124 protein-coding genes and 2 pseudogenes (1 of these 126 running past the window's edge) are annotated in these 110654 nt (G+C 59.4%); 51 read left to right on the plus strand and 75 right to left on the minus strand.

All coding sequences use genetic code 11. From position 1 onward, the window contains the following. Positions 1–191: 191 nt before the first annotated feature. The 8 genes from WH299_RS05170 to WH299_RS05205 all read right to left on the minus strand — a co-directional run bounded on the left by WH299_RS05170 (position 192) and on the right by WH299_RS05205 (position 9467). On the minus strand, positions 192–1193 hold the full coding sequence (locus WH299_RS05170; RefSeq protein WP_122724098.1) for a response regulator: 1002 nt from the start codon (positions 1191–1193) through the stop codon (positions 192–194). Between the two features lie 51 nt (positions 1194–1244). Continuing rightward, positions 1245–2255 carry a chemotaxis response regulator protein-glutamate methylesterase gene (locus tag WH299_RS05175; protein ID WP_028619115.1) on the minus strand — a complete coding sequence of 337 codons (1011 nt, stop codon included), beginning with the start codon at positions 2253–2255 and terminating at the stop codon, positions 1245–1247. Continuing rightward, a complete protein-coding gene (locus WH299_RS05180; RefSeq protein ID WP_339499138.1) occupies positions 2252–4522 on the minus strand; it encodes a hybrid sensor histidine kinase/response regulator in 2271 nt (756 codons plus the stop codon). Before WH299_RS05180 ends, WH299_RS05175 begins: the two co-directional genes overlap by 4 nt. Beyond that, a complete protein-coding gene (locus WH299_RS05185) occupies positions 4519–5220 on the minus strand; it encodes a chemotaxis protein CheW (RefSeq protein ID WP_339549757.1) in 702 nt (233 codons plus the stop codon). The genes WH299_RS05180 and WH299_RS05185 overlap by 4 nt, the downstream gene beginning before the upstream one ends. Further along, a complete protein-coding gene (locus tag WH299_RS05190; protein WP_339549758.1) occupies positions 5217–6476 on the minus strand; it encodes a CheR family methyltransferase in 1260 nt (419 codons plus the stop codon). The genes WH299_RS05185 and WH299_RS05190 overlap by 4 nt, the downstream gene beginning before the upstream one ends. Continuing rightward, a complete protein-coding gene (locus tag WH299_RS05195; protein WP_122724088.1) occupies positions 6473–6985 on the minus strand; it encodes a chemotaxis protein CheW in 513 nt (170 codons plus the stop codon). The genes WH299_RS05190 and WH299_RS05195 overlap by 4 nt, the downstream gene beginning before the upstream one ends. Further along, positions 6985–8607, minus strand: a complete 1623-nt coding sequence (locus WH299_RS05200; protein WP_028619110.1) for a methyl-accepting chemotaxis protein — start codon at positions 8605–8607, stop codon at positions 6985–6987. The genes WH299_RS05195 and WH299_RS05200 overlap by 1 nt, the downstream gene beginning before the upstream one ends. A gap of 149 nt (positions 8608–8756) precedes the next feature. After that, positions 8757–9467: a tellurite resistance TerB family protein gene (locus WH299_RS05205; RefSeq protein ID WP_028619109.1), complete on the minus strand. Its 711-nt coding sequence runs from the start codon at positions 9465–9467 to the stop codon at positions 8757–8759. A 168-nt stretch (positions 9468–9635) separates the two neighbouring features. On the opposite strand from WH299_RS05205, the gene WH299_RS05210 reads away from it, so the two are divergent. The 9 genes from WH299_RS05210 (at position 9636) to WH299_RS05250 (ending at position 21663) form a co-directional block, all read left to right on the plus strand. Then, positions 9636–10547: a LysR family transcriptional regulator gene (locus tag WH299_RS05210; RefSeq protein WP_003209548.1), complete on the plus strand. Its 912-nt coding sequence runs from the start codon at positions 9636–9638 to the stop codon at positions 10545–10547. A 133-nt stretch (positions 10548–10680) separates the two neighbouring features. Beyond that, entirely contained in the window at positions 10681–12138 is a 1458-nt protein-coding gene (locus WH299_RS05215) for a gamma-aminobutyraldehyde dehydrogenase (protein WP_028619108.1), read from the plus strand. A gap of 72 nt (positions 12139–12210) precedes the next feature. Next, complete coding sequence (gene ydcS / locus WH299_RS05220; protein WP_339549759.1) at positions 12211–13362, plus strand: putative ABC transporter substrate-binding protein YdcS; 1152 nt, start codon at positions 12211–12213, stop codon at positions 13360–13362. Between the two features lie 175 nt (positions 13363–13537). Then, complete coding sequence (locus WH299_RS05225; RefSeq protein WP_126569929.1) at positions 13538–14572, plus strand: ABC transporter ATP-binding protein; 1035 nt, start codon at positions 13538–13540, stop codon at positions 14570–14572. 1 nt (position 14573) lies between these two features. Then, positions 14574–15503 carry an ABC transporter permease gene (locus tag WH299_RS05230; protein WP_028619105.1) on the plus strand — a complete coding sequence of 310 codons (930 nt, stop codon included), beginning with the start codon at positions 14574–14576 and terminating at the stop codon, positions 15501–15503. Beyond that, entirely contained in the window at positions 15493–16317 is an 825-nt protein-coding gene (locus WH299_RS05235; RefSeq protein WP_122724084.1) for an ABC transporter permease, read from the plus strand. The genes WH299_RS05230 and WH299_RS05235 overlap by 11 nt, the downstream gene beginning before the upstream one ends. Before the next feature lie 21 nt (positions 16318–16338). Beyond that, the gene (locus tag WH299_RS05240) at positions 16339–17763 is read left to right on the plus strand and encodes a gamma-aminobutyraldehyde dehydrogenase (protein WP_123474737.1); all 1425 of its coding nucleotides are present in this window, start codon (positions 16339–16341) and stop codon (positions 17761–17763) included. Between the two features lie 63 nt (positions 17764–17826). Further along, positions 17827–19689, plus strand: a complete 1863-nt coding sequence (locus WH299_RS05245; RefSeq protein WP_339549760.1) for an NAD(P)/FAD-dependent oxidoreductase — start codon at positions 17827–17829, stop codon at positions 19687–19689. Between the two features lie 348 nt (positions 19690–20037). After that, a complete protein-coding gene (locus WH299_RS05250; RefSeq protein ID WP_339549761.1) occupies positions 20038–21663 on the plus strand; it encodes a glucan biosynthesis protein D in 1626 nt (541 codons plus the stop codon). Between the two features lie 83 nt (positions 21664–21746). Here WH299_RS05250 and WH299_RS05255 read toward each other — a convergent pair whose 3' ends face one another. From WH299_RS05255 to WH299_RS05270, 4 genes and pseudogenes are all read right to left on the minus strand, one after another. Next, complete coding sequence (locus tag WH299_RS05255; protein ID WP_028619101.1) at positions 21747–21932, minus strand: hypothetical protein; 186 nt, start codon at positions 21930–21932, stop codon at positions 21747–21749. Between the two features lie 194 nt (positions 21933–22126). Then, positions 22127–22423: pseudogene (locus WH299_RS05260) on the minus strand (GNAT family N-acetyltransferase); the annotation flags it as partial. Between the two features lie 125 nt (positions 22424–22548). Next, positions 22549–23655, minus strand: coding sequence for an NADH:flavin oxidoreductase/NADH oxidase (locus WH299_RS05265; RefSeq protein ID WP_028619100.1), 1107 nt, complete (start codon positions 23653–23655; stop codon positions 22549–22551). A gap of 126 nt (positions 23656–23781) precedes the next feature. Then, positions 23782–25683 carry a potassium transporter Kup gene (locus WH299_RS05270; RefSeq protein WP_028619099.1) on the minus strand — a complete coding sequence of 634 codons (1902 nt, stop codon included), beginning with the start codon at positions 25681–25683 and terminating at the stop codon, positions 23782–23784. 289 nt (positions 25684–25972) lie between these two features. Between WH299_RS05270 and rimO the strand changes: the two genes are divergently transcribed. The 5 genes from rimO (at position 25973) to tsaA (ending at position 29913) form a co-directional block, all read left to right on the plus strand. Further along, a complete protein-coding gene (gene rimO / locus WH299_RS05275) occupies positions 25973–27313 on the plus strand; it encodes a 30S ribosomal protein S12 methylthiotransferase RimO (RefSeq protein WP_003231334.1) in 1341 nt (446 codons plus the stop codon). 97 nt (positions 27314–27410) lie between these two features. Beyond that, complete coding sequence (locus WH299_RS05280; protein ID WP_240037304.1) at positions 27411–27944, plus strand: GNAT family N-acetyltransferase; 534 nt, start codon at positions 27411–27413, stop codon at positions 27942–27944. Between the two features lie 27 nt (positions 27945–27971). Next, on the plus strand, positions 27972–28682 hold the full coding sequence (locus WH299_RS05285; RefSeq protein ID WP_126569923.1) for an rRNA pseudouridine synthase: 711 nt from the start codon (positions 27972–27974) through the stop codon (positions 28680–28682). A gap of 70 nt (positions 28683–28752) precedes the next feature. Beyond that, complete coding sequence (locus tag WH299_RS05290; protein ID WP_016977930.1) at positions 28753–29214, plus strand: YehS family protein; 462 nt, start codon at positions 28753–28755, stop codon at positions 29212–29214. Positions 29215–29217: 3 nt separating this feature from the next. After that, positions 29218–29913, plus strand: a complete 696-nt coding sequence (tsaA, locus tag WH299_RS05295; RefSeq protein ID WP_038847756.1) for a tRNA (N6-threonylcarbamoyladenosine(37)-N6)-methyltransferase TrmO — start codon at positions 29218–29220, stop codon at positions 29911–29913. Positions 29914–30052: 139 nt separating this feature from the next. Here the strand turns inward: tsaA and fpr are convergent, their stop codons facing one another. Next, positions 30053–30832, minus strand: a complete 780-nt coding sequence (fpr, locus tag WH299_RS05300) for a ferredoxin-NADP reductase (RefSeq protein ID WP_003189055.1) — start codon at positions 30830–30832, stop codon at positions 30053–30055. Between the two features lie 124 nt (positions 30833–30956). Between fpr and WH299_RS05305 the strand changes: the two genes are divergently transcribed. Then, positions 30957–31883, plus strand: coding sequence for a LysR family transcriptional regulator (locus WH299_RS05305; protein ID WP_339549763.1), 927 nt, complete (start codon positions 30957–30959; stop codon positions 31881–31883). Positions 31884–31886: 3 nt separating this feature from the next. On the opposite strand, the gene WH299_RS05310 is transcribed toward WH299_RS05305, so the two are convergent. The 3 genes from WH299_RS05310 to WH299_RS05320 all read right to left on the minus strand — a co-directional run bounded on the left by WH299_RS05310 (position 31887) and on the right by WH299_RS05320 (position 33835). Beyond that, on the minus strand, positions 31887–32249 hold the full coding sequence (locus WH299_RS05310) for a diacylglycerol kinase (RefSeq protein ID WP_003172176.1): 363 nt from the start codon (positions 32247–32249) through the stop codon (positions 31887–31889). Positions 32250–32325: 76 nt separating this feature from the next. Beyond that, complete coding sequence (gene erdR / locus WH299_RS05315; protein WP_003189050.1) at positions 32326–32976, minus strand: response regulator transcription factor ErdR; 651 nt, start codon at positions 32974–32976, stop codon at positions 32326–32328. Between the two features lie 139 nt (positions 32977–33115). Further along, the gene (locus WH299_RS05320) at positions 33116–33835 is read right to left on the minus strand and encodes a tRNA-uridine aminocarboxypropyltransferase (protein ID WP_122724076.1); all 720 of its coding nucleotides are present in this window, start codon (positions 33833–33835) and stop codon (positions 33116–33118) included. A gap of 179 nt (positions 33836–34014) precedes the next feature. Between WH299_RS05320 and WH299_RS05325 the strand changes: the two genes are divergently transcribed. After that, positions 34015–34449 carry a PA3611 family quorum-sensing-regulated virulence factor gene (locus WH299_RS05325; protein WP_028619092.1) on the plus strand — a complete coding sequence of 145 codons (435 nt, stop codon included), beginning with the start codon at positions 34015–34017 and terminating at the stop codon, positions 34447–34449. 274 nt (positions 34450–34723) lie between these two features. Continuing rightward, positions 34724–35836, plus strand: coding sequence for an LOG family protein (locus WH299_RS05330; protein ID WP_122724074.1), 1113 nt, complete (start codon positions 34724–34726; stop codon positions 35834–35836). A 62-nt stretch (positions 35837–35898) separates the two neighbouring features. Here WH299_RS05330 and recX read toward each other — a convergent pair whose 3' ends face one another. From recX to WH299_RS05385, 11 genes and pseudogenes are all read right to left on the minus strand, one after another. Next, positions 35899–36366: a recombination regulator RecX gene (gene recX / locus WH299_RS05335; RefSeq protein WP_028619090.1), complete on the minus strand. Its 468-nt coding sequence runs from the start codon at positions 36364–36366 to the stop codon at positions 35899–35901. An 8-nt stretch (positions 36367–36374) separates the two neighbouring features. Then, positions 36375–37433, minus strand: a complete 1059-nt coding sequence (gene recA / locus WH299_RS05340) for a recombinase RecA (protein ID WP_003189042.1) — start codon at positions 37431–37433, stop codon at positions 36375–36377. Between the two features lie 84 nt (positions 37434–37517). After that, a complete protein-coding gene (locus WH299_RS05345) occupies positions 37518–38018 on the minus strand; it encodes a CinA family protein (protein ID WP_122724070.1) in 501 nt (166 codons plus the stop codon). 81 nt (positions 38019–38099) lie between these two features. Beyond that, entirely contained in the window at positions 38100–38561 is a 462-nt protein-coding gene (locus WH299_RS05350) for a lysis system i-spanin subunit Rz (protein WP_122724068.1), read from the minus strand. Continuing rightward, positions 38549–39106 (minus strand): glycoside hydrolase family 19 protein, encoded by a 558-nt coding sequence (locus WH299_RS05355; RefSeq protein WP_122724066.1) that lies wholly within the window; start codon positions 39104–39106, stop codon positions 38549–38551. The genes WH299_RS05350 and WH299_RS05355 overlap by 13 nt, the downstream gene beginning before the upstream one ends. A gap of 58 nt (positions 39107–39164) precedes the next feature. Continuing rightward, a pseudogene (locus tag WH299_RS05360) lies at positions 39165–39350 on the minus strand (MFS transporter); the annotation flags it as partial. Between the two features lie 388 nt (positions 39351–39738). After that, positions 39739–40701: a hypothetical protein gene (locus WH299_RS05365; RefSeq protein ID WP_122724064.1), complete on the minus strand. Its 963-nt coding sequence runs from the start codon at positions 40699–40701 to the stop codon at positions 39739–39741. A 38-nt stretch (positions 40702–40739) separates the two neighbouring features. Next, on the minus strand, positions 40740–40898 hold the full coding sequence (locus WH299_RS05370; protein WP_099494182.1) for a zinc finger domain-containing protein: 159 nt from the start codon (positions 40896–40898) through the stop codon (positions 40740–40742). Then, entirely contained in the window at positions 40892–41449 is a 558-nt protein-coding gene (locus tag WH299_RS05375; RefSeq protein WP_122724062.1) for a hypothetical protein, read from the minus strand. The genes WH299_RS05370 and WH299_RS05375 overlap by 7 nt, the downstream gene beginning before the upstream one ends. A gap of 21 nt (positions 41450–41470) precedes the next feature. Continuing rightward, positions 41471–41815: a phage holin family protein gene (locus WH299_RS05380; protein WP_068936982.1), complete on the minus strand. Its 345-nt coding sequence runs from the start codon at positions 41813–41815 to the stop codon at positions 41471–41473. Positions 41816–42411: 596 nt separating this feature from the next. Beyond that, positions 42412–43146 carry a LexA family transcriptional regulator gene (locus tag WH299_RS05385; protein ID WP_016977944.1) on the minus strand — a complete coding sequence of 245 codons (735 nt, stop codon included), beginning with the start codon at positions 43144–43146 and terminating at the stop codon, positions 42412–42414. A gap of 400 nt (positions 43147–43546) precedes the next feature. Here WH299_RS05385 and WH299_RS05390 point away from each other — a divergent pair, with 400 nt between their 5' ends. Continuing rightward, positions 43547–43783, plus strand: a complete 237-nt coding sequence (locus WH299_RS05390; RefSeq protein ID WP_339549764.1) for a hypothetical protein — start codon at positions 43547–43549, stop codon at positions 43781–43783. Between the two features lie 19 nt (positions 43784–43802). On the opposite strand, the gene WH299_RS05395 is transcribed toward WH299_RS05390, so the two are convergent. Continuing rightward, complete coding sequence (locus WH299_RS05395; protein ID WP_339549765.1) at positions 43803–44570, minus strand: DNA adenine methylase; 768 nt, start codon at positions 44568–44570, stop codon at positions 43803–43805. Between the two features lie 546 nt (positions 44571–45116). On the opposite strand from WH299_RS05395, the gene WH299_RS05400 reads away from it, so the two are divergent. Next, positions 45117–45473, plus strand: a complete 357-nt coding sequence (locus tag WH299_RS05400; RefSeq protein WP_339549766.1) for a hypothetical protein — start codon at positions 45117–45119, stop codon at positions 45471–45473. Here WH299_RS05400 and WH299_RS05405 read toward each other — a convergent pair. From WH299_RS05405 to WH299_RS05585, 37 genes are all read right to left on the minus strand, one after another. Continuing rightward, positions 45436–45984: a lysis system i-spanin subunit Rz gene (locus tag WH299_RS05405; protein ID WP_339549767.1), complete on the minus strand. Its 549-nt coding sequence runs from the start codon at positions 45982–45984 to the stop codon at positions 45436–45438. The two genes, WH299_RS05400 and WH299_RS05405, sit on opposite strands and share 38 nt — an antisense overlap. After that, entirely contained in the window at positions 45981–46406 is a 426-nt protein-coding gene (locus WH299_RS05410; protein ID WP_339549769.1) for a structural protein, read from the minus strand. Before WH299_RS05410 ends, WH299_RS05405 begins: the two co-directional genes overlap by 4 nt. Before the next feature lie 56 nt (positions 46407–46462). Continuing rightward, the gene (locus WH299_RS05415; RefSeq protein ID WP_339549771.1) at positions 46463–46840 is read right to left on the minus strand and encodes a hypothetical protein; all 378 of its coding nucleotides are present in this window, start codon (positions 46838–46840) and stop codon (positions 46463–46465) included. After that, the gene (locus WH299_RS05420; RefSeq protein ID WP_339549773.1) at positions 46840–48336 is read right to left on the minus strand and encodes a hypothetical protein; all 1497 of its coding nucleotides are present in this window, start codon (positions 48334–48336) and stop codon (positions 46840–46842) included. The genes WH299_RS05415 and WH299_RS05420 overlap by 1 nt, the downstream gene beginning before the upstream one ends. A 9-nt stretch (positions 48337–48345) precedes the next feature. Next, positions 48346–48981, minus strand: coding sequence for a hypothetical protein (locus WH299_RS05425; RefSeq protein WP_339549774.1), 636 nt, complete (start codon positions 48979–48981; stop codon positions 48346–48348). Positions 48982–49309: 328 nt separating this feature from the next. Continuing rightward, positions 49310–52939: a host specificity protein J gene (locus tag WH299_RS05430; RefSeq protein ID WP_339549776.1), complete on the minus strand. Its 3630-nt coding sequence runs from the start codon at positions 52937–52939 to the stop codon at positions 49310–49312. Positions 52940–52991: 52 nt separating this feature from the next. Next, the gene (locus WH299_RS05435) at positions 52992–53579 is read right to left on the minus strand and encodes a tail assembly protein (protein WP_339549777.1); all 588 of its coding nucleotides are present in this window, start codon (positions 53577–53579) and stop codon (positions 52992–52994) included. Beyond that, positions 53576–54358, minus strand: a complete 783-nt coding sequence (locus WH299_RS05440) for a C40 family peptidase (protein WP_339549778.1) — start codon at positions 54356–54358, stop codon at positions 53576–53578. Before WH299_RS05440 ends, WH299_RS05435 begins: the two co-directional genes overlap by 4 nt. Before the next feature lie 2 nt (positions 54359–54360). Next, positions 54361–55065, minus strand: coding sequence for a phage minor tail protein L (locus WH299_RS05445; protein WP_339549779.1), 705 nt, complete (start codon positions 55063–55065; stop codon positions 54361–54363). A gap of 48 nt (positions 55066–55113) precedes the next feature. After that, positions 55114–55464, minus strand: a complete 351-nt coding sequence (locus tag WH299_RS05450; protein ID WP_177089989.1) for a phage tail protein — start codon at positions 55462–55464, stop codon at positions 55114–55116. Then, positions 55464–58901, minus strand: coding sequence for a tape measure protein (locus tag WH299_RS05455; protein ID WP_339549780.1), 3438 nt, complete (start codon positions 58899–58901; stop codon positions 55464–55466). The genes WH299_RS05450 and WH299_RS05455 overlap by 1 nt, the downstream gene beginning before the upstream one ends. Positions 58902–58956: 55 nt before the next feature. After that, the gene (locus WH299_RS05460) at positions 58957–59466 is read right to left on the minus strand and encodes a hypothetical protein (protein WP_339549781.1); all 510 of its coding nucleotides are present in this window, start codon (positions 59464–59466) and stop codon (positions 58957–58959) included. Between the two features lie 45 nt (positions 59467–59511). Beyond that, complete coding sequence (locus WH299_RS05465) at positions 59512–59706, minus strand: hypothetical protein (protein WP_339549782.1); 195 nt, start codon at positions 59704–59706, stop codon at positions 59512–59514. Between the two features lie 56 nt (positions 59707–59762). Then, positions 59763–60092, minus strand: coding sequence for a hypothetical protein (locus WH299_RS05470; protein WP_339549783.1), 330 nt, complete (start codon positions 60090–60092; stop codon positions 59763–59765). Positions 60093–60131: 39 nt separating this feature from the next. Continuing rightward, complete coding sequence (locus WH299_RS05475) at positions 60132–60629, minus strand: hypothetical protein (protein WP_010564196.1); 498 nt, start codon at positions 60627–60629, stop codon at positions 60132–60134. Positions 60630–60684: 55 nt separating this feature from the next. Continuing rightward, entirely contained in the window at positions 60685–61071 is a 387-nt protein-coding gene (locus WH299_RS05480; RefSeq protein ID WP_339549784.1) for a DUF3168 domain-containing protein, read from the minus strand. Next, the gene (locus tag WH299_RS05485) at positions 61064–61567 is read right to left on the minus strand and encodes an HK97-gp10 family putative phage morphogenesis protein (RefSeq protein WP_339549785.1); all 504 of its coding nucleotides are present in this window, start codon (positions 61565–61567) and stop codon (positions 61064–61066) included. The genes WH299_RS05480 and WH299_RS05485 overlap by 8 nt, the downstream gene beginning before the upstream one ends. A gap of 3 nt (positions 61568–61570) precedes the next feature. Next, positions 61571–61741 (minus strand): hypothetical protein, encoded by a 171-nt coding sequence (locus tag WH299_RS05490; protein ID WP_339549786.1) that lies wholly within the window; start codon positions 61739–61741, stop codon positions 61571–61573. Positions 61742–61750: 9 nt separating this feature from the next. Beyond that, positions 61751–62083 (minus strand): head-tail adaptor protein, encoded by a 333-nt coding sequence (locus WH299_RS05495; protein WP_339549787.1) that lies wholly within the window; start codon positions 62081–62083, stop codon positions 61751–61753. After that, positions 62080–62418: a head-tail connector protein gene (locus WH299_RS05500; protein WP_339549788.1), complete on the minus strand. Its 339-nt coding sequence runs from the start codon at positions 62416–62418 to the stop codon at positions 62080–62082. The genes WH299_RS05495 and WH299_RS05500 overlap by 4 nt, the downstream gene beginning before the upstream one ends. Continuing rightward, complete coding sequence (locus WH299_RS05505) at positions 62415–62684, minus strand: hypothetical protein (RefSeq protein WP_339549789.1); 270 nt, start codon at positions 62682–62684, stop codon at positions 62415–62417. The genes WH299_RS05500 and WH299_RS05505 overlap by 4 nt, the downstream gene beginning before the upstream one ends. A 35-nt stretch (positions 62685–62719) precedes the next feature. After that, the gene (locus tag WH299_RS05510) at positions 62720–63883 is read right to left on the minus strand and encodes a phage major capsid protein (RefSeq protein ID WP_339549791.1); all 1164 of its coding nucleotides are present in this window, start codon (positions 63881–63883) and stop codon (positions 62720–62722) included. A gap of 3 nt (positions 63884–63886) precedes the next feature. Then, complete coding sequence (locus WH299_RS05515; RefSeq protein ID WP_339549793.1) at positions 63887–64549, minus strand: HK97 family phage prohead protease; 663 nt, start codon at positions 64547–64549, stop codon at positions 63887–63889. 17 nt (positions 64550–64566) lie between these two features. After that, entirely contained in the window at positions 64567–65838 is a 1272-nt protein-coding gene (locus WH299_RS05520) for a phage portal protein (RefSeq protein WP_339549794.1), read from the minus strand. Next, positions 65838–67559 carry a terminase large subunit gene (locus WH299_RS05525; RefSeq protein ID WP_339549795.1) on the minus strand — a complete coding sequence of 574 codons (1722 nt, stop codon included), beginning with the start codon at positions 67557–67559 and terminating at the stop codon, positions 65838–65840. Before WH299_RS05525 ends, WH299_RS05520 begins: the two co-directional genes overlap by 1 nt. Further along, positions 67559–68044 carry a phage terminase small subunit P27 family gene (locus WH299_RS05530; RefSeq protein WP_028619174.1) on the minus strand — a complete coding sequence of 162 codons (486 nt, stop codon included), beginning with the start codon at positions 68042–68044 and terminating at the stop codon, positions 67559–67561. The genes WH299_RS05525 and WH299_RS05530 overlap by 1 nt, the downstream gene beginning before the upstream one ends. A 135-nt stretch (positions 68045–68179) precedes the next feature. Beyond that, the gene (locus WH299_RS05535) at positions 68180–68575 is read right to left on the minus strand and encodes an HNH endonuclease (protein ID WP_339549797.1); all 396 of its coding nucleotides are present in this window, start codon (positions 68573–68575) and stop codon (positions 68180–68182) included. Between the two features lie 177 nt (positions 68576–68752). Beyond that, positions 68753–69070, minus strand: a complete 318-nt coding sequence (locus WH299_RS05540) for a hypothetical protein (protein ID WP_339549798.1) — start codon at positions 69068–69070, stop codon at positions 68753–68755. Then, the gene (locus tag WH299_RS05545) at positions 69070–69441 is read right to left on the minus strand and encodes a chemotaxis protein (protein ID WP_167418559.1); all 372 of its coding nucleotides are present in this window, start codon (positions 69439–69441) and stop codon (positions 69070–69072) included. The genes WH299_RS05540 and WH299_RS05545 overlap by 1 nt, the downstream gene beginning before the upstream one ends. A gap of 118 nt (positions 69442–69559) precedes the next feature. Continuing rightward, complete coding sequence (locus WH299_RS05550) at positions 69560–70123, minus strand: hypothetical protein (protein WP_339549799.1); 564 nt, start codon at positions 70121–70123, stop codon at positions 69560–69562. A gap of 3 nt (positions 70124–70126) precedes the next feature. Beyond that, positions 70127–70438 (minus strand): hypothetical protein, encoded by a 312-nt coding sequence (locus WH299_RS05555; RefSeq protein ID WP_160049391.1) that lies wholly within the window; start codon positions 70436–70438, stop codon positions 70127–70129. A gap of 5 nt (positions 70439–70443) precedes the next feature. Beyond that, entirely contained in the window at positions 70444–71739 is a 1296-nt protein-coding gene (locus WH299_RS05560) for a tyrosine-type recombinase/integrase (protein WP_339549800.1), read from the minus strand. After that, positions 71736–71945 (minus strand): hypothetical protein, encoded by a 210-nt coding sequence (locus WH299_RS05565; protein WP_339549802.1) that lies wholly within the window; start codon positions 71943–71945, stop codon positions 71736–71738. The genes WH299_RS05560 and WH299_RS05565 overlap by 4 nt, the downstream gene beginning before the upstream one ends. After that, positions 71938–72702, minus strand: coding sequence for a replication protein P (locus WH299_RS05570; protein ID WP_339549803.1), 765 nt, complete (start codon positions 72700–72702; stop codon positions 71938–71940). Before WH299_RS05570 ends, WH299_RS05565 begins: the two co-directional genes overlap by 8 nt. Further along, on the minus strand, positions 72702–73478 hold the full coding sequence (locus tag WH299_RS05575) for a helix-turn-helix domain-containing protein (protein ID WP_339549859.1): 777 nt from the start codon (positions 73476–73478) through the stop codon (positions 72702–72704). Before WH299_RS05575 ends, WH299_RS05570 begins: the two co-directional genes overlap by 1 nt. Positions 73479–73489: 11 nt before the next feature. Next, on the minus strand, positions 73490–74155 hold the full coding sequence (locus WH299_RS05580; protein ID WP_339549860.1) for a phage regulatory protein/antirepressor Ant: 666 nt from the start codon (positions 74153–74155) through the stop codon (positions 73490–73492). 220 nt (positions 74156–74375) lie between these two features. Next, positions 74376–74603 (minus strand): transcriptional regulator, encoded by a 228-nt coding sequence (locus WH299_RS05585; protein ID WP_339549804.1) that lies wholly within the window; start codon positions 74601–74603, stop codon positions 74376–74378. A gap of 44 nt (positions 74604–74647) precedes the next feature. Here WH299_RS05585 and WH299_RS05590 point away from each other — a divergent pair, with 44 nt between their 5' ends. The 5 genes from WH299_RS05590 to WH299_RS05610 all read left to right on the plus strand — a co-directional run bounded on the left by WH299_RS05590 (position 74648) and on the right by WH299_RS05610 (position 77506). After that, positions 74648–75376 (plus strand): LexA family protein, encoded by a 729-nt coding sequence (locus tag WH299_RS05590; protein WP_339549805.1) that lies wholly within the window; start codon positions 74648–74650, stop codon positions 75374–75376. Positions 75377–75659: 283 nt separating this feature from the next. Then, entirely contained in the window at positions 75660–76043 is a 384-nt protein-coding gene (locus WH299_RS05595; RefSeq protein ID WP_339549807.1) for a response regulator transcription factor, read from the plus strand. A 342-nt stretch (positions 76044–76385) separates the two neighbouring features. Then, a complete protein-coding gene (locus WH299_RS05600; RefSeq protein ID WP_339549809.1) occupies positions 76386–76748 on the plus strand; it encodes a hypothetical protein in 363 nt (120 codons plus the stop codon). Then, a complete protein-coding gene (locus WH299_RS05605; protein WP_339549810.1) occupies positions 76745–77059 on the plus strand; it encodes a hypothetical protein in 315 nt (104 codons plus the stop codon). Before WH299_RS05600 ends, WH299_RS05605 begins: the two co-directional genes overlap by 4 nt. A gap of 81 nt (positions 77060–77140) precedes the next feature. After that, positions 77141–77506: a hypothetical protein gene (locus tag WH299_RS05610; protein WP_339549811.1), complete on the plus strand. Its 366-nt coding sequence runs from the start codon at positions 77141–77143 to the stop codon at positions 77504–77506. Positions 77507–77527: 21 nt separating this feature from the next. Here WH299_RS05610 and WH299_RS05615 read toward each other — a convergent pair whose 3' ends face one another. Then, positions 77528–77776, minus strand: a complete 249-nt coding sequence (locus tag WH299_RS05615; RefSeq protein WP_339549813.1) for a hypothetical protein — start codon at positions 77774–77776, stop codon at positions 77528–77530. 108 nt (positions 77777–77884) lie between these two features. Here WH299_RS05615 and WH299_RS05620 point away from each other — a divergent pair, with 108 nt between their 5' ends. Both WH299_RS05620 and WH299_RS05625 read left to right on the plus strand, forming a co-directional pair. Then, on the plus strand, positions 77885–78598 hold the full coding sequence (locus WH299_RS05620) for a hypothetical protein (RefSeq protein ID WP_339549815.1): 714 nt from the start codon (positions 77885–77887) through the stop codon (positions 78596–78598). Between the two features lie 69 nt (positions 78599–78667). After that, complete coding sequence (locus WH299_RS05625; protein WP_339549816.1) at positions 78668–79432, plus strand: hypothetical protein; 765 nt, start codon at positions 78668–78670, stop codon at positions 79430–79432. 14 nt (positions 79433–79446) lie between these two features. Here WH299_RS05625 and WH299_RS05630 read toward each other — a convergent pair whose 3' ends face one another. Beyond that, positions 79447–80259 (minus strand): hypothetical protein, encoded by an 813-nt coding sequence (locus WH299_RS05630; protein ID WP_339549818.1) that lies wholly within the window; start codon positions 80257–80259, stop codon positions 79447–79449. Between the two features lie 90 nt (positions 80260–80349). Here WH299_RS05630 and WH299_RS05635 point away from each other — a divergent pair, with 90 nt between their 5' ends. The 11 genes from WH299_RS05635 (at position 80350) to fdxA (ending at position 87377) form a co-directional block, all read left to right on the plus strand. Further along, positions 80350–80661 (plus strand): hypothetical protein, encoded by a 312-nt coding sequence (locus tag WH299_RS05635; RefSeq protein ID WP_339549820.1) that lies wholly within the window; start codon positions 80350–80352, stop codon positions 80659–80661. Then, positions 80658–80969, plus strand: coding sequence for a DUF4406 domain-containing protein (locus tag WH299_RS05640; RefSeq protein WP_339549821.1), 312 nt, complete (start codon positions 80658–80660; stop codon positions 80967–80969). Before WH299_RS05635 ends, WH299_RS05640 begins: the two co-directional genes overlap by 4 nt. Beyond that, positions 80966–81334 carry a hypothetical protein gene (locus WH299_RS05645; RefSeq protein ID WP_339549822.1) on the plus strand — a complete coding sequence of 123 codons (369 nt, stop codon included), beginning with the start codon at positions 80966–80968 and terminating at the stop codon, positions 81332–81334. Before WH299_RS05640 ends, WH299_RS05645 begins: the two co-directional genes overlap by 4 nt. After that, positions 81324–81620 (plus strand): hypothetical protein, encoded by a 297-nt coding sequence (locus tag WH299_RS05650; protein WP_339549823.1) that lies wholly within the window; start codon positions 81324–81326, stop codon positions 81618–81620. Before WH299_RS05645 ends, WH299_RS05650 begins: the two co-directional genes overlap by 11 nt. Before the next feature lie 114 nt (positions 81621–81734). After that, positions 81735–82298: a hypothetical protein gene (locus tag WH299_RS05655; RefSeq protein WP_445262700.1), complete on the plus strand. Its 564-nt coding sequence runs from the start codon at positions 81735–81737 to the stop codon at positions 82296–82298. Positions 82299–82347: 49 nt separating this feature from the next. Continuing rightward, positions 82348–82740, plus strand: coding sequence for a phage protein NinX family protein (locus WH299_RS05660; protein ID WP_339549825.1), 393 nt, complete (start codon positions 82348–82350; stop codon positions 82738–82740). A gap of 49 nt (positions 82741–82789) precedes the next feature. After that, positions 82790–82999, plus strand: a complete 210-nt coding sequence (locus WH299_RS05665; RefSeq protein WP_177007894.1) for a hypothetical protein — start codon at positions 82790–82792, stop codon at positions 82997–82999. Positions 83000–83085: 86 nt separating this feature from the next. Beyond that, entirely contained in the window at positions 83086–83280 is a 195-nt protein-coding gene (locus WH299_RS05670; RefSeq protein ID WP_005785292.1) for a DUF4224 domain-containing protein, read from the plus strand. A gap of 10 nt (positions 83281–83290) precedes the next feature. Then, complete coding sequence (locus tag WH299_RS05675; protein WP_159954506.1) at positions 83291–84280, plus strand: tyrosine-type recombinase/integrase; 990 nt, start codon at positions 83291–83293, stop codon at positions 84278–84280. Between the two features lie 51 nt (positions 84281–84331). Continuing rightward, a complete protein-coding gene (mutS, locus tag WH299_RS05680; RefSeq protein WP_269132968.1) occupies positions 84332–86911 on the plus strand; it encodes a DNA mismatch repair protein MutS in 2580 nt (859 codons plus the stop codon). Between the two features lie 142 nt (positions 86912–87053). Continuing rightward, positions 87054–87377: a ferredoxin FdxA gene (gene fdxA / locus WH299_RS05685; RefSeq protein ID WP_122724058.1), complete on the plus strand. Its 324-nt coding sequence runs from the start codon at positions 87054–87056 to the stop codon at positions 87375–87377. A gap of 492 nt (positions 87378–87869) precedes the next feature. Here fdxA and apbC read toward each other — a convergent pair whose 3' ends face one another. Then, entirely contained in the window at positions 87870–88964 is a 1095-nt protein-coding gene (apbC, locus tag WH299_RS05690) for an iron-sulfur cluster carrier protein ApbC (protein ID WP_339549828.1), read from the minus strand. A gap of 171 nt (positions 88965–89135) precedes the next feature. On the opposite strand from apbC, the gene metG reads away from it, so the two are divergent. From metG to WH299_RS05710, 4 genes are all read left to right on the plus strand, one after another. Next, positions 89136–91187, plus strand: coding sequence for a methionine--tRNA ligase (gene metG / locus WH299_RS05695; protein ID WP_339549830.1), 2052 nt, complete (start codon positions 89136–89138; stop codon positions 91185–91187). 208 nt (positions 91188–91395) lie between these two features. Beyond that, positions 91396–92352 (plus strand): electron transport complex subunit RsxB, encoded by a 957-nt coding sequence (gene rsxB, locus WH299_RS05700; RefSeq protein ID WP_122724052.1) that lies wholly within the window; start codon positions 91396–91398, stop codon positions 92350–92352. 58 nt (positions 92353–92410) lie between these two features. Next, entirely contained in the window at positions 92411–93049 is a 639-nt protein-coding gene (gene nth, locus WH299_RS05705; RefSeq protein WP_028619067.1) for an endonuclease III, read from the plus strand. Positions 93050–93156: 107 nt separating this feature from the next. Then, entirely contained in the window at positions 93157–93339 is a 183-nt protein-coding gene (locus WH299_RS05710; protein ID WP_028619066.1) for a PA3496 family putative envelope integrity protein, read from the plus strand. Between the two features lie 84 nt (positions 93340–93423). Here WH299_RS05710 and WH299_RS05715 read toward each other — a convergent pair whose 3' ends face one another. The 3 genes from WH299_RS05715 to WH299_RS05725 all read right to left on the minus strand — a co-directional run bounded on the left by WH299_RS05715 (position 93424) and on the right by WH299_RS05725 (position 96935). Next, positions 93424–94056: a response regulator transcription factor gene (locus WH299_RS05715; protein WP_028619065.1), complete on the minus strand. Its 633-nt coding sequence runs from the start codon at positions 94054–94056 to the stop codon at positions 93424–93426. 623 nt (positions 94057–94679) lie between these two features. Continuing rightward, positions 94680–95897, minus strand: coding sequence for an argininosuccinate synthase (locus WH299_RS05720; RefSeq protein WP_010212738.1), 1218 nt, complete (start codon positions 95895–95897; stop codon positions 94680–94682). 129 nt (positions 95898–96026) lie between these two features. Continuing rightward, positions 96027–96935, minus strand: a complete 909-nt coding sequence (locus WH299_RS05725; protein WP_122724050.1) for a flagellar protein MotY — start codon at positions 96933–96935, stop codon at positions 96027–96029. Between the two features lie 156 nt (positions 96936–97091). Here WH299_RS05725 and pyrC point away from each other — a divergent pair, with 156 nt between their 5' ends. Both pyrC and rnt read left to right on the plus strand, forming a co-directional pair. After that, entirely contained in the window at positions 97092–98138 is a 1047-nt protein-coding gene (pyrC, locus tag WH299_RS05730; RefSeq protein WP_122724048.1) for a dihydroorotase, read from the plus strand. Next, entirely contained in the window at positions 98135–98806 is a 672-nt protein-coding gene (gene rnt, locus WH299_RS05735) for a ribonuclease T (RefSeq protein WP_010212742.1), read from the plus strand. The genes pyrC and rnt overlap by 4 nt, the downstream gene beginning before the upstream one ends. A gap of 227 nt (positions 98807–99033) precedes the next feature. Here the strand turns inward: rnt and WH299_RS05740 are convergent, their stop codons facing one another. After that, positions 99034–99636, minus strand: a complete 603-nt coding sequence (locus WH299_RS05740) for a peroxiredoxin (RefSeq protein WP_003172097.1) — start codon at positions 99634–99636, stop codon at positions 99034–99036. 244 nt (positions 99637–99880) lie between these two features. On the opposite strand from WH299_RS05740, the gene WH299_RS05745 reads away from it, so the two are divergent. Together WH299_RS05745 and bfr are read left to right on the plus strand one after the other, a co-directional pair. Beyond that, positions 99881–100099 (plus strand): bacterioferritin-associated ferredoxin, encoded by a 219-nt coding sequence (locus WH299_RS05745; RefSeq protein WP_010564137.1) that lies wholly within the window; start codon positions 99881–99883, stop codon positions 100097–100099. Between the two features lie 201 nt (positions 100100–100300). Continuing rightward, the gene (bfr, locus tag WH299_RS05750) at positions 100301–100774 is read left to right on the plus strand and encodes a bacterioferritin (protein ID WP_028619062.1); all 474 of its coding nucleotides are present in this window, start codon (positions 100301–100303) and stop codon (positions 100772–100774) included. A 69-nt stretch (positions 100775–100843) separates the two neighbouring features. Here bfr and grxD read toward each other — a convergent pair whose 3' ends face one another. After that, entirely contained in the window at positions 100844–101182 is a 339-nt protein-coding gene (gene grxD, locus WH299_RS05755) for a Grx4 family monothiol glutaredoxin (protein WP_339549831.1), read from the minus strand. Positions 101183–101259: 77 nt separating this feature from the next. Beyond that, positions 101260–103368 (minus strand): molybdopterin oxidoreductase family protein, encoded by a 2109-nt coding sequence (locus tag WH299_RS05760; RefSeq protein ID WP_339549832.1) that lies wholly within the window; start codon positions 103366–103368, stop codon positions 101260–101262. 435 nt (positions 103369–103803) lie between these two features. Between WH299_RS05760 and argF the strand changes: the two genes are divergently transcribed. Together argF and WH299_RS05770 are read left to right on the plus strand one after the other, a co-directional pair. Further along, on the plus strand, positions 103804–104724 hold the full coding sequence (gene argF / locus WH299_RS05765) for an ornithine carbamoyltransferase (RefSeq protein ID WP_122724042.1): 921 nt from the start codon (positions 103804–103806) through the stop codon (positions 104722–104724). Further along, positions 104721–105827 (plus strand): ABC transporter ATP-binding protein, encoded by a 1107-nt coding sequence (locus WH299_RS05770; protein ID WP_028619058.1) that lies wholly within the window; start codon positions 104721–104723, stop codon positions 105825–105827. Before argF ends, WH299_RS05770 begins: the two co-directional genes overlap by 4 nt. 7 nt (positions 105828–105834) lie before the next feature. Here WH299_RS05770 and ybaK read toward each other — a convergent pair whose 3' ends face one another. Beyond that, a complete protein-coding gene (ybaK, locus tag WH299_RS05775) occupies positions 105835–106305 on the minus strand; it encodes a Cys-tRNA(Pro) deacylase (protein WP_028619057.1) in 471 nt (156 codons plus the stop codon). A gap of 327 nt (positions 106306–106632) precedes the next feature. On the opposite strand from ybaK, the gene WH299_RS05780 reads away from it, so the two are divergent. From WH299_RS05780 to glpD, 4 genes are all read left to right on the plus strand, one after another. Continuing rightward, positions 106633–107490 carry an MIP/aquaporin family protein gene (locus WH299_RS05780; protein WP_010212751.1) on the plus strand — a complete coding sequence of 286 codons (858 nt, stop codon included), beginning with the start codon at positions 106633–106635 and terminating at the stop codon, positions 107488–107490. Between the two features lie 75 nt (positions 107491–107565). Then, a complete protein-coding gene (gene glpK, locus WH299_RS05785; RefSeq protein ID WP_122724040.1) occupies positions 107566–109071 on the plus strand; it encodes a glycerol kinase GlpK in 1506 nt (501 codons plus the stop codon). A gap of 83 nt (positions 109072–109154) precedes the next feature. Next, positions 109155–109910 carry a DeoR/GlpR family transcriptional regulator gene (locus WH299_RS05790; RefSeq protein ID WP_017526345.1) on the plus strand — a complete coding sequence of 252 codons (756 nt, stop codon included), beginning with the start codon at positions 109155–109157 and terminating at the stop codon, positions 109908–109910. 291 nt (positions 109911–110201) lie between these two features. Further along, a protein-coding gene (gene glpD / locus WH299_RS05795) for a glycerol-3-phosphate dehydrogenase (protein ID WP_122724038.1) crosses the window boundary here: on the plus strand, positions 110202–110654 show its start. The gene runs 1086 nt beyond the window's last position; the window shows 453 of its 1539 coding nt (coding positions 1–453); its start codon is at positions 110202–110204; the stop codon falls past the right edge of the window.

A 110654-nucleotide genomic window follows, 5' to 3' on the forward strand; every position in this document is an offset into this window, starting at 1 on the left:
AGGATGGCCCATCGCGGCGGCCCACGGATTCAAGCCGGAGTGAGGGCATGCCGAGCCTAGGCGAGGCACCGAGTGTTGGGGCGAGGACCTTTTGCTTACTTTTGGGTCCTTCCAAAAGTGAGCCGCCGTAAGGGCGGAACCATAAGCCGCCATAACCTAAATAATGGATATGTACTCAGCAGCGCTAATCCCTACTCAATCCCCACCTGATTCCGCCCATTATGCTTAGCCGTATACAACCCCTTATCCGCCGCCATGATCAATTGACGACAATCCGTCCCCTGCTGCGGCGTCATGGTCGACAGCCCGATACTGATAGTCAGACTCGCCCCCTCAGTCGGCGCGTTATGCGGAATCTTCAGAGCAGCCACCGCCATGCGCAGCTTCTCGGCCACCAACCGCGCCCCGCCCGGCGAGGTATTAGGCAGCACCAGGGCAAACTCCTCCCCCCCATAGCGCGCCGGCAAATCCGAAGGCCGACTGCTCGCCTCACGAATGGTCGCCGCCACCTTGCGCAACGCCTCATCCCCTTCAACGTGCCCAAAACTATCGTTATAGGTCTTGAAGAAATCCACATCAATCATCAACAACGACAACTGAGTCTGATCACGCATGGCCCTACGCCACTCCAGCTCCAGGTATTCATCAAAGTGACGACGATTAGACAGCCCGGTCAGGCCATCGGAGTTCATCAGCCGCTGCAATACCAGATTGGTGTCCAGCAACTGCTGCTGGCTGACCCGCAACGCACGGTAAGCCGCATCCCGCTGCAACAGGGTCATGTAGGACCGCGAGTGATAGCGAATGCGCGCCACCAACTCGATGTTGTCCGGCAGCTTGACCAGATAATCATTGGCCCCTGCAGAAAAAGCCGCGCTCTTGATCAGCGGATCTTCCTTGGTGGACAGCACGATAATCGGGATATTCGCGGTGGCCGGGTGATTGCGGTATTCGCGCACCAGCGTCAGGCCGTCGAGGCCCGGCATCACCAGATCCTGCAGGATCACGGTCGGCTTGATGCGGATCGCCTGGGCAATCGCCTGGTGCGGATCGGCGCAGAAGTGAAAATCGATGTTTTCTTCATGAGCCAGGCCACGCCGCACGGCTTCACCGATCATGGCCTGGTCGTCGACCAGCAACACCATGGCAGCATTTTCGTCAGTCTTGATGTCGTCGATCTGTAAATCATTCATGTGCAGTCACCTGAATTACTACCTGCTAGCCAGCACCGCGGGAAGTCCTGTTCATTTTGCAAAGACCTCCAGCAATCGGGGCGCAATTCTATCCAGTGGGCGAATTTCAACAGCAGCATCAATCGCCGCCGCCGCTTTGGGCATGCCATACACCGCCGAGCTTTGCTGATCCTGGGCGATGGTCAAATAACCTTGTTCACGCAGTAACTTGAGGCCCTGGGCCCCATCGCGCCCCATGCCGGTCAGCAGTACGCCGACGGCATCGCCATTCCAGTGGCTGGCCACGCTTTCGAAAAACACGTCGATCGAAGGTCGGTAGATCTCGTTTACCGGTTCTGCGGTATAGGCTAGCGTGCCATTTTTCAGCAATCGAATGTGGTGGTTGGTGCCAGCCAGCAGCACCACGCCACTTTGCGGGGGTTCGCCTTCACGGGCCAGGCGCACCGGCAGGCCGGAGGCGCTGCTCAGCCATTCGGCCATGCCGGCAGCGAACACTTGGTCCACATGCTGCACCAGCACAATGGCGGCGGGAAAGTCCCGGGGCAAGCCTTTGAGCAGGATTTCCAGGGCAGCCGGGCCACCCGCCGATGAACCGATTGCCACCAGGCTCTGGCGCTTCCCGGTAATTCGCGGCGCAACGGTTTCAGCGCGTACGCGGCTGCCGCGCTGGCCGATCAGCCAGCCGATATTGAGGATCTTGCGCAGCAGCGGCGCCGCCGCATCCTTGGGATTGCCCACGCCCAGGGTCGGCGTGTCCACCACGTCCAGGGCGCCATGGCCCATGGCTTCAAATACCCGACTGACGTTGGCCTGGCGGTCGACCGTGACGATAACGATGGCGCATGGGGTCTCGGCCATGATCTGGCGGGTGGCTTCCACGCCGTCCATCACCGGCATGATCAGGTCCATCAGGATCAGGTCCGGCGTTAGCTCAGCGCAGCGCTGTACCGCTTCCAGCCCATTGGCGGCCACCCAGACAACTTGATGCGCGGGCTCGAAGCTCAAGGCGCGGCGCAAGGCCTCCACCGCCAGGGGCATGTCATTGACGATCGCAATCCTCATGCCCGCGCGCCTCCGATCAGTTCCACCACGGCGTCCAGCAGGGCGTCATCATGAAAACTGGCTTTGGCTAAATAATAGTCGGCGCCGGCGTCCAGTCCACGACGACGGTCTTCTTCGCGATCCTTGTAGGACACCACCATCACCGGCAACGATTGCAGGCGACTGTCACGGCGCAAGAGTGTGACCAATTCAATACCGTCCATACGAGGCATATCAATATCAGTGATCAACAGGTCAAAGTCTTCGGAGCGCAAGGCGTTCCAGCCGTCCATGCCATCGACCGCCACCGCCACTTCATAACCACGATTGAGTAACAATTTGCGTTGCAGCTCCCGCACGGTCAGCGAGTCATCCACCACCAGCACCCGTTTACGCGGCGCTTCGGTGGCCTGCTGGCTGCGTCGCGCGATACGTTCCAGGCGACCGGTGTTGAGCAGTTTGTCCACCGAACGCAGCATGTCTTCCACGTCGACGATCAACACCACCGAGCCGTCATCCAGCAAGGCACCGGCGGAAATATCCTGGACCTTGCCCAGGCGATCATCCAGCGGCAACACCACCAGCGTACGCTCGCCGATAAAGCGCTCCACGGCAATCCCGTACACCGCATCGCGCTCGCGGATCACCACCACTTTCAAGGTTTCGGACGGGGCCTGCCCCGCCGGGCGCTGCAACAACTGGCTGGCGGCGACCAGGCCGACATGCCGGCCCTCGTGCCAGAAATGCTGGCGACCTTCCAGCTGCACAATGTCATCCGGCGCCAGGTCGCACATGCGTTCGATATGAGCCAGCGGGAACGCATAGGCCTCCTCGCCAACCTCCACCACCAGGCTGCGCACCACCGACAAGGTCAATGGCACTTCCAGGTGGAAACGACTGCCCTGCCCCGCCGCCTGCTCCAGCACCACCGCGCCGCGCAGTTGGCGCACCATATGCTGCACCGCATCCAGGCCGACACCACGCCCGGACACTTCGGTGACCTTGTCGCGCAGGCTGAACCCTGGCAGGAACAGGAACGTCAGCAACTCTTCTTCGCTCAGGCGCAGGGCGGTTTCCAGCGGCGACAGATGCCGGTCGACGATGGTGCCGCGCAGGCGTTCCAGGTCGACGCCATTACCGTCATCGCTCAATTCCAGCACCAACAAACCGGCCTGGTGGGACGCGCGCAGGCGGATCAGGCCTTCAGCCGGCTTGCCGGCGAGCAGGCGTTGCTCGGGCATTTCAATGCCGTGGTCGACGGCATTGCGCAACAAATGGGTGAGCGGCGCTTCAAGTTTTTCCAGCACGTCGCGGTCGACCTGGGTCTTTTCGCCCTCAATCTCCAGGCGCACCTGCTTGCCGAGGCTGCGGCCAAGGTCGCGCACCATGCGCACCTGCCCGGCCAGGACATCGGCAAACGGGCGCATGCGACAAGCCAGCGCCGTGTCATACAGCACCTGGGCGCGCTGCCCGGCCTGCCAGCCGAACTCGTCCAGCTCGGCGGTTTTTTCCGCCAGCAGGGCCTGGGCTTCGCTGAGCAGGCGGCGGGTGTCAGCCAGTGCTTCCTGGGCTTCCAGGTTCAGACTTTGGGTCTTGAGTTGCCCGTCCAGCGTATCCAGGGCACGCACGCTCTGGCTTTGAATGCGCTTGAGGCGCTGCAAGCTGGCCAGGTAGGGTTTGAGCCGCTGGGTTTCCACCAGGGATTTGCTCGACAGGTCGAGCAGGCTGTTCAGACGCTCCGCGGTTACCCGCAGCACACGTTCGCCGCCTTCGGTCATGCGTTTGTTCTGACGCAGCGGCTCAGCAGCCACTGGCGGCGCGGGCTCGGGCTCCGGCGGCAGCTCTTCAACGACAGCCGCCGGTTCTGGCGGCGGCGGCGCAGGCTTGACCGGCGCCTGTGACGGATCCAGCAGGCGTTCCATCAACGCCACATAGGCTTCGATATCCGCCGGCCCCACGTTATTGCCGGGCGTAGCGATGCGCATCAGCAGGTCGGTGCCTTGCAGCAACGCATCAATATGTTCGGGTTGCAGGTACAGGCGGCTTTCCTGGGCGCTGACCAGGCAATCTTCCATCACATGGGAGACGCTGACCCCGGCGTCTACCCCGACGATACGTGCCGCGCCCTTGAGCGAGTGAGCGGCGCGCATACAGGCTTCAAGCTGATCGGCCTGGGTCGGGTTGCGTTCCAGGGCCAGCAGGCCCGCGCTGAGGACCTGGGTCTGCGCATCGGCTTCCAGGCTGAACAGTTCCAGCAGCGAGGCATCGCGCATCTGGTCGGGGGTCATGTGAGGCTCCGGGTCACGGCGGACAACAATTGCGTCTCGTCCAGCCACCGCAAGCTGCGGCCTTTCCACTGCAACACGCCTTGGGTGTAGCGCGCGCTGGCCTGGGTGCCGGGGGCCGAAGCCGCCTTCAAGGTGCGCTCATCGATGGCGTGGATCCCGTCGACTTCATCCACCGGCACCACCACCGGGCCATCCTGTGCGGCGATGATCAACATGCGCGGCATGATGCGGCCGCCGCTGGCGCCGGTGCTGGTGACATCCAGGCCGAGCAGTTCCACCAGCGAAAGGCACGCCACTAGCGCACCCCGCACATTGGCCACGCCGAGCAAGGCGCGCGAGCGTTGGTGCGGCAGGGAATGGATCGGTTGCAACGGCGCGACTTCCACCAGGCAACGGGTGGCAATGCCCAACCATTCTTCACCGAGACGGAACATCAGCAAAGAACGGGTGACCACATCTTCGCCCAGCTCGACAGTGGCATGCGGGCGATGCGCATCCTGCTGCAAGGCGTAGCGGTCCAGCAACCGCGTGGCCGCTGCCGAGTACACCGAGCAGTTGCGGCAATGGATATGGTCCGCCAGCAGCGGGCAGGATTTGTCGCCATGAATGCCGATGCGGTTCCAGCAGTCGTCGATGGCTTGGGTGTCGGCCAGGGTCAAGTCCAGGCCTGCGGTGTCGAGCGCCTCGGTGTTACTCATCGTTTGGACTCACTGTCAGCTCGCTCGCTACGGGCAGCCCGCGCCTGCAAGCGGCGCGCTCCCGCACTGTCGCCCTGGGATTCGAGCAACGCGGCCAGGTGCATCAAGGCCTGCGGGTGCTGGGGTTCCAGGTACAAGGCTTTTCGATAATAACCCTGGGCTTCCAGGGCACTGCCGGCCACGTCGCTGAGCAGCCCGAGCCAGTAGAACACCTGGGCGGCCGGCGGGTGGTTGCTCAAATACTGTTCGCACGCGGCGCGGGCTTCGGCACTCTTGCCTTCATTGGCCAGGGTGGCGATGCGACTGAGCAAGTCGCCCGCATCGGTGTGCGGCGCCTTGATCGGCACCACCTGGGCGCTGGCCGTGCTGAACGGCCGTGGCTTACTCGGAATCGGCGCCGCACTGCGTTGCGGGATCGGCGCGGCGATCGGCACAAACACGGGCTCAGGCTTGACCGGCTCGGCATGCCGACTGTACGCAAACGACTGCGGCACCCCAATTGAACGCATGCCATGGCGCCCCAACAGGCTGCCCTCGGCCGGGCCGATAAACAGCACGCCGTCCACGTGGGTCAGGTCCTTGAGCACGTCGAACACTTGCTTCTGCGTAGGCTGGTCGAAGTAGATCAGCAGGTTGCGGCAGAACACAAAGTCGTAGCTCGCTTCATTGGCCAGCAAGCCCGGATCGAGCAGGTTGCCCACTTGCAGGCGCACCTGTTCGCGCACACGGTCGGCAATGTGGTAACCATCGCCGTATTCGGTGAAATGGCGATCGCGAAAGGCGATATCGCCACCGCGAAACGAGTTCTTGCCATACACCCCGCGCCGCGCACGCTCCACCGACAGCGGGCTGACATCCAGGCCCAGCACCTTGAACTGATGCGGCGCCAAGCCGGCATCCAGTAAGGCCATGGCAATCGAATAAGGTTCTTCACCGGTGGAGCACGGCAGGCTGAGGATGCGCAGTGCGCGCATCTGCTTGATTTCGATCAGCCGCGCCTTGGCCAAGCGGGCCAGGGTCGCGAACGATTCGGGGTAACGGAAGAACCAGGTTTCCGGGACGATCACCGCTTCGATCAGCGCCTGCTGCTCATCCTCGGAACTTTGCAGGTGCTGCCAGTACTCGCCGGCCGTTTGCGCATTGACGGCCTGGCTGCGCTGGCGCACCGCGCGTTCGATGATGGCTTCACCCACCGAGGCGACATCCAGGCCGATGCGCTCTTTAAGGAAGGCAAAGAAACGCGGATCGCTGCTCATAGGCTCAGCTCGGCAGAAAACAGTACGGTGCGTACCTCATCGGTGAGCAGGTCATTCACGCCGATCCATTGCATCAAGCCCAACGCGTCTTCGCGCACCGGCCCCAGGTACGGCGCCTGGCGGTTGTCGAGGCCGTAGGGCTGAAACTCCGCCGGATCGCAACGCAATGTGTCGGTGGCCTGCTCCAGGATCAGTCCGAGCCAGCGTGCCTCGGTCCAGGGCTCGGGCTGGTAATTGACCAGTACCAGCCGCGTGCTGGTGCGCGCCTGGGCGGCGGTGCCAAAGGTCAAGGCGCTAAGGTCGATCACCGGCACCAGCGTGCCACGGTGGGCAAAGATGCCCGCCACCCACAGCGGTGCATGGGCGATGGGTTTCAAAGGCAGGCGCGGCAGCACCTCGGCCACTTCCGTGGCCTTGAGGGCGTAACGTTCGTTGCCGATGTGGAACACCAGGAACAACGCCTTTTTCGCTGCCGGGACGGCACCGCGTTTAGCCGCGAGGTCGCTCATCAGACTTTGAAACGCGACACGCCGCTGCGCAGACCGACCGCCACCTGGCTCAGCTCATCAATGGCAAAGCTGGCCTGGCGCAGGGACTCGACGGTCTGGCTGCTGGCATCGCCCAGTTGCACCAAGGCGTGGTTGATCTGCTCGGCACCGGTGGCCTGGGCCTGCATGCCTTCGTTGACCATCAACACCCGCGGCGCCAGGGCCTGTACCTGATGGATGATCTGCGACAACTGCTCGCCCACTTGCTGCACTTCAAACATGCCGCGACGCACTTCTTCGGAGAACTTGTCCATGCCCATCACGCCCGCCGACACCGCCGACTGGATCTCGCGCACCATCTGCTCGATGTCGTAGGTGGCCACGGCAGTCTGGTCGGCCAAGCGACGCACTTCGGTGGCAACAACAGCAAAACCGCGACCGTACTCCCCGGCTTTCTCGGCCTCGATCGCCGCGTTAAGCGACAACAGGTTGGTCTGGTCAGCGACCTTGACGATGGTCACCACCACTTGGTTGATGTTGCCGGCCTTCTCATTGAGGATCGCCAGCTTGGCGTTGACCAGATCGGCCGCGCCCATCACCGAGTGCATCGTTTCTTCCATGCGCGCCAGGCCTTGCTGGCCGGAACCAGCGGCAACCGAAGCCTGGTCGGCGGCGGTGGACACTTCGGTCATGGTGCGCACCAGATCCTTGGACGTGGCCGCGATTTCGCGGGAGGTGGCACCGATTTCGGTGGTAGTCGCAGCCGTTTCAGTGGCGGTGGCTTGCTGCTGCTTGGACGTGGCGGCAATCTCAGTCACCGATGTAGTGACCTGCACCGACGAACGCTGGGCCTGGGACACCAGGGCGGTCAGCTCGGTCATCATGTCGTTGAAGCCGGTTTCGACAGCGCCGAACTCGTCCTTGCGCTCCAGGTTCAAGCGTTTGCTCAGGTCGCCGTCGCGCATGGTTTCGAGGATGTCGACGATGCGCTGCATCGGCGCCATGATCGCGCGCATCAGCAGCAGGCCACACAGGCCGGCGGCGAGGATGGCGACGACCAACGACACAAACATGCTGATTTTCGCTGCGGATACCGCATCATCGATCGCGTTGGTCGCACGGTCGGCGACGTTTTTGTTCTCGGTGATGATGTCGTTGAGCTTCATGCGGCCTGCGGTCCAGGTCGGCGTCAACTGGGTGTCGAACTCTTTGCGTGCGGCAGCCAGGTCACCGCGTTGCAGGCTGTCGAGCACCGTGGACAGGCTCTTGTTGTAGGCCTGGTGCAGGGTTTCGAACTTGTCGAACTCGGACCGATCGTCACCGCCGGCGATGGTTTTTTCGTAGTTATCCATCTGCTGCAAGATGCGTGCTTCAAAGGACTTGAACTCCGCACGGTCGGCGTCGCTCAACTGCTTGTTTTCACGCAGGCCCAGCAATTCGAGGGTCTGCAGGTAGCTGTCGACCCACGCGCTACGGATCATGGAGCTGAGGTAGACACCCGGCACCGCATCATCGCGCACCGCAACTTCGCTGGTTTCGATCTTCAGCAACCGTGAATAGGAGACCACAACCATTAACAGCATGATGGCGATAATGACCGCAAAGCTTGCCAAGATCCGTTGGCGCAAGGTCCAGTTCTTCACAGTAATTCCTCGAAGGGCCGATCAAATGCGAGGGAGTATAGCTGAGCAGAAGCCCTCATTTATCAACGGGTTTTGATGTAGCACTCACAGAATGCAAAAACACCCCGGGCCTTTACGGCATCCGGGGTGCTCTCAATAAAGCCATGGGGTCAGAGCGAGGCTTGGCGTACCTGTTTTTCCAGTTCCAGCTTCAACCCCGGCTCCAGTTTCAGTTGCCGCGCCAGTTCGTCGAGGTAAGCCTTCTCCATGAAGTTTTCCTCGTCCACCAGCATCACGCTGGCGATGTACATCTCGGCGGCCATTTCCGGCGTGCCGGCAGCTCGCGCCACGTCGGCTGGATCGAGGGGTTTGTTGAGCTCAGCGTGCAGCCAGCTTTGCAGTTCGCGGTCGTTGTCCAGCTTGGTGAATTCGCCTTCGATCAATTCGCGCTCGCGCTCATCCACATGGCCGTCGGCCTTGGCGGCAGCGACCAGCGCCTTGAGGATGCCTTGGCTGTGTAGCTCAACCTGGGCCGGTGGCAGGCGGTCAATGGTCTGCGGCTCTCCTTTCGGGGCATTGGCCTGTTGCGCCTGCCAGTTGCCATAGGCTTTGTAGGCAATGACGCCCAACGCCGCCAAACCGCCATAGGTCAGGGCCTTGCCGCCGAACTTGCGGGCTTTTTTGTTGCCCAGCAGCAGCCCCATGGCGCCGGCCGCCAGGGCGCCGCCGCCTGCGCCACCGAGCAGGCTGCCAAGGCCACCACCGCCGAGCAAACCGCCCAATGCGCCCTTGTCGTCCTGTTTACGCTGGCCGCCAGCCTTGTTTTGCAACATGTCCTGGCCAGACTTGAGCAACTGATCGAGCAATCCACGGGTATTCATTCGTAGCCTCCAGACACTAGGGTTCATAGGACCAATAGGCTCCCAGCGTAAAACTAAGTGCCAAAAAGCCTCGATCTAGAGTGCTTCCAGATGTAACGCGGTCGCCCTTCACTTAAATCGATATACACTCGAACAAATCTATAAAAACACCCCACTGGTAATTCCAGCATGATGACCTTGCGTCAAATCCGGCATTTTATCGCCGTGGCCGAAACCGGTTCGATCTCCGCTGCCGCGCAGACAGCGTTCATTTCCCAGTCCACCCTGACCCTGGCGATCCAGCAACTGGAGCAGGAAATCGGCGTCAACCTGTTCAACCGTCACGCCAAGGGCATGACCCTGACCCATCAGGGCCATCAATTTCTGCGCCAGGCGCATCTGATCCTGGCCACCGTCGACAACGCCAAGCGCAGCCTGCAACAGAGCACCGACCAAGTCGCCGGCCAGTTGATCATCGGCGTGACCAGCCTGGTGGCTGGCTACTACCTCGCGGATTTATTGACGCGATTCCAGCGCGCCTACCCCAATGTGGAAATCCGCGTGATGGAGGATGAACGCCCGTATATCGAACATTTGCTGGTCAGCGGTGAAATCGATGTGGGCGTGCTGATCCTCTCCAACCTCGAAGACCGCCACGCCTTGCAGACCGAAGTCCTCACCCACTCCCCGCACCGCTTGTGGCTACCGGCACAACATCCACTGCTGGAACACGACAGCATTAACTTGGCCGATGTGGCACGTGAGCCGCTGATCCAGCTGAACGTCGACGAAATGGGCCACAACGCCCAGCGCATGTGGACCGGCGCAGGCCTGCAACCCCGTGTGACCTTGCGCACCGCGTCCACCGAAGCCGTGCGAAGCCTGGTGGCGGCGGGCCTCGGCGTGTCTATCCAGCCGGACATGACCTACCGGCCCTGGTCACTTGAAGGCGACATCATTGAAGCGCGCCCGATTGCCGACCTCAGCCAGACCCTCGACGTGGGCCTGGCCTGGCGCCGTGGCACCGCACGGCCTGCGCTGGTCGACCCGTTCCTCACCGTCGCCCGTGAACAGCCCCACCCGCGCAAGCCATCTATTTAATCGAATGCTGCATTCAGTATTTAGTATTTGTTGACCTCGCGCCTGACCTCTAGTCTCTGTTCATCCCCTAAGAGAAGGTCAGGCGCCTTGTAAGAGAACGCCCATGGCCACACAAGAAAAGAGATCGCGAAAAATGTCCGGCGCGCCCACCCCGCTGCTCACTGCGTTGCTGATCGACGGCGAACTGGTCCAGGGCCAGGGTTTTGCCGAGCCGATCCTCAACCCGGCCACCGGTGAAGTGCTCACCCAAATCGCCGAAGCCAGCACCGAGCAGGTCGAAACCGCGATCCTCGCCGCCCACCGCGCCTTTGCCGGCTGGTCACGCACCACGCCGCAGCAGCGCTCGAACATCCTATTGGGCATTGCCGACGCCATCGAAAAACAAGCCGACTACCTGGCCCGCCTGGAATCCCTGAACTGCGGTAAGCCCTTGCATCTGGCGCGTCAGGATGATTTGAGTGCCACCGTGGATGTGTTCCGCTTCTTCGCCGGGGCTGTGCGTTGCCAGACCGGACAGTTGAGCGGTGAATACCTGCCGGGCTACACCAGCATGGTGCGTCGCGATCCGATCGGCGTAGTCGCGTCGATTGCGCCGTGGAACTACCCGCTGATGATGGCCGCGTGGAAGATCGCCCCCGCCCTGGCTGCCGGTAATACCTTGGTGTTCAAGCCGTCGGAACATACGCCGCTGTCGATCCTGGCCCTGGCCCCCGTGCTTAAAGAGCTGCTGCCACGTGGCGTGATCAACATTCTGTGTGGCGGCGGCGAAGGCGTCGGCAGTCACTTGGTCAGCCATCCCAAGGTGCGCATGGTCTCGTTGACCGGCGATATCGTCACCGGGCAGAAGATTCTACAAGCCGCCTCCAAAACCCTAAAACGCACGCACCTGGAACTGGGCGGCAAGGCCCCGGTGATCGTGTGCAACGACGCCGACCTGCAAGCTGTGGTCGAAGGCGTGCGCGCCTACGGCTATTACAACGCTGGCCAGGATTGCACCGCCGCGTGCCGCATCTATGCCCAGGCCGGTATCCACGACAAACTCGTCGCCGAACTGGGCGCGGCGGTCAGCAGCCTGCGTTTTGCCGGTAAACGCGATGCCGACAATGAACTCGGCCCGCTGATCAGCACGCGCCAGCGCGACCGCGTCGCCAGTTTTGTAGAGCGCGCCCTCGGCCAGCCGCATATCGAACGCATCACCGGCGCCGCCGTGCATTCCGGCGCGGGCTTCTATTACCAACCCACCTTGCTCGCCGGCTGTAAACAAAACGACGAAATCGTGCAGCGCGAAGTATTCGGCCCGGTGGTCACCGTGACCCGCTTCGACGAGCTGGAACAGGCAGTGGACTGGGCCAACGACTCCGAATACGGCCTGGCCTCCTCGGTGTGGACCCAGAACCTGGACAAGGCCATGCAGGTCGCGGCGCGCCTGCAATACGGCTGCACCTGGATCAACAGTCATTTCATGCTGGTCAGCGAAATGCCCCATGGCGGCTTGAAGCGTTCGGGGTATGGGAAGGATCTGTCCAGCGATTCGCTGCAGGACTACAGCGTGGTGCGCCACATCATGGCGCGACACGGCCAGCATCTTTAAAACAACAACTAAGCTCATGCGTCACCGGTTTGAACAACTGCCCCGACCATAATTAAAGAAGAGGGAACCCCCATGTCTGCGCACAAGACCGCACTGCTCAGTGCCCTGACCACCGCGCTGCTGGCCAGCGCCAGCCTCCAGGCCGCCGAACCGCTCAAGGCGGTGGGTGCCGGTGAAGGCCAGTTGGATATCGTCGCCTGGCCTGGTTATATCGAACGTGGCGAAAGCGACAAGGCCTACGACTGGGTCACCGGTTTCGAGAAGGAAACCGGCTGCAAGGTCAACGTGAAAACCGCCGCCACCTCTGACGAAATGGTCAGCCTGATGGCCAAGGGCGGGTATGACCTGGTCACCGCATCGGGCGATGCGTCGCTGCGGTTGATCGTGGGCAAGCGGGTGCAGCCGATCAACACCTCACTGATCCCCAATTGGAAGAACATCGACCCGCGCCTGAAAGATGCGCCATGGTATGTGGTCGGCCAGCAAACCTACGGCACCCCGTACCAGTGGGGCCCGAACGTGTTGATGTACAACACCAACGTGTTCAAGACCGCGCCCACCAGCTGGAACGTGCTGTTCGACGCGCAGAACCTGCCGGACGGCAAGCCGAACAAAGGCCGTGTGCAGGCGTATGACGGCCCGATCTACATTGCCGATGCGGCGCTGTACCTCAAGTCGACCAAACCGGAACTGGGCATCCAGAACCCCTATGAACTGACCGAAATCCAGTACAAGGCCGTGCTCGAACTGCTGCGTGCGCAACAGCCGCTGATCCACCGTTACTGGCACGACACCACCGTGCAAATGAGTGACTTCAAGAACGAAGGCGTGGTGGCCTCCAGCGCCTGGCCGTATCAGGTCAACGGCCTGCAGAACGAGAAGCAGCCGATTGCTTCGACCATTCCGAAGGAAGGCGCCACCGGCTGGGCCGACACCACCATGTTGCACACCGAGGCCAAGCACCCGAACTGCGCCTACAAGTGGATGGACTGGTCGCTGCAGCCGAAGGTCCAGGGCGACGTTGCCGCCTGGTTCGGCTCGCTGCCGGCCGTGCCTGCGGCCTGCATGGAGAGTGAACTGCTCGGCGCCGAGGGTTGCAAGACTAATGGTTTCGACCAGTTCGAAAAGATCGCCTTCTGGAAAACCCCGCAGGCTGAAGGCGGTAAGTTCGTGCCGTACAGCCGCTGGACCCAGGATTACATTGCGATCATGGGCGGCCGCTAAGGGTCCCTGCAGAGACTGCTTCTTGTGGTGAGCAGGCTTGCCCTGCGCGGGGCAAGCCCGCTCACCACAAAAGCCCGATTTTCACCGTTTCAGCGCAGCACACATGCATCCTCGTTTTTTCAGAAGTCCAGGCCGGGCCGCTGCGACGACTCGCGCCTTTTTGGAGCACCGCACCATGACGCTTGCAGTCCAATTCACCCACGTTTCCCGTCAGTTCGGCGAAGTGAAAGCCGTTGACCGGGTTTCCATCGATATCCAGGACGGCGAGTTCTTTTCCATGCTCGGCCCTTCCGGCTCGGGCAAGACCACCTGCCTGCGCCTGATCGCCGGGTTCGAGCAGCCGAGCGCAGGCTCGATCCGCATCCATGGCGAGGAAGCCGCCGGCTTGCCGCCGTATCAGCGTGATGTGAACACTGTGTTCCAGGATTACGCGCTGTTCCCCCATATGAATGTGCGCGACAACGTGGCCTACGGCCTCAAGGTCAAGGGCGTGGGCAAGGCCGAACGCCTGAACCGTGCCGAAGAAGCCCTGGCGATGGTCGCCCTCGGCGGCTACGGCGACCGCAAACCGGTGCAACTGTCCGGCGGCCAACGTCAACGGGTCGCCCTGGCCCGCGCCTTGGTCAATCGTCCACGGGTATTGCTGCTGGATGAACCCCTGGGCGCCCTCGACCTCAAGCTGCGCGAGCAGATGCAAAGCGAGCTGAAAAAGCTGCAACGCCAGCTGGGTATCACCTTTATCTTCGTGACCCACGACCAGACCGAAGCGCTGTCGATGTCCGACCGCGTAGCCGTGTTCAACAAAGGCCGCATCGAGCAGGTCGACACCCCGCGCAACCTCTATATGAAACCCGCCACGTCGTTCGTCGCCGAGTTCGTCGGCACTTCCAACGTGATTCGCGGCGAGCTGGCCCAGCGCCTCAGCGGCAACGCGCAGCCGTTCTCGATCCGCCCGGAACACGTGCGCTTTGCCGAGGGCCCGTTGGGCGCTGGCGAAGTGGAAATCAGCGGTCTGCTCCACGATATCCAATACCAGGGCAGCGCCACCCGCTATGAACTGAAACTGGAAAACGGCCAGGCGCTGAACATCAGCCAGGCCAACAACCAATGGCTGGACATCAGCAGCGGCCATCAGGTCGGCCAGTCCATCACCGCTCGCTGGGCACGGGAAGCCATGACCCCGCTGACCGACAGCGCAGGCGAGGTGTGACATGAGCCTGGCCCTTTCCCATCCGCCGATGCGCAGGTTTTCCAACCTGCTGTACCGCAAGCCCAACCTCTACCTGGCGATGCTGCTGGTGCCGCCGCTGATCTGGTTCGGCGCGATCTACCTCGGTTCGTTGCTGACCCTGCTGTGGCAAGGGTTCTATACCTTCGACGACTTCACCATGGCGGTCACGCCGGACCTGACCCTGGCCAACTTCGCCGCGCTGTTCCAGCCGTCGAACTTCGACATCATTGTGCGCACCCTGAGCATGGCGATTGTGGTGTCGATCGCCAGCGCCGTCGTGGCCTTCCCGATTGCCTACTACATGGCGCGCTACACCACGGGCAAGACCAAGGCGTTCTTCTACATCGCGGTGATGATGCCGATGTGGGCCAGCTACATCGTCAAGGCCTACGCCTGGACCTTGCTGCTGGCCAAAGGCGGCGTGGCGCAGTGGTTCGTGCAGCACCTGGGTTTGGAGCCGGTGTTGCAGTTCGTGTTGGGCATTCCCGGCGTGGGCGGCAGCACCTTGAGCACCTCGCACCTGGGGCGCTTCATGGTGTTCGTCTACATCTGGCTGCCGTTCATGATCCTGCCGATCCAGGCGTCCCTGGAGCGTTTGCCGCCGTCGTTGCTGCAAGCCTCGGCGGATCTTGGCGCCAAGCCGCGCCAGACGTTCATGCAGGTGATATTGCCACTGTCGATTCCGGGGATTGCCGCCGGCTCCATCTTCACCTTCTCGCTGACGCTGGGCGACTTCATCGTGCCGCAGCTTGTAGGGCCACCGGGTTACTTCGTCGGCGGCATGGTCTACGCCCAGCAAGGCGCCATCGGCAACATGCCCATGGCGGCGGCGTTCACCTTGGTGCCGATCGTGCTGATCGCGGTTTACCTGTCCATCGTCAAACGCCTGGGGGCCTTCGATGCACTCTGACTCTTCACCTCAAATGCAGTCATCAATAGGCTTGAAGATCGCCGCCTGGGGTGGGCTGGTGTTTTTGCACTTCCCGATCCTGATCATCTTCCTCTACGCCTTCAACACCGAAGAAGCCGCGTTCAGCTTTCCGCCCCAGGGCTTCACGTTGAAGTGGTTCAGCGTGGCCTTCGCCCGGCCGGATGTGTTGGAAGCGATCAAGCTGTCATTGCAGATCGCGGCCATCGCCACGCTGATCGCCATGGTGCTCGGCACGCTGGCCTCGGCGGCGCTGTATCGCCGTGAGTTCTTTGGCAAGCAAGGCGTGTCGTTGATGTTGATCCTGCCGATTGCGCTGCCGGGGATCATCACCGGTATCGCGTTGCTGGCGACTTTCAAGACGCTCGGGATCGAGCCGGGGATGTTCACCATCATCGTCGGCCACGCGACCTTCTGCGTGGTGATCGTCTACAACAACGTCATCGCCCGCCTGCGCCGTACCTCCCACAGTTTGATCGAAGCCTCGATGGACCTGGGCGCCGACGGCTGGCAGACCTTCCGCTACATCATCATGCCCAACCTGGGCTCGGCGCTGCTGGCCGGCGGCATGCTCGCCTTTGCGCTGTCGTTCGACGAAATCATCGTCACCACCTTCACCGCCGGCCACGAACGCACCTTGCCGTTGTGGCTGCTCAACCAACTGAGCCGCCCACGGGATGTGCCGGTGACCAACGTGGTCGCGATGCTGGTGATGCTGGTAACGATGTTCCCGATTCTCGGTGCCTATTACCTGACGCGCGGCGGTGAAAGCGTGGCCGGGAGTGGCGGTAAATAATTGTTTGAAGAGGACATGGCGATGCAAACCAAACTGCTGATCAATGGCCAACTGGTCGAGGGCGAAGGCCCGGCCCAGGCGGTATTCAACCCGGCGCTCGGGCGCGTGTTGGTGGAAATCAACGAAGCCAGCGAAGCCCAGGTCGACGCCGCCGTGCGCGCAGCCGATGCGGCCTTCGAAAGCTGGTCGCAAACCGCGCCCAAGGACCGCTCGCTGCTGCTGTTGAAACTGGCGGACGTGATCGAAGCCCACGGCGAAGAGCTGGCCAAGCTGGAATCGGACAATTGCGGCAAGCCCTACAGCGCCGCCCTGAACGATGAAATTCCGGCGATTGCCGACGTATTCCGCTTCTTTGCCGGCGCCAGCCGTTGCATGAGCGGCTCGGCCGGCGGCGAATACCTGCCCGGCCATACCTCGATGATCCGCCGCGATCCGGTGGGTGTGATTGCTTCCATCGCACCGTGGAACTATCCGCTGATGATGGTCGCCTGGAAAATCGCCCCGGCCCTCGCCGCCGGTAATACCGTGGTGCTCAAGCCGTCGGAGCAAACCCCGTTGACCGCGCTACGCATGGTCGAACTGGCCGCTGAAATCTTCCCGGCCGGTGTGCTCAACCTGGTGTTCGGCCGTGGGCCAACCGTCGGCAGCCCGCTGGTGAACCACCCGAAAGTGCGCATGGTGTCGTTGACCGGTTCCATCGCCACGGGCGCAAACATCATCTCCAGCACCGCCGACAGCGTGAAGCGCATGCACATGGAGTTGGGTGGCAAGGCGCCGGTGATCATCTTCAACGATGCAGACATCGACGCCGCCGTGGAAGGCATTCGTACCTTTGGTTTCTACAACGCCGGTCAGGATTGCACGGCGGCCTGCCGGATTTATGCGCAAGCGCAGATCTACGACAAGTTTGTCGAGAAGCTCGGCGCGGCGGTCGCCAGTATCAAGTACGGCTTGCAGGATGACCCGGCCACCGAGCTGGGCCCATTGATTACCGCGCAGCATCGCGACCGTGTCGCGGGCTTCGTCGAGCGCGCCGTGGCGCAGCCGCACATTCGCCTGGTCACCGGCGGCAAGGCAGTGGAAGGCAATGGCTTCTTCTTTGAACCGACCGTGCTGGCTGACGCGCAGCAGGACGATGAGATCGTGCGCCGCGAAGTGTTCGGGCCGGTGGTATCAGTGACCCAATTCACCGATGAAGCGCAGGTGCTGGGCTGGGCCAATGATTCGGACTACGGCTTGGCGTCATCCGTGTGGACCGCCGATGTAGGACGCGCCCACCGCTTGGCCGCACGCTTGCAATACGGCTGCACCTGGGTGAACACCCACTTCATGCTCGTCAGCGAAATGCCCCACGGCGGTCAGAAATTGTCCGGCTATGGCAAGGATATGTCCATGTACGGGCTGGAGGACTACACCACCGTGCGCCATGTGATGTTCAAGCACTGACGATTTAACCCGGCATCCTCACTGGATGCCGGGAACCTATAACAATAATTTTCAGGATCCCCCATGGATATCACCCGCCGCGACTTCCTCAACGGCGTCGCTGTCACCATCGCCGCCGGCATGACCCCACTGCAAATCCTGCAAGCCGCCCCCGATGGCCGTTACTACCCACCCGCCCTCACCGGCCTGCGCGGCAGCCATGCCGGCTCGTTCGAAGTGGCGCACCAGATGGGCTGGGAAAAGAAGGTGTTCGACACCGACACACTGCCAATCACTGAGGACTACGACTTGGTGGTCGTGGGCGGCGGCTTGAGTGGTTTGTCGGCGGCGTGGTTCTACCGCGAGAAGCACCCCAAGGCGAAGATCCTGATCCTGGAAAACCACGACGACTTCGGCGGCCACGCCAAGCGCAATGAATTCCAGGCCGGTGGCCGCATGATCATCGGCTACGGCGGTAGCGAAGCATTCCAGTCGCCCAATCACCTGTACAGCAAGGAAGTGAACGGGCTGTTGAAAAAGCTCGGGGTGAACATCAAGCGCTTCGAAACCGCCTTCGACCGACAGTTCTACCCAGGTCTTGGGCTGTCGCGTGGGGTGTTTTTCGACAAGGAAAACTTCGGTGAAGACAAACTGGTGACCGGTGACCCGACGCCGATGGTGGCCGACGATATTGCACCGGACCAGTTGAATGCCCGCGTCATCAACGACTTCATCAATGACTTCCCCTTGCCAGCGACAGACCGCCTGGCCCTGATCGAACTGCACACCGCGCCCAAGGATTACCTGCCGGGCAAGACGGCCGAAGAAAAGGCCGACTACCTGGCGGCTACCAGCTACCGCGATTTCCTGCTCAAGAACGTAGGATTATCGGAAGGCGCGGTGAAGTACTTCCAGAGCCGCACCAATGACTTCATGGCGTTGAGCATTGATGCCGTAGCTGCTGCTGACGCTTATAGCGTGGGTTTCCCAGGCTTTGCCGGGATGAACCTGGCGCCGATCAGCGAAGAAGCGGCAGCCGAAATGGAAGAGCCCTACATCTACCACTTCCCGGATGGCAATGCCTCGGTCGCGCGGTTGCTGGTGCGCAGCCTGATCCCGGGCGTGGCACCAGGGCACACCATGGACGATATCGTGCTGGCGGCGTTCGACTACGCCAAGCTCGACCAGCCCAAGGAAGCCGTACGGCTGCGCTTGAACAGCACGGCGGTCAGCGTGCGTAACGTTGGCAACAGCGTGCATATCGGCTATAGCCGTGGCGGACAACTCGCACAGGTGCGCGGCAAACGCTGCATCCTGGCCTGCTACAACATGATGATCCCGTACCTGTTGAAGGATTTGCCGGCGCCCCAGGCCCAAGCGCTCAGCCAGAACGTGAAGTACCCGCTGGTGTACACCAAGGTGGTGATCCGCAATTGGCAGTCGTTCCAGAAGTTGGGCGTGCATGAGATCTACGCGGCGACCCAACCTTACAGCCGCATCAAACTGGACTATCCGGTAAGCATGGGCGTCTACGACCACCCGCGCGACCCGGCGCAGCCAATCGGCTTGCACATGGTCTATGTACCCACCAGCCCCAACAGCGGCATGAACGCCCGCGACCAGGCCCGCGCCGGGCGGGGCAAGCTCTATGGGCAGACGTTCGAGCAACTGGAAGCGCAGTTGCGTGACCAGTTGCAACGCATGCTCGGGCCGGGCGGTTTTAACCATGAGACCGACATTCTGGCGATCACTGTCAACCGCTGGTCACACGGTTATGCGAGCTTCTCCAACAGCTTGTTCGACGATGCGGACCAGAGCGAGGCGTGGATGAACCTGGCGAAAAAGCCGGTGGGGCATGTGAGCATCGCCAACTCGGACGCGGCGTGGAGTGCGTATGCGCATGCGGCGATTGATGAGGCGTATCGCGCAGTCGCTGAAGTGAGCTGAACTGAGGACTTGTAGTGAGCGGGCTTGCCCCGCGCTGGGCTGCAAAGCGGCCCCAAAACCCGGCGCCGCGAAATACCTGAAGGCATGCGGCGGTCCGGTTAGGGCTGCTTCGCAGCCCAGCGCGGGGCAAGCCCGCTCACTACAGGCTGGCGGACCTTGAAATGTCTTGTCGCATTTGCAACGCCATCATCCCGCTATCAATCAATTTTCCTACGTCATCGAACCGCTTAAGCTATCCGGCGTCTGTTTAATGTCCGTTGCGTTTGGCCGAAGGCATGTCCGAACCGTAATTTCTGATCCGCTACGTGCCAGGAACGGCGCGGGATTTGCTCACGACAGGTTGTCTCTATGCACCGCAGGAATTTGCTCAAAGCGTCCATGGCCATTGCGGCTTACACCGGTTTGTCGGCCAGCGGCCTGCTCGCCGCCCAGGCCTGGGCCGGGAACCGTGCCGCTGATGGCAAGGCCATGGCGTTCGATTTCGAATCGCTCAAGGCCCAGGCCAAACAACTCGCCGGGACCGCTTACAAGGACACCAAACAGGTGCTGCCGCCGACACTGGCGACCATGACCCCGCAGAATTTCAACGCCATCGGCTACGACGGTAACCATTCGCTGTGGAAGGAATTGAATGGTCAATTGGACGTGCAGTTCTTCCACGTCGGCATGGGCTTCAAGACGCCGGTGCGCATGCACAGTGTCGACCCCAAGACCCGCGAAGCGCGCGAAGTGCATTTTCGCCCTTCGCTGTTCAATTACGAAAAAACCACGGTCGACACCAAGCAATTGACCGGTGACCTGGGTTTTTCCGGCTTCAAGCTGTTCAAGGCGCCGGAGCTGGACCGCCATGACGTACTGTCATTCCTCGGCGCCAGCTACTTCCGCGCAGTGGACAGCACCGGGCAGTACGGCCTCTCGGCCCGTGGCCTGGCCATCGACACCTACGCGAAAAAGCGCGAGGAGTTCCCCGACTTCACGCAGTTCTGGTTTGAAACCCCGGACAAGAACGCCACCCGCTTCGTGGTCTACGCCCTGCTCGACTCCCCGAGCGCCACCGGTGCCTACCGCTTCGATATCGACTGCCAGGCCAACCAGGTGGTGATGGCGATCGACGCACACATCAACGCGCGTACCACTATCGAACAACTGGGCATCGCACCGATGACCAGCATGTTCAGCTGCGGCACCCACGAACGCCGTATGTGCGACACCATCCACCCGCAGATCCATGATTCGGACCGCCTGGCCATGTGGCGCGGCAACGGCGAGTGGATCTGCCGCCCGCTGAACAACCCGGCCAAGCTGCAATTCAACGCGTTCGCCGATAAAGACCCGAAAGGCTTCGGCTTGGTGCAGACCGACCATGAGTTCGCCAGCTATCAGGACACCGTGGACTGGTACAGCAAGCGCCCGAGCCTGTGGGTGGAACCAACCACTGCGTGGGGCGAGGGCTCTATCGACTTGCTGGAAATTCCTACAACCGGTGAGACCCTGGATAACATCGTGGCCTTCTGGACCCCGAAAAAACCCGTGGCGGCCGGCGACTCGCTCAACTACGGCTACAAGCTGTACTGGAGCGCCCTGCCACCGGTGAGCACACCGCTAGCCCAAGTGGACGCGACCCGTTCAGGCATGGGTGGCTTTACCGAGGGCTGGGCACCGGGCGAGCACTACCCACCCGTGTGGGCGCGCCGTTTTGCCGTGGACTTCAAGGGCGGCGGCCTGGATCGCCTTCCACAGGGCACCGGGATCGAGCCAGTGGTGACTTGCTCCCACGGCCAGGTCAAGGATTTCAGCGTGCTGGTACTGGATAACATCAAGGGCTACCGCATCCTGTTTGACTGGTACCCGACCAGCGACAGCGTGGAGCCGGTGGAGCTGCGCCTGTTCATCCGCACCCAGGACCGCACCTTGAGTGAAACCTGGTTGTACCAGTACTTCCCGCCGGCTCCGGACCAGCGTAAGTACACCTGATCGCCCCCTGTAGGAGCTGGATTACCAGCGATGCAGGCACACCGCAGTGCCTGCATCGCTGGCAAGCCAGCGCCTACAGGTGCTCAGAACCGCGACACACTCTTCATCGCCCCAATCAAATAGCGCATCGCCACCTGATCGTTCTCGGTCAGGGCGCGGTACTGCGCCAGTAATTCCAGTTCATCCGAACTCAGCCTTCGGCCACGCAAAAACACCCTGCGGGCCAGAAACGACACCACCACCCCCGCTACACCATAGGACTTGGCCATGGACTGCTTCTCCTGATATCCATCAAATACTCCCGTTGCCCCGAACCGCCTACCACGAAGCGCAATGCCTCAGTGGGCAAACCAACTGACTTCCTGGGCCAGAAATCAGGCTTACCCTAAGCGTAGAAACCTTATTGCTCAGCGTGGGACTTTTTTAGAGTAATCACTTAAATATTTGCTCCGGTAACAAAGACCTACAGTCCTTTCTCACCTAACGGTCGGTAGAGATGAATGTCATGGGGCTCTTGTGCAAACAGTTCTGGATCAGGTTGCTGCAGCAACCGGCAGCCTTGGCGTAGGTAAAAGTCCACGGTATTGCGCGACTCCGTGGCCGAGATGTACAACGCATCCGCTCCGGTTTGGCGGCCGTGTTCACAGGCCAGCGCGAACAAGCGCCCTCCCAGCCCTAAGCCGCGCGCCGCATGGCTGACGTGCAGGAACGTCAGTTGGCGCATCCGCAGCGTTTGGTTATGGAGGGTGCGATTGTCAGTTAACGCACGTTCCACCAGCATGATGGCCTCCTGCTTTTAGGCGACCCAGGATCAGGCTTGCGTCAAACGCGAGCAAGAAAAAACCCACCGGGTCAGGGTGGGTTTCGTCGGCCGCTCAGCCAGGCTTAGTCACGCAGGTCCGACTCATGAATCGGCTGGTCCCGGTGCGTGGCGCGCTGATACTGAGCTGGCCAGATGGCCTTGCGTCCGCCCAGGTCATCGTCGGCATGCAACGGCCAGTACGGATCACGCAACAGCTCACGGGCCAGGAAGATGATATCGGCCTGGCAGGTGCGCAAGATGTGCTCAGCCTGGGCCGGCTCGGTGATCATGCCAACGGTGCCGGTGGCCATGCCCGACTCTTTGCGCACGCGCTCGGCGAAGCGCGTCTGGTAACCGGGGCCGGTGGGGATCTCGGCGTTGGCGGCGGTGCCACCGGAGGAGACGTCGATCAGGTCCACCCCCAGGTCCTTCAGGCGACGCGCCAGCTCCACGGTTTCATCGGGGTTCCAGCCGTCTTCCACCCAATCGGTGGCCGACACCCGCACAAACAGCGGTAATTCCTGGGGCCAGACATCACGCACGGCCTGGGTCACTTGCAGCACCAGACGGATGCGGTTTTCGAACGAGCCGCCGTACTGATCCTGACGCTGATTGCTGATCGGTGAGAGAAATTGATGCAACAGGTAACCATGGGCCGCGTGGATTTCCACCACTTCGAAGCCTGCGGTCAACGCGCGCTTTGCGGCGGCAACAAAATCGGCAATCACTTGCTGGATCTGCCCTTCGTCCAGCGGCTTGGGCTGGGTGTGCTGAGGGTCGAAGGCAATCGGCGATGGCCCTACCGGCGTCCAGCCGCCATCCTCCGGTTTGACGCTGCCGTGCTTGCCGATCCAAGGCCGGTGAGTGCTGGCCTTGCGCCCGGCGTGGGCCAGTTGAATGCCGGCCACCGCGCCTTGGGCCGCGATAAAACGAGTAATACGTTGCAGCGGTTCGATTTGTGCGTCGTTCCACAGGCCCAGGTCCTGGGCGGTGATGCGGCCATCGGCAGTCACGGCGGTGGCTTCGGTGAAAATCAGCCCGGCGCCACCGACGGCGCGGCTGCCAAGGTGCACCAGGTGCCAGTCATTGGCCAAGCCGTCGTCGCTTGAGTATTGGCACATGGGCGACACGGCGATGCGGTTGAGCAGGGTCAATTGACGGAGGGTATAGGGTTCGAGCAGTTGACTCATGGCGCACCTCTTCTGGTTCTGTGGGCACTATTCAAACAGTGCTTAGAGCCTAGTCGACAACGCTGGATTGCACAGGGTTCAGAAGGAAAAGCGGGGACCGATTGCCGGCCCCCGTATTGCAACAGCTTACATTTCGACCTGGGTGCCCAGCTCGATCACCCGGTTTACCGGGAGTTTGAAGAAGCGCAGGTTGCCGTTGGCGTTCTTCAACATAAAGGCGAACAAAGCTTCGCGCCAACGGGCCATGCCCTTGATCCGCGAGGCGATGACCGTTTCGCGACTGAGGAAGTAGGTGGTGCGCATCGGGCTGAAGTCCAGGTCATCCAGATGGCACAACTTCAGCGCCTCCGGCACATCTGGCTCATCGGTGAAACCGAAGTGCAGGATCACTCGGAAGAAGCCTTCGCCGTAGGCATCCACCTCGAACCGCCGTGCGGCCGGTACGCGGGGAATGTCCTCGTAGACCACCGTCAGCAACACCACTTGCTCATGCAATACCTGGTTGTGTAGCAGGTTGTGCAACAGCGCGTGGGGCACGGCGTCCGGGCGCGCGGTGAGGAACACGGCGGTGCCCTGCACGCGATGAGGCGGCTGAACGCGGATACTGCTGATGAAGATCGGCAACGGCAGGCCACCTTCGTCGAGACGTTCCACCAGCAATTGCTTGCCGCGCTTCCACGTGGTCATCAGCACGAACAGCACGATCCCCGCCAGTACCGGGAAGGCACCGCCCTGGATGATCTTCGGCACGTTGGCGGCGAAGTAAAGACCGTCCACCAACAGGCAGCAAACCAGGACAGGAACAGCCAGAATCGGCGGCCATTTCCACAGCAGCAGCATCACCGCCGACACCAGGATGGTGGTCATCAACATGGTGCCCGTCACCGCCACGCCGTAGGCCGATGCCAGTGCGTTGGACGACTCAAAGCCCAGCACCAGCAGGATTACGCCAACCATCAGCGACCAGTTCACCGCGCCGATGTAAATCTGGCCCTGCTCGGCGCTTGAAGTGTGCTGAATGTGCATGCGCGGGATGTAACCCAGCTGGATCGCCTGGCGTGTCAACGAGAACGCACCGGAAATCACTGCCTGGGAGGCAATCACCGTGGCCAGGGTAGACAACACCACAAGCGGGATCAGCGCCCAGCTCGGCGCCAGCAGGTAAAACGGGTTGCGCGCGGCTTCCGGGTCACCGAGCAGCATGGCGCCCTGGCCGAAATAATTGAGCACCAGCGCCGGCAGCACCAGCATGAACCAGGCGCGGGCGATGGGTTTGCGGCCGAAGTGACCCATGTCGGCATACAGTGCTTCGGCGCCGGTCAGTGCCAGCACCACCGCGCCGAGGATGGCCACGCCAATGCCGGGATGCGCCTCAAAGAAGCGCACCGCCCACATCGGGTTCATCGCACTGAGCACTTCAGGGTGCAGGGTGATGCCATACACACCCAGGCCGCCCAGTACCAGGAACCAGGTCACCATCACCGGCCCGAAAAGCTTGCCGATGTGGTCGGTGCCATGTTTCTGGATCAGGAACAGCGCCACCAGCACCACCAAGGCGATGGGCACGACCCATTTTTCAAGGCCGTCGAAGGCCAGTTCCAGGCCTTCGACCGCAGACAACACGGAAATCGCCGGGGTGATCATGCTGTCGCCGTAGAACAGCGCCGCGCCGCAAAGGCCACACACCACCAGGAAGCTACGCAGCTTCTTGCGCTCCCCCGCCGCCCGTCGTGCCAGTGCCGTGAGCGCCATGATGCCGCCCTCGCCCTGGTTGTCGGCACGCAGCACGAACAACATGTACTTGATCGACACCACCCAGATCAGCGACCAGAAGATCAGCGCCAGGATCCCCAGCACGCCGTCATGATTGACCTGAACCCCATAACCGCCGTTGAACACCTCTTTAAGGGTGTAGAGCGGGCTGGTCCCGATATCGCCGTAAACCACCCCGACCGCTGCCACCAGCATGCCAATCGGCTTGGCGTTTGAATGCTCGGCACCTGCTGCCTGACTACTCGCGTGACCCATCAACCACTCCTGCCCTTTGACCTGCGGTCTTTTATTAACAACGTGTCTAAGCTGACCCTAGCATGCGCTGTTTTACTTCTCGTAACAGACGTTTTGTTGACCTTAGGACTTTACCTTCGCGCAACGGCGCGAAGCATAGCGCAGCACTCGTCGCATTTCCCTGCATAAAGCTGGTCAAGTGCGCTGCCCGTCGCTAGAATTGCGCACTTTTTGATCAGAGGCGCACCAAGCGCCCGTCCGCAGCCTTGTCGTGCCCGACTGGCGGCGTCATTCAATACCGAGGTTAGACATGTCCACCACCATCGCAAAAGCCAACCCCAAGGTTGGCTTTGTTTCCCTGGGTTGCCCGAAGGCTCTGGTCGACTCCGAGCGCATCCTCACGCAACTGCGTATGGAAGGCTATGACGTTGTGTCCACGTATCAGGACGCCGACGTGGTGGTGGTCAACACCTGCGGCTTCATCGATTCGGCCAAGGCGGAATCCCTGGAAGTGATCGGCGAAGCGATCAAGGAAAACGGCAAGGTCATCGTGACCGGCTGCATGGGCGTGGAAGAAGGCAATATCCGCAACGTGCACCCGAGCGTGCTGGCGGTGACCGGTCCGCAGCAATACGAGCAGGTGGTCAACGCCGTGCACGAAGTGGTACCGCCGCGCCAGGACCACAACCCGCTGATCGACCTGGTGCCACCGCAAGGCATCAAGCTGACCCCACGCCACTACGCGTACCTGAAGATTTCCGAAGGCTGCAACCACAGCTGCAGCTTTTGCATCATCCCGTCGATGCGCGGCAAGTTGGTCAGCCGCCCGGTCGGTGACGTACTCGACGAGGCCCAGCGCCTGGTCAAGTCCGGCGTCAAAGAGTTGCTGGTGATCTCCCAGGACACCAGCGCCTACGGCGTCGACGTGAAATACCGCACGGGTTTCTGGAACGGCGCGCCGGTGAAAACCCGCATGACCGAACTCTGCGAAGCCTTGAGCAGCCTGGGTGTGTGGGTACGCTTGCACTACGTCTACCCGTACCCGCACGTGGACGAGCTGATCCCGCTGATGGCCGCCGGCAAGATCCTGCCGTACTTGGACATCCCGTTCCAGCACGCCAGCCCGAAAGTGCTCAAGGCCATGAAACGCCCGGCCTTCGAAGACAAGACCCTGGCGCGTATCAAGAACTGGCGTGAAATCTGCCCGGAGCTGATCATCCGTTCGACCTTCATCGTCGGCTTCCCCGGCGAAACCGAAGAAGACTTCCAGTACCTGCTGGACTGGTTGACCGAAGCCCAACTGGACCGCGTCGGCTGCTTCCAGTATTCGCCGGTGGAAGGTGCCCCAGCCAACCTGCTGGACCTGGCCGTGGTGCCGGACGACGTCAAGCAAGACCGCTGGGAGCGTTTCATGGCGCACCAGCAGGCCATCAGCTCGGCGCGCCTGCAACTGCGCATCGGCAAGGAAATCGAAGTGCTGATCGACGAAGTCGACGAGCAAGGCGCGGTCGGCCGTTGCTTCTTCGATGCGCCGGAAATCGACGGTAACGTGTTTATCGACGATGCCAGCGGTTTGAAGCCAGGCGACAAGGTCTGGTGCACCGTGACCGATGCCGACGAATACGACCTGTGGGCTGAAAAGCGCGACTGATCGGCAACACACCAAAAAGCCCTGCATTTGATCAAGATGTGGGGCTTTTTTAGGTCTATCGTTTGCTCATCGCCAATCATCGGCAGGGGCAGCGGGCATGCGTCGGCATTCGGTTATCCACACACCTAAAACCAGCGATTATCAAAAACTGACTGAAATCTGGGAGTCCTCGGTGCGGGCCACCCACGATTTTTTGCCGGACAGCTATATCGAACGGCTGCGCAACCTGGTGCTGACTCATTACCTGGACACGGTGATGCTGATTTGCACCAAAGACCCGCACCAACGCATCACCGGGTTTGCCGGTGTCGCCGCTGGCAAGGTCGAGATGCTGTTTATCGACCCGCAGCACCGGGGCCAGGGCCTTGGCCGGCAACTGCTGCGTTATGCGGTCGAGCATTTGCACGCCGACGAGCTGGAAGTGAACGAGCAGAATCCCCAGGCACTCGGCTTTTACCTCAAGCAAGGCTTCGAGGTGATCGGACGTACGGAGCACGATGGGCTGGGCCAACCGTATCCGTTGCTGCACATGCGTTTGCGCTCTTCTGTGGGAGCTGGCTTGTCGGATCCCACAAAAAGCCACAGCACTGAAATGGGGCCGGGATTAACCGCGCCCACACAGGTACAATAGCCGCCCCCTTTTGCTACGGCCCTTGTCATGACTGACCCCATACGCCTCTCCAAACGCCTAATCGAACTGGTCGGTTGCTCCCGTCGGGAGGCTGAGCTGTTTATCGAAGGCGGCTGGGTCTCGGTGGACGGTGAAGTGATCGACGAACCGCAGTTCAAGGTCACCACCCAGAAGGTCGAACTCGACCCGGACGCCAAGGCCACCGCGCCCGAGCCGGTGACCATCCTGCTGCACGCCCCCGCCGGCGTGGATGCCGAAACGGCCATGGTGTCGATCAGCGCCGATACCCTCTCGGAAGAACACCGCTTCGGCAAGCGCCCGCTCAAGGGCCACTTCCTGCGCCTGACCGCCAGCGCCGACCTGCAAGCCAAGGCCAGCGGCCTGCTGGTGTTTACCCAGGACTGGAAGATTCTGCGCAAGTTGACCGCCGATGCTGCCAAGATCGAGCAGGAATACGTGGTGGAAGTCGAAGGCGACATGGTTGCCCACGGCCTCAATCGCCTGAACCACGGCCTGACCTACAAAGGCAAAGAGCTGCCGGCGGTCAAAGCCAGCTGGCAGAACGAAAACCGCCTGCGTTTTGCGATGAAAAACCCGCAGCCAGGCGTGATCGCGCTGTTCTGTGAAGCGGTTGGCCTCAAAGTCATTGCCATTCGTCGTATCCGCATCGGCGGCGTGTCCATCGGCAAGGTGCCGGTTGGCCAATGGCGTTACCTGTCCGGCAAAGAAAAGTTCTAAGCCGCCGCCCTTTTTCCCGACACCGCCTCTTTTGCGCGGTGTCCTCAGTTGAATACCAGGATTGCCCACCATGATTCACAATGACGTACTGCGCAGCGTGCGCTACATGCTCGACATCAGTGACAACAAGATGGTCGAGATCATCAAGCTCGGCGGCATGGACGTAACCAAGGACGACCTGCTGACCTACCTCAAGAAAGATGAGGAAGAAGGCTTCGTGTTCTGCCCGGATGACGTCATGGCGCACTTCCTCGACGGCTTGGTGATCTTCAAGCGCGGTAAGGACGAAAGCCGTCCGCCGCAGCCGATCGAGACCCCGGTGACCAACAACATCATCCTCAAGAAGCTGCGCGTGGCCTTCGAACTGAAGGAAGATGACATGCACGCCATCCTCAAGGCCGCCGAGTTCCCGGTGTCCAAGCCTGAGCTGAGCGCGCTGTTCCGCAAGTTCGGCCACACCAACTACCGCCCGTGCGGCGACCAGTTGTTGCGCAACTTCCTCAAGGGCCTGACGCTGCGAGTTCGTGCGTAAGCCATGAGTTACAACGTCTCGCCCGTCGGCTTCGTGCGCTCCTGCTTCAAGGAGAAGTTCGCCATCCCACGCCAACCTCAGTTGGCACCTGCCGCCCGTGGCGTGCTGGAACTGGTGGCGCCGTTCGACGGTGGCGAAGCCGTACAGGGCCTGGAGCAGGTCAGCCATGTGTGGTTGCTGTTCCTGTTCCACCAGGCGCTGGAAGACAAGCCACGCCTGAAAGTGCGCCCGCCGCGCCTGGGTGGCAACACGTCCATGGGCGTGTTTGCCACCCGCGCCACCCACCGACCCAACGGCATCGGCCAGTCAGTGGTCAAGTTGGACAAAGTTGAGCCGGGCCGGCTGTGGATCTCCGGGATTGATCTGCTCGATGGCACGCCGGTGCTGGATATCAAGCCGTATGTGCCGTATGCCGACATGGTCGACACGGCGACCAACGACATCGCCAGCGCCGCGCCACAGCTGATTCCGGTGCAATGGCTCAAGACAGCGCTGCAGCAGGCACAAGGCCACGCTCAGCGCCTGGGCGAACCATTGGTGGAACTGATTGATCAGTGCCTGGCACAGGATCCACGGCCGGCGTATCAGACGCCGGGGCCGGAGCGGGAATATGGCGCGCAGTTCTGGGATGTGGATGTGCGTTGGCACTATCCCGAGCCTGGGGTGATTTGTGTACTGGAAGTACTCCCAGCCCACTGAAGAAACCGGAAACAAAATGTGGGAGCGGGCTTGCTCGCGAAAGCGGTGTATCAGTCAATAACTCTGTCGACTGACACTCCGCTTTCGCGAGCAAGCCCGCTCCCACATTTTTTAGATCTGTGTTGTTACTGACCCAGCATTACTTCTCGACGAATGCGCGTTCGATCAGGTAGTCACCTGGCTCACGCATGCGCGGCGAAACTTTCAGGCCGAAGCTGTTCAACACTTCGCTGGTTTCGTCCAGCATGCTTGGGCTGCCGCACAGCATGGCGCGGTCGTCTTCAGGGTTGATCGGCGGCAGGCCGATGTCGCTGAACAGCTTGCCGCTGCGCATCAGGTCGGTCAGGCGGCCTTCGTTTTCGAAAGGCTCGCGGGTCACGGTCGGGTAGTAGATCAACTTGTCACGCAGGGCCTCGCCGAAGAATTCGTTCTGCGGCAGGTGCTCGGTGATGAATTCGCGGTAGGCGACTTCGTTGACGTAACGCACGCCGTGGCACAGGATCACTTTTTCAAAGCGCTCGTAGGTTTCCGGGTCCTGGATTACGCTCATGAACGGAGCCAGGCCAGTACCGGTGCTGAGCAGGTACAGGTGTTTGCCCGGCTTCAAATCGTCAAGTACCAGGGTGCCTGTCGGTTTTTTGCTGATGATGATCTCGTCGCCTTCCTTCAAGTGCTGCAATTGGGAAGTCAGCGGGCCATCCGGGACCTTGATGCTGAAAAACTCCAGATGCTCTTCCCAGTTCGGGCTGGCAATGGAGTAAGCGCGCATGAGCGGGCGGCCGTTGGGCTGTTGCAGGCCGATCATCACGAACTGACCGTTCTCGAAGCGCAGGCCCGGATCGCGGGTGCACTTGAAGCTGAACAGAGTGTCGTTCCAGTGATGAACACTGAGGACACGCTCGTGGTTCATGTTGCTCATGTACGGGGGACTCCTGGAAATGGGTCTGCGCCAAAGATGGGATGCGCAATTGCACAGCATTCTAATGGCGGCGACAATATCTGTTAACTGGATTATTAAGATAAGGGTTATCGGTTATATCGATATGCGATTTACTCTCCGTCAACTGCAAGTCTTCGTCGCCGTCGCCCAGCAGGAAAGCGTCTCGCGCGCTGCTGGCCTTCTGGCCTTATCTCAATCCGCCGCCAGCACCTCGATCACCGAGCTGGAGCGCCAATCCAGCTGCCAATTATTCGACCGCGCGGGCAAACGCCTGAGCCTCAACGCCCTCGGTCATCAGCTATTGCCCCAGGCGGTTGCGCTGCTCGACCAGGCCAAGGAGATCGAGGACCTGCTCAACGGCAAGTCCGGCTTCGGTTCCCTGGCGGTGGGCGCCACCCTCACCATTGGTAATTACCTGGCGACCCTGTTGATCGGCAGCTTCATGCAGCAACACCCCGAGAGCCAGGTGAAGCTGCATGTGCAGAACACTGCGCATATCGTGCACCAGGTGGCGCACTACGAAATTGACCTGGGTCTAATCGAAGGCGACTGCAGCCACCCGGATATCGAGGTGCAAACCTGGGTGGAGGATGAGCTGGTGGTGTTTTGCGCGCCGCAGCATCACCTGGCCAAACGAGGCATGGCAACCATGGACAAGTTGACCCAAGAGGCGTGGATCCTGCGAGAACAGGGCTCAGGTACTCGCCTGACCTTTGACCAAGCCATGCGCCATCACCGTAGCGCGCTGAATATCCGCCTTGAGCTGGAGCACACTGAGGCGATCAAACGCGCGGTGGAGTCAGGATTGGGGATTGGCTGCATTTCGCGGCTGGCGCTACGCGACGCATTCCGGCGTGGCAGCCTGGTGCCGGTGGAAACCCCGGACCTGGACCTGGCCCGGCAGTTCTACTTCATCTGGCATAAACAGAAGTACCAGACCTCGGCAATGCGCGAGTTCCTGGAACTATGCCGCGCCTTCACCGCCGGGGTTCAGCGCAGCGACGAGATCGTGCTGCCGAGCATTGCCTGAGGCTTAGATCAGGATCACGGCCCAGACCAGGGTGATCATGGTCAGTGCGACGAACTGCGCAGCGCTGCCCATGTCCTTGGCGTTTTTCGACAGCGGGTGGCGGTCCAGGGAGATGCGGTCGATCGCCGCTTCCACTGCCGAGTTAAGCAATTCGACGATCAACGCCAGCAGGCAGACCGCGATCAGCAAAGCACGCTCGACCCGGCTGACATTCAGGAAAAAGCTCAACGGGATCAGGATCACGTTAAGCAACACCAACTGGCGGAACGCTGCCTCGCCAGTGAACGCCGCGCGCAGGCCATCCAGCGAATAACCCCCAGCATTGAAGATACGTTTGATACCGGTTTGACCCTTGAAAGGCGACATAGACGTTGGCAACTGAACTAAAAGGAGTGGGAAAACTAGATCACGCAAAGTCAAAAAAGCGTGAATCGGTAGCCGCTTAATGCTGCGAAATTGACTCAAGTTGTTGCAAGAGCAGCGCCGCCTGGGTGCGCGTACGCACGCCCAGCTTGCGGAAGATCGCCGTAACGTGGGCCTTGATCGTCGCTTCCGACACGCTCAACTCGTAGGCAATCTGTTTGTTCAACAAGCCTTCGCAGACCATGGTCAGCACCCGGAACTGCTGCGGTGTCAGGCTGGCAAGACCATCACGGGCGGCCTTGGCTTCGTCGGACACGTTGATTTCTTCAAACGCTTGCGGCGGCCAGGACACATCCCCATCCAGCACGGTGCGTACAGCCTTCTGGATATCTTCCATCGCACTGGACTTGGGAATGAAACCGCTGGCGCCAAACTCCTTGGAGCGCACCACCACGTCGGCTTCTTCCTGGGCAGAGACCATCACCACGGGAATCTGCGGGTATTGACCGCGCAACAACACCAAACCTGAGAAACCGTAGGCACCGGGCATGTTCAGGTCGAGCAGCACCAGGTCCCAGTCGGATTTTTCGGTGAGGCGGGCTTCCAGCTCGGCAATACTGGCCACTTCGACCAGGCGGACGTCCGGCCCAAGGCCCAAGGTCACGGCCTGGTGCAGCGCACTGCGAAACAACGGGTGGTCATCGGCTATCAGGATTTCGTATGTGGCCATTGATTAAATGATCCTGTTTTTTAGGGGTGCCCTGATCGGCGCCCAGCATGCCCAGCGTAGCCTGGAGGGTCAAGCGCTACGCCCGTGGGCATTTTAGCGGGTTGCGGGTTCGTGGTGCCATCATGCAAACGTCGTCTGGTTACACCTTCGGAATATAGGGAGCAAGACGCGCATGAACTGTGTCCGCCGGATCCAGAGGCATCTGGAACTTGGCGGCCAGGTAATGAGTACTGAAGACATCCAGGTAGGCATCCAGGACTTCACTGGCCACCCGATCATCGGCCAGTTCCAGACACAGCGCGGCGACCTCGGCGGTGCAAAAATGATCATCGCGTTTGGAACGACGCAGTTTGTAGCGCGATAGCTGCTCGGGCGCCAGGCTGAGCACCGGCAAATGCTCCAGGTAGGGGCTTTTGCGGAACATCTTGCGCGCTTCACTCCAGGTGCCATCCAGCAGGATGAACAGTGGGCGCTTGCCCTCCTCCACCTTCACTTCGCTGACAACACGCTGCGGCGCGACGAATTCGCCGGGGAACACGATATAGGGTTGCCACTGCGGGTCGGCCAGCAAGGTCAGCAGTTCAGGATCGACTTCGGTGCGCGACCAGGCGAACGCCGTGGTGTCATCAATCACATCGGCGATCAGCCACCCGGTATTGCTGGGTTTCATGGGTTCCACGTCATGCATCAGCAGGCACATCGCTGAGGTGGCGGCGACTTTTGGTCGCCAGGCACACAAGCAGTACTCAGGAATGACACGGCAGCCGGGGCAGCGCTCGGCACGCGAACCACGATTGAGGAACGGACGGACGGCACGGGCCAGGCGCTGGGTGCGCAGGCGGGACACGGCGTGGCTCATCGGATGCGCCGGTGGGACGGGTAAATCGACACGGTGAAAACTCGTGGACGGCTGAGGTGGCGGCAGTTTACCAGCGATACGCCTGGCTGTAGTGGCAAGGGCTCACCTATAATTGCGCGCCACTGAACGCACAGCGCAGTGGCTGGTCTATGCACCAGTAACCGAATCAGGAGAGTTTCATGCTGCGTTCCATGCTGCGCCTTGTCGCCCCATCCGTCGCCCTCGCGCTGGTATTGCCCGTGTGCGCCCAGGCGGCCTCGCTGCTGGAGGCCCAAATGAACCGGAAGCTGCAAAGCGTCGCGGCTGAGAGCAACAAAGACCTGCCCCGGGAAATCGACGAAAAGACCCTGGAAGTGGCCTACACCGTTGAAGGCATGCAACTGATCGATCACCTGAGCGTCTTGCCCGACCGCGCCGAACAGATGCGCGCTAATCCCAAGGCGGTGTATTTCCAACTCGGCCAGAGCGTATGCCTGAACAAGGGTTACCGTGAGCTGATGGCCAAAGGCGCGGTGATGCGTTACGAAATCACCGAGAACAAGACCAACCGCCCTGTGGCCTCGGTAAAGTTCGTGGAAGCGGATTGCCCGGCACCGACAAAAAAGAAAAAGTAACGGCTTGACCTTCGCGCGCTGCCGTCCGGTGGCGCGTACTCCCCCGCTTCAACGCCTCCCAGACAGCTAGACTCCGTACTGAGCGACCAATAAGTGGTTGCCAGCCAAGGGTTTTCCGGCCCATGATCAAGTCATCCCGCCCATTCATCCACAGTGTTTTTCATGCTGTTCTGTAACATTTTCAGGGCAAAAGAAGGTTGCCCCCCGCGGCAAACAGCGACACAAGCAGTGTCGTAGCCTCCGGCGAAGGTGCCCTGCAAGAAGGAGAAGTTGAATGCCTTACGAACCGAATGACCGCCTGCTCCGACATTTCGAAGAACACGGCACCGACCTCACCCAGCAGGTCGACGCACAACTCCAGCTGATCGCCCCCAACAGCCCGAATATCCCCCTGTATCGCGACATGATCCTCACCGTGCTGCGCATGGCCCAGGACGACCGCAACCGCTGGAACGCCAAGATCACCCTGCAAGCCATCCGCGAACTGGACAATGCTTTCCGCGTGCTCGAACAGTTCAAGGGTCGCCGCAAGGTGACGGTGTTCGGCTCGGCACGCACCCCGGTGGAAAGCCCCCTGTATGCACTGGCCCGTGAAGTCGGCGCGGCACTGGCGCGTTCGGACCTGATGGTGATCACCGGCGGCGGTGGCGGCATCATGGCCGCCGCCCACGAAGGCGCGGGCCTGGAACACAGCCTGGGGTTCAATATCACCCTGCCATTTGAACAGCATGCCAACCCAACCATCGATGGGACAGAGAATCTGCTGTCCTTCCACTTCTTCTTTACCCGCAAGTTGTTCTTCGTCAAGGAAGCCGATGCCCTGGTGTTGTGCCCAGGCGGTTTCGGTACCCTGGATGAAGCACTGGAAGTGCTGACGCTGATTCAGACCGGCAAGAGCCCGCTGGTCCCGGTGGTGCTGCTGGACGCGCCAGGCGGCGGATTCTGGCAAGGCGCCCTGGACTTCATCCGCAACCAGTTGGAAGCCAACCGCTACATTCTGCCCACCGACCTCAAGCTCATACGACTGGTTTACAGCGCCGAAGAGGCTGTGGACGAGATCAACCAGTTTTATGCCAACTTCCACTCCACCCGCTGGCTGAAGCGCGAGTTTGTGGTGCGCATGAATCACCCGCTCAGTGAACAGGCATTGGCCCATTTGCAAGGCGAGTTCGCCAGCCTGCGACTGAGTGGAGAGTTCCGACAGCTCGCGTATACCGGCGAGGAACATGATGAGCCGAGGTTCAGCCATTTGACGCGGTTGGTGTTCAACTTCAACGGGCGCGACCAGGGCCGGTTGCGGGAGTTGGTGGATTACATCAATTTGCCGGAGAACTGGGCACAGGCCCAGGGCAAGGCGCAGCAGCGAGTGGCGCCGGAGCCGGCGTGATTTTTTGAGGGCAAAAAAAAGACCCACTATTTTCATAGTGGGTCTTTTGTTTGTTCAGAAGCTCAATCATCGATGTCCCGGCCGCTCAACAAGCGGCTGATCATCTCCATCGAAAACCCGCGATAGCTGAGGAATCGTCCCTGCTTCGCTCGTTCCCTGGCATCAATCGGAAGATGACCAGAGAACTTGCGCCGCCAGGTGTCCTCCAACTGCGCCTGCCAACTGATCCCGCACTCGCGCAGGGCAAGATCGATATCAGCGCGTTGCAGGCCACGCTGGCTCAGCTCTTCGCGAATACGCGCCGGGCCGTAGCCGGAGCGGGCTCGGTAGGAGATAAAACTTTCGAGGTATCGGGCTTCGGAAAGCAGCCCCTCTTCCGTCAGGCGGTCGAGGGCGGTTTCGATCATCTCGGGCTCTGCGCCGCGCTGACGCAATTTACGCGTCAGCTCGACTCGACCATGCTCGCGGCGAGCGAGCAGGTCCATTGCAGTGCGCCGAACGGCGACGAGTGTATCCAGCACAACTGTCATCGTGTGCTTCAGATGTCGGTGTCAGCTTCTTCCACTTCTTCAACCGGCTCGCGATTGGCGGCAGCTTTCACGTCTGGAGCGGCAGTCAGCAGCTTGTCGCGGATCTGCTTTTCAAGCGTGGCAGCGATATCCGGGTTGTCTGCCAGGAACTTGGCCGAGTTGGCCTTGCCTTGGCCGATCTTGCTGCCGTTGTAGGCATACCATGCACCGGATTTCTCGACGAAACCGTGCAGCACACCCAGGTCGATCATCTCGCCGTTCAGGTAGATGCCCTTGCCGTAGAGAATCTGGAACTCGGCCTGGCGGAAAGGCGGGGCCACTTTGTTCTTCACGACTTTAACGCGGGTTTCACTACCTACAACCTCGTCACCTTCTTTCACCGCGCCGGTACGGCGGATGTCCAAACGGACCGAAGCGTAGAACTTCAGCGCGTTACCACCGGTGGTGGTTTCCGGGCTGCCGAACATCACGCCGATCTTCATACGGATCTGGTTGATAAAGATCACCAGGCAGTTGGCGTTCTTGATGTTACCGGTGATTTTACGCAGCGCCTGGGACATCAGACGGGCTTGCAGGCCCACGTGCATGTCACCCATTTCGCCTTCGATTTCAGCCTTGGGCACCAGGGCGGCCACGGAGTCGACCACGATCACGTCGATGGCGTTGGAGCGCACCAGCATGTCGGTGATTTCCAGGGCTTGCTCACCGGTGTCCGGCTGGGAAACCAGCAGGTCGTCAACGTTGACGCCCAATTTGCCGGCGTACTCAGGGTCCAGGGCGTGCTCGGCGTCGACGAACGCACAGGTGGCGCCCATTTTCTGCGCCTGGGCAATCACCGACAGGGTCAGGGTGGTTTTACCGGAAGATTCAGGACCGTAGATTTCAACGATACGGCCTTTTGGCAGGCCGCCAATGCCGAGCGCGATATCCAGACCCAGAGAGCCCGTGGAAATAGCCGGGATCGCCTGACGGTCGTGATCGCCCATACGCATTACGGCACCCTTGCCGAATTGACGTTCGATCTGACCCAGGGCCGCAGCCAAGGCTTTCTTCTTGTTGTCGTCCATTAAAGTCCTCACGTAATCAATAAGGCCGGGGCGGCCAACACCTGTATAAGTAGACAGTATTGTTCCACAAAGATCGGAGATCGCCTACCCCTGATTTTCTATTTCTGCTGCAGCTCGTCGCAACAAGCCCTCTAGCGCGGCCTTTACCGTTTGTCGGCGGACCTCGTCGCGGTTGCCAGGGAAGTGCTGCAGCTCAGCCGTCAGCTCATCGCCCACGCCAAAGGCCAGCCATACCGTACCCACCGGTTTGTCCGGCGAACCACCGTCCGGCCCTGCCACACCACTGACGGCGACAGCAAACCGCGCCAGGCTTTTTTCCTGGGCGCCACGGACCATTGCCTCCACCACTTCCTGGCTGACGGCCCCGACTTTTGCAAACAATGTCTCCGGCACATTCAATTGCCGGGTCTTCTGCCGATTGGAATAGGTGACATAGCCCGCCTCGAACCAGGCTGAGCTGCCCGGAATTCGCGTAATGGCCTCCGCGATACCGCCGCCGGTGCAGGACTCGGCCGTGGTGACATGGGCGTTGAGCACCTGCAGGCGGCGGCCCAGTTCGGCAGCCAGTTGAGTGATTTCCTTCACGGTTGTCTCCAGTCGTGGGCGGGGGTTCGCCTACCCTACAGGAGACAATCTCACACGCAAGTGACGGACTGTCTCAAGACACTAACGGGCGACGGCTCGCACATACGCCTGGCTGGCACGCAAGGCAATCAGGGCGCTGTCGCCGTCGTCGGTGATGCGGATAATTCGCTGAGCATGCGCTGGGTCAAGTCGGGCTCGCGGGGCTGCATGAACCACGCTGCCGGCGGCGGTGGCGGCCGGCATTGGGCAGCCACTGGAAGCGTCGAGAAGGACTGACAGCCGCACATCAGCAGTGGCAATGCGGTCACGCAAAGCTGCTTGAGTACGTTGGGCATCGCTCAACTCCCGGGCATGTTGTTGGTCGATGGCACTGAGCTGTTGCTCAAGGGCCAGCCACTTGTCTTGTTCGGCCTGCTGTTGCTGCAGGGCTGCCTGGGTCTGTATTGCTGACAAGTGTTCAATCTGCGCCCCGTACCGCCACGCCTGCACCTGCCAGACAACAGCCAACAGCACGCATACGCCAAGCACACCTAGGAAACGCATAGCACCGCCTTGGCCCGCGCCCACAACTGCAAACGGTCCTCCAGGCCATTGAGCCCGCCGTTGATACGCCGGGTGATGGTGGTGAACTGGTCCTTGTCGGCGAGTTCATTCAAGCCATTGCTTTGCCAGAACCAGGCGGCGGATTCACAAGCCCATTGCGGTTGCTCCAGTAATTCGGGTTGTCGCAGCAAGCGATCATCGCCGAACAGCACCTCGCTGCAGGCCAGGTAGTTGCGGCGACCGGTGATCTGGATCAGCCCCCGGCCCCTGTACTTCTGGCCGTCGCCGTCCGCTTCAGGGGTGTTGCCCAGGCGTGCGGCCAGGGTGCCGGTGTCGTACTTGCTCAAATAAGTATCGCTGCCGAGTTCGCGCACGTAGCGCAGTTCGCCGGACTCGTGGCCGATCTGCGCGAGAAAAGCAGCAGCGCGCAGTACGCTGTTGATTTCGTACCGAACAAAAGTCGCATTCAGCGCGGTTGAAAAAAGGCCCGCCATACGGCGAGCGCCTGGCATGATTTGAATCAATTGAGGCTGCGTTATCAACACCACAGTCACCTTGAAAGCCCCCCTAGGTAGACAAACCAACGTCCGTGTTGGAACTGCGATAGGCACTGACCATTCCAGCCAGGTGCAACGAACTCGCGCCCCCAGTGATTAAGAAGATCACCCAGGTACGCCAATTCGCCAGGTCGTCCTTGTGCCACCAACTGGCGATCACCGCCCCAACGAGGCCCGCAATCAACAATTCGAACCTGTCGATCTTGTCGAGCAGGCGCTGTAAATACTCCATGCGCTCGACTCCGTGGGGCATGACTTGAATTGGAACGGCCCCAGCAGCACTCCCAGCTCGGAGCAATGGGTGTGGTGGAGCCGAAAACGAAAAGGCCCCGATCATGTCGAGGCCCTGAATAGGTGCGCGGTCTTTCCCGCAGTCAGCCAAAGATCAGCCCAGCGTCGACGCCCCAATGCATCGATCTCGCCAATCCAGTCTCGCGCCACTCTGGAAGTCTGGTGTGAACAGAGCGCACGGGCTTCCGGTTTTTTTCCGTAGCGCTGCACTACCGGCTTATCAGCGTCCAGGCATCCCCCGAAGGGCCACCCTGGCTGTGGCGAGCCTGAATCAGAAATGAAAAAGCCCAGCGCGACGGCTGGGCTCTATTACGCAAGGAGATAGAAGATCATGGAGTCCAGTAAGCAATCTTGCCGCTTGCACCAACAGCTACAAAATTGCCGTTGCCGTAGGCGACGCTCCGGATATCGGCTCCTGCGAAAGTGTTGGCTTGCTGAACCCAGCCGATCCCATCCTCGGAAACGGCTGTCTTGCCGCCGTCGCCGACAGCTACATACTTGCCATTACCGTAAGCAATATCGCGGATGATGGTTCCACCGAAACTGGTATCTCCTACAGCAGTCCAGGTAAGCCCATCGGATGAATATGCCATCTTGCCATCCGCACCAACGATAAACATTTTCCCGTTGCAAAGCTTCATGGAAAGGATGGTGCTAGTGCCGAAGGTGCTGGTTCTGGTCGCGAATGATTGCGAATCATTCGTCGCCATCTTCACAGCGCTAAGCAGCTTCCCATTCGATCCCGCAACCAACACAAAAACGCCAATGACGTTGACGCAGTACACAGTCTCGCCAGAAGTGAAGGTCGTAGTGCGCTCCACCTGGCCTGACCAATCGCCATAACGGGAAAAGACTTTACCGTTAGACCCAACCAGTATCCAGGTCGTGTTGCTGCCGTTAATTGGTTGATAATACACAACGCCTTGCAAGTCTCCGGACGCGCGAACAGTTGCCGTAATGTCTGTCCAAGCCCTTTCAGGGCGTGCTGTGCTGCCGTAGACCACATTGCCGGATTGAGAAAGGGCTTGAAGCTGTGTCCCAAGACCGTTCCAGTACAGGTCGTTGAGGACCTTTCCGCTATCAGAGGTGACGACGTCCTTAAGCTTGGTCCACGCTGTACCAGTCGCGCCTCCGCTGACAACCTGAGTGGTTGTGGGAAGACCGTTGCCACCAGCCGCATAAAACTTGCCGTCCGCAAAAACCACGCGCCTAAGCATGCCGGTGTTATCCACCGGTTGTACTTGAGTCCAAAGATCTTGCAAGGTTTGAGACGCTGAATTTGCGTTTTCCATTTTAAACTCCGTTACTGAGCTGATTTAAGTTCAGGCCTCTATATTGGGCGTATGGCGCTCATGGGCGATTGCTCGAGGCTCGCGGCCTTCACATGATTCAGCGTCCCACATCGGGAACATTTGATCTGGAGCTCTGTAAACCCACCCGTACGGGCGAGAAGTCTTTTGCAGTTACCGCATCTGAATTCTTTCAACATCTGCAAATTCCTTTTACTGAACCACCTTTTCCGTGTGATTGAGTAGGAAGCGGCGTTACATTCGCCGCCCTCTCACACCCACCTACACACAGGTCCTTAGACGGCGGCATGCCTGCGGGATCTTTGAGCAAAGACAGTCCGAGGTAGAAGTTCTGGGTGAAGGATACAATCCAACTGTCATAGTCCGTTTCCGCACTGCTGAGCACGGAAGGGGCCGCGACAAGCGCAGTGGGCAAGTCGCATTGCTCGGGCGGCAAGCCCCAGCGGTTATCCAGGGCCAAATCCATCAGTCGGCTGGCCAGGTCGCAGGCGTCAAAGGGCGTCGAGCCACTGACGACCGTGGCCTTGAGTGAAACCGACAAGACATGCGCCTTGCGCCCGGCAAGGGAGCGAACGCCCGGGCCATTGCGCTCCACGCTGATCAAAATGCCGGTTTTGTCGCCCGTGTCGGAGAAGTCATGGTGATTACCGACCCGTAGTTGTGGGAACGCGCGCTTCAGCGCGTCCCCGATTGCCATGGGCAGTTGGGAAGGTTTTTCGAGAAGTGTCATCTGCTTGCATCCTTGCAGCGCTTACTGCTGATCCGGGCGAGAGTTCGAGGCCTGGTTGACCCCGATGCGCTTGGCCGCCCAGCGTTCATAAAGGCCGATGGCCACGTCCGCGCCGGCCATGGCGGTCAGGCAACCAATGGCGCCCGCAGTCCAGATCGACATGCCGGCGGCGTAGCACAGCATCAATGCCGATACCCCGCAGACCATGCACGCCCCGGACCGCAGGGCCAGGCGCCGGATCAGCGACCAACCACGGGCGCCCTCCTTATCGGCGCGCCACATTTCGCCGGATACACCGCCGATCAGCGCCAGTACGATTACCAGCCAGATAGGCATTTCCGCTAACGCTTGCTGCTCGTTTGTCATGTCACGCCTCCTGGCTGAGCACTACCGGCATGGGGCCGGCTCTTGGGTAAATCCATGTGTAGGTAGGCATTCCAAAAAGCCCGGTTGCCCAGGCTTTTCAGTAATGCGGTCCAAACTCGATCTTTCGGCGCTACTGGCGCGGTACGGATCTTTCCTCGATGTTTTTCCGACCACGATCCCTGTCTGCCGGATAACTGCTTTTGGTGCTTTACGCTGCACACCCGGGTCAGTTGCCAACCCTTTGAACCGTTAAGGCCGGTTCATCGCTGCCTGTTTGTTAAGCGGTGAAACTAAAGAGCGTCGGCATCCTTGCCGGTGTTGCTGGCATCCTTGCCATCGCTCGGATGGCGTCCTTGCCGGTGCTGCGTGACTTCCTTGTGTTGACTGGCAGCATCCTTGCCGCCTCCACCAGACCTTGTTGGCTGGCTTGAGATGAAGAATATGCATGTATGCATATACAGTCAATGCACAAATGCATTTATTTTCAGCGCGCAAATGCACAAACGCATTTACGTCCTTGTGGACAGCGGGTTTGGTGGTTTTTTCCAGGCGAAAAAAAGCCCGCTCGTTGGCGGGCTTTGTCTTACAGAAGAAGGTTAACGGGCGTACATACCCCACCAGAACACATGACCCAGGATGCTGATCTGCTCATCCTGGATATCCTGGAAGCTGTAGTCCTCATCCGGGTGCTCATCGCGATTGAAACTGCGCAGGCGAATCCCGGAAGGCAGGCGGTAGAGCTGTTTCACCCGCAATTGGCCGTTGTGGTTGATGGCATACAAGTCACCATCGACGATGTCACCAATGCCACTTTTGCCCGCATTCACCCCGACCGTCGCGCCATCGCGCAGCACCGGCAACATGCTGTTGCCGCGTACCGTCACGCACTTGGCCTGGTCGAACTGCACACCGTTATGCCGCAGGCTGCGCTTGCCGAACCGCAGGCTGGCTTTCTCGCTTTCCTCGATGACGAATCTTCCTGATCCAGCAGCCAATTCAACCTCGCGCAGAAAGGGGATCGACACCTCGTCATCATTAACGGGCGTGTCGTCGTCCCACAGGCTTATGTCCTTGAGTTCCGAATGCATCGGGTCGCGCCCGTCCTCCCGCGAAACGCCCACCGCCACGCGCCCGCGCAGTTGGTCGGTGCTCACGCGGAAGTACTCGGCGATGCGGGAAATGTGCTTGTCCGACGGATCAACGATCTTGCCGCTGAGGATCCGGGACAGCGTGGATTGAGGCACGCCGGTACGCCGGTGAAGCTCCGTGGGGGAGATCCGGTCGCGGTCCAGCAGTTCGCGTAAGACGATAGAAACGTTGCGTTTTTGCATAACGGGGATAGTGACGGGAGATTTCGGGGTTGGCAAATGCTAATTTGCATTATTTATGCATAATCGATGCATTTCTTGGGCCCTTTTAAGTGTGGTGATGCGGACTGCGAACCGCAGACCTCGCGTGTTAACCTTGCGCCCATCGCAAAATCGCAGGGCGGAATGCCCCACCTTTGCTCCACTCCTTTCAACGAATTTGCCTACGACCCAATGAGTAAAACCACTTCAGACCTGTCCTCCCACACCCCAATGATGCAGCAGTATGGGCTGGAAATGGTCTAGAACCACGCCATACGCGGGTTTCAGTGCAGTGCTGTCTAAAACTCTACTTTCATTTAGCGCCCTTTACACCCAATAAATGCGTGCTAGGTTGAGGTAGTTTTAGACAGGCATAACGACGATGAACGACACTCAAAAACTTGTAGAGATGAGCCTCCCGCCGCTGATCCAGAGCCGGGCAACGTCCCACCTCGAACGCATCGCCAGGGCGTCCGACAATAAGTCTCGTACGCTAGCGGGAGAGCGTGCTGCCGGGTTCGTCGAAGGGCTTGAAGCAGCACGCGCTCTGACGCCGGCCACGATAGAGGCGTTATTCCTGATTTTCGATGACGCTACGGATTCACATCCTGCGCGGTGAGCCCTCTTCCCATCAGGGTTTACCAGTTCATGATCGCCAGCTCGCCCGTCACAGCCGCCCTCCCTTTCCGGGGATTGGCGGTGCTGTAACGAATATCCATCGTTTCCAAGCGGAAACCATCGAACACCCGCCGGATACCTGGGTGATCATTGATGCTTACCATGACCTTGCCCTTGCAAGTCCGCATGAAGTCGGCCATCCGCTCGTACTCCTCGAAACCAAATTCCCCGCCGTACCCAGCTGTCTGCCAGTAAGGCGGATCCATATAGTGAAAGGTGTGAGGCCGATCGTATTTTTCGGCGCACTTCAGCCAGGGCAGGTTCTCAATGTAGGTTCCGGCAAGGCGCTGCCAGGCTTGCGATAAACTTTCCTCGATCCGTAGCAAGTTGATAGGCCGGCCGGTGGTTGCGGTGCCGAACGTCTGCCCTGTGGCTTTTGCGCCAAAGGCGTGATGCTGGAGATAGAAGAACCGCGCGGCTCTCTGAATATCCGTCAGCGTCTCGGGGGCCGTCATCTTTTGCCACTCGAAAATCTGCCGGGAGCTGAGCGCCCACTTGAACTGGCGCACGAACTCCTCCAGGTGGTGCTGGACGACGCGGTACAGGTTCACCAGGTCGCCGTTGAGATCGTTCAAAACCTCGACTTTTGCAGGTTCGTCTCGTTTGAAGTAAAGCGCTGCGCCACCGGCGAATGCCTCGACGTAGCATTCGTGATCTGGGAACAGCGCCAGCAGGCGCTTCGAAAGACGGCGCTTGCCGCCCATCCATGGAACGATTGGGTTTGTCATTTGCGATCCTTCGCGATTGATGTGAATTGAGAAATGCTAATTTTTTAGAACAGCGATTTAGGTCATGCCAGTGCCCGCCGCACGCCTTCGGCCAGCACCGCCTCCGGGTAGGCATATCCAGCATTCTCATGATGAATGATCGCCTTGACGAAGCCAGCCATCACCGCCGGTCGGGTCAGGTCAGGTCAACCTCAGCACCTGGCCCGGTTCCGGTGTTCGCCTCGACGGCACGCACGTAGGCGTCGGTGTCGTTCTCCGCCGACGGCGCGCACCGGCTTATGATCGCCTTCACCGTCTTCAAGCCTGGGATGCCGCATAGGAAACGCTCAAGGCCTTTAATATCAAGGCCTTAAGCCTGAAAGTACCCTCCAAAAACACCATCTTTTGCGACTCTTCTAAACCCAATAAACATTGGTCCAAACGGTTGCGTTTTGGGGAAGATTTCCCCAGGGCAAATACCGCCACGGCGTCCTGCCGACGAACACCACTCCCAAATACGCAACACCTCGATTACTGTACACGCATACAGTATTTGAGTTTCGAAATATGAACGTTGACATGGATACCGATGACTGGCTCGGGTGCCCCACGCCCCTCGAAATGTACCAGCACCAATGCGCGCTTTTGGAGGACGAACTCATCCAGACCGAATCGATGTTGCGAAAGGCCCGCGCCAATGTGGCCGGCCTGGTGCAGATGAACGACTTGTTGGCTACCGAAAAGGCTTCGGCAGAGATGGCGCTGAAAGAGGCGCTTGATCGCATATCAGCCATGAGCAATGAAACATCTGACAATCAGAGCTTTCGCCCCGTCGACCTGATCACCCAACAGCGCGACCACCTATTCACGGAGAATCAACGGTTGCTTATGGAGTTGAAAGTACTCCGGGGGCCACTGCCCTGACGTACGCCTGGCATGCCCGTAGCGCGATCAGTCCTTGGTCACCGGAGTCGGTGATGGCGATAATTCGTTGAGCATGCGCTGGGTCAAGTTGGGCTCGACGGGCTGCATGAACCACGCCGATGGCGCCGGGGGCGGCAGGCACGTCGCAGCCACTGACTGAATCCGTAGAGTCGAGGAGGACTGACAGCCGCACATCAGAAGTGGCAAGGCGATCGCGCAGAGCAGCCTGTTTGCGTTGTTCATTGGAAAGTTCTCGGGTGTGTTGTTGGTCCTGGCCGGCGAGCTGCTGCTCAAGGCTCAGGCGCTTATCCTGCTCAGCATTTTGCTGACGCCAAGCCTCACCTGTGATTGTGTCCAGGTCCCTCTGGTGTTCGGCGCCCTGCTCCGCAAGCTGCTCAGCCAACCGCTTGCCCATGCGCCAGTCCTGCACCTGCCACGCCGCGCCGGCGGCACCGGCCATCAGCACCAGGATCAGCACCGCGAGCCCGGCCAGCTTCTGCACCGGCGTCATGCCAGCGCCCGCCGCACACCTTCAGCCAGCACCGCGTCTGGATAGGCATACCCAGCATTCTCATGATGAATGATCGCCTTGACGAAGCCAGCCATTACCGCCGGCCGGGTCAGGTCAACCTCAGCACCTGGCCGGGTGCCGGTGTTCGCCTCGACGGCGCGCACGTAGGCGTCGGTGTCGTTCTCCGCCGACGGGGCCCACCGGCTTATGATCGCCTTCACCGTCTTCAGGCCGTGCTTGCGCTGGTAGGTCAGCAGCAATTTCCCCAGGGCACGGATGCCGTTCTCCGCCGTATCGAAGCGAGCAAAGCGCTTCTCGACGGCAGGATCTGGCTTGAGCTGGCCCTGCCATTGATTGGCCGGGCTGTAGTCGATGTTGCCGGGGTTTCGGTTGCGCACCCCGCGGGTTTCGGCATTCGGCATACTTTTCTCCAGACGAAAAAAAACCGCTCAAGGCGGCTGGTGTGTTCTTTACCGGTTCAGGCTGGCTGAACTGGTCGCTTGCTCATGTCGGGGAAGTCGGGATTGTCTACTGTCCACTTGCGCAGGGCGCGCCAGTACAGCTTCCAGTCTTCTATGGAGCCAAGGATGCCTTCCTCGCCAAAGTCGATTGCTGTAACCGTCTGCTGGGCGATCGGCATTTGTTCTTCACGCCAGGCATTTTCCACCACACTCAGCTTAGCGATCAGCGTTTCCTGGGTAATTGCCCAGGTGCCATCGGCTTGGGCCGTGTAGTCCATGCTGTTATCGCCTTGTGGCCGCTCCCCTTCCATCTCGATCCAGCCTTCGTCCGGGCCTTTGTCTGTCTCGTCACCCTCGAAGAAGTTCGAGCCCACCATTGCATAAAATCGGATCATCAGATGGCCCCCTTAAGTTTCCAGACCTTTACGCGCACTGGCGCGGTGGTCAGCACTGCGCCGCTATAACCGTGACCGCCACCTGCTGAAGCACTGGGCAATGCAACCCCGCTCGCACCAGCCTGGCAGATGATCTTGTCTGTCGGCAGGATCTGCTGTGCATAGGCGCCGTAGGATGCGCCGCCGGTGCCTGCGTTGCCGTCAAGCCTTGGCTCTGACCAAATGCCACCGATGAGAATTTCCAGCACCGTGATTACATGGAACCCTGGAAACGGGTTGTCGGACGTGAATCTCGACGCCGTAACGATGTTCCCAGGTGCTGCGGCAGTACCACCATTGGGATAGATGATTGCGAAGTCGGCTACCGATGAGTCCAGCTTCGAAGAAATATTCGTACCCATCACTGTCAACTGCGCGCTTAGGCTTCCACCCGTATACAGGTTAGAAGTAATGTCGCCCGTAGAGCTGATTGACCTGCCAACGCTGAGCGTGATGCCGGCGGCGGTCACAAGAACGCCAGCCTTGGTGATCGTAACTAACGGGCCTGCTCCAGACTGCCCATACCCTGCTGAAAAATTGATGTTGCCTGATGGCTCACAGTAAATAACCCCGCGCGTGGCGGTACTACCAGACTCATTGAACCAAAGGTGAGAGTTTCCTCCGGCGGCGCCGGCCCTGATGTAAACGTTACCTCCGCTGGCAATAACGTTCGCGCCAAACTGAGCAGAGCCGGCAGCGTCCAACAGCAACCGCACAATGCCTCGGGCGTCGTCGATTATTCGGACACTGCTGTCGGTGGCATGGGTTAGTCGAACCATTGCCGTTGAGTTGGGATCGGTGACCCCCTCCCTGCGCAAGAGAACGCCGCCAGCACCGCCAACCTGAAGGGCATCTTTGAAGCGCGGCACACCTGCGGATACAGAATCAACGGTCGCCAGGAAAAGGTTTGCATTTCCCAGCTTGTCAGCCTCGGTCTTCGCCCGATCGGCTTGTGTCAGTGCATTGAACGCAGAGGTAGCCGCATTGGTCTCAGACTGTGCAGCTGCGTTCCTGGATGCCGTTGCAGACGTCGCAGCACCGCTAGCGGTGGTCGCCGAGACGCCAGCATTGGTTTCCGATGTTTTGGACTTTGTCTCGGATGCCTTGGCGTTGGTTTCTGAAGCCTTCGCCGCGGCGGCTGAGGCCTGTGCATTGGCCACTTCCTGATCCAGATCTTTGAACTGATCAGTGATGGCGCGCAGTCGATCCGCTGACTCTTTGACGTAGCCCTGCATCGGAGCAATGGTGTACACACCCGCAGCAGCTGTAGCCCCCTGGTAGTTTGGGGCGATAGAAATCGCCGTATTGCTCGCGATGTTGGTGACCTCGTACCACAGGCCATCCGGCCCCCTGAAACCATCGCCCACACGCGAGTTAGCGATGAACGCCGTGCCTGCGCCAATAACTGCGTTACTGCCGGCTGTAACGGCAACAGTTCCTGTCTTGTACCAGGCCATCTAAGCCTCCTAAGAAATTGGCTTTGCAAACATTAGCGGGAGAAAGAAACTTGAACCGTTGAAGTCGCCGATGTTTTGCAGCTGTGCAACTATTCGGTTGTTTGCATAATCCCAATAACAAGAAAGCAGCGAGAACGTATCCCCTCCGGGGATATTCATCGCTATGTTATTAATCAGCATGTAGTTCCCTGTATTTAAGGGAACACTCGCATAGAAGGTATATATCCAACGCCCTACAGATGGATTTGCTGCGCCACCATAAGCCCAGCCGGTAACGACGTCTGTGAACTGAGCACAAGGCGTTCCATTATCGAATAGTTGTTTTGCTCCTCCATCCCATAACCTGAGTCCATATTGTGCGGTTGGAGTGGACTCATAGGCGGCAACAAAAAACGAGCCAGAGCCACCGCTCGCCCCGTTGATAAAACCCGTCCAATTGCCAGGGGAGCCCTTCAGGCTTACCCATTGAAAGCCACCAGTTGAGGGCCTGACAAAAATTAACGGCGGCTCTTGCGACGTGACGACCGATGGAAAGTCACCGCCAGACGGCCCATAAATCCCTTTGTGTATTACAACCAGCCGTGAAAACTCAGAGTCAAGCGTCACAACATCTGAGTTATTCGTAAAAGTTAGTCCATAAGACATTATCTGTACCTGAATACTAGAAGTCGCTGAACTGATACCCCTATCCGGCCGGTTGGCATATTTCTGTTCCTAAACCAAACTTGAACCCCACCCGTAAGCATCTGCACATCGAACTGAGACAAACTTGCGTCTTGGCCGGACGGGTCCCCTGAGTACTGCCCATTAGGCAAACATATACCGATGTGAGTAGAGGGATTCACGCCAGGTATGGAAACAAAGGTACTCACGCCCGCCGTGCCAATGAGTGCTGAATAAACAACCCTCACGGTGAATGAGTTCTCATCCAATTCAAGGAGGCCCGTAGGCCCCCATATTCTGATTCCTCCGATCATGCTGTCAGATCCCCTAGCTGCACCCGCTTGACGTTGTTTTCGTCGTACACCTTGATTGCACGATTGGTCATCGTCAGGCGACCACCACCAGGCGCCGGGCCGTTAAACTCCAGGTTGCCAGCTTTATCGAGGCGCCATCCTTGAACACCGGCGACATAGTTGTCGGACTGCAGCGCCTCTCCAATCTTCAGCATGGTGATGCTGCCGTCCTGGATGAACGCCGACCGCATGAACACCTGTCCATTTTGTACGGTGAATGGTGTGAACACCTGCCCACCCGCTAGCGTGCCAACAATGGCGAAGCGGTCTGCGCTCACAAGGAACTGACTTTGAACAACGCCATCCTCCTCCTCGATGCCAAGTGCAATACCTGCCGCAACCAGTTGGCCGTTAGAGTTGACCTGCATCTTCACCGACCACATCGTGGACAACTTGCCTTCAGTGTCGGCCTGGGCCTGGCTGACGGTCTGGATATCAGCCGTGTTATCACCGATCTTCACACCGATCTGCTGAATAGCCAGGGCCGTGGCCTGACGGTCAGTGACCACAACGCTTTCGAGCTCGGTCACAGCTCCACTGACATCGCCCACATCGGCGGCCAACTCAGTCGTACGCTGCACCATTGCCGCGTTCTTCGTGGCCTGCGTTTTCACCTCCTCCGCAAAGCTGGCCTTGGCGTTAAAGCCCTGGAGCGCATCCGCAAGCTCGCCCTCGCCGTTGTCATCCCTATACGCCGCCTGCAGGACCTGAAGGCTCGACGCCGAGGCCGTCACCACACCGTCAAGCTTGGTGATATCGGCGGTGTTGGTGGAGACCTGCTGAGCCAGGCCGTTCGCAGTCTCTACCGACTGGCCAACATCGAGCCAGTAGGTGGTGTTCGGCGGCGGCTGGTTCTTCGGTACAGCCTGGGCGGCCTGGTAGATTCGACTGCCCTCTACAACCATCTGTCCTTTGAGGTAGGTGGCATCCTTGTTGTAGGGCTTCAACCCACCAAGCGCGGTGATCTGATCCTGCAGGCCCGGGATCTTGTCGATCTGGCTCACGATGTCCTGACCAAGCTCGGTCCGGCCAATCTTGCCGGCGACCAGGTCAAGAACCGGGCCAGCATCGGAGCTGGCCCTGCCCATCACTCCGTTACCCACCGGATAAAACGGACCGATGTTGCCAGTCCGGTCCACAAGGCGAGCCCAGAAGAACAACGTTGCACCCGCCAGCAGTTGCTGCATGCGGTAATCGGCCTGCGGATACGCCAGGTCGGCCAGCTTGGAGGCTGCCGCCAAGTTGTTCGCCGTGCCATACCACAGCTCGGTTCGCTGGGTGTCCTCGGCGCCGGACGGGAAACCCCACTTGATGCCGATGCCGAACAGCTCGCTGGTGGTGGTCAAGAACGCCACCGCCGGCGGCAGGCCAACCTTCCCTTCAAGGTTGGTCAACGCTGACGTGGTCGGGATCGACGAAACGTTGAGAGCGCTGACCGCCCGAACCCGGGCCATGTACTGCCCGGAGTAGATCCCGCGCACATCGACCATTTGCTCAGGGGTGCGCGGCAAGGTGATCCACTCGCGCGCGCCCCACTTCCATTCGACGTCATAAGCCACAGCGCCTGGCGCAGCGTCCCATGCGATAGACATGATCGTCACAGCAATGCCCTGCTCGATCACCACATTCTGGCTAAGCATGACGCGCGCCGGCGCTTCCTGGCTGCCTGCCGGAATGCCGGTGATCGGACGGATGTCGACCACGGCGCCATTGTCGATAGCGTCAAACTTGCTCGGGTCGTGCTGGATAACTTCGAATTGGAACTGGTGCCACTCCGGCCGCGTCACGTTGCGGACGTAGAACTGCATCAGCTTCAGGTCTTCATAGTCCAGAATCCACCCGGCTTCCGCCTGGGGCTGCTCGCTGAAATCTGCCATCAGCGTCACGGCCCGGCCGGAGACCGACTTGACCACCCGCCCCTCTGACTTTCCGCTTGGCAGGTTGACCATCAGCCGTGCGCCCACCGGCACCACGGTATCGCGGTCTAGCGTGACCACGCGGCCCGCAGCTGCCGAGATCCTGCCGCCGTTGTTGCGGCCAACCAGCATGGGGTCAGCCACAGCGATCACTTGCCCAGGCTTAGGGATATCCCCGTCGAGCCCGACGCGAAAGACGGCGCCCTGGGTTTGCAGTTTCTCTGTGAGCGCCGCCCACTGTCCGGCGCGCTGGGCCTGGCCAAGGGATGTGCAACCAATGGCATCAATCGACGTTTCGCGCACAATCCCGCCAAGCTCGACCATTGCCTCATCGTCGAAGACCGGCTCTTTGTCGGTCTCGAAGCCCTGGTCTGGATTGTCCCACGACACCGTGTAAAGACTGTGTCGGTCGCGCGCGCGGGTGCCTTCGTACTTGATGGCGCCCGAGTTGAGGATCTGTGTTTGGTTGTAGGTGTATACCGGATCGCCCGGCATATCGGCATTGACTACGATCTGGCTGCCGTCCCAGTAGGCCAGGCCGTGAAAGATTGAGGCCAGGTCCTGCAGAACTGCGTAGGCCTCGGCCTGCTTCTGGAAGTAAAGGTTGCAAGTGAATCGAGGCTCTTGCCCTCCTTTGCCATCCGGAATCATCTGATCGCAGTACTGCGCAATGCGGTACAGCGCCCAGCGATCAATCATGGTGGCGTCGATTCGGTCGCCCAGCCCGTAATAGGGGTCAAGCACCAGATCATAGAAAATGAATGCTGGGTTGTTGGTGTAGGCCTCCTTGAAGGTGCCATCCCAAATCCCGTTACTTGTGCCGGTCCCTGCTGTGGCGTAAGTGCGAGTAGCTGCGTCGTAGTTAGCTGGGACACGGATGATGCGCCCGCGCATCAGCACGGCAATCTTGGCGATATCGCCACCAAAGGTCTGTGCGTCGTACTCAATGCACCCTACCGACGTCAGCGGATATTCCTGATCGCTGTCCACAACCTCGGCGATGGCCTTGACGATCATCTGATCAACGACCAGGTCGGAGTTGGCATTCGGAGTCAGGCGCCGAACTCGGATGGTCCAGCGGCTACCGGCGGGTAGCTCCAGGCGATGGGCGCGCTCATACTCGGTTACGTTCTTGCGATCGACAGCAGAAGCCAACACCTGGATGTAAGGGCCGTTGTCGGTCGAGATGTCCACGGCGTAATCGATACGAACACCGCTGATGTTGCCCGAGGCATCCTGGCTGCGCAGAGCCGGCCAGCTGAGGCGCAGGCGCACGGCATCGATCACCGAGTTGGTGATGGTATGCAACCACGGTGTGCCGTAGACAAGTTCAGTCTTGACGTCGATTTCGTTGCTTGATTCCGCGATCCCTTCGAGGCGAGGCTGGTTCAGCTCACCGGAGCGGAACTGCCACTTCACGCTGGGATAGTTGATGGTGCCGTCAGGAGCCTGCACCGGAGTGCCGTTCAGCTTTACCGAGCGCAGACCATCAACTGGCCCAACAATCGGGCCCCAGCTCCAAAGGTAGGTAATGCGCGCAGTAGAGATAGACGGCACGCTGTTCGAGGCGATGCTGGGCTGTTTCTGCTTCGCCTGCCCGCCCTTGCTGCCAATGACGGCGCGGCGTTTGCGTGGCGCAACATGGCGCGGCTTCTTTGCTACTGCGCTCATGCGCCCTCCAGAATGCAAAAACCCGCCGAAGCGGGTGTTTTGGATAGATCAATCAGATGTTGTCTTGGGTGTAGATCCCGCCAGACTCGACGGCGCCGCCGATCTCCCGCTCCCCGTACAGCAACGGGTAAGGGTTGCCCTGGGCAATCGTGGTGATCGCCCCGCCGAACCCGTAGCTGGGGTTGTTGCCGTCGTCGTTCTTGCCCTCGGCATTTGCCTTGGTGGTCGGGGATAGCATTTGCACAACACCGCCCAGGCCTACTGCGGCGCCGGCGGCGAGCAGGCCCATGCCCAAAGTGGAAGTCGTGCCGCCAGTGAAAAGGCCCGCCACGATCAGCACCACGCCCAGTAGGGTTTGGAACATCCCTGCCTGCTTGGAGCCCTGCACGATCGGCTGAATGCGGATGTCGCCCCCGGCACGTCCCACCAGCTCAAGTTCCTGCTCGCTGACATTCCGCTCGTCGACGAAAACCGCGAAGACCATGCCGCGCTCATGAGCTGTTCGCATGAACTTCTCAAAGCCCGGCTTCATTGCGCACAGCGCCGCGGTGGCGTCGTGAATGCCGTACAGGTCGAGCCGATACTCCTTACCGAACTTCTTGCCCAGCACGCCGCCGAGCTTGATGGTGCGCATGGTCATGGGCGGTAGTCCTTGTGCCGGAGAATCAGCTTCACCCGGTTGGCCATCGACCATCCGTAGATTTCACGGACAGCCAGGCGACCGTGCATGTGGTGGTAAATGAACGGGCCAGATCCGCCGAGCTTGGGCGCCGGCTCACTAGTGAATGCAGGCTCATCGCCCAGGTAGATCGCGGCATGATTCGGGAAGTAGCACTCCCGCCCTGGCGTCGGGATCTGCAAAACCAGCATGTCACCGCGGCGCGCCTCGTTGACCTGGTAGAAACCGGTGGCCGCGAAGTTGTCTTCGTAGAGGCTCGGCCCGTCTTTCTGCTCCCACCAGAGATCGGAGCGTTCGAAGTTCGGTAGCTGCAACCCCGCTTCCCGGGCGTACCAGTCACGGCACGATGCCCAGCAGTCCAGCAGACCATGAGAAAAGTCCCGGCCCAGCAGCGGCGCCTGGAAGCCCGAAGGTTTGAACCACTCGAAGTCGCCGCCGGGCCAGCCGACAATGCCCCAGGGCAATTCGTGCAACTCGCAACTGACGCGGTCGGCCATGCTCGGCGCCGGCGCCTTGTCGGGATGGCTGTGAATAATCGCCAGCACTTCGCCCCGATCTTCCGCCTGGGCCATGTCCTTGTGATCGATCTGGAAGTGTTCGCGAGGCGTGGCCGCCAGGTTGCCGCAGGGCACGTACTCACGACCGGCAGCCGACTTGATCAGCAAGCCGCAGGCCTCGGCCGGATAAGCACGCTCGGCGTGTGCGCGGATCTCGTCCTGTAACTTTTGGTTGATGCGCATCGCTACCTCGAACTTGCTATCAGGCTCGCGCCCATGGATCCACCAAACCGGCGGGTGTTGCCCCGAAGCTTGCAGCTGCTCCACCAGCCACCGCAGCGATCAAGCGCGGGGTTATCGGTGGGCTGATTCTTCTTGTCGAACATCGCAGTGCCGGTGTATGCGCAGGCCTCTTGCCGGTAGCCGCCACGACAGGCCCACCGGCACAGCTTGGTGATCTGCTGCGCCGGCAGCATCTGGCCTTCCATGTCCGTTGGACTGGATAGCGAGAACGTGACCGAGATGCTGGGTAGTGCCTCGGTCTTCTGCTCGATAAACCAAAGGTTCGTTTTCGACTGGTCGCTGGCTTCTGGATTGCCGTCGGGGAAGTTGGCGGCGTCCAGGAAGTGGCGGAACGTTTCGATCACCTTAACCCGGGCGCCGGCCAAATCGCGAAACTGGAAACACAGGGCAGTGATCGCACCGCGTACACCTCCCAGCTCATCATCCACCTGCAGCGTCGGCGAAGCTGGGCGCCCATCCCCACGGATGTCGAAGCCCTTGGCCTCGATCTGGAGCGGCGAATACAGCTGCCCCTGCCAGATGATGTCGCCCTCATGCGCATGGCCGTGGAAGCGCCAGAGCAAACCGCCCAGGCGCGTAGCGTCCAACTCGTACAGCCTGATCTGGTTACCAGGCTCGAGCTTTTGAAGATCGGTGCTGTAATTCATAAGGCCCCAGAAACAATAAACCCCGCACTTGGCGGGGCTTGGTAAGGGTTAAGGTCGGGGGTTGAATACCTGCTTCACGGTGAACGTGACGGTGTAGATGTTCATGCCGAGGGCTTTCTTCTTGTACCCATTGGCCCGGTACCAGCCTTGGGGCTCACCAGGCGGCGAATAGCGAAAGGCCTTGTAGCCTTCATGCCGATCCAGGAACGCCAGCAACTCGGGCAACTCCTCGCCCGGCAGATCCTCACCGGTGTGCACCAGATTCCACACCTGACTCTTGGTGTTGATGCCAATGCCCCCGGCCTGGACCATGCCGTCGCCAAACTCGTTTTCCCATGTTCGCTGGCTGATATCACCGTCAAGACCGACCTCAACATCAAAAGTAAATGTCTCAGCCATCAACGCCTCCACAGCCGGCCACCCTGGCCCATTTCACGATCAAGGAATTTGCCGAACTGCGTCTCTAGCCCGGCCGACATCGCCTGCCCTTGGCGTGCTGCATCCTGGTCTGTCATGCCCGGCTGGGCCTGCACCGTGATTGGTGCGTTGAAGACAATCTGTGTAGGCCCACTCGGTGCCGACTGGGCACCCGCGCCAACCATTGCGGCCCGCCCGTCGCCAGCTGACTCCAGGCTGCCGACGCCGATCTGCGCGTACGGCTGCTCGCCACCCAACCCCCTGTCGATCCTCGACAGCACAGCGTCAAGCTTGGCACTCGTTTGAGCGGTAGTTACCCGCTCGCCCTCTTGGAGGAACCAGGTGCCATCCTTTGGAACCGCGTCTATACCGTCGTGCGCCATACCCGCCAGCGCAGTCATGCCGACAGCCGAAGCCAGCGGCCCGGTAACAGCCATGGCCGTGGCCATCGCTGCCGGAGCTGCCGCAGGTCCAATGATGGGAATGCCAGCGGTGGCGGCATAGGCGTTAAGGCCTGCCGTTAGAGACATGGCCTGCGCATTGGCGCCTAGGGTGCCGGCGGCGCTTGCCTGGGTGGTCTTGCCCACCAGCAGCTGTACGCCCTGGTAGATCAGCCACTGAGCCGCCATGTCACCCAGCGCCTTGAGCATCGACTTGGCGAAGTTCCCAACCATGTCGCCAAGGGCGTCACCGGCATCCTCGGCACCGCTGGCCACATCTGAGAAGAAAGTGCCAAGCCCGCTAGTGCCCTCTTGCAGAGCCGTGTTGGTTATGTCTGCCGCCTGAGCCGAATAGTCCCGCGCTGCATCGGCATAGTTGGCCCAGGCCTCGTTGACGCCATTCATCCAGTTGGTTTGCTGCTCATCCGTGGCGTCGTAGAAATCCTGCTGAGCCTGGAGGCGCTTGTCGAGCTCGGCCTGCAGTACCGCCGTCTCGTTCTGGTAAAGCTCCGGCGTTATCTCGCCGCTGTTGCGCTGCTTTACCAGTTCGTTGACGTCAGCGGCGTACTTCTGGCGCATTGCCAGGTCAGCGCGCATTCGGTCGCGGGCCTTGTCGCCCATGCCCACGCCCGCCAGCTCCTGCTCAAATCCGTCCTTCGTGGTTTGGGTAGTCAGCGCCTGGGCATTCTTGAACGCCGTCAGCTTTAGGTCGTCCTCGTTGGCCTTCTTCAGCTTGTTCAACGCATCCAGTTCGGCAGCCATGCCCTGGAGTTTTTTCTTCTGCGCCTCGCTCAGCTTGCCGAGCTTCCCTTCCTGGAGTTCGAAGGAAAGCTTCATCACCTCCGTGGCTTCGTTCTGCTTGTTGCCGGTGGTGTTGATCAGCTCGATTTGACGCCTGTAGCCCTCTTCGGCGGTGTCGAAGGACTTGAGCTGCTGCTTGGTGGCGGATTGGGTCTCGCTGGTGTTCTTGCGCAGCGCCTTGGAAGCAGCGTCATCTTTCTCTTTTTGTGAGTCTTTCGCTGCTGCCGCCGAACGTATTGCAACTGCCTGCGCCTCCGTGAGTAGAGTGTTGTCTTTGATGTACCTGTTTGCGGCATCCAGGTACGTCTTGTCTTGCGCGGCGGCCAGCTGCTTTAGAAGCTGGTCAAGGTATTTTTGGCCGTCCTGAGCTGCCTGGGCCTTTGCTGCAGCATTCTCCAGCTGTGCCCGAGTGTTGGCATCGGTTGCGCCGGTTAGCTGATTCAGCTTTGCGCGCTGGTCGTCGAGGGCTGCACTTAGATCGGTGACAGGGATCTGGCTGCTCTCAATGGCGGCAGCCATCGATTCAGTAACACCCGGAATAAGGCGCAGCTGGTCAGCGACGAGTTTCCAGTCGACGGCAATACCGGCCGCCTGATCTTTGGATGCTTGGCGAACAAGGTCCAGGGCCTGCTGCGCTTGAGCTGGCAACGGCGTTAAGCCAGCCATGAGACCATCCGCGCCGGCGGCACCCATCCCTCGAAGATCGCTTTCGAACTTATCTGCGATTGCGCCGGACATTTGCCCGAGCTTGGACTGCATGTCCTCGATCTTCGACTCAAGTTCGCGCAATGTTACGGACTGAGTGGCACGATTCAATTTCAAAAATCGCTCAGCGATCTTATCAATTGGGTCTGCCAGATCTCCTAGCTTCTTCTCCAGCGTACTGGTGTTGTCGCGTAGCGTCAGAAAAGCAGTAGCAACACCAATGGCCAGAACCGCGATGCCGAGTGGGCCGCCGAGGACGGCCGCCAGGCTCCAAGAAGAACGTCCGGCGGCGGCTTGTGCAGTAGCGGCGGCCGCCGTAGCGCGAGCCTCAACCATCCTGGCTTCTGCGAGCTGCAACGACATCTGTGTTTGGACGGCTGTGCCTCGGGCGGCGATGGCTTCTTTTTCAGCCAGAAATACTGTTGTTTGGGCTTTTTGCTGTTCGGCCTGGGCAGCAAGCAAGACGGCTGCAGCTTGAGCTTTTCTGGCGATCGCTTCGGATATGGCGTTCTTGGTCGCCACCAGTGAGGCGGCGGCAGAACCGGCAAGTTGGCGGGCGTATCCAGCGAGAGCGCCGACAGCAACAACCCCAGCGATATCCGCGAGGGTTTCGAAATTGTCACCGAGTACGCTGATACCCTTCGCCAGCAAGCCTGTGCCGTCCGTGGTTTCGTTCAGCTTGCCGATATATACCGTAAAAGAGTTTTCCAGGTTTTGAAGCGCGTCACGCACTGCTACGCCCATGCTGTCAGCAAGCAGACCATTGGCGTCAGCGGACTTCTGAAGCCCTTCCGTCAATATGTCTAGGCTTAGCTTGCCCTGGGCTCCAAGACTGCGGATCTCTTCAGCAGTCTTCCCGGTGGATTTGGCAATGGTGTCAACAACCGTAGGCATGGCCGCAAGGATGGCCTGCCATCCATCAGCCTCTACCTTGCCAGTCTGGAGTGCCTTCGAGTAGGCATCGATTGCCGAACTGGCCTTTTCTGCTGATGCGGAGTTGGTTACCAAAAGGAAGCTGAAACTGTCCATCACATCCAGCGCCTGGCTGGTGTTGTAGCCCATCGACTTAAGGCTATCCGATGTGCGGATGTACAGTTCTTGTGCTTCGGCGAGTGGGCGGTAGGTGCGCTTCGCCGTGTCTAGGAGGCGGTCTTGAACCAAGTTGTACTCGCTAACACTGCTGGTCGCCATTCCAAGGCGATCCGACATTTGCGAGTAGGAGTCGGCGGTTTTTATGATGGCGCCTACCGACACCGCGCCGACCGCCAAGGCCATCGCACTCTTAATGAGTCCGCCGGCCGCTTGGGCGCTGGACCCGGCACGATCGAACGCATCATCCACACGGCCCAGACTTTTGTCGATCTTGCTCGACGCTTGGCCGACACTCGAATCAGCCCTCGCCATTTCCTGACGCAACTGGGCAGTGGTCGCCTCGATGCGGACGAGCATCCCTTGTACGTCGGTGTCAGCCATGCTTTTCTCCAGGCAATAAAAAACCCACCGGAGTGGGCTTTATTCAAAAACAATATCAATCCAAATAAAACTTTTGTTCAACCCCAAATATAGGGATTAGTGATAACGCCCTATCTAATCGGCCAACATCAAAGCGCTTCATGAAGACCATTTCCAAATCCGACAGAGTACTCAGCCCTATTTGAACTTCGCGAGCTGAAACGCCAGTGTATGTTCCAGAGTCAGTCCAAAGATCCGCAAAATATGTACACAAGGCCTTTGCGTCACCACGGTCAGTTTGAAACTCTATCAAAACACTTGGTTCGGACGGAATCATGTCTCCCCTCGACATTACCGCTTGAGTGGCGCGGCTGAAATCTTCAACCTTCCGCTTATTTGGATCGGGCTGAATGGCTGTGGCGCTGATAATTTTGGCTCCTCGAACCTTTTCTTTAACTACGCCTATGCAGTCGCGCATGATCGCGGCAGACAGCGCTCTTTTTGGAGGGACGAACGCAATAGACCCGATTATGAAAATGGCCACCACAGTGACAGCCACGATAGAAATTTTTGCTCCCTTCCCCATTACGTCTCTCCATCAAAGTTAGACGGGGAGAATAGCAAACTCGATCTAGGCAGCCTGCCTCCCTGTGAGCGCTTGCCGCAGCTTATCGGCCACAGTCGACGCAGATGGCTTATCGGCCTTGGGCTTGGCCTTTCCACCGCCGAAGGGGTTCGTCATCTGCGCCCATTCGATTTTGGCGTCCATGGCCAGGAACAGTTCAGGGATCGGTGTGGCCCAGGCCAGTTCGGGCGACCAGCCCAACCAGCCGGTGGCTACCGCGTAGAGCCGGTCGACGTAGCTGCCGTTTTCGACAGCACTTACGCCGCCGCCGGCTTTTCCTTTCCCGCGTCGGGGCCTTTCGGGTTGTACAGCGCGACTAGGTAAGCGTTCAACTGCACGGATACATCAAGGACGCCAGCCTGCCAAACCTGCTCAGCAACGGCCTCGGCTGCTTTGCCGGTCAGCCCGGCGCCGCCAGCGATGATCACCGCGCAGCCGTCGATGCTCAGTGCATTGATTGCCTGGGATGCGCCGCGCAGCCCGCCGAAGTGGGCCTCAATGGCCCGCACCGCGCCAAGCGTGGGCTTGAGGGTGTACGTCTCGCCGTCGAGACTGATGTCGACAGTACCGAAAAGGGTCTTGCTCATGCGTCGAATCCTTGGGGTTCGGGGCCGAAGCCCCTCAGGTTAAGCCGCTGCAGCCGGGAGAATTTCCAGGATGTCGGAGTTGATGCCGATGGTGACGTTGCGGCGAACCACGTTGTCAGCGGCGCCGGCGGCGACGGTGTTGTTCATCACCTTGCCACGCAGGTAGAAGGTAGTCGGCAGCAGCGCAGGGGTGGCATCAGGATCACCATCGTTCAGAGTGATCTTGATGTTGTAGTCGCCCTTGCTGCGATCCTTGTGAGCGATCTTCAGCTTGGCCTGGCCCAGGTCACCGTTGTCGAGGCCGACAGCCAGAGTCAGGTCACCAGCATCAGCGGTGCCCTTGTACTTGCGAACTCGGCCATCGCGCAGCGAGGTGAAGGTCACGGAGCTGAACGTGTCACCAAACTCGCCCAGGTCTTCCACTTCGCCAATTTCGACGTAGGTGTCTGCCTTGTAGAGCGCTTCGGTGTCCGCGCCGTTCTTGCTGCCGATGCTGATCCGGCAGCCGGCGGCTGTGTTGAGGTTGTCGTCGGCCATGGGGGGTCCTCCAAAGGCACATTGGATAAAGCCGCGATGCGGCCGGGTGTTGGGTTTAGTGGGTGGTGATAACGCGGACCGTGATCGATCCTTGGTACGTGACGCCGTCAGCATCGCGCTGGGCGTCGGCTTGCTCTACCCGGACCGACACTGCCCGCCCGACTGTCAGCGGCAAGCGGCGCTCATCCAGAGCCGTCACAACCTCGCCGAGGATGCGCTTCACCTCGGCCTGGCCATGAGCGTCCGACCAAACCGACAGGTAGACCAGGCGCTGCTGACGCTTCCTGCCGGCAATGGGAGAGATATTGGTGGATATCTCGCGGTCAATGGAAACGTATGGCATCGGCGAATCCATGGGCGCGCCATCGTAGATCGGGCATGAAACCTCAGCCGCGAGCCTGGCGAACAGCGCCTCCTGCAGCGCAACAGACGGATCAGCCATTGGTAAGCCCCTTGCTCGCCTTGCTCAGCGTTCGACCGATGGCGGCCTTGATGTTGGCCACCACATACTCCCGATTCACGTCCTTCGCTGGGCGAAGCCATGGATGCGCGGGGCGCGCTGGGATGTCCGGGTACTTCCCGAAGAAGCTTGAGCCGTCCGCCTTATTCGTCGGCCGGCGAGTTCTGCCACCGGCGCGCTTGTTGCCGCTATAGCCCTTGGTCCCGTACTCCACAAACCTCATGTAGAAGAACCGTTGCTTGTTCTTCTTGCCACGGATACCGATCTGGGCGTCCAAACCGCTTTGCGAAACAAACACCGTCAGAGCGGCAGCGGCGGCCCCGGTATCTTTCGGGATCAGGTTCTTCATCGTCGAAAGAATGCGCTCGGCACTATCGCGCATCACCGGTGCCAACTCGTTATCCATGGATTGATGGAGTGTGCGTAGCGTGCGGCGAAGCTTGAAATCGCCGGACATGCGCGAGCGGCGAGCGGCCATGAATTACTCCTTGGCCTTTCCGGCCTTTTCAGCGGCGGCGGGCGCCTCGGGCGCAAGCTCGACCAAGCCGCGGCCCACCAGGTCGGCACCAAGCTTGGCGTCAACCGTGAATTCTTCACCCTTCTCCCGGTCGCCAGTAGCGCCGGAAAGAGTGCCCAAGGCAACTACTTTCATGTTTCACCTCTACGGATTGGGTACGTTTGAACAGAGCAATCGAAGCATGTCGCGCTCATTGTTCGGCAGAGCGGCTTCGATCAGGTAGGTGGTGGCGATACCGTTTGCCGTGTGCACCAGGCGGTTCCCCGCTACAGCGTCAGCCCTGGGCCGAATAATGATCTCGGCGGTCACCAGCGCTTTCACCTGCTCAGCGACCGGTGCGGTGCGCCCGGTAGGCAGCGTGATCTCCGAATAAATCTTTCCGAGATCAATCCACGCGACGTCAAAGCCACCGGTTGCATTTTTAACGCGACTCGGTCTTTGCAGCATGCAGCGGTGCCGTAACTGTCCGGCTCTCATGGCACCCCCCCAGGCACGGGATCAAGCACGCCGCGCCAGTTCCTGGAAGCCCACAATAATGACTCAACCCCCATCGGCAATACCGCAGTGATGGTGCCGATCACGACCGCCTCGCGAGTCGAGTACGAATGCCCCAGTAAAAGCAGCAGTGCGTTCTTGAACGAAGCCGGGAAATCCGCCACCAACTTGAGCGCCGGGTTATCGCAATACCACAGCGCCCAAGCCAGGGCCGATTCGGCGTAGAGCTCGATCAGGTCGTCATCGTCTTCATGGTCGACGCGCAGATGCTTTCGCATCAAGGCTATCGGCAGCAGATCGGTGACGGGGATGCTCATTTTTTACCGCCTGCCTTCTTGGTGGTTTCGGTGGTGGCTTCTGGCTCTGGCTCTGGCTCTGGCTCTGGCTCTGGCTCTGGCTCTGGCTCTGGCTCTGGCTCTGGCTCTGGCTCTGGCTCCAGGATTGGATCGACCTCAACCTCTTCTGCCAAGTCCAATCCGATCAAAGCCTCGGCATATTCGTCCTTTACTTCACGAACTTCGAACTGGCTGAAGTTGCCGGCGTGATAGTGCGAAAACTGGCGCAACGCTCGAATCTTGATCATGACGCAATCGGGGCAGTTACCTGCCCCGGCCTCGGTTATGGTGCGGTTGCGAAAGGACCGGTGATGATCGCGGTTGGCCGGTAGTGAGCCAGGGCCAGGCGCTCTTCACAGAGGATCGTCAGCATGTTCTTGACGAAGTTGTCGCGATCTTCGCGACTGACTTCGACGGTTGCGTCCATGCGGTCCCAGACCTGGGATGCCAGATCAAAGCCGCCGACGGTGAACGTGCCCAGGGCTTGAGCTTTAGTCGCAACGACCGGCAGGCCCCACATGACCTTGGCAGCGAAGGCAGCTGGGCCACCGAAAATGTAGCGACCATCGGCATCTTTCAGCAGCGCGATTGCATGCCAGTCGCGCGGGTTGAGGATGATGCCGGAGGCTTCAAACTCAGACTCACTGGTTTGGAAGATAGCGTGGGCAATCTTGTCAGCACGGGTGTCACCGGTCACGTTCAGCGTTGCGTCGTAGGCCGTGGCAACCTTATTCAGGCCGGTCAGGTTGTCGCCGGTACCGTCACCGTTCAACAACTGCCCTTCCTCAACCAGGGCCAGGCCGAACAACAGCCGGTTGTTCACGTACGACTCGAGCATCGGGGCATCGTCCATAACCTGACGCGAGGCCTGGATCCAGTGAGCGATGGTTTTGACGTTTGCCGTTTCCTTGGTGAACGTCAGGTTAGACTCGGGCTTCAGCGTGCCCTCGGCGACCGGCGCCGCACTGTTGGTAAAGATGTTCTCGCGAACATATTCCAGCGAGTTCGAACTGATACGGCCCTGGGCCAGCAGGTCGCGGATGGTGAGGCGGCGAAGGCCGGGCATCAGGATGCCAGCGTTGCGCTGCGGCTCAATCAATGCGCCGGCGGAACCAGCGGTGCTGCCCAGTTGTTTGTTGAAGCTCTTCACGTCGACCTTGCCCGAGGACTTACCGTCCCAGGACTTTTGAAGATCGATTGCCGTTTGCTCTGCAAATGACTTCTTCGTTTCCGGGTTGTCCAGGTTGCCTGAAGCAAGTTTCTGCTCCAGGTCAAACAGTCGGGTACCGGACTTGGTCAACTCTTCCTGGACGGTTTGGAGGTCGGCCTGCAGCTTCTTGCTGACCGCGCCGGTCTCGGTGATTTCTTTCTTCTGCGCTTCGAACAATTGAGTCATGTTCGTTTGCGCGTCTTCGATAGCCTTTTGGATTTGGGCCAATTCGGACATGGTTTATTTTCCTACAGTTGGGAAGGACTTGAGGCGATCCAAGATCGCGGTGATTTCGCCACCTTCGGAATCGCTCCGAACTGCGGACTTGATGCGGGCGATTAGCGCCTGCGCTTCGGACTTGGAAAGACCGGCGGATTCCCTCAGCCAGCTTTCCGCATCACGGATACTTTCGATTGCGTCCATACTTTTGAGCGTGGACACCATGGCCTGCTCGTTCGCAGGGAACGTGCAAACGCTGATCTCGCTGAGGCGCGAGACATTGGTAAATGAATAGCCGGAGGCAATTTGTGAAAAGTCCCCTTTGGCAGCGGAAAACCCGACGGACATACCGCCCACCGTGCCGTGGATCATGGCTGCCTTCAGTGCCTCGGACTGCGGGTTCCCCGGGGTAAGCTCACCTTTCACATGCAGGCCCGTGCTGTCCTCGGCGAGGCCGAGCCACTTGCCAACCGGGATTTCGTTGCGGCGATGGTTGAAAAACATCGCCACGGCACGAGACTGACTCTTCAGCGCATTCGCGAAAGCGCCCGGCTGAATGATGTCGCCGTCGCTATCGACAACCCCGAACACGCTGGCATAGCCCTCGAACACACCCTGCGCGCCACCATCAGAAAACTTGATTGAGGCCTGCTCAAAGGCCAGCGTCTTGCAAATACTCGGCATTTCAGCCTCCAGAAAAACTAAACCCCGCTGGGTGCGGGGTTTGTTTGGCCAAGTTGGGTAAGCGGTACGTTCTGCGACTGCCTGGTGGCGACATCGCCACCGGCAACGGGCGGCCGGTTGTTGACTCGCCTGCCTTCATTGATGGTGAGTAAGCCGGTATCCACAAGAGTTTTCATGTAGTTCGCCCTGGCGGTCGAGTCGCCGCTCAGAAGTCCGTCGCGGTTGTGCTCTGCATGAAGCCGGCCGAGGTCGGATGGCCTAACCAGCCAGCGCAGGATGCTGCATTCCCAAATCTCCAAGTAGGGATCAAGGGCGTACTGTAGGAAGCCGAGGTTCTGTTGCTCGATACCTGAGCCCCAACTGGTGGACTTTTCGACATCGCCCACCAGGTGAGGAGGCACACCAAAGAATCTGGCCAATTCGCTAACCTGAAACTTACGCGCCGCCATCGTTTCAGCGTCCTGCGGGCTTACACCAATAGCCTGGGTGGTAAAACCGCCCTCAAGGATCCAGAGCCGCTTTTTCACCGGTCCGCCGGATATTTCCTTGAAGTTCTCTTCAACCTGATCACGCTGTTCTTTATTGAGAACCTTGCCATCACCGGTCATCAGCAACTGCGGAGACTTCGCCCCGTTCGCGTAGAAGTCTCGCTGCTGATCCTCCATGGCCACCGCCACACCCGCGCTCTTGGCCGCAAACGCGATCGGGGAAAGCCCTACGAGACCATTGAAGCCGAAGCCCTTGAGGTGGAAGATCTCTGATTGTTTGAAGTCAGCGTACTCATTGTCGCGGCGATATCGATACACAACCTTACGGCCTTCAAGCCTGACGTCCATGTTGGCTGAAAGAAGCGGAACAAGACTGATCACATCCCCGGTGCTGTTCCGCTCGATCAGTGCGTAAGCGTTTCCGTAATAGCAGAGTTGCATCGTCATCGACACGCGGAAGTCGAAGGCGGTCATGAAAGAATTGGGGCTGTACCGCAGCAACCGTGCCAGAGGATTATTGAGATCCGCTTTCCTGCGGTCATCACCCGTTGTTTCAAATACATCCAACGGCATACACGCCGTGACGCTGGATATCAGCCTTACACATGCGAATACCGTTGATATCTGGAGCGATCGCTCATCGTTGACGACCGAATCACCCACTACACCCTGGGCAGACACAGGGCCTGTCTGCGAACCTTTTTCAGGTGTAACCAGGCGGCCGCCGACAAAGAAGCTCGCCATACGCGCCCAGAATGGACTGCGCGTGCGCAGGTCGATGCTGTAGTCGGTATCTGCCATTACATGCTCATCGGTCTGGAGAGGAAGTCGTCGACAGAGCCTTGCACCTCAGCGTTCGCCAGGATGCGGCCTATCGTCATGATCAGCGCGACAGCGCCGTCGATTTTGTTGTCATCACCCTGCTTGATCGGGCGCACTACGTCATCGTTGCCTGGCAAGTTCTTGCCGATAACGTTGCCGATACACCAGGTCATGATCGGGTTGCCGTCATGATGAAAACGGCCAGCCTCTATCGCGGCCTCCAGCTCTTTCATCGGATCTGACATGTTGGTGTAGTTCTGCGTGATCGTGACCGGATTGAAACCCTGGTCATCAAGGTCATGACTCAAGCCTGTCGCGCCATGAGGGTCAATCGGGCATTCGCGCACCGGGGCGTGGTGGTTCGCTTCCTTGGTGTCCTCAAGGATCTCGCGATAGTCCACCTCCGCACCGTCGGTCACATCCAGATGCTTGGAATGAATCCAGGCCTGGAAGCGCTCAGCCATGCGCTTGTTATCGGTGTTGAAGGCGGTGTCGTAGGGAACCCAGAACTTCGGCGCAATGCTGTAGTAGTGATTCTTCCCATCAATGACGCGCCAGAACAACCTGGCCCTTGAGTTCATATCGAGCTTGCGCGCCAAGTCGAAACCGGCAATCCACTCCTGCCCCTCGAACTGCTCTAGGGTCAGCGACGTGTCTTCGCAAGCCTTCCAGCTTTCCATGTTGTAGAAGCCTGACTTGGCGCTCACCCAAAGGTTGAGGTGTTTCGTTTTGAAGGTGTTGGCAAAGCGAGCCGAGCGAATGGCTCGGGCCTGCTGACTCTCCAGGTACTCCTGAAACACCGAGACGCCGTGGTTCGGGTTGGCCTTGGCCAGCATCTTCGGATCGGTCCAGTCGTCGCCCTCATCGAGCGTCCAGATCCAGCCGAACAACTCTTCGTCCGGCACCGTACCGGCCAGCATCTCGACGACCTGGCGGCGCTTGTCGTAGCACGGACCCTCAATGTCGGCGCCGGCCGTGGTGATGATGAACATCAGCGGCTGACGCCGTGCGCCCATGCCTGTGAGCATGGTGTCGTACTGGGCCGAGGTTGGGTGTTCGTGGTATTCGTCGACGATGGCGCAGCTCGGTGATGCACCGTCACCCGGGTTACCGATCAATGGCTCAAACCGGCTGAAGTCGGACGGAATGTTCATGTTCGAGGCGTTCACCTCGATTCCGGCGGCCTGAATCAGCATCGGCGACTTGCTGACCATCAGCTTGGCGGGCCGGAAAACCTCCCACGCTTGCTTCTCTGTGGTCGCACCGGCGTACACCTCGGCACCGAATTCGCCATCGGCAACGAACATGCTGATGCCAACACCACCGGCAACAACTGATTTGCCGTTCTTCCTGGGCACTTCCCAGTAGCTTTCACGGAACCGGCGGTGGCCGCCCTTCTTCTTGACCCAACCGAATGTAACGGCCAGGCCGAAAAGCTGCCAAGGCTCCAGCGTGATCAGCTGACGCTTGAATGCCCACTCGCCCTTGGTGTGCGGGAGCAACTGCATCAGCTTGAGCTTTTTCTCTGCCTTCGCCGGATCGAACTTGAAACGGAAACCGCGCTTTCGGCTGGCCGCCAGATCATCGAAGTGGCGCTGCACTGCCTGGTGGATATATCGGCACGCCGGCACCTTGCCGCGGAGCAATGACCGACCCCACGCCTTTGCCTTGTCGACATTGGGGTGGGCAGATTTGGTCATCAGGTTCTCAGTAGGTTGGCAAATTCGTTGGTTTCTTTCTCCTTGTTGCCGCCGATCAGTCGGGTGCGGCTGGCCGGGTCCAGACCCAGCATCGAACCGAAGGTCACCATCTGGCGCATCGTTTCGTTCGCGGCGGTAAGTGCGGGGTTCTTCATCGGCCCGCCCGTGGCACCGGTGACGACGATGCCATGCTGCGTGATTGATTCCTGAGCAAGCCTCCAGTTGTCGTAGGCGCTACAGAAGGCCTCGACGTTGTGCAGGTCCGTGATCGCCACCACGTTCTCGCGCAGTAGCTCTGGAACAATCATGTTCCACATAGTGGCTGCCCGAGGGCTGAACCAATCCGGCGGGTCGATCTGAGTGATCTTGGAAAACTGCGGCTCGGCTGTATTAAGCGCGCGCTTGCCGGGGTTTCCGGCGAGTGCTTTTTTGGCCGTTGGCTTGGGTTTGCGACCACGGCCGGCGACCGTGGCGGTGCCTCCCATCGCGCAACTCCTGAATTTTTAATTTCGCGGGTGTAAGAAAAAGGCCAAGGGGACGGTCTAGCTACCAAAAACCCCAGACTTTTGACCCTCCCCCCACCCAAATGAGAATCAAGATCATTTGAGCGTGATCCCCGCTCAATTCGCACGATTTCTCGATGGATTGCCCCAACCACCGTCCTCGGACGCCGTCTTCCTGCTGTGGCATGGGTGGCAAAGGGCTTGCCAGTTCGAACTATCCCAGAACACGGCCTTGTCACCTTTGTGAGGGGTGATGTGATCGAGATCAGTGGCTGCTACCACGAGACCTTGGCGCTCGCACTCGACACAGAGCGGATGCTTGGCCAAGTACGCCTTGCGTGCTTGCTGCCACTTATAGCTGTAGCCGCGTTGGGCGCTGGTCTCACGTTGCCGCTCCTTCCGCTTGGCCTCGGCACTCTTGCCGATGTCCGCATGATCATCACAGTAACGAGGGTTGCGGGTAAGGACATTGCAGCCCTGCGCGTTGCAGGGTTTCTTTGGCCTCAGGGGCATTACGTACCAACCTCCAATTTGAAGCCGTGAGTCGCTAGCCAATCAATGAATGCCTCGGGCATCTCATCGCGGCCGGTCAGCCAGCAATAGCAGATGGCAAGGCTGAGAACATCAGTCACCCACCAACGCCGAACAACCGTGATCGTTACGCTTACCTTAGCCATCACCACCTCCAGTTCACTGCCCGACGCGGTTGAGCGCTTCGTCCGCTTTGTCCGCTGCCTGGGCCGCTGTAGTTGCAGCCTTTGTAGCCTTGTCGGCGGCAGTGCCAGTCTTGCGGGTCAGCTCTTCAAGGCGCTTGTCCCGCTCTTCCATGGCTGTGTCGTAGGCTTTGCGAATGTCCGTGATCTGGTTGCTCTGCTTATCGGCGAGCGCCCAGTACGCAGCCTGATAGCCAAGGACAGCACCACCAACAACCAGCAGCACGGCAATGGCCCAGACCTCAGCGCGCCTCCACCACCGGCGTGCAATGAACTCCAGTGCGCATCTGTCCATCAGGCGATACCTCCAAGCTTGGTGCGCAGGCGGTGGATCTCTTCGCTCTGCAGCGTTACGCGCTCGGTGAGTTGTCCGACCTGGCTGGTGAGGGCTTCGATCTTCCCTTCCATCCTGCCAACGGCGGCGGCGAGATCGTTCCGCTCTTTCGCGAACTGATCGGCGCGGGCCTCAGCTTCTTTGCGGGCCGCACGCTCTTGGTTCAACAGCTCATTGAGCCGGCGCAGCGTGCCGATATCGGCGTTATCCATGGCCCGATCGGTCGCGTCTTTAGACAGGAACTTACGAAGCCAGAGCAGCCCGCCCAGCACAACAGTGGCACTACCGCCCAGCCAGGTAGCTGTGCCCGGGCCGAGGTCAGTAGGATCCATCCGATACTCCAGAAACGAAAAAGCCCCGCACAGTGGCGAGGCTCGGAATTTTTGGTCGTCTCTCATAACGCGCAAGATCGACATGATGGGGTTAATTTACGGCCAGTCGGCCAATGGGTCAAGCGGCATCTACAAAGATTTGCTCACTGTCGAATATCTCGGTCGCATGGATCACGGCCTGCTCTTCGAGCTTCTCCAAACGCTTGTGGATTCCGCCTCTCCAGTTGCGGCGCGTGCGCTCCGGGGAGCCAGCCAGATCCCAGGTATTCATGTCGTAGAACTCGGCAGGCAGCACGATCATGTCGGTGGAGCGCTTGCCAATCTGTGCCCCTTTTAGCTTCGGTATGGCCCAGGCAGTCAGCGCCTTATAGATGAACAACTGCGGCGCCGGCGAAACCATGCGGGCAACCAGCCTACCGATGGCACCGACCTTATTGGCCTTGTGCGTAGAGTACTTGGCTACCAGCACATCCCACTGAGCCGGCTCAAGCTGACGGTGCAGCAGCGCATAGAGGCAGCAGTCGTAATCGAACTTGTCCCGGACCGACAGCGTGCTACCCGTGCCGCCCTGGCGCAAATCGGCGTCGATCAGCTTCTGCCATGACTGCTTGGTGCTGTTGTCGATGTTGTCTGCCGCCAGCACCCGCACCAGGGTGCCCATCACGTCCTTATACATAGCCATGGCTCAATCCCCCTTGTAAGACGAGCCGCCTGGCCCGCGACGGTTCGGTGTCTGGTATTCATCGATGATGCAGCGAGCAGGGTTATTGCCGGCCAACTGGGGGCGCGCCTGACGAGCCAGTAGGCCCAACTGGATAACCAGGTCCTGCATCAGAAGAGGCTCAAGGGTTTCGGCATGGACGAAACCAGAAGAATGGCAGCCGATGCATTCGAGCTGATGAAACACACCCTGGATCAGGCCAGCACCACAGCAGGATGGGCACTCGGTCATCGGTATCTGGCGGCGCACAAAGGCGGGGCCACTGCTCTTTTTCATCATTTTTAAACCTCGCCCATAACAAATTGTGGTTCTGGCTCGCAGGCCCCGCCGTTCAAAGCGTCTACGAGGTTTTGCGAATCTTCATATCTAACGCCTGTCTGCTCATGAATCGCCTTGAAGCCACGCGCATCTAACCAGTTGTGCCACTTCACCAAGGCCAGGCGACGTTGCTCTTTCGCCTGGGTGTTGATGTAGGTGGAGGCGATCTTGCCCAGCGAGTGATTGAGCAGCATCTCCCCGATGTGGCCGTCGACGCCAAGGTCAGTCCAGGCGGTACGGGCCACCTTGCGCAGATCGTGACTGGTCCAGGCGCCCTCCCCTAACCGGGTGAATACGGCGCTGGCCTGGTTATCACTCAGCGGCTTGCCACGACGCGAAGGGAACAGGAAAGCGCCTGTGTAGCCCTGAGCAGCCTGGCGGTCACGGTAGCGGCACAGCAGCCCGACAACTTGGTCAGTCAACGGCACCCGAAGCTCTGTCTTGGTCTTGGTGTGTTCGGCCGGCAGGAACCACTCGCGCTCCGGCAGTGCAATGTCAGCCCACCGTGCTTGGCGGGTTTCGCCAATCCGGGTGCCGTGGCAAAGCATCATCAAGGCCAGCATGGCGTCACCCGGCGCGCTGTCGAAGCGCTCAGCCAGCAATGCCACCAGCTCGGGTATCTGCACGTCGCGAAGGCGCGCAGGCTTGGGCAGGATGCGGGCCGTGGTGAAGTTGCTGAACTTGAGCTCGGCCATCGGGTTGAAGGGGATCAGGTCGAGCTTGCGCGCCTGGCGGAAGGCCATGGCGACGAGGCGGAACAACTGCTGAACGTAGGACAGCGACAGCTCTTCCTGCGCCGGCCACATTAGCTGCCTGTCCAGGGTTTGGGCGTTGAGGTCGCTCAGCAGCAAATCATCCAGGCGCGGCTTGAGCTGGCAGCTGATTGCAGACTTGATAGCCGCCCGACGCTTGTCCGAGAGCGCTCGCGATTTGGCCATGCGATCGCCAAACCAGTCGAGCAGCTCGCCCACGGCCGCCCAGCCCGAAACGCTCGCAGCGCCGTCAGCCGCCACACGCAGCCTCACCGCGGGGAGCGCGGCGACCACCTGTTTGCTGCTGAGGTCGGGAAAATGCCCGATCAGGTGCCATTGGCGCTTGTGGAGCAAGTACCAGGAGCCGCGCGCGCGATTCTTCAAGTACCGAAAGTGAAGCGCTGGATGGCTTGCATCCCGCAGGTCACGCACATGCTCAAGCTTGGCGTTGCGCGCGATCTCGGCATCCGACAATTTCACCGTCAGGGTTTTGATTTGGGTATTCATGAATTAACCTCCTTGCGGGCTCGGAGATCAACGACCTCGAAAGTGTTGGGCCACATCCAAGCGCCATAGCGCCTGGCCATTGCCTCGTCGGCGAACAAAGCCAACGCGTGATCAGGCGGCGAACTCAAATCGACCTTGAACGAGCAGCAGAACACCGCGAAGCGGTAGCATTCGATCTCAGGAACAGCGAGTCGTCGATCAGCCATGCCGGGCTCCCCCGACAATTCGCGGCGATGGTTTAAGGCCGAGCCTCCGTAGCAGATGCTCGCGCGCAGACTGCCCATCAGTGGAAATACCCATACGGGCCACCTGAGCCTGCGCCACTCGCTCGGTCAGTTCGTGTGCCCGCTCGATCGGCGCCTTGCTGCCGTCGTGGCCAATGCCAACTGCGATATCCTCGAGCGGTAAGCCCTGTACGAGACGGCGAATGGTGATGTCGTAAGCTCGGTCGAAAACCTTGCTGGCCTTTTCCGGAATCAGATCACCGAGGTTGTGCATCTCGCACTGGAGCGCAGCATGGCGCACGGCAGCGTGGGACCAGGTGCGTGCGCCAAAACGGCTCGGGTGTGAATTCTCCAGAGCCTCGCGAAACGCCCGGTCGTGAGAAGGAATGCCCAGCATTTCAGGGGTTGGCTGGCACCACTTGATGAACTTACCGACGCTCGGTGCGAAGTCACCGCCGATCTGCCGGCAGTTTTGCAGCCCGTACCGGATTTGTTCCAGGGTAGTTATTCCGGCAACTATGAACGCCTTGATCCAGCTCCGCTTGGCGGCATTCAGCGATTCAGCATCAGGCCAAGCCTGTTTCCAGGCCGGGAAAATCGCCTGCAATTCTTTGAACAGCGCGTTCACGACGTCGGCGGTACCGGGCGGCAACTGCTTCGGCTGAACCAGCGTTACCGGCGGAAGATTGCCCATCGTGCTGAGCAGCTGTTCGGTGCTGCGTGGCTTCTTGATTTCCATCACAGATCCCCCAGATCGTTCGCCCAGCTGGTGTCATCGAAGTCAGGCGCCTTGCCCTGCCCCGAAGCTTTCACGCGTTCGCGCTTGACCCACTGAACCAGCCGGTAGCACCAGCCGGCGGAGGTATCGATGGTTGCTGGCTTGGCGACGAAGAACCCCTTGAACGCCCGAATCGCCGCGTCAGGGACCGCATCGGCAGGAAGCCCGGCGATAGTGATTTGATCGGACAGCCCCTTCTCGTTCGGAACCCAGGTGGCGAACATGGCGAAGCGCTGGCGATCATCCTGCGGTTTGATGGCGGCGCTGTTCTGTTCGGCGAGCGCGGCATCAATCTCGCGCTGCTGCAGCTGCTCTTCGGTTCCTTGATGGTTAAGTGGTGGATTGGGTGCAGCTGCTGCACCCCGTTCTGTTCCAGGCTGCACCCCGTTCTGTTGTGAGTTGCACCCCGTTGCGTCATCTGCAACCCGTTTTGTACGGGGTGCAGGATTTGCACCCCGCGATATCTGAAGGTCGTAAACAACTGGGCGGCGGTCATGACGATCAATATGCACAGCGGCGATAGCCTGATTGCCCTTCTGGATCAACCCGGACTTCTCCAGATCGTCCAGCTTGTAGCGGACGGTACGCTCAGACAGGCCGGTGTCCTGGGCCAGGGTCGAGGCAGATGGAAACGCACCAGCACCGTTTGGCCCAGCGTAGTTAGCGAGGCAAAGCAGCACGTGACGCGCGCTCGAATCTTTGAGAATTTCCGTTGGCAGGGCAAGCGCCCAGCCCATTGCTTGAACGCTCACAGCGAAGCTCCAATATTCTTTTCGGCCAGGTAGGTCAGGCCTTTGGGTGTAACCAGTGCCTGGAATGCCGCACGCTCAACGCCAGTCTCGATGTCGGGCTTCAGCGCGGTGACTTTGTGCTTCATGTATCCGGAGCGAATGCGGGGCTCTGCCGCAACCCAACGAGTGGACCCACCACGGCGATAGATCCAGCGGTTGGCCTGCATCCAGTCGAAGAGCTTCGATGGGGACATGCCCAGGTGCTTGGCTGCGTCCGTAATGCAGATCGCCCCTTCCGCAGCAGCAAGCCTTTTGATGGCCGCAACCTTCGGCGCCTGAAGCTCAATGACTCCAATCAGGCGCAGGTTTTCCTCGGCCTGGTCAGCCGCAAGCCGCAATGCTTCAGGAAGCGTTGTCGGAATTTTCGGGGCTTCCGAGCATGCTTCGAGTTCGCGCCAGCGGCGGACAACAGCCATCCGCAGCGGGGCGCTGTAACCGGTCAGCAAGCAATCCGTGTGCTCGCGGTCCAGCAAATATTCGGTCTGATTTCGGTTCTGCCCGTCCAAATAGATGTGAGCAAAACTGCTCACATCTTCTTTCAGGTCTCGGATCATCGACTGGATGTCGCGCTTCACGTCGGGATGCCGCTTGCCGGTGAGTTGGGCTATCTCGCGGGAAGACATCGTGTGTCGCGACACGTTTTGATCTGGTCGGAAAAGTGTCGCGACATGGGGGGTATTGCCTGGAGCGGTATTGATGTTCATAATGGCCCCACAAGTTTTATTGCTGTTGAAAGGACCGCCCTGCCAGGCGGTTTTTTTATGTCTGAAATTTGGATACTGGATGAATTAACAGCTGATCCAGAATCTCTATCTGCGTGCGCTCGGCTGTCGGAGAATTAACTCAACCAGCGAGCTCTTCACGTGGATAGAGGTCGGGCCTCAGATCAAAGCGAGTCACCTTCCCACCGACGGCCCGCTCGAACGGAATAACGAGGTCGGCAGGGACACGCTTGTTACGATGAACGCACTGCCAGATACGTGGCTGGCTAGTGCTACAACGGCGCGCAAGTTCTGCCTGCCCGCCAGCCAGTCTCACCACCTCGTCGATTGGTCTTTCTTTGTTTGGCATGTCAGGTGCCTCAATGGGTCGTGGAAGGAATGATAACCTAAGTTATGGATATGACCAACACATGTTATTTGATGAGCAATAACACATGTTTTAATCTTGCTCGCATGGAAAACAGAACCGAAACGTTGAAAGACCGCATCCTCACTCGGCGTTTAAAGCTGGAGCTAAGCCAGCAGCAGCTGGCTGACAAAGCCGGCGTGAGCCAGGTGACGATTCAGCACCTGGAGAGCGGGAGAAACAGGACATCTAAGAAGCTCGTTGAAATTGCGAGAGCGCTTGGTGTATCTGCCGAATGGCTGATGAGTGGCGTTTCACCTTCAAAAGCGGCCAGCGATCGCTTTGAATCCAATGTCAGTCTCGCGCCTCAGCCGCGTCGTTCATTCGAATATCCAGAGATAAGCTGGGTGCAAGCGGGAGCTGCTAAGGAGTCTGTGCAGGAGCTGAATCTGGCGGATTGTGAGAGGCACGCTTCAGAGGCTTGGGCCGGTGATAATGGGTTCTGGCTTAGGGTGGTCGGACCGTCGATGACACCGGTGTTTCAGGAGGGGATGGTTATTCTTGTGGCACCCGACATTGAGCCTGAGAACGGACAGTATGTCGTAGCTCGAATGATCGACACGGATGAGGCTACCTTCAAGCAGTTTATCCGTGACTCCGGCCGCTATTACCTGAAGCCCTTAAACCCTTCATTCCCCACAACCCCAATGGACGACACGTGGGAGGTTGTTGGTACCGTTATTGATGGGAAGCTTGCAAAGTCAGTTTTCCGATAGATCCCACCGCTGAAAAAGCCTGCCGCCGAGCAGGTTTTTTTTCGCCCATCAAAAATTTAATAACCTAGGTTATTGACATGCGACCAACCTGGGTTATTATTTGGCTCATAACTTAGGTTATCAAACGACTGGTGAAGCCGCCAGATAGCACGGGATCAGCGAAGTGATCTCCCAGCCCCTGCAAACGGGACCGACTGGATCAAGCTCTTTAAACAGAACGGAAGATTTCACTGGCTGGCCTTGGCGACAGGGCCAGACGGGAAACCAACCGGGAGTCACATTGATGAAAGCAACAATCGTCAGCGGCGCATGGAAGGGTCATCTCGGACGAGGCCTTGCGCCGAAAGAGTTGCAGTACCTGCTGGGCACCGCCCAGGGCATGACGGCAAAGGAAATAGCCAGGCAATGCAATGTCGCGGCCTGCACCGTCGCCAAGCGCTTGTCCTGCGCAATGTTCAAGCTCGGCGTGACCCGCCAGACCGCCGCCGTTGCCGAAGCCATGCGTCGACAGATCATCTCGCCGATGTGCATCACCCTGGCCGCACTGATCGCTATGCACGCAATGATCGGCGATGACGCCATGCGCCGTGACCGCCGGGTGCCGGAACGTCGTACGGCTCAGGTGCGGGTGCTGCGCCAGGCGGAACGGCCAAGCCTCACTGCGTAATCGAAAGCATCACCTCTGCCCATTCGCTGAGTGGGCTTTGGGATGCGGACGCCAACCCAGCAGACGCTGGACACCTGCATGCAGCAACCCTAGAGAACGGTGGCCACTGCCAACCCAGTGATCGAGCAACGGAGGATTCCGCTATGCACAATTAAACCCAGGCGCTCGCCGCCACCCCCTGCGTGACGTAGGGAGGTCTATGTCACGCAACGAAAAGCCCGGTTCCGATCGGGCTTTTTTACGGCTCGCCTTTATTCGTCAGCACCCTCCCCTGGGCCCACCGGCACCCACCAGGCGGTCAGGCTGCTGACGAATAAACGCAACCACAACCAAGGAGTCGGCATGAATCCAGCCATCCAACAAAGCCAAGCCTTTCTGCAGGCCCTGCGGGAACGTGTTTCGCTTTCCACTTCGGAGATGTACATGAAGATCGGTCGCGAAGAACCAGTGAAGGTGCCGCGCTTCAACGTGGTACCGCTCGGCAAGAATCTGTTCGATGTGGTGGAGCGCTCCACCGGCGTTTCCCGCGGTGCGCGCACCGGCCACGACGGCGCCTGCCAGTACGCCGAGCAGCTCGAGCGCAACGCTGACTTCTTCAGTGCGGCCAAGGCAACGTCACGGCGCTTCGGCTTCCGCATGCTGCGCTGGACGGCCGGGTTCGCCGCGATGATGGTGCTGTTCGCCTACTACGGTGTACAGCCATGATCGGCGTGCCACTGCCCGATCCACGGGACTCGTTGATCGCCAACCTGAACGAGCAAATGAAAGCCTTCTTCGGCGACGGCAACGAAGTGCAGCAGATCGCCCAGGGCGTCAGCGGCGAGAAGGCCGGAACCTACGGCGGTGGGCACAGCAACAAGCTGCGCGCCGAGCGCGACAAGATCGCGCCAAAGCTGAAGCAGGCTGTCGACTCAGGCGCAACTCTTCACCAGGCCTGCCAGGCTGTTGGTGTGGACTACAAGCGCGCCAGGCTCATTGCCCGTGAGAATGGGTTCAAGTTGCCCGACACCAAATGAGGCGCATCAGCAAGATAAACGCCGCGCGGCGCCGGCCTACATGGCTGGCTATCCCGGCAAGTGGAATCGAAGAGGTAGGCCATGGCCGAGGAACAGCAGGAGCCGACGGCGGAAGCTCTGAAGCAGCGCCGCAAGCGCGAGAAGGCAGCAGCGAAGGACGCAGCATTGGGCGTCGAGAGGTTTACGGTTGATGTCGCCGGCGTGTTCAAGGCCGACATCAAGCGACTGATGAAGCAGCACGGCTTTAACAACCAGCAGGAAGTGTTTCAGAACCTGCTGCGCAACGTGATCGCCGCCGACTTCGAAACAGCGGCGCAGATGCTCAAGTGTGTCACGACACCTTTTGTAGTTACTGAAAAGGTGTCACAGATCATCAGGGCCGCCGGCCTTAAGTCGCTCGCCGATGACCCGCCTGAGCCTGACGACCAAATTGAAACTCCAAAATAGCCCTTGCGGCATTCTGATCCGCTATCGAAGCGACAAGTCGATCCATCGTTCGGCTGATTCTTGGCACTCTGCCAACGCTTGATCTTTGGTTGCCCAGTGCTGACCTTCCACTATTTCTACTGGAGTTTTTGCCGCTTCTTGTCCTGGAATGCTAAGCCTGGCCGCAACGGGAATTTCGCTGTTATCACGCCATTTGAAATCTATCAGGACGGTAACCCCCTTCTTTGTCAGATATTCAACGGGATGTGGCCTATCAACAGATAGTGACATTTCGCTCTCCTTGATCCGGCTCCATGCCGGTCACCCGTAATACCCCAACACAAACCAAATTGCCACCACCGGACTCCGGGGGGGGCGCCGCCTGCATTGGAGAACACCATGGAATACCTCGCTCGAATCAACCCCAAGTACTTCGCGGCCATGTACCAGTGCGCGGCGAAGAACGATGTTCGCTACTACCTGAACGCTGTGAATATTGAGCGACATCCGGACGGAGGGGTGGTTATCGCCGCTACCAACGGCCACTTCCTCGGTGTGATCCACGACCCTGAAGGCTGGATGCATGAGGATCACAACTCGCTGCTGGTGGGGATTCCCTCTAAGCGCTTGATTTCAGCCTGCACCACGCGGCGCGGGCCGGATACTTTCGAACCTAACAAGCTTTGGATCGCTGAGAAGTTTTCCGTCGTGACCGGTTGCGTTGAAGCGACTGACCCGCCAGAGCCATTCGGTATTGGCGCTCATCTCACCGAGAAAACCGAGCTCGTGGACGGTAAATTCCCTGACTGGCGGAAAGTGCTGCCAACCGAGCGGGAAAAGCTCGAAACCCAGTTCCCCTGGATCAACGGCGAGTACATCGAAGCGTTCAACAAGATCGCGACAATCCTCACCGGCCGCAAGGCTTTCGCAGGCGGCGGTCTTCATTTGGAAGCCAGAGACGACTGCCGATCGGTAGTTGTCCGCTTAGCGAATTACGAGCTTAAAGACCGGTTCGTAGGAGTGATCATGCCGATGAAGGGTGATCCTCTCGAAACAATCGTTCCGGCCTTTGCGATGCCAAAGCCTGGCAGCGATGTAGATCAAGCCGCCTGACCCGGCGCCCCTCCCGGTAACACGCAAGACCCCATATCAACGAATCACGCCAGCCGGCGAGGATCCCCTATGCACGTTTTGTTCTGCAGTTACGGGAACGACTCCATCGCCCTAATCCAATGGGCTCACGAGCGCGGCCTGAAGGACGTCGTGTGCCTCTACTCCGATACCGGCTGGTCCGCGAGCTGGTGGGCAGACCGTGTAGCCAAGGGAGAAGCACTGGCCCAGGGCTACGGATTCACCACGGCCCGCACCGAGTCAGAGGGAATGCTCGAACTGGTGAAGCGTAAACGAGGCTGGCCAGGCGCCGGTGGACAGGGGCAATTCTGCACGGCGGAGCTCAAGGTGCTTCCAGCTTTGCGGTGGCTCGACGCCAACGACCCAGAAAAAGAGGCCACAGCGATGACCGGGGTACGGCGTAGCGAGAGCAAGCATCGCTCAGACGCACCCGAGCATGTAGGTGAATCAGAGCGGCATGGCGGCCGGGATCTCTGGCAGCCCCTGGTACGGCATGACGACGCGATGCGTGACGCGCTACTCCAACGGGCAGGATTCGACGTGCTTCCGCACCGGTCGCTTGAGTGCTATCCGTGCATCAACGCGAACATCGACGACATACGGCTGCTTTCCGAGGACCGGATACAGCTGATCGACATTACCGAGAAAGATCTGGGCTTCACCAAGAAGGGAAAGCCGCGGGTTATGTTTCGCACGGCACGCCGCAAAGGCGCTGTCGGAATAAGGGCTGTCGTGCAATGGGCAGCAGCGCCAAGACCGCGGGACCAGATGCAGATGTTCCCCGCTGAGTGCGACTCCGGATACTGTGGCGGATAGCCTTTTAGAGGAGCCTAAGGTTTGATGGCTGAATATCCGATCGTAAACCCATCAATTACCACATCACTGGTTGCATCCATACCTAAAAAGCTGATGTATGCTTTACTTGGTTCAGCTGCGGTATTCATAATTGGTATTATTTTAAATCCCTTCTTGTCCGAACATCCTATCTGCAAATATCCGCCAACATCTGCTTGCATCTCTCTCCCCACCATCTCTTTTAGGGTGGTGAGTACGCCAGCTTCTGGGTGGCCCTTGAGTTCATCCATCAATCTAACAAATCCTTTTTCCCCGCTGCCTATTGGTAAGTAATTACCGGGCGCAGTGATGAACTCTATTATCTCTATTTGGAAGCCTTCAAAGTCAACGCTCTGTTTGAGAAGATAGGCTTTGTAGACCTCATATCTAGGGCAGTATCCGAAAACCAAACAGTCGAAAAGATACGTCTGAAGACTATCAAGCGCGCCTATTCTCGACGACATCTCAATAACTTGTTTTTGTGCGACGGCTTTGTATAGCTCTGCAATGGACTCGATGCTTACAGGCAGCTCACTACCTCTTTTATATAGGAGATTTTGTGTGCATGTAGAAGCAATTGAGTGAGTGCTCATAGCAGATAGTGTTGATCCTGCATAGGCAAATCCAAAGCTGTGGCGTTTGCGCACTCTAAAATTGGGTGGTTTGATTGGCTCATAGCAATTCACCGGAATGGGAAATATCTTCGGACCACTATCGGTGAGAACTCCTGACTTCCCTGAGATTCGTGAATCAGCCGCACACCATAGCTGCCCGAATTTCTCTCTGTACCAAACGACCGCAAGCGTCATGAAAGCCCCCAAGAAATAGCTCACTGTAGCTGATCTCAACAAATAACTCCCCCACTCCACCGCCCGGGCATGGCCCGGCAAGGACTCCCCATGCCTACAGAAAAACGCATTCCCAAAAAAACCAAAGCCCAGCAGTTCGTCGAAAGCATGATCCGGTGCCGCGGCATCGAGTTTGCCAAGCTGGGCATGATGGTAGAGGTTGATGGTGACCTCGGGACAATCGTCGGGATGAACGGATCTGCGAACCTCGACGTTCAGTTCGCGAACCAGTTGCAGTACGGAAAGCACACGCACAACTGCCACCCAACCTGGAACGTGAAGTACTTCGACGCCGCCGGCAACGTGATTGCCCATTTTGACGAGTGCAAGTGCGTCTTTCGGCCGCTCAAGGAGGCAGCATGAAGCGCATCTACCTCAGCGGCCCCATGACCGGCCTGCCCGGCCTCAACTTCGCCGCCTTCCACGCGATGACCACCAATCTGCGCGCCGGCGGCCACACGGTCACCAACCCTGCCGAGATCAACCCCGACGGCGGGACTTGGAACGACTGCATGCGCCGCGACATTGCCGCCCTGATGAACTGCGACACTGTGGCCACCCTCCCCGGCTGGGAGCATTCAAAGGGTGCCCGCCTGGAAGTCCTGATCGCCGATCGCCTCGGCATGACGGTTGTGAATGCACATGATCTGCTTACGAGGGAATCGGCATGAGCCAAGTACTGCGATACACCCCAAGCTTGAAGCCTGGGCTGATGATTGAGGATGCCGAAGGGAAATGGGCGAAGTATGAGGTATTGGCCCAGCTAGTAGCCCAGGTTGACGCCCTGCAACAGCGACTGACCGCAGCGGATGAACTGGTCTGTGAGCGCACCGCCAGTCTTTTGGAATGTGGAACTCGTCGCAAGGCCTTGGAGAGGCGGGCGGATGTGTCGGTGGGGTTGTTGCGTGAGGCGCGCCAGCATCATGGCGTAATGCTGATGAGCGACCCACCACAGGATGCCTGGAAGTACCACCGTATGAATGAGCGTATCGACGCCGCACTCAAGACAGCAGAGGGTGGTGGCGATGACGCATAAATCCTACCGCCTTGACCCGAACGTGCGCGCCATCACCGACCTGGTGACCGACGAGCAGATGCATGGCTCATTTCAGGGCACCAACTTCGGCCACGATGACTTTCGCGGGCTATTGGCCCAGGGCTGCATCAAGGCGCTGGCCGGCTGGCACCAGGGCCACACGCTGACGAGCATCCTCGAAGAGCTGCGGCTGATCACCTGGAATCGGCAGGTTGGCAAGATCAAAGTCACAGCCAAAGGCCGCCACTACATTTGGCTCGCCTTCAAAGGCCGCCCGGGCGTCTGACCCCGACAGGAGTACATCCGTACTCTACCCGCAAAACCTGTAACCCCTCCCCCTTCAAAGTCAGCCGCTATAGCGGCAAGGACGAGTGCGCCCGTGAGCATCATCGACGACGTAATGACCGACAAGATAACCCTGCACGGCCTTGGTTTTGTGCAGATCCAGTTGGAAGGCAAACAGCGCATGCACGTCTGGCACCCTGAGCTGCCGCGCCGGGCATGCTTTGAGCACTCGGCCATCCACAATCACCGCTTTGATTTCGACTCCCTGGTAATCGTGGGTACGCAGATCAATGTTGAATTTGCCGAGTTACCGCCCGCAGCCGCCTGTTTCAAGCAGGCAACGCATGAGCTGTACATCCATGAAGGCGCCCGGAGCGCCAGGGGCGGCCGGCCATGGGTGCGCAATGGAACTGTAGAGATGCTGCAAACCGGCCGACAGGCTATTGCTGCCGGGTCGACGTATCGCATGCGGGCCTACGACTTTCACCAAACAGAGCCAGGAGGTGACGGAAAGGTGGCGACGATCCTGAAAAAGGGCTGGGAGGGCCAACAAGGCGCGCAGTCGAGCTGCGTAATCGGTGTTGAGCCCGATGGTGACTTCGACCGCTACCAGTGGTCACCGGCACAGCTCTGGGAAATTGTCGCCGACGTGATGCTCGGCCAGCGGGTGACGCCATGATCGCCACCCTCTGGTTCGCCTACGTGTTCATCTACAAGGGGCCAAGGCCATGAACGCAAAGACTGAAGTGAGAGTCGCCGACCTTACCGGCAAGGCTTTGGACTGGGCGGTAGCCATTGCGAGCGGGGCGGAGGAAGTCAAAACCACCGAACATGGCATCAGCTGCATCTACCAGCTACCAGAGGGCGGATGCTGGACCAATCTCTACACGCCATCTACTGACTGGAGCCAAGGCGGACTGCTGATTGATATGCACCGGATCAGCTTTGTAACCGCTGGCACTGGGCCAGAAGATCAATACGGAAACGAGCCCATCGTCGCGCTTTCCAGCTCGCTGCATTACAAGGCTTGCGAAGGTAGTACCCACCTCATAGCCGCGTGCCGCGCGATCGTGGCCACCAAGCTAGGCGAAACCATCAGCGTCCCCGCAGAACTCGCCTAAACCCAATCCCCCTACATGCCTGCCGGTGAGCGGCGGGCGAGGTATTCCTATGTCCGAAAGAATTCCGTGTAGCGAGTACGACGCCGAGAAAGTGCGCTGCCTCAGCGGGTTTCCCGTTCTGCATTCGGTATGCCACGGCGCTCAGTCCGGGTGTCCGACCTGTGGCGTGCCGGGCACCGCTCCCATGTGCATGCGCGAAGACCTGCCTGCGCACTTGATACGTCCTGACGGCATGCCGATCGGCTGGCCGAACAAATAACCCACCTTCTGCCGCCCAGCGCGGCAAGGACACCAAATTAAATTGATCAAGAAAGCGCGGCCCGGCAGGGTCCGCGGGAGGTAGGTATGTTTTTGACAGCAGAGGAAGTTGCCGACCTGACCGGATACAAAAAGCCAGGGGCACAGATAAAGTGGCTGACCGCCGAACGATACGGGTTCGCGGTAGGTGGTGATGGGCACCCAAAGGTGCTGCGCCAGGTTGTCATCGGGCGGCTGGGTGGTATTCAATCAAGGAAGGGGCCGGAGTTGCGGCTGTGCTGAGGTGAGATAGATGCGACCGCGCAAGAAGGACCGGCATCTGCCGGCGTGCATGTACCAGAAGCACGGCGCGTACTACTTGGTCCGAAAGGGCAAGTGGTTGCGCCTCGGCACAGAGTTTCAAGCGTCTCTCGCCGAATACGCCATGCTGCTGGACAAGCGCAGCCTGGGCGGGATGCCCAAACTGATCGACGACGCGCTCGAGCACATGCGCACCAGAACGAAGCCGGCGCTGAAGCCGAATACGCTCAAACAATACGAGGCAGCGGCCGAGCGACTGAAGGAAAACTTCGCCGACTTCGAGCCGCGGGAGGTTCTTCAGCGTCACGTCGTCGCGCTCAAGCTGCACATGGCGGACACGCCAAATATGTCGAACCGTGTGATCTCAGTACTGCGGGCAGTGTTCACCTACGCCCTAGAGCAGCAGATCGTCGATTCGAATCCGTGCATCGGCGTGCGGCGGCACCTGGAGCATAAGCGCGACAGGTACATCACTCACGGCGAGTTCCAGGCGATCTGCGCCAACTCAAGCGACAACATGCGAGTCATCTATGAGATGTGCTATCTAACCGGCCAGCGAATCGGTGACGTGCTGGCCATCCGGTTGGCCGACATTAGCCCCGAGGGCATCGCCTTCAAACAGGAGAAGACGAACGCGAGGCTGCTGGTGCAGATGACGCCAGACCTGGAAGACCTGGTGGCGCGGGCAAAGGCGCTTCCACGCAAGATCCGCGGGCTTACATTGTTCTGCTCGCCGCGCGGCGGAAAGCCGGTGCACTACAGCTCGGTCAAGGATGCATTTGCGATCAGTTGCAAGAAGGCCGGCGTCGAGGATGCCAGCCTCCACGACCTACGCGCGAAGTCGCTTTCCGACACGGACGACCAGGGCAACGACGCACAAAAGCTCGGTGGCCACACCGATGCCAAGATGACGCAACGTTATCTGCGCCTGCGCAAAATCAACGTAGGCCTACCGCCGACAATGCCTAAAAAATCCCTGTAGTATTAGACAGATGTGAATTGTCAAATAGACAGGTAGAGCCGAAAGCCCCGTATGACAGACCTTTCAAGCCACACTCCAATGATGCAGCAGTACTGGCGCCTCAAGAACCAGCACCCTGATCAGTTGATGTTCTACCGCATGGGCGACTTCTACGAGATCTTCTACGAAGACGCGAAGAAGGCCGCCAAGCTGCTGGATATCACCCTGACGGCGCGTGGGCAGTCGGCGGGGCAGTCGATTCCGATGTGTGGGATTCCTTACCATTCGTTGGAAGGTTACCTGGTCAAGCTGGTGAAGCTGGGCGAGTCGGTGGTGATCTGTGAGCAGATCGGCGACCCGGCCACCAGCAAGGGTCCGGTAGAACGTCAGGTGGTGCGCATTATTACGCCGGGGACGGTGAGTGATGAGGCGCTGCTGGATGAGCGTCGCGATAACCTGATTGCGGCGGTGTTGGGTGATGAGCGTCTGTTTGGCCTGTCGGTGCTGGATATCACCAGCGGCAACTTCAGCGTGCTGGAGATCAAGGGCTGGGAGAACTTGCTGGCAGAGCTGGAGCGCATCAACCCGGTTGAGCTGTTGATCCCGGACGATTGGCCGAAGGATCTGCCGGCGGAAAAACGCCGTGGGGCCAAGCGCCGTGCGCCGTGGGATTTCGAGCGTGACTCGGCGCTGAAAAGTCTGTGCCAGCAGTTCTCAGTACAAGACCTTAAAGGCTTCGGTTGTGAAACCCTGACCCTGGCCATCGGTGCCGCCGGTTGCTTGCTGGGTTACGCCAAGGAAACCCAGCGCACCGCCCTGCCGCATTTGCGCAGCCTGCGTCATGAGCGTCTGGACGACACCGTGGTACTCGATGGCGCGAGCCGTCGCAACCTGGAGCTGGACACCAACCTGGCCGGCGGGCGTGACAACACTCTGCAATCGGTGGTCGACCGTTGCCAGACCGCTATGGGCAGCCGCTTGCTGACGCGTTGGTTGAATCGTCCGCTACGCGACCTGAGTGTGCTGCAGGCGCGTCAGACTTCTATTACTTGCCTGCTGGACGGCTATCGCTTTGAAAAGCTGCAGCCACAGTTGAAGGAAATCGGCGATATCGAGCGCATCCTGGCGCGGATCGGCCTGCGTAACGCGCGTCCGCGTGACTTGGCGCGCCTGCGTGACGCCCTCGGTGCCTTGCCACAATTGCAAGCGGCGATGACCGAACTGGACACGCCGCACCTGCAACAGCTCGCGGTCACCGCCGGTACTTACCCGGAGCTGGCGGCGTTGCTGGAAAAAGCCATCATCGACAACCCGCCAGCAATCATCCGTGACGGCGGCGTTCTGAAGACCGGTTACGACAGCGAGCTGGACGAGCTGCAAGCCCTGAGCGAAAACGCCGGGCAGTTCCTGATTGACCTGGAAGCCCGCGAAAAAGCCCGTACCGGCCTGGCCAACCTGAAAGTCGGCTACAACCGCGTGCACGGCTATTTCATCGAATTGCCGAGCAAGCAGGCCGAGTCGGCGCCCATCGACTATCAACGTCGCCAGACACTGAAAGGCGCCGAGCGGTTTATCACCCCAGAGCTGAAAGAGTTCGAAGACAAGGCACTGTCGGCCAAGAGTCGTGCCCTGGCGCGGGAAAAGATGCTCTACGAGAACCTGCTGGAAGACCTGATCAGCCAATTGGCACCGCTGCAGGACACCGCCGCCGCCCTGGCCGAGCTGGATGTGCTGAGCAACCTGGCCGAGCGCGCGCTGAACCTTGACCTGAACTGCCCGCGCTTTGTCAGCGAGCCGTGCATGCGCATCGTGCAAGGTCGCCACCCGGTCGTAGAGCAAGTGTTGACCACGCCGTTCGTCGCCAACGACCTGTCGCTGGACGACGATACCCGCATGCTGGTGATCACCGGTCCGAACATGGGCGGTAAATCCACCTACATGCGCCAGACGGCATTGATCGTGCTGTTGGCGCATATCGGCAGCTTTGTGCCGGCGGCCAGTTGCGAGCTGTCCCTGGTGGACCGCATTTTCACCCGGATCGGCTCCAGCGACGACCTGGCCGGTGGCCGTTCGACCTTTATGGTGGAGATGAGCGAAACCGCCAACATCCTGCATAACGCCACCGAACGCAGCCTGGTGCTGATGGACGAAGTGGGCCGCGGCACCAGCACCTTCGACGGCCTGTCCCTGGCCTGGGCGGCAGCCGAACGCCTGGCGCATCTGCGTGCCTACACGCTGTTTGCCACGCACTATTTCGAGCTGACCGTGCTGCCGGAAAGCGAACCACTGGTGGCCAACGTGCACCTGAACGCTACTGAGCACAACGAGCGCATCGTGTTCCTGCACCACGTGCTGCCGGGGCCAGCCAGCCAGAGTTACGGCCTGGCCGTGGCCCAACTGGCGGGCGTGCCGAATGACGTAATCACCCGCGCCCGCGAACACCTCAGCCGCCTGGAAACCACGGCGCTGCCCCATGAAACCGTGGTCGCCAGCCCTGCCAAAGCCTCCAGCAAACCGGCGGCGCCGCATCAGAGCGACATGTTCGCTAGCCTGCCCCACCCGGTGCTGGATGAGTTGGCAAAGCTTGACTTGGATGACTTGACGCCGCGAAAAGCGCTCGAAATGTTATATGCACTGAAGACTCGGATATAACGCTGAGGCCAGCAAGCTGGTAGACTCTCGCGCGGTTTGGGATGCTGCAGGCTATTAGCCTGGCCTGCAGACTATCGCTCCCGAACCTCGCGAGCCCTGCCACAAAGGGTTTCGCCGCCGCCGCCTGAGGAGAGAATTAGAAATGACCTTCGTCGTTACCGACAACTGCATCAAGTGCAAGTACACCGACTGCGTGGAAGTATGTCCGGTGGACTGCTTCTACGAAGGCCCGAACTTCCTGGTCATCCACCCGGACGAGTGCATTGATTGCGCCCTGTGTGAACCTGAATGCCCGGCCGTCGCTATTTTCTCCGAGGACGAAGTCCCGGCAGGTATGGAGCAGTTCATTCAGTTGAACGTCGAGTTGGCGGAAATCTGGCCGAATATCACTGAACGCAAAGACCCGATGCCGGATGCAGCGGAGTGGGATGGCAAAAAAGGTAAGATTGCAGACCTCGAGCGCTGATAGCTTCGCCTCCCAAAAGGCCCCTTGCGGGCCTTTTTGCGTTTCTGGAAAGCAGGTTTCACTTTCCTACAGGCAAAAAAAAGGGGCGGTATGACCCGCCCACATTTTTTCCCTAGTCCCTGTATTCCTTTTCATCATCCTGATGAATCGCATCCTGCGACGTTCCCTAAACCATCGTTCCTTGATGGCTGTGTCAATCCGTGGACACAGGGCTGATGTTAGAGAGTTCCGAAGGAAGTTCAACGGGATCCATTCCTGCGACCGACAGGCTTTCATGCTCAGCAGATAATAATTAATTGTTATTTTTCAAAAGGATAGAAAACACTCTCGATGAACCGGGACGTACTTGGCGGGCAAAAAAACCAAACGCTTACGAAAAAGTAAGCAAATGCTTACACGACCAATTGCGTAAATGAGAAATAAACCCGCCTTGACCACCGTCCAGCCATGAAAAAGCCCCGACACCGTCGAGGCTTTTTCCCTTCAATGCCCTCAGTCGTCGCTGACGGTGATGGTCGGCATCGCCGGCGCAGCGGCTTCCTGCAGCACGATACGCGCGCCCACATGGCGGGCCAGCTCCTGATACACCATGGCTATCTGGCCATCAGGGTCCGCCGCAACAGTCGGCTTGCCACCGTCCGCCTGTTCACGAATCACCATCGACAGTGGCAATGAAGCCAGCAGTTCCACCCCGTACTGGGTGGCAAGCTTCTCGCCACCGCCTTCGCCGAACAGATGCTCGGCGTGGCCGCAGTTGGAGCAGATGTGCACGGCCATGTTCTCCACGACGCCCAGCACCGGGATATTGACCTTGCGGAACATTTCCACGCCTTTTCTCGCGTCGAGCAATGCCAGGTCCTGGGGCGTGGTGACGATCACCGAGCCAGCCACCGGGACTTTCTGCGCCAGGGTCAGCTGGATATCACCGGTGCCTGGAGGCATGTCGATCACCAGGTAGTCCAGGTCGCCCCAGGCGGTCTGGGTGACCAGTTGCAGCAAGGCGCCGGAGACCATCGGCCCGCGCCAGACCATCGGCGTGTTGTCATCGGTAAGGAAGGCCATCGACATCACTTCCACACCCAGGGACTCGATCGGCACGAACCACTTCTGATCCTTGACCTTAGGCCGTGTGCCCTCGGCGATGCCAAACATCACGCCTTGGCTCGGGCCGTAGATATCCGCATCAAGGATGCCCACGCGTGCGCCTTCGCGGGCCAAGGCCAGGGCCAGGTTGGCCGCCGTGGTGGACTTGCCCACGCCGCCCTTGCCGGAGGCCACAGCCACCACGTTCTTGACGTTGGCCAGCCCTGGGATTTGCGCCTGGGCCTTGTGCGCAACGATCACACACTGGATGTCGACCTTGGCCGAACGCACGCCGTCCAAGCCCTCGATGGCCATCTGCAGCATCTGCGCCCAACCGCTCTTGAACAGACCGGCGGCATAACCCAGTTCCAACTGGACCGACACTTGGTCGCCCTGGACGTCGATGGCACGCACACAGCCGGCACTGACCGGGTCCTGGTTCAAATAAGGGTCGGTGTACTGGCGAAGCACGGCTTCCACCGCTGCGCGATTGACGGCGCTCATGGGCTACTCCCGAAAAAGACTGACTGAAACAGGCGGCTATCCTAACCGTTCCAGCGGCGTTACGGCATGCTTTCGCAGGTTCGGAAGATTCTGAAACAGCGCCACGGGGTGAAATATATTTCCCGGCGCTTTATAGTGGCCGACCTCCGTTTCATCAAGTAGCCGAGCCCCATGTCCGAGCCACGCAAGATCCTCGTCACCAGCGCCCTGCCCTATGCCAATGGTTCCATCCATCTTGGCCATATGCTTGAGTACATCCAGACCGATATGTGGGTGCGCTTTCAGAAGCATCGTGGCAACCAATGCATTTATGTCTGCGCGGACGACGCCCACGGTTCGGCCATCATGTTGCGCGCCGAAAAGGAAGGGATCACCCCGGAACAACTGATCGCCAACGTGCAGGCTGAACACAGCGCCGACTTTGCCGAGTTCCTGGTGGATTTCGACAACTTCCACTCGACCCACTCCGAAGAAAACCGCGAGCTGTCGAGCCAGATCTATCTGCGTTTGAAAGAAGCCGGGCATATCGACCAGCGTTCGGTGACCCAGTATTTCGACCCGGAAAAGAAAATGTTCCTGGCCGACCGCTTCATCAAGGGCACCTGCCCGAAATGCGGCACTGAAGACCAATACGGCGACAACTGCGAGAAATGCGGTGCGACCTACGCGCCCACCGAGCTGAAGAACCCTAAGTCGGCGATCTCTGGCGCCACCCCGGTGCTCAAGGATTCCCAGCATTTCTTCTTCAAGCTCCCGGATTTCCAGCAGATGCTGCAAACCTGGACCCGAAGCGGCACCTTGCAGGACGCCGTGGCCAACAAACTCTCCGAATGGCTCGACAGCGGCCTGCAGCAGTGGGACATCTCCCGCGATGCGCCGTACTTCGGCTTCGAAATCCCGGGCGAGCCGGGCAAGTACTTCTACGTGTGGCTGGACGCGCCGATCGGCTACATGGCCAGCTTCAAGAACCTGTGCGACCGCACTCCGGATCTGGACTTCGACGCGTTCTGGAGCAAGGAATCCACTGCCGAGCTGTACCACTTCATCGGCAAGGACATCGTCAACTTCCACGCGCTGTTCTGGCCGGCAATGCTTGAAGGTTCGGGCTATCGCAAGCCGACCGCCATCGCGGTGCACGGCTACCTGACGGTCAACGGCCAGAAGATGTCCAAGTCCCGTGGCACCTTTATCAAGGCGCGCACCTACCTGGACCACCTGTCGCCGGAATACCTGCGCTACTACTACGCCTCCAAACTGGGCCGTGGCGTCGATGACCTGGACCTGAACCTGGAAGACTTCGTACAGAAGGTCAACTCGGACCTGGTCGGCAAGGTCGTCAACATTGCCAGCCGTTGTGCCGGGTTTATCCACAAGGGCAACGCTGGCCTGCTGGTGGCCGAGAACGCCGCTCCGGAACTGACCGACGCCTTCCTGGCCGCTGCGCCAAGCATCGCCGATGCCTATGAAGCCCGCGACTTTGCCCGTGCCATGCGCGAAATCATGGGCCTGGCCGACCGTGCCAACGCCTGGATCGCCGACAAGGCACCGTGGTCGCTGAACAAACAGGAAGGCAAGCAGGCGGAAGTGCAGGCGATCTGCGCCACGGGCGTCAATCTGTTCCGCCAACTGGTGATATTCCTCAAGCCGGTGCTGCCGTTGTTGGCCGCCGACGCCGAGGCGTTCCTCAACGTGGCGCCGCTGACCTGGAACGATCACACCACGCTGCTCAGCAACCATCAGTTGAACGAGTTCAAGCCGCTGATGACCCGTATCGACCCGGTCAAAGTCCAGGCGATGACCGACGCTTCGAAAGAAGACCTGGTCGCCAGCCAGACCGATACCGGTTCGGCTGCGCCCGCGGGCAATGGTGAGTTGGCCAAAGATCCGATCTCTGCGCAAATCGACTTTGATGCTTTCGCTGCCATAGACCTGCGTGTCGCGCTGATCGTCAAGGCCGAAGCCGTAGAAGGTGCCGACAAGCTGCTGCGCCTGACCCTGGACCTCGGTGGCGAGCAACGCAACGTGTTCTCCGGCATCAAGAGCGCTTATCCGGACCCATCCAAGCTGGATGGTCGCCTGACCATGATGATCGCCAACCTCAAACCTCGGAAAATGAAGTTCGGCATGTCCGAGGGCATGGTGATGGCGGCCGGCCCGGGTGGGGAAGAGATCTACCTGCTCAGTCCTGACAGTGGTGCGAAGCCGGGCCAACGGATCAAGTAGCCTGCAAAGTTAGTATTTGTGGTGAGCGGGCTTGCCCCGCCCGAGGCTGCGAAGCGGCCCTAAAACCAGGCACCCGGTTCTATCTGTAAAAACCGTGGTGGCAATGATGGGGCCGCTTCGCGCCCCAGCGCGGGGCAAGCCCGCTCACCACAAGAAAGCGCAACCACCCCAGCCCAGTTTGCTTAACCGGCATGCCCATGATCACCCCATGAATCTCATTCAACGTATCGACGCGCTGCTGCCGCAGACCCAATGCGGCAAATGCGGGCACCCAGGCTGCAAACCTTACGCTGAGGGTATTGCTCAAGGCGAAGCGATCAACAAGTGCCCGCCCGGGGGACAGGAAACCATTGCGGGTCTTGCGCAATTGTTGCGCGTGCCGGTGCTGGAATTGGATATCAGCCGAGGGGAAGCTCCGGCCCAGATCGCCTATATCCGCGAGGCCGAGTGCATTGGTTGCACCAAGTGCATCCAGGCCTGCCCGGTGGATGCCATTGTCGGCGCAGCCAAGCTGATGCACACGGTCATCGTCGATGAGTGCACCGGTTGCGATCTCTGCGTCGCGCCCTGCCCCGTTGACTGCATTGAAATGCGTCCGACCGCCACCGTATTACCGATTGTGGGTGGCCTGGCCACCAACGATCAGCAACGGCAAGGACGAGCTCTCAAGCGCGACCGGGCAAGACGCCGTTATGAACAACGCAATGCACGGCTGCAACGGGAAGAAGCGCAGAAGCTCGCTGAACGCCTGGCTCGGGCAAAACGCTCAGTACCGGATTTGCCTGTGCAGGTCGGTACAGCACAGGACGCAGCGATCAAGAAAGCCAAAATCACGGTCGCCATGAGTCGCGCACAACTGCATAAATCCTTGAAGGCCTTCGGTCACCCACCAACCTTTGATCAACAGTCGCAGTTGATCGTCTTGCAGCAGCAGTTCGAAGCGGCAGAACAAGCGCTGACCGCGCTGGAACTGGGCACCGCACCGAAGGCAGTAGGTACGACTTCGAATACTGCCGACCTCAAGCGCGCGAAAATCCAGCTGGCAATGCGCCGCGTGGAATTGAAGAAAGCTCATGACTTAAACGCCAGCCCGCAACAACTGGCCGAGGCGCAACACAACTTAGAAGAGGCGCAGCGTCAAGTGGATGCCCACGGCAACACCTGACCCGCAAAACCTGTATTGCTACAATCCCGCCGATCGACTGCCAGGGAAACCCCACCCCATGAACGCCGCAAAACGCCTGGAAATTTTCCGCAGGCTCCACGAAGACAATCCAGAACCCAAGACCGAACTGGCCTACACCACGCCGTTCGAGTTGCTGATTGCGGTGATCCTGTCGGCTCAATCCACGGACGTCGGCGTGAACAAGGCCACAGCCAAGCTGTACCCTGTGGCGAATACTCCCGAAGCAATCCATGCATTGGGTGTGGATGGGTTGTCGGAATACATCAAGACCATTGGCCTGTACAACAGCAAGGCCAAGAACGTCATTGAAACTTGCCGCCTGCTGGTGGAACTGCACGGCAGTGAAGTACCGCAAACCCGCGAAGCCTTGGAAGCCCTGCCAGGCGTCGGGCGCAAAACCGCCAACGTGGTGCTCAACACCGCGTTCCGGCAACTGACCATGGCGGTGGACACCCATATCTTCCGGGTCAGCAATCGAACCGGCATCGCCCGTGGCAAGAACGTGGTGGAGGTGGAAAAGCAGCTGATGAAGTTCGTGCCCAAGCCCTATCTGCTGGATTCCCACCACTGGCTGATCCTTCATGGCCGCTACGTTTGTCAGGCCCGCAAGCCGCGCTGCGGCAGCTGTCGCATCGAAGACCTGTGCGAATACAAGGACAAGACGTCCGACGATTGACAGATCATTGATTTTCTCGATCAATCGATTGAAAAAATCTTTTTTACCGGATCATGGATTATCGTTATAAGGAGCGCCAACGGCAGTCTTAGCCCGGAGTGAACCTTATGAGCACTGGCAAAGAGCAACTGGAAGTGGAAGACGACCTCGTTGAGTCGGACGACGATGGGGCAGAGGCGCCTGTGGCAGAGGTCGCCAAGACCAATTTAAGCAAACGCCGCACTATCGATAATCTCCTGGAAGAACGACGCTTGCAAAAACAGCTGGCCGATTACGACTTCGACCTCTGATCGAGCAATCGACAGCCGGAAGCCTCCTTCGCGGAGGCTTTTTTCTGCCGGTGCCCCTGACAATACGCTGTGCTATGCCCTCCTCTATACCAAGCCGTTACGCTGGGCCAGCTCGATCAGGTCCACCAGTGAACGCGCATTGAGCTTGAGCAGCAAACGCGTCTTGTAGGTGCTGACGGTCTTGTTGCTAAGAAACATGCCGTCGGCGATCTCCTTGTTGGTCCTGCCCCGCGCCAGTTGCTGCAATACCATCATTTCTCGCCCGGAGAGGCGCTCGACCATATCGGCCTCGCTGGCATTGCCCATGGTGGAGCGTACCGAGTTGAGCGCCTGGTTCGGGAAATAGCTGTAGCCCGACAGGACCGCCTTGATAGCACTCAGCAACTCGGTCAGGTCCTGTTGCTTGCATACGTAGCCTGCCGCTCCCGCCTGCATGCAACGCATGGAAAAGTGACCAGGGGCCTGAGATGTGAGGACCAGCACCTTGAATGGCACAGCCTGCTTGGTGGAAGACAACCGGCAAATAACTTCCAGGCCGTCAAGTTTGGGAATACCGATGTCCAGTATCACTATGTCCGGCATATGCTCCCGCGCAAGTTGCAACGCATCGACACCGTTATCGGTCTCGGCAACGACCTCATAACCATGACGTTCCATTAGCATACGCACAGCAAGACGAATGACGGGATGATCGTCCACGATCAGCACTTTATTCATGAGAAAGTCCAATTTCGCTGTTCGAATTATTTAGAGCAAGCACAATAGCCTAGTCGTTTCCTAGTTGGCATAGCGTTACCCCCCAAGCAACAGCAAGCAGAGACCCACCCCACAGTGATAAAGGAATTGCCCTACAAAAAAACGCCCTCTCGGAGGGATCAGGTTTTATGGATCCTTTCAGAACTTTCCGGGGGCCTACATACTTTGAGTGAAATATCCGTGGCTTATAGGGGGCTGGGTAAACGTGCCGCACATGACTCTCAGGAAATGCCCCTTGTCTCTCGCCCGCCGCAGGGGGAAACGGCCAGAATGAGGCGTCTGCTTTAGTTCCATTTAACATATCCACTTACATCCTTAATTCCTACAGACCATTCAATGTTTTGTCTCTTCTCCGCACTTGTATGAGTGAATTATCTGTAAGACCAGTTCCTACACAGATGTAAAAAATTCATTCCCCCTACAACATTTGAACAATAATTCATTCAAACCCAATTTTTGGTAAAGGTTTTGAGGAAAAACATCCACGGCCGTTTAATCGTTATAAACATAAAAGTCTTCACAGAATCACAGGCAAAAAAAATGGCCCCTTTAGCAAGGGGCCATTCTTCACAACACGTTGAGACTTAGAACAGCGAGCGACCTTTGTTGGCCGCAATGCGCATGCGCAATGCGTTCAACTTGATAAAGCCTGCCGCGTCCGCCTGGTTGTAAGCGCCGCCGTCCTCTTCAAAGGTGGCGATGTTGGCGTCGAACAGCGATTCATCGGACTTGCGACCGGTAACGATCACGTTGCCCTTGTACAGCTTCAGGCGCACAACGCCGTTCACGTGAACCTGGGAAGCGTCGATCATCTGTTGCAGCATCAGACGCTCAGGACTCCACCAGTAGCCGGTGTAGATCAGGCTGGCGTACTTGGGCATCAGCTCGTCTTTGAGGTGAGCCACTTCACGGTCCAGGGTGATGGACTCGATGGCGCGATGGGCGCGCAGCATGATGGTGCCGCCTGGGGTTTCGTAGCAGCCGCGGGACTTCATGCCCACGTAGCGGTTCTCGACGATGTCGAGACGGCCGATACCGTGTTCGCCACCGATACGGTTCAAGGTCGCCAGTACGGTGGCCGGAGTCATTTCGACGCCGTCCAGCGCGACGATGTCGCCGTTGCGGTAGGTCAGCTCCAGGTATTGCGGCTTGTCGGGAGCGTTCTCCGGGGAGACGGTCCACTTCCACATGTCTTCTTCGTGCTCGGTCCAGGTGTCTTCCAGCACGCCACCTTCATAGGAGATGTGCAGCAGGTTGGCGTCCATCGAGTACGGGGATTTCTTCTTGCCGTGGCGCTCGATCGGGATTGCGTGCTTCTCAGCGTAATCCATCAACTTTTCACGGGACAGCAGGTCCCATTCACGCCAAGGGGCAATCACTTTCACGCCAGGCTTGAGCGCGTAGGCACCCAGTTCGAAACGCACCTGGTCGTTGCCCTTGCCGGTAGCGCCATGGGAAATGGCGTCGGCGCCGGTTTCGTTGGCGATTTCGATCAGGCGTTTGGCGATCAGCGGACGTGCGATGGAGGTACCCAGCAGGTACTCGCCTTCGTAGACGGTGTTGGCGCGAAACATCGGGAAAACGAAATCGCGGACGAACTCTTCGCGCAGGTCGTCAATGTAGATCTCTTTCACGCCCATGGCTTGCGCCTTGGCACGTGCTGGTTCGACCTCTTCGCCCTGACCCAGGTCAGCGGTGAAGGTCACCACTTCACAGTTATAAGTATCCTGCAGCCACTTGAGGATCACCGAAGTGTCCAGGCCGCCGGAATACGCGAGAACGACCTTGTTTACGTCGGCCATGCCATCACTCCACGGGGTTGTACGGAAAGGCGTCGATTCTACCGACCAAAACCGCGAATTTACAGGGGCGCGACAGCAAATGAAGATAAAGCGACAGATTATGTCGAACGGGCGACCGATGGTCGCACCTTAGGAGGTGTGCGCGGGGTTGCTTGGGCCGGTGGCCGTGGGGGCCGGTTTCTCGGGGGCAGCCACGCGCTCTAGCTGAATATTCACGCGGCGGTTACGTGCCCGGTTGGCCGCGTTGGTGTTGGGCGCCAATGGGTAGCTTTCGCCGTGGAAACGCAGGGTGATCTGCGATTCCGGAATCCCGTTGGCCTTGAAGTAGTCCATGACCGCCAGGCCGCGACGGCGCGAGACGTCGCGATTGGTGAGTCGGTTGCCGCTGTTGTCCGAATGACCGTTCAACTCGATATGGTTGACGGTGGGGTCGGCTTTCATGAACGCGAGAATCACGTCGAGTTTCTTCTTGGCGAGCGCGTCCAGCTCGATTCCGCCACCCGGGAAACCGACTTCAGTCTGTTTGACCTGGTCATAATTCATCGGCAACAGCTTGGCGGTGCACAGCTGGTAATCGTTGTAGGCCTTGTTGAATTTAACCGGCAGCAGACGGATTTCCGAATAGCCGCCCTCACGCCCATAGTGCCGCACGGTCGGGCTACGCCCTTCCAGCAAGCCATTGAACAAGCGCCCGGCCTGCGCCTGGGAGCTGTTGAACAGTACATCGCCACTGCCGGCACGCACGGCGCCGAGGTTGATATCGCCTCGCCCCGGCTGCCACGGCGCAGCGGCGGCCAGCAACGTGGCCGAACCGGCTCCCAGCGAGCCGTTGTAGGCTTTCAGGCGAAATGTCGCCTGCTCGCCGGCCCGGCGCACGAACTCACCCGAACCGAAATCGGTGATTGGCTGGGTCAAGCGGCACTCGAACTGGTCGCCTTCCACCTTCCACTCAATATTCTCCAGACGTGTCTGGAACGTGAGGGCCATCGCAGGCAGGCTGGCGAACACACTGAGCAGGGCTAGATATTGCTGGCGCACGTGAGGCTCCACTGGTTTCTACAACACTTCAAAGCGTCATACATCGATAAGGCATACCCAAGGCTATCGGTTGCATCCTGCAAAACTTGATAGCGAGTGCCTGAAAGCGTCTTTTCCGGTAGCATTCCCACCAGATTGACCCGCCTGGAATCCCCAATGTCCGACCGCCTGACCCTGCTGCGTCCCGACGACTGGCATATTCATCTTCGCGATGGTGCTGCGTTACCCCACACCGTGGCCGATGTCGCGCGCACGTTTGGCCGCGCCATCATCATGCCTAACCTGGTACCTCCGGTGCGTAATGCCGAGCAAGCCGATGCCTATCGCCAGCGTATCCTCGCTGCACGACCGGCCGGCAGCCGCTTCGAACCGTTGATGGTGCTCTACCTCACCGACCGCACCCAGCCCGAAGAGATTCGCGAGGCCAAGGCCAGCGGTTTCGTGCACGCCGCCAAGCTGTACCCGGCCGGCGCGACGACCAACTCCGATTCCGGCGTGACCAGTATCGACAAGATCCTGCCGGCCATCGAAACCATGGCCGAAGTCGGCATGCCGCTGTTGATCCACGGTGAAGTCACCCGTGGCGACGTGGATGTCTTCGACCGCGAGAAGATCTTCATCGACGAGCATATGCGCCGTGTGGTCGAGCTGTTCCCGACCCTCAAGGTGGTGTTCGAACACATCACCACCGCCGATGCCGTGCAGTTCGTCAGCGAGGCCTCCGCCAACGTCGGCGCGACGATCACCGCGCATCACTTGCTATACAACCGCAACCACATGCTGGTGGGCGGGATTCGACCGCACTTCTATTGCCTGCCGATCCTCAAGCGCAACACCCACCAGGTGGCCTTGCTGGATGCAGCGACCAGCGGCAATCCGAAGTTCTTCCTCGGCACCGACTCCGCGCCTCATGCCCAGCACGCCAAGGAAGCGGCGTGTGGCTGTGCCGGTTGCTACACCGCCTATGCAGCGATCGAGTTGTATGCCGAAGCGTTCGAACAGCGTAACGCCCTGGACAAGCTCGAAGGTTTCGCCAGCCTCAACGGCCCGCGTTTCTACGGCCTGCCGGCGAATACCGACCGCATCACCCTGGTCCGTGAAGACTGGACCGCCCCTGCCAGCCTGCCGTTTGGCGAGCTGACTGTCATCCCGCTGCGCGCCGGTGAAACACTGCGCTGGCGCCTGCTGGAGGAAAGCAAGTGAGTGAAGACCATTACGATGACGAACATGAGCACAGTGGTGGCGGTTCGCGTCATCCGATGGCCGAGCGGTTTCGCGGCTATCTGCCGGTTGTCATCGACGTAGAAACCGGTGGTTTCAATTGCGCCACCGACGCATTGCTGGAAATCGCCGCAACCACCATCGGCATGGACGAGCAGGGTTTTGTGTTCCCGGAACACACCCACTTCTTCCGCGTCGAACCGTTTGAAGGCGCGAATATCGAAGCCGCCGCTTTGGAATTCACGGGCATCAAGCTTGATCACCCACTGCGCATGGCGGTGAGTGAAGAAGCGGCGCTGACCGATATCTTCCGTGGTGTGCGCAAGGCGTTGAAGGCCAATGGCTGCAAACGCGCGATCCTGGTCGGCCACAACAGCAGTTTCGACCTGGGTTTCCTGAACGCCGCCGTGGCGCGGTTGGACATGAAGCGCAACCCGTTCCACCCGTTCTCCAGCTTCGACACGGCCACCCTCGCCGGCCTGGCGTATGGCCAGACCGTGTTGGCGAAAGCCTGCCAGGCCGCCGGTATTGACTTTGACGGGCGTGAGGCTCACTCGGCTCGCTACGACACAGAGAAAACCGCCGAGCTGTTCTGCGGCATCGTCAACCGCTGGAAAGACATGGGCGGCTGGGAAGACTTCAACGACTAACAGCGCTTTTGTGGTGAGCCCGCCGACTATGGTGTGCGGGCTTACTGTGGTGAGCGGGCTTGCCCCGCGCTGGGCTGCGAAGCAGCCCTAAAACCTGCCTGCGAGGTTTAACTGAATAAATGCGCTGCCTGGATTGGGGCTGCTGCGCAGCCCAGCGCGGGGCAAGCCCGTTCACCACAAAAAAAACCGGCCTTCTCAGGCCGGTTTTTTTGTACCTCGAACCTGGCTTACAGCTTGCCAGCGTTCTCGGTCAGGTAAGCCGCAACGCCTTCTGGCGAAGCGTTCATGCCTTTGTCGCCTTTTTTCCAGTTGGCAGGGCAGACTTCGCCGTGCTCTTCGTGGAATTGCAGGGCGTCGACCAGGCGGATCAGCTCTTCCATGTTACGACCCAGTGGCAGGTCGTTGATGATCTGGGAGCGGACAACGCCCTTGTCGTCGATCAGGAAAGCGCCACGGAAGGCCACGCCGCCTTCAGACTCAACGTCGTAGGCCTTTGCGATGTCGTGCTTCATGTCGGCAGCCATGGTGTATTTGACTTTGCCGATGCCGCCATCATTGATGGCGGTGTTGCGCCAGGCGTTGTGGGTGAAATGGGAGTCGATGGAAACAGCTACCACTTCAACGTTGCGCGCCTTGAAATCGTCCATGCGGTGGTCCAGAGCGATCAGCTCCGAAGGGCAGACGAAGGTGAAGTCCAGCGGGTAGAAGAACACCAGGCCGTATTTGCCTTTGATGGCTTCAGACAGTTTGAAGCTGTCTACGATTTCGCCATTGCCGAGGACGGCTGGGACGTCGAAATCCGGGGCTTGTTTGCCGACGAGTACGCTCATTGGGTATCTCCTGATGTAGAGGTGACGATTGAAGTAAAAGGACCGGCCTCGAGTCTGCCGTTAATAAGCGACAGCCCTGTGACGCAGTCACGCTTCGTGAAGACCGACCATCATACACTGAAAAAACCGTTCGTCAGTGCGGGCGCGGTGCCAGCAAATACCCTACGAATCTACTTTGACAATCATTCTCGTTAACATTAAGATCCATCGCACTTAAGCCTTAAACCCGCGACGGTTCTCCCTTATGTATGTGTGCCTCTGTACTGGCGTCACCGACGGACAAATCCGCGAAGCAATCTATGAAGGTTGCTGCAGCTACAAGGAAGTGCGTGAAACCACCGGCGTTGCCAGCCAGTGCGGTAAATGCGCTTGCCTCGCCAAGCAAGTGGTACGGGAAACCCTGACGCAGCTGCAGACAGCCCAGGCCGCGCTCCCCTATTCAGCAGAATTTACACACGCCTGATTGGGCGTGTTTTAAAGAACCGGACTTAGTGTCCGGTTTTTTTATGCCCGCAATTCAATTAGTTAGCGTCAAGACGCGGAACACAAACATTCTTATTCCGATTAATTTTCATTTATTATTCAATAACTTAGGTTTGACACTAGGGAATTCGCCGCTCAAACTCCGCCTTATACACAGCTATTACAGGGCAGGACCCCAGTCATGAAAGGCGACATCTCAGTCATCCAGCAACTCAACAAAATCCTTGCCAATGAACTGGTCGCGATCAATCAGTACTTTCTGCATGCGCGCATGTATGACGATTGGGGCCTGGAAAAGCTGGGCAAGCGCGAATACAAAGAATCCATCAAGGCCATGAAAGATGCGGACGCGCTGATCAAGCGCATCCTGTTCCTGGAAGGCCTGCCGAACGTACAGGACCTGGGCAAGCTGAACATCGGCGAGCACACCCAGGAAATGATCAGCAGCGATCTGAAGTTCGAACACAAGAGCCACAGCGACCTCAAGGCCGCCATCGCTCACTGCGAAAGCAAAGGTGACTTCGGCAGCCGCGAACTGCTGGAAGACATCCTCGAAGACCAGGAAGAACACATCGACTGGCTGGAGACCCAACTGGGCCTGATCGACAAAGTCAGCCTGGAAAACTACCTGCAATCGCAGATGGGCGAAGAATAAGCCCCCAGCTCGCAGGTACAAAAAAGCCCCGCTCTCTCACGAGAAGCGGGGCTTTTTATTGCGTCCGGATCAAGCTTCAGTCTTGACTGCCGCTTTTGCCGCTGCATCTTTGATCAACGACTGCAACGAACCGTCTGCGGCCATTTCAGTGATGATGTCGCTACCGCCGACCAGCTCACCGGCAACCCACAGTTGTGGGAAGGTCGGCCAGTTGGCGTACTTCGGCAGGTTGGCGCGGATTTCAGGGTTTTGCAGGATATCCACGTAAGCGAATTTTTCGCCGCACGCCATGATGGCCTGGGACGCCTTCGCGGAGAAACCGCACTGAGGAGCGTTTGGCGCGCCCTTCATGTAAAGCAGAATGGTGTTGTTGGCAATCTGCTCTTTGATCGTTTCGATGATATCCATGGAACACCTCGGCTGGAACTTTGCGACTCACAGGTCGGCACGGTGGCGCATTGTAACGCAAAATTCCAGCCTGGTGCTCAGGCGGCTGCTACCTGCACCGGCACGCCATTGAGCGCTGCATTGCCCGATAGCTCGTCCAGTTGCCGTTCGTCGGTCAAATCATTGGCACTCGCCCCTGGCTGCCCACTGGCGATAGTCATCTGTACTCCCGGCCGTCCGTGACCCCAACCATGAGGCAGACTTACCACGCCGGGCATCATGTCCAGGCTGGCCACCACTTCCACTTCGATCATGCCGATGCGCGAGCTGACACGGACCCGCTGGCCATCGCTCAATTGACGACTGGCCAGATCGTCCGGATGCATCAGCAATTGATGGCGCGGCTTGCCCTTCACCAGCCGGTGATAGTTATGCATCCACGAATTATTACTGCGCACATGGCGGCGACCGATCAGCAGCAGTTCGTCATCGATAGGCACCGGTTGCGCGGCAAAACGCACCAGGTCGGCAAGGATCACTGGCGGCGCCGCTTGCACCTTGCCATCGGCGGTTTTCAAACGCGCTGAAAGGTTGGGTTGCAGCGGCCCTAAGTCCACGCCGTGGGGATAATCCGCCAGCATGGCCACGGACAACTTGTGGCTGGATGCATCACCATAGGCGCCCGCACGCAGACCGAAATCAATCATTTGCGCAGGGGGCATCGTCGGCTTGAGCGCGACACCATTGTAAGCAGCGAAGGCTTTGGCCAGGCCGACAAAAATCTCCCAGTCATGCAGCGCGCCCGCAGGCTTGGGCAAGATCGCCCGATTGAAGCGGGTGACGTTACGCACCGCAAACATATTGAAGGTGGTGTCGTAATGATCGTTTTCCAGCGCCGACGTAGACGGCAGGATCAGGTCGGCATAGCGCGTGGTTTCGTTGATGTAGAGGTCGATGCTGACCATGAACTCCAGCCCATCGAGGGCCTGTTCCAATTGCCGGCCGTTCGGCGTCGACAACACGGGATTACCCGCGACCGTGACCAATGCACGGATTTGTCCTTCACCCTCGGTGAGCATTTCCTCAGCCAGGGCCGACACAGGCAACTCGCCACCGTACTCCGGACGCCCGGAAACCCGACTCTGCCAGCGATTGAAATGCCCTCCACCGGTCGACGCCACCAGGTCCACCGCCGGCGTGGTGCACAACGCGCCTCCGACGCGGTCCAGGTTGCCAGTCACCAGGTTGATCAACTGCACCAGCCAATGGCACAGCGTGCCGAATGCCTGGGTCGACACGCCCATGCGCCCGTAGCACACGGCCTTGTCGGCTGCAGCAAAGTCCCGCGCCAACTGGCGGATCTGCTCGGCAGGCACCGCACATTGGCGGCTCATGGCCTCGGCGGTAAACCCAGCGATAGCGCGCCGTACGTCCTCAAGGCCTTCAATCGGTAAATGGCTGTCGCGGGTCAGGTTCTCGCTGAACAAGGTGTTGAGCACGCCGAACAACAACGCCGCATCACCGCCTGGACGCACGAACAGATGCTGGTCGGCCATCGCCGCCGTTTCACTGCGCCGTGGGTCGATCACCACCACTTTGCCGCCCCGCGCCTGGATCGCCTTGAGGCGCTTCTCCACGTCGGGCACGGTCATGATGCTGCCGTTGGACGCGAGCGGATTGCCCCCCAGGATCAGCATGAAGTCGGTGTGATCGATGTCCGGGATCGGCAGCAACAGGCCGTGGCCGTACATGAGGTAACTGGTGAGGTGATGGGGCAACTGGTCCACAGACGTCGCGGAAAACCGATTGCGCGTCTTCAACTGGCCCAGGAAGTAGTTGCTGTGAGTCATCAGCCCATAGTTGTGCACGCTGGGGTTGCCCTGGTACACCGCCACCGCATTCTGCCCATGCTGCGCCTGTATGCCTGACAACCGCTCGGCTACAAGCGCGAAGGCGTCTTCCCACGCAATCGGCTGCCATTCGCTACCGACCCGCAACATGGGCTGGTGCAAGCGGTCGGGATCGTTCTGGATATCCTGCAACGCGACGGCCTTGGGGCAGATGTGCCCACGGCTGAACGTATCCAACGCATCGCCCTTGATCGAGGTGATCGCCAGGCTGCCGTCGTCGGCTTGGGTGGTTTCCAGGGTCAGGCCACAAATGGCTTCACACAGGTGGCAGGCACGGTGGTGGAGAGTCTTGGTCATGGCCAGTCTCTTTTATAGGGGCTTTGATCCCACTATGGGTCGAGACCGACGGGGGCGCCACCAATGTTCGTCCCGTGAATCGGCCTGCATCAGGCCAGGCCATGGACAAGCGTGAGCAAATGTTTCAAAACACGTCATACCGCCTCTGAAACCGACGCAGCCTGGCCTGCGCCCGCCCCCGCACGTTGCAAAAGGTCTCGGCGCCAGTGTACAAATGGCTCGCTGCTGTCTGGAAATAGTCTTCAAAAGCGCCCCGGCGCCCTGCTTGAACACCCTTAAAAACCGTAGCCCTATTGGTAAGACGCGACATTTAATTATAAGATCGCGCCTTCCCCTATTTCGTCGCCCCGTGCGGCTTTCGCCGCAGGTCTCGCCCGTTGTCACAATAAACAAGGCTTTGAGTATCTGCGGTCTGTTGCAAAAAGGTAGTTAATGATGAGCGCAAGGCACTTTCTCTCCCTGATGGATTGCACGCCCGAAGAGCTGGTCAGCGTGATCCGTCGAGGCATTGAGCTTAAAGACCTGCGTAACCGCGGCGTACTGTTCGAGCCTTTGAAAAACCGCGTGCTCGGCATGATCTTCGAGAAGTCGTCGACCCGCACCCGCGTGTCATTCGAAGCCGGCATGATCCAATTGGGTGGCCAAGCCATCTTCTTGTCCTCGCGTGACACCCAACTGGGGCGTGGCGAGCCGATCGCCGACAGTGCAAAGGTGATGTCGAGCATGCTCGACGCCGTGATGATCCGTACCTTTGCCCACAGCACCGTGACCGAATTTTCCGCGAACTCCCGCGTGCCGGTGATCAACGGCCTGTCCGACGACCTGCACCCGTGCCAGTTGCTGGCCGACATGCAGACCTTCCTTGAGCACCGCGGCTCGATCCAGGGCAAGACCGTGGCCTGGATCGGCGACGGCAACAACATGTGCAACAGCTATATAGAAGCGGCGATCCAGTTCGACTTCCAACTGCGCGTTGCCTGCCCGGAAGGCTACGAGCCTGACGCGCGCTTTCTGGCCCAGGCCGGCGACCGCGTGACCCTGGTGCGCGACCCGCGTGATGCGGTGATCGGCGCGCACCTGGTGAGCACCGACGTCTGGACCTCCATGGGCCAGGAAGAGGAAACCGCCAAGCGCCTGGCCCTGTTTGCCCCGTACCAAGTGACCCGCGCCCTGCTCGACCTGGCCGCGCCAGACGTGCTGTTCATGCATTGCCTGCCGGCCCACCGTGGCGAAGAGATCAGCACCGACCTGCTCGACGACCCACGCTCGGTCGCCTGGGACCAGGCTGAAAACCGCCTGCATGCGCAAAAAGCCCTGCTCGAATTCCTCGTCCCGCCGTCGTACCACCACGCATGAGCCATTCATTACTGCTGAACCTGCGCAACCTGGCATGCGGCTATCAAGATCAACGGGTGGTACAGAACCTCAACCTGCACCTCAACGCCGGCGACATCGGCTGCCTGCTGGGCTCCTCGGGTTGCGGCAAGACCACCACGTTACGTGCGATTGCCGGGTTTGAGCCGGTGCACGACGGCGAGATCAGCCTGGCGGGCGAAGTGATCTCCAGTGCCGGTTTCACACTGGCACCAGAGAAACGTCGTATCGGGATGGTGTTCCAGGACTACGCACTGTTTCCTCATTTGAGCGTGGCCGACAACATTGCCTTCGGTATTCGCAAGCATCCGCAGAAAGACCGCGTGGTGGCTGAGTTGCTGGAGCTGGTCAACCTGAAGAACCTGGGCAAGCGCTTTCCCCACGAGCTTTCCGGCGGCCAGCAACAACGCGTCGCGCTCGCCCGCGCGTTGGCGCCGGAGCCGGCCCTGTTGTTGCTGGATGAACCCTTCTCCAACCTGGACGGCGAGCTGCGCCGCAAGCTCAGCCATGAGGTGCGTGACATCCTCAAGGCACGCGGCACCAGTGCGATCCTGGTGACCCATGACCAGGAAGAAGCCTTTGCAGTCAGCGACCAGGTCGGGGTTTTCAAGGAGGGTCGTCTGGAGCAGTGGGACACACCCTACAACCTCTATCACGAACCGCAGACGCCCTATGTCGCCAGCTTTATCGGCCAGGGTTACTTCATCCGTGGCCAATTGAGTTCGCCGGAATCGGTCAGTACCGAACTGGGTGAATTGCGCGGCAACCGCGCCTACACCTGGCCTACCGGCGGTGCGGTGGACGTGTTGCTGCGCCCGGATGACATCGTCTACGCACCGGACAGCGCGTTGAAAGCGCGGATCGTCGGCAAGACCTTTCTCGGCGCATCGACCTTGTACCGCCTGCAACTGCCGACCGGCGCGCAATTGGAGTCGATTTTCCCGAGCCATGCCGACCATCAGGTCGGCGCGGATGTGGGGATCCGTGTGGCCGCCGAACACCTGGTGCTGTTCCAGGCCTCAGGCAGTACCGCCGCGCAGATCCCTCAAGTCGAATCCGGCGTGAGACGCTACAGCCCGGTATAACGTCCGATCATGCCCGGCCAATTTCTGCGAATTTGGCCTGGGTATGTTCAGCCAGCACAGCCGCTGGCAATTCAACTTCCAAGCCCCTTCTCCCCGCACTTACAAAAATCGTTGCAAAGGGTTGCGCCGTTGCATCAATAAACGTGCGCAGGCGTTTCTTTTGCCCCAACGGGCTGATGCCGCCCAACAGGTAACCGGTTGAACGCTGCGCCGCTGCCGGGTCGGCCATTTCGACTTTCTTGACGCCTGCCGCGTGAGCCAGGGCCTTCAGGTCCAGACTTCCGACGACCGGCACCACCGCCACCAACAATTCGCCCTTCTCACTGCTCGCCAACAAGGTCTTGAACACCTGCGCCGGGTCGAGGCCCAATTTTTCCGCGGCCTCCAGCCCATAGGACGCCGCCTTGGGGTCGTGTTCATAACTGTGGATACGATGTTCGGCGCGAACTTTTTTCAACAGGTCCAATGCGGGGGTCATGACGTCTCCGGGCGTGGCAAACAGATGGCCAATTCTAGGCCAAGCCCACACAAAACGCTCTAGCCCGCCCACTCTTAAGGTGCGCGCGCATTGTGACAAGCGTGATCATTCACCAGACCAATAGTTTGAAAGTGACTGACAGTTCACTTTCGACCTTTGACAGCCGTCATTCTTGTCTATATTTTTTCGTTTCCGAATACTGTAGGAATAGACCCGCAGTATTGAAGCAGTAAGCCGCGACCGGGATGGGGATCCTTGCCACGGTGAAAATCGCGCAACAATCCGTTGAGGTTGTGCGCCAGACAAGAACAACAACTGAGGTTTTCCATGACAACTGCTCTTCAACAGCCTTCACTTTCGAGCCAATGCATGGCCGAATTCCTGGGGACTGCGCTTCTGATCTTCTTCGGTACAGGATGTGTCGCTGCGCTCAAGGTCGCGGGTGCCAGCTTTGGCTTGTGGGAGATCAGTATCATCTGGGGGGTCGGCGTCAGCATGGCGATCTACCTGAGCGCGGGGATATCCGGGGCCCACCTCAACCCCGCCGTCAGTATTGCCCTGTGTATCTTCGCTGACTTCGACAAGCGCAAACTGCCCTTCTACATCCTCGCCCAGATCGCCGGCGCCTTTTGTTCGGCGGCCCTGGTGTACACGCTCTACAGCAACCTGTTTTTCGATTACGAACAAACCCACCACATGGTGCGCGGTTCCCAGGCCAGCCTGGAATTGGCGTCGGTGTTCTCCACCTACCCCCATGCGCTGTTGAGCACCGCTCAGGCGTTCCTGGTGGAAATGGTCATTACAGCAATCCTGATGGGCGTGATCATGGCCCTCACCGATGACAACAACGGCTTGCCACGCGGCCCGCTGGCCCCGCTGCTGATCGGCCTGCTGATCGCGGTGATTGGCAGCGCCATGGGCCCGTTGACCGGCTTTGCGATGAACCCGGCACGGGATTTCGGGCCCAAGCTGATGACCTTTTTCGCAGGCTGGGGTGAAATGGCCTTCACTGGTGGCCGTGATATTCCTTACTTCCTGGTGCCGATTTTCGCGCCGATCGTCGGCGCCTGCCTCGGTGCTGCTGCCTATCGCGGGCTGATTGCCCGTCATCTGCCAAGCGCCGCACCTGCTATAGATGAAGAAACACCTGACACGGCTGTCAACGGCAAGACCCGTATTTCCTGATAGCGCCAGCCTGGGCACCTGCCCTTTTGTAGCCCAGGCTGATTACCGATTTTCTTATTTCCCAAGGCATTCGACATGACCGATATTCAGAATAAGAACTACATCATTGCCCTTGACCAAGGCACCACCAGTTCCCGGGCGATCATCTTCGATCGTGACGCCAACGTGGTCTGCACCGCCCAACGTGAGTTCGCCCAGCACTACCCACAAGCGGGCTGGGTCGAACATGACCCGATGGAAATCTTCGCCACCCAAAGCGCGGTGATGGTCGAAGCCCTGGCCCAGGCCGGCCTGCACCATGACCAGGTCGCCGCCATTGGTATCACCAACCAGCGTGAAACCACCGTGGTGTGGGACAAAGTCACCGGCCGCCCGATCTACAACGCCATCGTCTGGCAGTGCCGCCGCAGCACCGAAATCTGCCAGCAACTCAAGCGCGACGGCCACGAGCAGTACATCAGCGACACCACCGGCCTGGTTACCGACCCTTACTTCTCCGGCACCAAGCTCAAGTGGATCCTCGACAACGTCGAAGGCAGCCGCGAGCGTGCGCGCAATGGCGAACTGCTGTTCGGCACCGTCGATAGCTGGCTGATCTGGAAATTTACCGGCGGCAAGACCCACGTCACCGACTACACCAACGCCTCGCGTACCATGCTCTTCAACATCCACACCCTGGAGTGGGATGCGAAGATGCTGGAGATCCTCGACATCCCACGCGAGATGTTGCCGGAAGTTAAGTCGTCGTCTGAAATCTACGGCCGCACCAAGAGCGGCATCGCCATCGGCGGTATCGCCGGTGACCAGCAAGCTGCCCTGTTCGGCCAGATGTGCGTCGAAGCCGGCCAAGCCAAGAACACCTACGGCACCGGCTGCTTCCTACTGATGAACACCGGCGACAAAGCCGTGAAATCCAAGCACGGCATGCTCACCACCATCGCTTGTGGCCCGCGTGGCGAAGTGGCCTACGCGTTGGAAGGCGCCGTGTTCAACGGTGGTTCCACCGTGCAATGGCTGCGTGATGAGCTGAAAATCATCAACGACGCCCACGACACCGAATACTTTGCCGGCAAGGTCAAGGACAGCAACGGCGTGTACCTGGTGCCGGCCTTCACCGGCCTGGGCGCCCCGTACTGGGACCCGTACGCCCGTGGCGCACTGTTCGGCCTGACCCGTGGCGTACGCGTGGATCACATTATTCGTGCAGCCCTGGAGTCGATTGCCTACCAGACCCGTGACGTGCTCGACGCCATGCAACAGGACTCCGGCGAACGCCTCAAAGCCCTGCGTGTGGACGGCGGCGCCGTGGCCAACAACTTCCTGATGCAATTCCAGGCCGACATCCTCGGCACCCAGGTCGAGCGCCCGCAAATGCGTGAAACCACTGCACTCGGCGCCGCCTACCTGGCCGGCCTGGCGTGCGGCTTCTGGGGCAGCCTGGACGAATTGCGCGGCAAGGCGGTGATCGAGCGCGAATTCGAACCACAACTGGACGAAGCGGCCAAAGAGAAGCTCTACGCCGGCTGGCAAAAAGCGGTCAGCCGCACCCGTGACTGGGAGCCCCACGAAGGCGCCGAATAAGCCAACGTCCGGTTGTAACTGGCAGGGAGCGGATTCCTGCGTCATCATGGGCCACTTTTGTATGGCAGCCCAAAGGACGCCCCATGAATCTGCCTCCCCGCCAACAACAAATCCTCGAGCTGGTCCGCGAACGCGGTTATGTCAGCATCGAGGAAATGGCGCAGCTGTTCGTTGTTACCCCGCAAACCATCCGCCGCGATATCAACCAGCTGGCGGACGCCAATCTGCTGCGCCGCTACCACGGCGGCGCGGCCTATGACTCCAGTGTCGAGAACACCGCCTACGCCATGCGCGCCGACCAGATGCGCGACGAGAAACAGCGCATTGGCGAAGCCATCGCTGCGCAGATCCCCGATCACGCCTCGCTGTTCATCAATATCGGCACCACCACCGAATCCATCGCCCGTGCGTTGCTCAACCACAATCACCTGAAAATCATCACCAACAACCTCAACGTCGCCACCATGCTCAGTGCCAAGGACGACTTTGATGTGCTGCTGACCGGCGGTAACGTGCGGCGTGACGGTGGTGTGGTGGGCCAGGCGAGTGTCGACTTCATCAACCAGTTCAAGGTCGACTTTGCACTTGTGGGTATCAGCGGTATCGATGAAGACGGCAGCTTGTTGGACTTTGACTATCAGGAAGTACGGGTTTCCCAGGCGATCATCGCCAATGCACGCCAAGTGATCCTGGCGGCGGACTCCAGCAAATTCGGGCGCAACGCCATGATTCGCCTGGGGCCGATCAGTTTGGTGGACTGCCTGGTGACCGACCAGCAGCCAGTGCCGGCGTTGGTGCAGTTGCTCAATGAGCACAAGGTTCGGCTGGAAGTCGTCTAAGGCTTCGACATCTCAGCCGCCTGTACGCCGCCTTCGCGGGCAAGCCCGCTCCCACAGTTGACCGAGTTCCAACATAGGAATGCGATCGAATGTGGGAGCCGGGCTTGCCCGCGATAGCGATCGAACAGGCACTCCAATTACCTGCAATTGTTCGCAAATTTTCCTTTCCCCGCCCTTCGATGAGTTTTTTCAATCGAAGTCGGGTGGCTGTGCGCGCGTTTATCAGCTACCATTTTCGCAAATGAACATTAATGTTCGAATTCCAAGACGAAAAAATCGCGAGGCCAGCCGATGAACCCTTCCACCTTGCCTGCTCCACCGCTTGCCGAAGTCTATGATGTTGCCGTGATCGGTGGCGGGATCAATGGCGTCGGCATTGCAGCAGACGCAGCCGGTCGCGGTTTGTCGGTATTCCTTTGCGAAAAGGACGACCTGGCCAGCCACACCTCGTCCGCCAGCAGCAAGCTGATCCACGGCGGCCTGCGCTACCTCGAACATTACGAATTCCGCCTGGTGCGCGAAGCCCTGGCCGAGCGTGAAGTATTGCTGGCCAAGGCCCCGCATATCGTCAAGCAAATGCGCTTCGTATTGCCCCACCGTCCGCACCTGCGCCCTGCGTGGATGATCCGCGCCGGCCTGTTCCTGTATGACAACCTGGGCAAGCGCGAAAAGCTCGCCGGTTCGAAAAGCCTCAAGTTCGGCCCCGACAGCCCGCTGAAAAGCGAAATCACCAAAGGCTTCGAA

The sequence above is a fragment of the Pseudomonas sp. MYb541 genome, from assembly GCF_037479595.1.
GTDB lineage: Bacteria > Pseudomonadota > Gammaproteobacteria > Pseudomonadales > Pseudomonadaceae > Aquipseudomonas > Aquipseudomonas canadensis.

Excerpts from the sequence above, each read along its gene's own strand:
- WH299_RS05170 (WP_122724098.1), bottom strand. The coding sequence starts at position 1,193 with ATGAATGATTTACAGATCGACGACATCAAGACTGACGAAAATGCTGCC.
- WH299_RS05175 (WP_028619115.1), bottom strand. The coding sequence starts at position 2,255 with ATGAGGATTGCGATCGTCAATGACATGCCCCTGGCGGTGGAGGCCTTG.
- WH299_RS05180 (WP_339499138.1), bottom strand. The coding sequence starts at position 4,522 with ATGACCCCCGACCAGATGCGCGATGCCTCGCTGCTGGAACTGTTCAGC.
- WH299_RS05185 (WP_339549757.1), bottom strand. The coding sequence starts at position 5,220 with ATGAGTAACACCGAGGCGCTCGACACCGCAGGCCTGGACTTGACCCTG.
- WH299_RS05190 (WP_339549758.1), bottom strand. The coding sequence starts at position 6,476 with ATGAGCAGCGATCCGCGTTTCTTTGCCTTCCTTAAAGAGCGCATCGGC.
- WH299_RS05195 (WP_122724088.1), bottom strand. The coding sequence starts at position 6,985 with ATGAGCGACCTCGCGGCTAAACGCGGTGCCGTCCCGGCAGCGAAAAAG.
- WH299_RS05205 (WP_028619109.1), bottom strand. The coding sequence starts at position 9,467 with ATGAATACCCGTGGATTGCTCGATCAGTTGCTCAAGTCTGGCCAGGAC.
- WH299_RS05210 (WP_003209548.1), top strand. The coding sequence starts at position 9,636 with ATGATGACCTTGCGTCAAATCCGGCATTTTATCGCCGTGGCCGAAACC.
- WH299_RS05215 (WP_028619108.1), top strand. The coding sequence starts at position 10,681 with ATGTCCGGCGCGCCCACCCCGCTGCTCACTGCGTTGCTGATCGACGGC.
- ydcS (WP_339549759.1), top strand. The coding sequence starts at position 12,211 with ATGTCTGCGCACAAGACCGCACTGCTCAGTGCCCTGACCACCGCGCTG.
- WH299_RS05225 (WP_126569929.1), top strand. The coding sequence starts at position 13,538 with ATGACGCTTGCAGTCCAATTCACCCACGTTTCCCGTCAGTTCGGCGAA.
- WH299_RS05230 (WP_028619105.1), top strand. The coding sequence starts at position 14,574 with ATGAGCCTGGCCCTTTCCCATCCGCCGATGCGCAGGTTTTCCAACCTG.
- WH299_RS05235 (WP_122724084.1), top strand. The coding sequence starts at position 15,493 with ATGCACTCTGACTCTTCACCTCAAATGCAGTCATCAATAGGCTTGAAG.
- WH299_RS05240 (WP_123474737.1), top strand. The coding sequence starts at position 16,339 with ATGCAAACCAAACTGCTGATCAATGGCCAACTGGTCGAGGGCGAAGGC.
- WH299_RS05245 (WP_339549760.1), top strand. The coding sequence starts at position 17,827 with ATGGATATCACCCGCCGCGACTTCCTCAACGGCGTCGCTGTCACCATC.
- WH299_RS05250 (WP_339549761.1), top strand. The coding sequence starts at position 20,038 with ATGCACCGCAGGAATTTGCTCAAAGCGTCCATGGCCATTGCGGCTTAC.
- WH299_RS05255 (WP_028619101.1), bottom strand. The coding sequence starts at position 21,932 with ATGGCCAAGTCCTATGGTGTAGCGGGGGTGGTGGTGTCGTTTCTGGCC.
- WH299_RS05265 (WP_028619100.1), bottom strand. The coding sequence starts at position 23,655 with ATGAGTCAACTGCTCGAACCCTATACCCTCCGTCAATTGACCCTGCTC.
- WH299_RS05270 (WP_028619099.1), bottom strand. The coding sequence starts at position 25,683 with ATGGGTCACGCGAGTAGTCAGGCAGCAGGTGCCGAGCATTCAAACGCC.
- rimO (WP_003231334.1), top strand. The coding sequence starts at position 25,973 with ATGTCCACCACCATCGCAAAAGCCAACCCCAAGGTTGGCTTTGTTTCC.
- WH299_RS05280 (WP_240037304.1), top strand. The coding sequence starts at position 27,411 with ATGCGTCGGCATTCGGTTATCCACACACCTAAAACCAGCGATTATCAA.
- WH299_RS05285 (WP_126569923.1), top strand. The coding sequence starts at position 27,972 with ATGACTGACCCCATACGCCTCTCCAAACGCCTAATCGAACTGGTCGGT.
- WH299_RS05290 (WP_016977930.1), top strand. The coding sequence starts at position 28,753 with ATGATTCACAATGACGTACTGCGCAGCGTGCGCTACATGCTCGACATC.
- tsaA (WP_038847756.1), top strand. The coding sequence starts at position 29,218 with ATGAGTTACAACGTCTCGCCCGTCGGCTTCGTGCGCTCCTGCTTCAAG.
- fpr (WP_003189055.1), bottom strand. The coding sequence starts at position 30,832 with ATGAGCAACATGAACCACGAGCGTGTCCTCAGTGTTCATCACTGGAAC.
- WH299_RS05305 (WP_339549763.1), top strand. The coding sequence starts at position 30,957 with ATGCGATTTACTCTCCGTCAACTGCAAGTCTTCGTCGCCGTCGCCCAG.
- WH299_RS05310 (WP_003172176.1), bottom strand. The coding sequence starts at position 32,249 with ATGTCGCCTTTCAAGGGTCAAACCGGTATCAAACGTATCTTCAATGCT.
- erdR (WP_003189050.1), bottom strand. The coding sequence starts at position 32,976 with ATGGCCACATACGAAATCCTGATAGCCGATGACCACCCGTTGTTTCGC.
- WH299_RS05320 (WP_122724076.1), bottom strand. The coding sequence starts at position 33,835 with ATGAGCCACGCCGTGTCCCGCCTGCGCACCCAGCGCCTGGCCCGTGCC.
- WH299_RS05325 (WP_028619092.1), top strand. The coding sequence starts at position 34,015 with ATGCTGCGTTCCATGCTGCGCCTTGTCGCCCCATCCGTCGCCCTCGCG.
- WH299_RS05330 (WP_122724074.1), top strand. The coding sequence starts at position 34,724 with ATGCCTTACGAACCGAATGACCGCCTGCTCCGACATTTCGAAGAACAC.
- recX (WP_028619090.1), bottom strand. The coding sequence starts at position 36,366 with ATGACAGTTGTGCTGGATACACTCGTCGCCGTTCGGCGCACTGCAATG.
- recA (WP_003189042.1), bottom strand. The coding sequence starts at position 37,433 with ATGGACGACAACAAGAAGAAAGCCTTGGCTGCGGCCCTGGGTCAGATC.
- WH299_RS05350 (WP_122724068.1), bottom strand. The coding sequence starts at position 38,561 with ATGCGTTTCCTAGGTGTGCTTGGCGTATGCGTGCTGTTGGCTGTTGTC.
- WH299_RS05365 (WP_122724064.1), bottom strand. The coding sequence starts at position 40,701 with ATGGAAAACGCAAATTCAGCGTCTCAAACCTTGCAAGATCTTTGGACT.
- WH299_RS05370 (WP_099494182.1), bottom strand. The coding sequence starts at position 40,898 with ATGTTGAAAGAATTCAGATGCGGTAACTGCAAAAGACTTCTCGCCCGT.
- WH299_RS05375 (WP_122724062.1), bottom strand. The coding sequence starts at position 41,449 with ATGACACTTCTCGAAAAACCTTCCCAACTGCCCATGGCAATCGGGGAC.
- WH299_RS05380 (WP_068936982.1), bottom strand. The coding sequence starts at position 41,815 with ATGACAAACGAGCAGCAAGCGTTAGCGGAAATGCCTATCTGGCTGGTA.
- WH299_RS05385 (WP_016977944.1), bottom strand. The coding sequence starts at position 43,146 with ATGCAAAAACGCAACGTTTCTATCGTCTTACGCGAACTGCTGGACCGC.
- WH299_RS05390 (WP_339549764.1), top strand. The coding sequence starts at position 43,547 with ATGAACGACACTCAAAAACTTGTAGAGATGAGCCTCCCGCCGCTGATC.
- WH299_RS05395 (WP_339549765.1), bottom strand. The coding sequence starts at position 44,570 with ATGACAAACCCAATCGTTCCATGGATGGGCGGCAAGCGCCGTCTTTCG.
- WH299_RS05400 (WP_339549766.1), top strand. The coding sequence starts at position 45,117 with ATGAACGTTGACATGGATACCGATGACTGGCTCGGGTGCCCCACGCCC.
- WH299_RS05405 (WP_339549767.1), bottom strand. The coding sequence starts at position 45,984 with ATGACGCCGGTGCAGAAGCTGGCCGGGCTCGCGGTGCTGATCCTGGTG.
- WH299_RS05410 (WP_339549769.1), bottom strand. The coding sequence starts at position 46,406 with ATGCCGAATGCCGAAACCCGCGGGGTGCGCAACCGAAACCCCGGCAAC.
- WH299_RS05415 (WP_339549771.1), bottom strand. The coding sequence starts at position 46,840 with ATGATCCGATTTTATGCAATGGTGGGCTCGAACTTCTTCGAGGGTGAC.
- WH299_RS05420 (WP_339549773.1), bottom strand. The coding sequence starts at position 48,336 with ATGGCCTGGTACAAGACAGGAACTGTTGCCGTTACAGCCGGCAGTAAC.
- WH299_RS05425 (WP_339549774.1), bottom strand. The coding sequence starts at position 48,981 with ATGTCTTATGGACTAACTTTTACGAATAACTCAGATGTTGTGACGCTT.
- WH299_RS05430 (WP_339549776.1), bottom strand. The coding sequence starts at position 52,939 with ATGAGCGCAGTAGCAAAGAAGCCGCGCCATGTTGCGCCACGCAAACGC.
- WH299_RS05435 (WP_339549777.1), bottom strand. The coding sequence starts at position 53,579 with ATGACCATGCGCACCATCAAGCTCGGCGGCGTGCTGGGCAAGAAGTTC.
- WH299_RS05440 (WP_339549778.1), bottom strand. The coding sequence starts at position 54,358 with ATGCGCATCAACCAAAAGTTACAGGACGAGATCCGCGCACACGCCGAG.
- WH299_RS05445 (WP_339549779.1), bottom strand. The coding sequence starts at position 55,065 with ATGAATTACAGCACCGATCTTCAAAAGCTCGAGCCTGGTAACCAGATC.
- WH299_RS05450 (WP_177089989.1), bottom strand. The coding sequence starts at position 55,464 with ATGGCTGAGACATTTACTTTTGATGTTGAGGTCGGTCTTGACGGTGAT.
- WH299_RS05455 (WP_339549780.1), bottom strand. The coding sequence starts at position 58,901 with ATGGCTGACACCGACGTACAAGGGATGCTCGTCCGCATCGAGGCGACC.
- WH299_RS05460 (WP_339549781.1), bottom strand. The coding sequence starts at position 59,466 with ATGGGGAAGGGAGCAAAAATTTCTATCGTGGCTGTCACTGTGGTGGCC.
- WH299_RS05470 (WP_339549783.1), bottom strand. The coding sequence starts at position 60,092 with ATGAGCAAGACCCTTTTCGGTACTGTCGACATCAGTCTCGACGGCGAG.
- WH299_RS05475 (WP_010564196.1), bottom strand. The coding sequence starts at position 60,629 with ATGGCCGACGACAACCTCAACACAGCCGCCGGCTGCCGGATCAGCATC.
- WH299_RS05480 (WP_339549784.1), bottom strand. The coding sequence starts at position 61,071 with ATGGCTGATCCGTCTGTTGCGCTGCAGGAGGCGCTGTTCGCCAGGCTC.
- WH299_RS05485 (WP_339549785.1), bottom strand. The coding sequence starts at position 61,567 with ATGGCCGCTCGCCGCTCGCGCATGTCCGGCGATTTCAAGCTTCGCCGC.
- WH299_RS05490 (WP_339549786.1), bottom strand. The coding sequence starts at position 61,741 with ATGAAAGTAGTTGCCTTGGGCACTCTTTCCGGCGCTACTGGCGACCGG.
- WH299_RS05495 (WP_339549787.1), bottom strand. The coding sequence starts at position 62,083 with ATGAGAGCCGGACAGTTACGGCACCGCTGCATGCTGCAAAGACCGAGT.
- WH299_RS05500 (WP_339549788.1), bottom strand. The coding sequence starts at position 62,418 with ATGAGCATCCCCGTCACCGATCTGCTGCCGATAGCCTTGATGCGAAAG.
- WH299_RS05505 (WP_339549789.1), bottom strand. The coding sequence starts at position 62,684 with ATGATCAAGATTCGAGCGTTGCGCCAGTTTTCGCACTATCACGCCGGC.
- WH299_RS05510 (WP_339549791.1), bottom strand. The coding sequence starts at position 63,883 with ATGTCCGAATTGGCCCAAATCCAAAAGGCTATCGAAGACGCGCAAACG.
- WH299_RS05515 (WP_339549793.1), bottom strand. The coding sequence starts at position 64,549 with ATGCCGAGTATTTGCAAGACGCTGGCCTTTGAGCAGGCCTCAATCAAG.
- WH299_RS05520 (WP_339549794.1), bottom strand. The coding sequence starts at position 65,838 with ATGGCAGATACCGACTACAGCATCGACCTGCGCACGCGCAGTCCATTC.
- WH299_RS05525 (WP_339549795.1), bottom strand. The coding sequence starts at position 67,559 with ATGACCAAATCTGCCCACCCCAATGTCGACAAGGCAAAGGCGTGGGGT.
- WH299_RS05530 (WP_028619174.1), bottom strand. The coding sequence starts at position 68,044 with ATGGGAGGCACCGCCACGGTCGCCGGCCGTGGTCGCAAACCCAAGCCA.
- WH299_RS05535 (WP_339549797.1), bottom strand. The coding sequence starts at position 68,575 with ATGCCCCTGAGGCCAAAGAAACCCTGCAACGCGCAGGGCTGCAATGTC.
- WH299_RS05540 (WP_339549798.1), bottom strand. The coding sequence starts at position 69,070 with ATGGACAGATGCGCACTGGAGTTCATTGCACGCCGGTGGTGGAGGCGC.
- WH299_RS05545 (WP_167418559.1), bottom strand. The coding sequence starts at position 69,441 with ATGGATCCTACTGACCTCGGCCCGGGCACAGCTACCTGGCTGGGCGGT.
- WH299_RS05550 (WP_339549799.1), bottom strand. The coding sequence starts at position 70,123 with ATGGCTATGTATAAGGACGTGATGGGCACCCTGGTGCGGGTGCTGGCG.
- WH299_RS05555 (WP_160049391.1), bottom strand. The coding sequence starts at position 70,438 with ATGAAAAAGAGCAGTGGCCCCGCCTTTGTGCGCCGCCAGATACCGATG.
- WH299_RS05560 (WP_339549800.1), bottom strand. The coding sequence starts at position 71,739 with ATGAATACCCAAATCAAAACCCTGACGGTGAAATTGTCGGATGCCGAG.
- WH299_RS05565 (WP_339549802.1), bottom strand. The coding sequence starts at position 71,945 with ATGGCTGATCGACGACTCGCTGTTCCTGAGATCGAATGCTACCGCTTC.
- WH299_RS05570 (WP_339549803.1), bottom strand. The coding sequence starts at position 72,702 with ATGGAAATCAAGAAGCCACGCAGCACCGAACAGCTGCTCAGCACGATG.
- WH299_RS05575 (WP_339549859.1), bottom strand. The coding sequence starts at position 73,478 with ATGGGCTGGGCGCTTGCCCTGCCAACGGAAATTCTCAAAGATTCGAGC.
- WH299_RS05580 (WP_339549860.1), bottom strand. The coding sequence starts at position 74,155 with ATGTCTTCCCGCGAGATAGCCCAACTCACCGGCAAGCGGCATCCCGAC.
- WH299_RS05585 (WP_339549804.1), bottom strand. The coding sequence starts at position 74,603 with ATGCCAAACAAAGAAAGACCAATCGACGAGGTGGTGAGACTGGCTGGC.
- WH299_RS05590 (WP_339549805.1), top strand. The coding sequence starts at position 74,648 with ATGGATATGACCAACACATGTTATTTGATGAGCAATAACACATGTTTT.
- WH299_RS05595 (WP_339549807.1), top strand. The coding sequence starts at position 75,660 with ATGAAAGCAACAATCGTCAGCGGCGCATGGAAGGGTCATCTCGGACGA.
- WH299_RS05600 (WP_339549809.1), top strand. The coding sequence starts at position 76,386 with ATGAATCCAGCCATCCAACAAAGCCAAGCCTTTCTGCAGGCCCTGCGG.
- WH299_RS05605 (WP_339549810.1), top strand. The coding sequence starts at position 76,745 with ATGATCGGCGTGCCACTGCCCGATCCACGGGACTCGTTGATCGCCAAC.
- WH299_RS05610 (WP_339549811.1), top strand. The coding sequence starts at position 77,141 with ATGGCCGAGGAACAGCAGGAGCCGACGGCGGAAGCTCTGAAGCAGCGC.
- WH299_RS05615 (WP_339549813.1), bottom strand. The coding sequence starts at position 77,776 with ATGTCACTATCTGTTGATAGGCCACATCCCGTTGAATATCTGACAAAG.
- WH299_RS05620 (WP_339549815.1), top strand. The coding sequence starts at position 77,885 with ATGGAATACCTCGCTCGAATCAACCCCAAGTACTTCGCGGCCATGTAC.
- WH299_RS05625 (WP_339549816.1), top strand. The coding sequence starts at position 78,668 with ATGCACGTTTTGTTCTGCAGTTACGGGAACGACTCCATCGCCCTAATC.
- WH299_RS05630 (WP_339549818.1), bottom strand. The coding sequence starts at position 80,259 with ATGACGCTTGCGGTCGTTTGGTACAGAGAGAAATTCGGGCAGCTATGG.
- WH299_RS05635 (WP_339549820.1), top strand. The coding sequence starts at position 80,350 with ATGCCTACAGAAAAACGCATTCCCAAAAAAACCAAAGCCCAGCAGTTC.
- WH299_RS05640 (WP_339549821.1), top strand. The coding sequence starts at position 80,658 with ATGAAGCGCATCTACCTCAGCGGCCCCATGACCGGCCTGCCCGGCCTC.
- WH299_RS05645 (WP_339549822.1), top strand. The coding sequence starts at position 80,966 with ATGAGCCAAGTACTGCGATACACCCCAAGCTTGAAGCCTGGGCTGATG.
- WH299_RS05650 (WP_339549823.1), top strand. The coding sequence starts at position 81,324 with ATGACGCATAAATCCTACCGCCTTGACCCGAACGTGCGCGCCATCACC.
- WH299_RS05655 (WP_445262700.1), top strand. The coding sequence starts at position 81,735 with ATGACCGACAAGATAACCCTGCACGGCCTTGGTTTTGTGCAGATCCAG.
- WH299_RS05660 (WP_339549825.1), top strand. The coding sequence starts at position 82,348 with ATGAACGCAAAGACTGAAGTGAGAGTCGCCGACCTTACCGGCAAGGCT.
- WH299_RS05665 (WP_177007894.1), top strand. The coding sequence starts at position 82,790 with ATGTCCGAAAGAATTCCGTGTAGCGAGTACGACGCCGAGAAAGTGCGC.
- WH299_RS05670 (WP_005785292.1), top strand. The coding sequence starts at position 83,086 with ATGTTTTTGACAGCAGAGGAAGTTGCCGACCTGACCGGATACAAAAAG.
- WH299_RS05675 (WP_159954506.1), top strand. The coding sequence starts at position 83,291 with ATGCGACCGCGCAAGAAGGACCGGCATCTGCCGGCGTGCATGTACCAG.
- mutS (WP_269132968.1), top strand. The coding sequence starts at position 84,332 with ATGACAGACCTTTCAAGCCACACTCCAATGATGCAGCAGTACTGGCGC.
- fdxA (WP_122724058.1), top strand. The coding sequence starts at position 87,054 with ATGACCTTCGTCGTTACCGACAACTGCATCAAGTGCAAGTACACCGAC.
- apbC (WP_339549828.1), bottom strand. The coding sequence starts at position 88,964 with ATGAGCGCCGTCAATCGCGCAGCGGTGGAAGCCGTGCTTCGCCAGTAC.
- metG (WP_339549830.1), top strand. The coding sequence starts at position 89,136 with ATGTCCGAGCCACGCAAGATCCTCGTCACCAGCGCCCTGCCCTATGCC.
- rsxB (WP_122724052.1), top strand. The coding sequence starts at position 91,396 with ATGAATCTCATTCAACGTATCGACGCGCTGCTGCCGCAGACCCAATGC.
- nth (WP_028619067.1), top strand. The coding sequence starts at position 92,411 with ATGAACGCCGCAAAACGCCTGGAAATTTTCCGCAGGCTCCACGAAGAC.
- WH299_RS05710 (WP_028619066.1), top strand. The coding sequence starts at position 93,157 with ATGAGCACTGGCAAAGAGCAACTGGAAGTGGAAGACGACCTCGTTGAG.
- WH299_RS05715 (WP_028619065.1), bottom strand. The coding sequence starts at position 94,056 with ATGAATAAAGTGCTGATCGTGGACGATCATCCCGTCATTCGTCTTGCT.
- WH299_RS05720 (WP_010212738.1), bottom strand. The coding sequence starts at position 95,897 with ATGGCCGACGTAAACAAGGTCGTTCTCGCGTATTCCGGCGGCCTGGAC.
- pyrC (WP_122724048.1), top strand. The coding sequence starts at position 97,092 with ATGTCCGACCGCCTGACCCTGCTGCGTCCCGACGACTGGCATATTCAT.
- WH299_RS05740 (WP_003172097.1), bottom strand. The coding sequence starts at position 99,636 with ATGAGCGTACTCGTCGGCAAACAAGCCCCGGATTTCGACGTCCCAGCC.
- WH299_RS05745 (WP_010564137.1), top strand. The coding sequence starts at position 99,881 with ATGTATGTGTGCCTCTGTACTGGCGTCACCGACGGACAAATCCGCGAA.
- bfr (WP_028619062.1), top strand. The coding sequence starts at position 100,301 with ATGAAAGGCGACATCTCAGTCATCCAGCAACTCAACAAAATCCTTGCC.
- grxD (WP_339549831.1), bottom strand. The coding sequence starts at position 101,182 with ATGGATATCATCGAAACGATCAAAGAGCAGATTGCCAACAACACCATT.
- WH299_RS05760 (WP_339549832.1), bottom strand. The coding sequence starts at position 103,368 with ATGACCAAGACTCTCCACCACCGTGCCTGCCACCTGTGTGAAGCCATT.
- argF (WP_122724042.1), top strand. The coding sequence starts at position 103,804 with ATGAGCGCAAGGCACTTTCTCTCCCTGATGGATTGCACGCCCGAAGAG.
- WH299_RS05770 (WP_028619058.1), top strand. The coding sequence starts at position 104,721 with ATGAGCCATTCATTACTGCTGAACCTGCGCAACCTGGCATGCGGCTAT.
- ybaK (WP_028619057.1), bottom strand. The coding sequence starts at position 106,305 with ATGACCCCCGCATTGGACCTGTTGAAAAAAGTTCGCGCCGAACATCGT.
- WH299_RS05780 (WP_010212751.1), top strand. The coding sequence starts at position 106,633 with ATGACAACTGCTCTTCAACAGCCTTCACTTTCGAGCCAATGCATGGCC.
- glpK (WP_122724040.1), top strand. The coding sequence starts at position 107,566 with ATGACCGATATTCAGAATAAGAACTACATCATTGCCCTTGACCAAGGC.
- WH299_RS05790 (WP_017526345.1), top strand. The coding sequence starts at position 109,155 with ATGAATCTGCCTCCCCGCCAACAACAAATCCTCGAGCTGGTCCGCGAA.